We start from the raw sequence: 89,365 nt of genomic DNA, 5'->3' as shown, positions 1-89,365 counted from the left end.
CCAGCCCCTTCTCCCAAATTTGGGAGAAGGGGAGCCGGAAACAAGTCCCTCTCCCAAGTCGGGGGAGAGGGATTTAGGGTGAGGGCAAAAACTACGGTTTTCAACATAGATGAGGTTTATCTATTGCTTGTCTAACTCATCTTCCTAAGTCATGCATCTGGTTAATTACCGTGGCACACTTTTGTGTCAACGCTTCCAATTCCTCTTTATTAGTAGAACTGGGAGCATCAATCAAGTTACCAATTCTCACAGTGATGGGAACTGCGCGAGGTCGGGACGATCCTTTTTCTAAAATCCTCTCAGTACCCCAGACACTCACCGGCAATATTGGGGCTTTTGCTTTCGCCGCCAGCAGCAATGCGCCTCTTTTGGGGTCTGTAATTCGACCATCTGGGGTGCGAGTACCTTGTAAGAAAACACCGATAGCCCAACCGTTATTGAGATATTCTAGGGCGGAACGGATGGCAGTGCGATCGGTATTTCCCCGACTCACCGGGTAAGCACCGTACAATTTAATCGCTTGCGCCAAAATGGGGATATTGAATAACTCTTCCTTAGCCATGTACGCCACTGGACGACGTACACAGTTGGAGACAATTGGCGGGTCAAAGTAACTAGCGTGATTACTCACTACCAGTAGCGGCCCTGATTGAGGGACATTTTCCGTACCATAAATCTGGCCCCGGAAGTAAGCGTGAAGCATGGGGCTGACGACCGACCATTTAAAGGCGTGGTAAAGTGCCAGACTGATAAACGGTTCGCGGTTTTTGTCCACAGAAGATAATGCAAATCAAACTGAATTTAGCATACGCGATCGCAAGGCGCAGAGCAAACTCAAAAAAGTTGTAGAAACGCAAGGTACTAATTTCGGCAATTTCAGTTGATGCTTGGTGAGCTTTTTTACTACATTCCCTACCTTTGAAAACATCATTTTAGAAACTTCCATTTCTTCTAAAATACAAGGGTGCGTCAGGCGAAACGCTGTAATGCATCGTGAGCAATGAGATAGATATAGTGCGTTAACGAAGTGTAACAGACTCTACGAATATCGGATAATTTATTTTTTGGTATTCATTTAAATTATGAATTGCTTCACCCATCTGGGAATACTAAATGTGGAAATCGTCAGGATTTAGCAGTATGGTTACCACTCTAGTTACTATTCCCGGATATCAAGTTAAGGAACAACTTTATAATGGTTCAAAAACCCTAGTTTATCGAGGTTATCGAGAAACTGACTCCTTAAGAGTAGTGATTAAACTGCTGAAAAATCCATATCCCAGTTTCAGCGAACTGGTGCAGTTTCGCAATCAGTATACCGTTGCCAAAAATCTTAACTCACCCCTAATCATCCAAACCTATAGCCTAGAACCTTATCAAAATGGCTATGTGTTGGTGATGGAAGACTTTGGGGGGATTTCTCTTAAAGAATCGGGAATAGGGTCAAGTCTACAAAATCTCACAGAGTTTTTACAGATTGCGATCGCCCTGTGCAATATCTTAGATATACTGTACCGCGATCGCATTATTCATAAAGATATTAAACCTGCGAATATTTTAATTAATCCAGAAACAAAACAAGTAAAATTAATTGACTTTAGTATTGCATCTTTACTACCACGAGAAACTCAAACGCTGATCAGTCCCAATGTGTTAGAAGGGACACTTGCTTATATTTCCCCAGAACAAACAGGAAGAATGAATCGGGGGATTGACTACCGGACTGATTTTTATTCACTGGGTGTCACTTTCTACGAATTACTCACAGGAAAGTTACCCTTTGAGTCCAAGGATATGATGGAGTTGGTGCATTGTCATATTGCCAAACTTCCTGCTCCTTTGGAGCCATTCAAAATTCCTAAATCGATTTCAGATATTGTCATGAAATTGATGGCAAAAAATGCCGAAGAACGCTATCAGAGTGCATTAGGACTGAAATATGATTTAGAAAATTGTTTAACTCAACTTCAGTCAACTGGTAAAATTGAAAGTTTTTCAGTTGCACAAAGAGATGTATGCGATCGCTTTCTTATTCCCGATAAACTTTATGGACGAGAAACAGAAGTAGAAATTATACTGCAAGCATTTGAGCGAGTCAGCCTTGGTGCAACAGAAATGATGCTGGTTGCGGGTTTTTCCGGGATTGGTAAAACCGTTGTAGTTAACGAAGTTCATAAACCGATTGTGCGTCAACGCGGTTATTTTATCAAAGGTAAATTTGACCAATTTCAGAAAAATATTCCCTTTTCGGCATTTGTACAAGCGTTTCGGAATTTGATGGGGCAATTGTTAACTCTAAGCGATGCAGAAATTCAACAATGGAAAAGCAAGATTTTAGAGGCGGTAAGTGAGAACGGACAAGTAATTATTGAAGTAATTCCCGAATTATCAAGAATTATTGGTCAACAATCACCTGCTCCAGAATTATCAGGAAGTGCGGCACAAAATAGATTTAATTTATTATTCCAAAAGTTTACCCAAGTCTTTACTAGTAAAGAACATCCATTAGTAATGTTTTTGGATGATTTGCAATGGGCAGATTCGGCATCGCTGAAATTGCTACAATTGTTGATGGAACAGACAGGACATTTATTAATCTTAGGTGCGTATCGGGATAATGAAGTATCATCGGCTCACCCGTTCATCCTAACCGTAGATGAGATCGTCAAAACTGGGGCAGTGGTCAATAGCATTACGCTGCAATCGTTAAGTCTAGTTGATATGAATCAGTTGGTGACGGATACGTTGAATTGCGATCGCTCCCTGGCTCAACCGTTGACCGAACTGGTATACCAAAAAACTAAGGGTAATCCCTTTTTTGCGACTCAGTTTCTCAAGGCACTCTATGAAGAGGAACAAATTACTTTTGACTGGGAAGCACGGCATTGGCAGTGTGATATTGCCCAAGTTAGAGCTTTAGCGATCACCGATGATGTCGTCGAGTTTATGGCACTGCAATTGCAAAAGTTGCCGACACAAACTCAGGATATGTTAAAGTTGGCGGCTTGTATTGGAGCAGAGTTTGATTTGGCGACATTGGCGATCGTGTCCCGGCAGTTTCCTGAAGATACGGCTGCTGTACTGTGGAAAGCATTACAAGAAGGTTTGATTATTCCGAATACGGAAATCTATAAGTTTTTTATTCAGTCTGACAATGCGTTGGTTTGTAATGCAGCAGCGAATCCAACTTATCGCTTTTTGCACGATCGCGTTCAGCAAGCGGCGTATTCTCTGATTCCAGAAGAGAAAAAGCAAATCACCCACCTGAATATTGGACGTTTGCTGCAACAAGCAACGAGTGCGAGTGAACAGGATAAGCAGATTTTTGCGATCGTTAACCACCTCAACAAGGGGATATCGCTGATTGAGGATGAGACGGAGCAACAGGAACTCGTGCAGTTAAACTTGATGGCTGGACAGAAAGCTAAGGGTGCAACGGCTTATGGAGCGGCTTTAAACTATTTCAACACGGGCATTTCTTTGTTGAGGGGCAATTGCTGGCAGAGCCACTACACTCTTGCGCTCGTTCTGTATGAAGGTGCAGCTAATTCTGCTTTCCTGGACGCTAACTTTGAACAAATGGAGCAGTTCGCTGAGGTTGTACTCACTCATGCCCGCTCTTGGCTCGATCGGATTAATGTTTACGACACGAGGATTCGGGCTTGCATGGCTCAAAACCAGCTTTTAGAAGCGTTGCAGTTGGCACGGTTCGTGCTGGAACCTCTGGGGGTGCATTTGCCAGAGCAGCCTACCCCAGCAGATATTGGGCAGGCACTCCAGCACACCCAAATCCAACTCAGCAACAGTTCAATAGAATCTTTGCTGCATTTACCCCAAATGACTGCGCCGGACAAAAAAGCCGCAATGATGATTCTATCCACCATAATGTCGCCTGCCTATCAAGCTGCCCCAAACCTGATGCCCCTGGTCGTCTTTGCCCAGTTTGATCTATCGGTGCAGTATGGAAATGCACCAGAATCGATTCATGGCTACGGTCTGTATGGGTTAATGTTGATTGCCATATTGGGTGATATTGAAGCGGGCTATTGCTTTGGACAACTGGAGATAAACCTCCTGCAATACCTTCAGTCACCCAAGCTTGCTGCCGCAGCCCTTTTTGATTTTAACTGCTTCTTCAAACACTGGAAAAAACCTGCAAAAACCTCCCTAGCAGGACTACTGCAAGCCTATGCCGGTGGATTAGAAGTTGGTGATTTCAATCTTGCAGCACTTAGCCTGCTCGTGTATGACCATAATACTTATTTTACTGGTCAGGAACTGTCTTCCCTCAAGCTAGTGCTAGAAGACCATCGCAAGGTGATGCAGCAGCTGCGGCAGCATACCTATCTCCACACGCAAAGTCTTTACCATCAGGTAGTCGTGAATCTGTTGGGGGCATCAACAGAGCCATATCGGTTGGTTGGAGAATACTGCGATGAGCATAAAATGATTCAGCTTTACCAGAAAACGGGTGAAGTAACGGCACTGCACCAAGTTTATTTGAATAAGCTAATACTTTGCTACCTGTTCCAAGACTATGAACAAGCGTTGGAAAACGCTAATAAAGCAGCCCAGTATTTGCGTGGGATGGCAGGACTGATGAGTGTTCCGCTTTTCCACTTCTACGATGCGCTAGAACAATTAGCGCTTTATCCAGATGCCAGCGAAACAGACCAATCAAGCATTCTAGAACGGGTTGCTACCAACCTGGAAAAACTCAGTGGGTGGGCAGCTTATGCACCGAGTAATCAGGCTCACCGCTGCGCCTTGATTGTCGCAGAACGGTGTCGGGTCTTGGAGGCTAGAGCCGAAGCAATAGAAAACTACGATCGCGCGATCGCCCTTGCCAAGGAACACGAATACCTCAACGAAGAAGCTCTCGCCAACGAACTCGCCACCAAATTCTATCTCGAATGGGGCAAAGAACGCATTGCCAAAGATTATTTGATTGAAGCCTACTATGCTTATTCTCGGTGGGGAGCAAAAGCCAAAATTACCGATCTAGAACAACGCTATCCCCAATTACTTCAAGTCATATTACAACAGCAACGACTCAACTTCAACCCCCAAGAAACTCTTGTCTTTCATGCGACTTTCTCATCTACCTGCACCAATACCACTGGCAGCACCAATATTTCCGACGTTTTAGATTTTACCTCTGCCCTGAAAGCCGCTCAAGCTATTTCCAGTTCTCTGGAATTAGATACACTTATTGCCAGTCTCACCCGGATTATCTTAGAAAACTCTGGCGCCAAAAAAGCTGTACTGCTGCTTCCTCAAGAAAACACTTGGCAAGTCCGAGCAATTACCTTGATTCATCATCAGAAAATACAAACCATACTTGACCCACAATTACTAGATACTTGTCAAAATATTCCCATAAAAATTATCAATTATGTCAAACATACTCAAGAAACCATTGTTATAAATAATTGCCAAACAGATATTCCTGGGGTGATTGAGGAATATATGCTAGAGTATCAACCTAAAAGTATTTTATGTACACCAATTATTAATCAAGGACATTTGATAGGTATTCTCTACTTAGAAAATAAACTCACAAGCGAGGTATTTACTAACGAACGTTTGCAAGTTATCAATCTACTTTCTTCCCAAGCTGCAATATCCCTAGAGAATGCTCGACTTTATCAACAAGCTGGGCAAGCATTACAAGATTTACAACAGGCACAATTACAAATCGTCCAAAGTGAGAAAATGTCGGCACTGGGTAACTTAGTAGCAGGGGTAGCACATGAAATGAATAATCCTTTGGGATTTATTTATGCCAGCCTTCAACAAGCTAAACCCAGCCTTGCGGATATTGTTGAACACTTGAAACTCTATCAATCAAGTCTCCCCAATCCCGATGATGAAATTATCGACCATGCCAAAGAAATCGACTTGAATTATAGCTTAGAAGACTTACCCAAGATTATTGATTCAATGGTGATGGCGTGCGATCGCCTCAACAATATCAGCACCAGTCTCCGCACTTTCTCTCGTGCGGATAAAGATTACAAAGTGCCGTTTAATATTCACGAAGGTATCGACAGTACGATTTTAATTCTCAAACATCGCCTGAAAGCTAACGAACAACGTCCAGCAATTGAAGTGATAACTGATTATGGGGATTTACCCCAGATTGAATGTTTTCCTGGGCAATTAAATCAGGTATTTATGAATCTTCTGGCAAATGCCATTGATGCGCTGGATGAATCAAATACGGGACGAAGCTTTAAGGAAATTAAGACCAATCCCAACCGAATTATAATTAAAACCTTTCGGGAAAATGAAAGTGTGAAAATTGCTATTATTGATAATGGCAAGGGGATGAATGAATCAGTGAAACAAAAGATTTTTGACCACTTGTTTACTACAAAAGGTGTGGGCAAAGGGACAGGATTAGGATTAGCGATCGCTCGTCAAATCATTGAAGAAACCCACAATGGCAAATTGAGTTTTAACTCTGTTTTAGGTGAGGGTACAGAATTTTTAATTGAAATGAAGTTCTAAAAAAATTAAACAGGTAAATCAGCAGCACTTTGGATGTTTTCTAATATTAAGTCAGGGCTACTACGTTTAATCAAGCCAGTTAGGACTTTACCAGGGCCAATTTCGACTACTCGCTGGATGCCGTTGGCTGGTAATTCCAGAGAAATTTCTCGCCATCTTACAGAACCAGTCATTTGTTTATTCAGGCGTTGCTTTAAAATCTCGGCATCAATAGACGGAATTGGTTCTACATTAGACAACACTGGCACAGTAGCCGACTGAAATTCCACAGATTCTAGAATGTCTTGGAATTGGGCAGCTGCTGGTGCTATTAAATGTGAGTGAAATGCTCCAGAAACTTTTAGGGGAATAGCACGCTTTGCTTTTACTTGAGTCATCACCGCTTGTACAGCCTCAGTCGTGCCTGAAATTACCACCTGAGCCGAACTATTATCATTTGCTAGCACCACATCAGGCGTTTGGGCAATGACTTTTTCCAACTGTTCGCGGTCAAAGTTCATCAAAGCCGCCATCATACCACCGACGGCATTATCCATAAGTTCTGCACGACGCTTTACTAGATATAAACCAGCCGACCACTCAAAGACACCCGCTATGTAAAGGGCAGTATATTCTCCCAAACTGTGTCCAGCAACTAAATCTGGGTGGTGTCCTCGTTCTCTAAGAAGGTCAGCAAGAATGCTTTCCACCACATAAAGAATTGGCTGGGTATATAGCGTCTGTGATAACTTCTCTTCTTGAGTTTGACAGATTTCTGTTACAGACCAGCCCAAAATTGCCTCAGCCTGAGCAAATTTGTCTTTAGCGGCGGGTATATCTAATAAGTCTATTCCCATTCCCAGTGCTTGGGAACCTTGTCCGGGAAACACCCATGCAGTTTTTGTCATTGGTCACTAGTCATTGGTCATTGGTCATTAACAAAGGATAAAATATTCACCGAATTTTAGATTTTAAATTTTGGATAATGGAATTGAATAATTCAAAAGCGTTTGACTAAGCGCTAACGCCGTACCCCTACGGGGATCTTGCTACGCGTAGCGTTCCGCAGGAAAGTTCAAAATTTAAAAAGGTCTGAGAGCAAGCGAATTTAAACGCGAGAACAAATCTAAAATCTAAAATTATTGATCGTACCCCTACGGGGATCTTGCTACGCGCAGCGTCCCGTAGGGAAGAAAGAGCATTCATGCATGGAATCAATCTAAAATCCAAAATCTAAAATCCAAAATTGAGTCACCTTCCCCATTGAAAAATTGCCGCACCCCAGGTAAGACCGGCACCAAAGCCGGATGTAGCAACGATGTCATTGGGTTTAATCTTACCTTGCCGCACTGCTTCATCCAAAGCTAACGGAATGGAAGCAGCAGAGGTATTGCCGTACTCGGCGAGATTACTTATAACTTTATGTTCTGGGACATTCAAGCGTTGGGCAACAGCATCGATAATCCGCTGATTGGCTTGATGCAACAGCAGCCAATCTATTTGGTCAACACTGAGGTTGGCATGAAACAAGGCTTTGTCAATGATTTCTGGTACTTTTTGGACAGCAAAGCGGTAGACTTCTTTGCCATTCATGGTAATGGGTTGGTAAGTGCCTTTAGTGATATTTACACCTGAGAGTAGTTCTTGGGAAGCGCCTGCATAGGCAAGATTAAGGTGATGGTTTTGAGTGCCATCACTTTTAAGTGCAAATCCCAACAAGCGATCGCTTTTGTCAGCCTGCAATACTACTGCCCCTGCACCATCACCGAACAATACACAAGTGCTCCGATCTTGCCAATCTACCCAGCGAGAGAGGATATCTGCCCCGATCAAAAGTACATTTCGGTAAACGCCTGTTCTAATATATTGAGCTGCTGTAACAAGACCAAACACAAAGCCGGAACAGGCAGCGGTCAAGTCAAAGGCTACTGCGTTGGTGGCTCCCAATTGAGCCTGTACTTGACAAGCACTACCAAACAAATCATCAGGGGTGGAAGTGGCTAGCAGAATCAGGTCTAGGTCTTCTGGTTTAATTCCCGAAGCTGCGATCGCCTGACTGCTGGCGGCAGTAGCGAGTATACTCAAGGACTCAGATGGCAGCGCTAATCGCCGTTGACGAATTCCCGTTCTTGTGGCAATCCATTCGTCTGATGTTTCAACTACTTCACTCAATGTCTGGTTGTGTAAGGAAGTTGCTGGCACTGCCGAGCCGCTTCCGGTAATTGCTACGCCTAAATTCTGCACTCCTAATCTCCCGAGCTATCAGCTTTTTGCCTTTTTTCCCTTGTCTTTTGTCCTATGTCTTTCGTCCTGGCAAATGACAAATGACAAACGGCTCATGACTTATAACTGAATCGCTAACCGCTCTCCCGCTCTAGAATATATTGGGACTGAATTCGTTGTAGCACCTGGTTATCAACAGCTTCTTTTGCCATCCGAATTGCATTAAAAATTGAAGGAGCTTGTGAGCTACCGTGACCGATAAAACAGACTCCTGCCACACCTAACAGCAAGGCACCACCGTGTTCTGCGTGATCCATCCGCTGCTTAACCCGCTTCAGGTTGGGTTTTAAGAGTGCTGAACCGATTTGACCGTGCAATCCTTGGGGTAATTCTTCCCGCAGAATTTGCAAAATCACTTCTCCAACGGCTTCGGCAAATTTTAACAATACATTACCGACAAAGCCATCACAGACAATTACATCAAAGCGACCGGAAAGCACATCACGCCCTTCGGCATTGCCAATAAAATTAATTTGGGAATTTTCGCGGAGCATTTGGTGGGCGCGGACGGCTGCATCATTGCCCTTAGAGTCTTCTTCACCGATATTCAATAAACCCACTTTAGGTTCGCTTGTACCTAAGACATATTGACTGTAAGCCGAACCCATGACACCAAACTGCTCTAAAAACTTGGGACGGCAATCTACATTCGCGCCGACATCAAGTACCAACACTGGCTTCCCAGCAATAATCGTGGGAAAAACTGTCCCTATGGCTGGGCGATCAATTCCCGGCAATCGTCCTAAGCGGAGCAAAGCTGATGCCATAGCTGCCCCAGAGTGACCGGCAGAAAATACGGCATCTGCCTGCTGCTGCTTAACTAAATCCATTGCCACATTGATCGAAGCCTTGCGTTTGCGTCTAACTGCGTTTAAAGGCTCCTCATCCATAGCGATCGCTTCCTCAGCAGTCACGATCTCCACCTGCCCTAAATTCGTTTTTGGCGGCAAGGCAGCTTCTATTTGTTGGGGATCACCGACCAGTAATACATCTACACCCAATTCTTCCCGTGCTCGCAGTGCGCCAGCAACAATTTCACCGGGTGCGTGATCCCCTCCCATTGCGTCAATTGCGATCCTTACACGAGTCGATCCCATTGCTCAGAGCTTTTAGAAACCTTATAAATTTTACCAGATGGCAATGCCCGAAAAAGCTTAACTTTCTGACCGCCAAATTATTTCTGTTACTATTGCAACAATTTTTGCTGGCAAGCTCAAGATAGCACGAATTGTTTGTGACTGGGCATTGGGCAATTCAATTTTGGATTTTAGATTTTGGATTTTAGATTGAAATTTGATCTAAAGTCCAAAATCTAAAATCTAAAATTCTTACTCCCCACTCCCTAGTACCCAGTCAACTAGCGTCCGAACGCCGTAGCCAGTTGCCCCCGCGCCGTTGTAGCCATTTTCTTTATCTGTCCACACTGGCCCGGCAATATCTAAGTGCGCCCAAGGGGTTTCTTTGACGAATTGCTTGAGGAAAAGGGCAGCGGTAATTGCACCACCCGGACGCGGGCCTGTATTCTTCATGTCCGCGATACCAGACTTTAACCCTTCAAAATATTTTTCTTCCATTGGCATCCGCCAAATCTTTTCACCTGAAGTTTCGGCAGCTTTCTCGATTTGGGAAGCTACAGCATCATCGGGAGTGTACAAACCAGCAATATCGTCACCCAAGGCAATGACGTTAGCACCAGTCAGGGTGGCTAAATCCACGATCGCATTTAATCCCAATTTGTCGGCATACACCAAGGCATCTGCTAAGGTTAAACGTCCTTCAGCGTCGGTGTTGTTCACTTCGATTGTTTTGCCGTTTGATGCTGTGAGAATATCTCCAGGGTGCATGGCGTGACCGCTAATCATGTTTTCGGCTACCGCCGAGATAAAGTGAACCTCAACATCTGGCTTAATTTGAGCAATTGCTTTTGCCGCGCCCAAGGTAGCAGCTGCACCGCCCATATCCATTTTCATGGTTTCGATCCCACTACCAGCACCTTTAATGTTGAGTCCCCCGGAATCGAAAGTTACACCTTTACCAATAATTGCTAGTTTCTTTTTGGGTGTACCTTCTGGTTTATAAGTTAGGTGAATGAATTTAGGTGGCAACTCGGAACCTTGCGATACTCCCAAAAAAGCACCCATGCCTAACTTTTCACAATCTTCTCGTTCCAGAATTTCCACTTGTAAACCGTAATCGTTAGCGATCGCTTGAGCAGTTTCTGCCAAAGTAAGTGGTGTTACTGCATTGGCTGGCGCTGCTACTAACTGCCGTGCCAAATTTACCCCGGAAACGATTTGATTGGCGCGGGTGATGGCTGCTTCTTGTCCACCGAAACCTAGTAAATCTACGGTTTCAATTTGTGATCCTTTCTCTTCTGGTTCTGATTTAAAGCGAATATCTTGGTAAAGCGCCAATTCGATGCCTTCTGCGATCGCTTGGGCGCTGGCTGCTGGATCGTTATTCCACAATGGAAAACTAAATCCCAGAACTTTGCTTTTTTGCTTTTTTCCTACCCTGGCTACAGCAGCAGCAGCGCGGCGCAGAGTATCTAGTTGTAGTGCATCTGGTTTTCCTAAACCTACCAAAATCAATTTCCGCACTGGACTACCAGGATTTACACGGCTAAAGATGGTACTGTTGGCTTTACCTTTAAATTCTTCTTCAGCAATCAGTTCTTTTAAGACGCCGGAAAACTTTTGATCTAAAGTAGCTAGTTCTCCGGTTAACTCTACTGCATCTTCAAATAATCCAATTGCCAAACTATCGCCTGCCCACTCTAGCAAAGGCTTATCACTAAGTTGAATTGTCATTTTGGTTGGGATTTTGTGTAAATATTCCTTCTTGTACCAGTATTGCTCAAAATTCTTGTTTCATGGTGAGGGGAATGGGCATTGGGGAATGGACATGGGGCATTGGGCATTGGGCATTGGGCAGAGGAGGTAAAAGAGTAAAGTTCCTAACTTCATTAACGAGTATCAAAGACTCGTTAATGGAGTTCTGAGGTGGATTAACGAGTATCAAAGACTCGTTAATGGAGTTCTGAGGTGGATTGACGAGGATCAAAGACTCGTTAACGGAGTTCTGAGGTGGATTAACGAGTATCAAAGACTCGTTAACAGAGTTCTGAGGTGGATTGACGAGTATCAAAGACTCGTTAACAGAGTTCTAAGGTGGATTGACGAGTATCAAAGACTCATTTACGAGTGCTATTTATACCAACTCGCTAAATTATAGCTACTCGCCCCATGCCCTATGCCCCAATTCCATTTGTGTCAATGTCAAATTTCTTAGCGATCGCTGTGATTATATGTTGCTCAACTGGTGTAATCTGATTGTCAAGCTGGGCAATTTTGTAACACTGAGTCAACAAGGGTATGGCAAAATCACGATTTAGCTGATTGAGCAGTATATCAAAAGACTTAAGTGATTTGATATTTTGGGCAATGGTATCCAACGAGTTATGACTGAGGTTTAGAGCTTGTAATTCTGGCAAAATTTCTTTCCAAGTCTTTTCTGGATGGCTAGCCAGGATCATGTGAACTAAGATTTGATCCATGACGGCTTCTTGAGCGATCGCACTTTCTAGATACTTTTCACTCTCTGCTTTTAATGTTGCCAATGTCTGTGGCGATTCCAGGGAAGTTGATTCATCCAGCTTGGCTTCGTAAAATCGACAAGCAGCGTAGCCCAATGAATAGATCATCGTCGCATTTGAACTAGCTGCGATCGCTGCACCCGCCAAGGGTACATTTCGCAGCAAGCCTAATCCCGCAGCTTTCAACAGACGACTTCCACCCAAAGCTAAACCAAAAATTGCCAAAATTTCACCTTTACGGGCAGGATTTTTTAAATCTAGCCCGTAGACAGATGCAATTTGATAAAGCATTTCTGACTGCAATTTGGTTGTCGCTGTTAAATCAATTGCCAACAATGCCACTGCTATTCCTGGCAAAATACTAGTGGCTAGTCCAACTGTGCCTGCTTGAGTTGCTTTTTCCACCATGATTCGGTGAGCAATCTGGCTGGGTGATTCATTTGGATACTGTTTTTTCAGCTTGTTTACCGCAACTTCTGCTTTTTCCAAATCAACAAGATTAGTATCACTAATTAGCCAATTTAGATTTAACACTCCAGATAGTTTTCTAATTAGCCAATTTTCACTGAGGCGATTCACAACCTCACCGCTGGTTTGAGTTGTTTGCTCAATTAACTTGTGTGTTTCTTTCGCCGTCGCTTCTCCCACCCCTACTGCTGTATCTAAAACTGCTTTGCCAGTCTCAGCAACAGTTTTAACAAAAGACTCTAATATAGACGGTTCATTTTCTACTGATGATTGAGTCTGGATTTTTACTTGTGAAGTTTCTCTGGGTGAATTAACTAATTTATTCACCTCTGTTTCTTGGGGTTTGTCTGCCATTGCTTGATACCATCCTGTAAAGCCTCTCTCTTTAAATTTGTAGCGAAGTGTGAGTGGCTTTACATCCCTCTCTAAACGTAAATATCAGTTTAAAATTAACTATTTTATTGTCTGAATAACTGTGTTAATCCATCAACAATAGGAACATATTGCTCAGGGGTGAGTGTTCCCAAATACGTCAAAACTCGATTTATATCTAATCCCCGCGTTTGATCTAGCAAGACAATGGAAGACAAAGGCAAACCACCAGCACTAGCTGGCAAACGCGGGTATAAGCTGGGATTATTAAACACCCAAGAACCACTCTGGGTAGTTAAAGGTGCAATCATTAGCATTGGATAGCGGACTTCTGCCCAAGGTATACCGACAACTACAGCAGGTCGAGTTCCTTGCTGTTCACGTCCTCTAGGAGTACTAGTAGGCAAAGTTACTATAACTACGTCGCCACACTCAAGCAAATCAGGTTGGAGCATTCTTGCCACCAACAACTGTTAGCCCAACTCCAGGAATATATTCTACTGGCTTGTCTTTTGGCTGTCCTTGGGAACCCCAATCATAATAGTCTTCTTGAAGTAAATTGCCTTCGCTTTGGTTAATTTCCTCATTTAAGAATTGCCACAGTTGATGTTTTTCTTCTAAAGGAAGGTTGGCAATAGCATCTAGAAGTGATTCAAAAGGAATTTGCAGTTTGACAGTTGTTTTAGTCATAGTCTGTTTTGAATTTGTTTTATTAATTTCTATTTGATCAGATCGCTCCTCACTCTATCCTCTCACCTCTAGCCCCGTACCTATATCAGCTTTACTTTCTAAAAAGTTGTTAGCCTTGAGAATGTCATAGAGATTAATATCTTCCTCTAACAAACAAGCGTGTCCGCAATTGGGCAACACCACAATCTTGGTACTTGGTAAGATATTCGCGATCCGCTTCACTTCAGTTACAGAAGGCAAAAGGCGATCGCTACCACCGGCAATCAACAGAACTGGTTGAGTTAAGCGACTTAACTGCTCATCATCAATATGAAACTCTCGCAGTAAAGACAACCGCCAAAGAACGGTTTCTAAGGGGATAGAACGCATAGTTTTCAGCAGCTCATGGCGATCGCTTCGGGAAATGCGTGGCAAAGATGATAAAAACGGCAATAACACCAGTGCCCCAACATCATACAATCCTGATGGCACTAAGTAAGTTAGTTGGGATGCCCAACTTAACCAAGGGCGAAGATGAAAGGACGAAGCTGGGTTAATTAGGATAATTCGCTTAAATAACTCTGGTGCTTGGATTGCCACTTTCATTGCCAAGCAACCACCAAAGGACTCACCACACAAGTAAACTGGCCTCTGAGAGCTTTTTTCTAATTCAGCGTCGATCAAGTCCAATACACTTTTAGCTAGCACATCCCAAGTGTTCAGGTCTTTCCGTGGGAGCGCCAAACAACGGACATCAAAGCCAGCTTCTAATCCAGCGGTTTGCGATCGCAATAATTGACCTGTTCCATCCATTCCTGGCAAGTATACCAACAACGGATACTCTGGCTGTACTCGTTCAGGAGTCAGGAAACAAGGGTTTAGCTCAACTTCTGTTGTAGTCATTGGTAGATAAATTTTGGACTGGTAATTGTTAGTTATAAAAGCTTCGGTGCTTTTGATTCTAATAGCAACCTTGACGCAGTAAATTGCTAATTTCGCCGTGACAGTGTTCTGTCAGTTTAGCCACAACAGTTCTGGCTTGTTTCCCGTGATATTTTTTCTTGTGTTGGGGCGTAATCCAATAAGGGTGACCGATTAACACAGCAACCCGACGATAAATTACCAGAGGATGCCAACCACCTTGGTTAAATAAAGGTTCTGAAGGGTCAAATACACTCAAAAGCTTTAAGGGGAAGCCAGAAGTGTTCACCTCTTCTAAGGAGGCGATCGCGATCGGTAAAATAGCTAAATCCTGCACATCAGCTCGCAATGCCAAATGGGCAAATCCCCGCTGAAATTTACCCATTTGGTTTGGCACAGTAAATTTCACCATTGGTTCAGTTCCTTCTGGAAAGACTCCCACCATCTGTCTAGACTGCAACAGCATCTGTGATTGCGAAAAAAAGCTATGCTGGCGGTTTTGAGTTTCCTCCAAAGGAAAACACCCGAATTGTCCGATGACAATCTCCCGCATTACTGGCACTTGTCCCATGTAGTGATGGCAAGCAAAGCGAATCGGATTCGATAACGCTGCCATTAAAATCAGTGCATCCATAAAGCTGCGGTGATTGCTGACTACCAATACACTGGCACCCTGGGGAATCCGATCCTCGTAATAACGAAACATTTGCGTTGAGAGTGCTGCCATCAAAGCGCGAGAAATTTCCAGGGGGCTATTTAGACTCATACCTAATCAATATATTTTCCGGTAAAGATGGCAGTTTATCTTAATTTTATTTTTACATTTCTTTACTATTGCCATGACTGTCTTAAGATAGAAATGTCTAATCCACAAACTCAGCTAGATTTTCTGCGCTTGGGATTCTGTATTCCTGAACACAATAATATCTAATAGAAAGTATTTAAAAAAATTATGATTAGTTAATTTCCAGATTTTGGGCATAAATTAGCTGAATTGATGGATATTACAAAACAATTATTGACCTGAGAAATTTGCTAATATAAAAAAAGTATGGGAAAAAATAGAAATAATATTGTATAATTTCATTTTTTGCCGATAAAAGTAAAATGTAAAACGTTTTAATAAGTTGATTTTTATTTTGCATGAATCTAGTGGATAAAACAGAAAAGACATTTGCACTGACAACACCCCTATATTATGTAAACGATATTCCTCATATAGGCAGTGCTTATACAACGATCGCAGCAGATGTAATCGCGCGATTTCAGAGGCTGCTGGGGTATAAGGTATTACTGATTACAGGTACAGATGAACATGGACAAAAAATTCAGCGATCGGCAGAAAGTTTAGGCAAAGCACCACAAGAGTTTTGCGATGAAATTGTCCCTAGTTTCATTAGTTTATGGCAGTTACTAGATATTCAATATGATCGCTTTAGTCGAACTACTGCGCCTCGTCATGAAGCGATCGTTAAAGAATTCTTTGAGCGAGTCTGGGAATCTGGTGATATCTACCAGGGACAACAAAAAGGCTGGTATTGCGTATCCTGCGAAGAATTCAAAGAAGAACGGGATCTGCTAGAAGGACACCGTTGCGCGATTCATACTAATAAAGAAGTCGAGTGGCGAGACGAGCAAAACTATTTTTTTCGCTTATCCAAATATCAAACTAAGCTGACAGAATTTTATCAATCTAGACCGGATTTTATTCAACCAGAAAGTCGGCGGAATGAAGTCCTCAGCTTTGTAAATCAAGGGCTGCAAGACTTTTCCATTTCACGGGTGAATCTAGATTGGGGTTTTCCCGTACCAGTTGATCCCAAGCACACCCTTTATGTCTGGTTTGACGCGCTGCTAGGTTATGTCACAGCATTATTAGAACCAGATGCAGAACCGACTTTAGCAAATGCTTTAGAAACATGGTGGCCAATTAACTTGCACTTAATTGGTAAAGATATTCTGCGCTTCCATGCAGTTTATTGGCCCGCAATGTTGTTGTCGGCTGGCTTACCCTTGCCGGGGCGAGTATTTGGGCATGGCTTTTTGACTAAAGATGGTCAAAAAATGGGCAAAAGTCTGGGTAACACCCTTGATCCTGTGGCGTTAGTTCAGCGCTATGGTAGTGATGCCGTTCGTTATTACTTCCTTAAGGAAATCGAATTTGGCAAGGATGGAGATTTTAATGAAGTAAGGTTCATTAATGTTCTGAATGCAGATTTGGCGAATGATTTAGGTAATTTGCTCAATCGCACCTTGAGCATGGTGAAGAAATACTGCGCTGACAATAATGTCCCATCAATCGGCAATGAAGGAATTCCTGACGAAAATCCTTTGAAAACAATTGGTTTACGTTTAGGGGAACAGGTGAAACAAGCCTATGAAGAGCTAGCTTTCAGTCAAGCCTGCGGGGCTATCCTTTCACTGGCGCAAGCTAGTAATAAGTTTATTGATGAACAAGCTCCTTGGTCATTATATAAACAGGGACAGCAGGAGTCCGTAGAAAAAGTTCTCTACGCAGTTCTAGAATCAGTTAGACTATCAGCTTATCTCCTATCCCCAATTATTCCGAACATCAGTAGCGATATTTATCAGCAACTGGGCTTTGGAATAAACTTTAACGATCAAATACAAAGTTCAGTTACCGCTCCTTTTGCCACCCATGCAACATGGGGAATACTATCGAGTAAACAAGAGTTGGGTACACACCAACCAGTTTTTAAGCGAATAGAACCCCCAAAAAACGATTAGTCCTTATCAAACTCTGATTTTGTTCAATTTCTTATTCTCTCAAAAAATTTATCGGGGCTTAACTTAAATTAGCCCCGGAAGATTATCATAAGCCGCTGTGACTAGTATCTAAAAGTTCGTAAGTATCAAAAATAACAAGGATAAAAATCGAGGTATGAGAACGATGTTGAATAATTTGGAAAACGATTCAATATTTACGCCAGAACAAGTTTTAGAGAATCGGGGCAGGGTCGCCATATTTATTGATGGCTCAAATCTATTTTACGCTGCATTACAACTAGGGATTGAAATCGATTATACGAAGCTATTGTGTCGATTAACAGGAGGTTCTAGACTCCTGCGTTCTTTTTTCTACACTGGTGTAGACCGAACAAACGAGAAGCAACAGGGGTTTCTGCTGTGGATGCGTCGCAATGGCTATCGAGTCATTGCTAAGGATTTGGTCCAGCTACCAGATGGCTCTAAAAAAGCTAACCTGGATGTAGAAATAGCAGTAGACATGATGGCGTTAGTAGATTCTTATGATACCGCAGTTTTAGTCAGCGGTGATGGGGATTTAGCATATGCGGTCAATTCAGTGAGCTATCGCGGCGTGCGAGTAGAAGTGGTGAGTTTGCGTTCGATGACCAGCGACAGCTTAATTAATGTAAGCGATCGCTACATTGATTTAGAAGCCATCAAAGAGGATATTCAAAAAACCCCTCGCCAAAGCTATCCATACCGGCCGTTATCTGGTATCGGTTTTTTGGAAGACCCCAGAACTAGTGATGGACACCTAGAAATCCAAGAATAATGGCGCATCAATTTCATAAAAGGGGGAGAGAGGGGGTAAGAAAAATTCAAAATTACTCCTTCACTCCCTCCTTCCTGCTTTTTCCTTTGATTTTTTTCTTGGTATTTGGTTTAGTTGCCTGCGGGGGTAAATCCCCCCTAGCTTCTCAACAAAATACTGCGACTTCATCTAACCAAGATAGCAATTTGACCTTCTTTGATGTCACCCTAGAACAAGCAGATGAAGTGGGAAGACCGATTTGGAAAGTTAGGGCTAAAACCGCAAAATACACCAAAGAAAAACAAATTGGTCAGGCTGAAAGTCCTTATGGTGAGCTATATCAAGATGGCAAAGTAGTTTACCAAATTAAGGCAGATGTAGCAGATATTGAACAAGATGGGAAGCAGTTGTTTCTTAAGGGTAAGATATTTGCCATAGATCCTAGTAATGGGATTGTGTTGCAAGGTAATGAATTAGAATGGCGTCCCAAAGAAGATTTGTTGATTGTCCGCAAGCAGATTAATGGTAATCATAAACAACTACAAGCAGTGGCGCAGGAAGCGCGAGTTAAAACCCGCGAACAGCGCATGGAATTTTCTGGAGGGGTAGTGGCAAATTCCACTGATCCCCAGATGCAAGTAAGAACCGAGCATTTGATCTGGAATATTAAAGAAGAAAAATTGATTGGCGATCGCCCGTTACAAATTGACCGCTACAAAGATAATAAAATTAGCGATCGCGGTAAGGGAAATTCTGCTGAAGTCAACTTAAAAACAAAAATTGCCACTATTCAACAGAATGCTCAATTAGAATTACTAGACCCACCAATGCAAATAGCTAGTAACTCTATGACCTGGAACATGAACGCAGAAACTGTCACCACAAACTCGCCCACGCGAATGTTCCAGCGTGCCGAAAATGTTACAGTGACAGCCAATCAAGGTGAAATGAAAATACCGCAAAAAACCGTTTATTTAACAGGTAAGGTCAACGCCGTTGGTCAGCGTCGCCAGTCTCTGAGATCCAATACACTAACTTGGTATCTAGACAATAAGTTAGTTGAAGCTCAGGGAAATGTGATTTATCGGCAAGTTGACCCGCCGTTAAATTTTGCGGGTGAAACAGCCGTTGGTAATCTGCAAACAGAAAATATTGTTGTCAAAGGTGGGAGTTCTAGCGGTAGAGTAGTAACGGAGATTATTCCCCAAGAAAGAGCCAATCGTTAGTAGTAAAGTTAGGGAGAATGGGGCCCACCCTGACTCATAAATTTTGGGTTGGTCGAGTACTAGGCTAGGATCTTAGTACTACAAGTCTTTTAATAACTCATGAATGGATCAAACCGATTAGGTAAAGAATCCTTGCCAACATCCCAGCAAGCAGAACATTCCCACAATCACGATACAGACCACGAACATACAGATCATGCTCATGGGACTGGAGAGTCGGCTCATTCTCATGTCCATAGCGAAGAGTCTTTACGGCGAATTGTCAATCGATTATCGCGGATAGAAGGACATGTTCGCGGTATTAAGACAATGGTGCAGCAAAGTAGCCCTTGTCCTGATGTTCTACTCCAAATTGCCGCAGTGCGCGGTGCATTGGATCGGGTAGCGCGAATTGTTTTGGATGAACATTTAACTGAGTGTATTGGTAGAGCCGCACAAGAAGGTAATATTGATGTTGAAATTAAACAGTTAAAAGCTGCTTTGGATCGATTTTTACCTTAAAAATTAGAAAAATAAAAAATTATAGGGGTTATCATCCTGGTGAGGTACGTTTTCAAATGATAGTTTGGGCGGTTCCAAAGCAGTTACAGGGCGGTAAATAGACCCTCAAATTTGTAGTAAGCGCTTACTAGGAATCTTGTGCATAAGCCATAAAATAATCCGGTGTGCGATCGCACTTAATTTCTACTGTAGACGAGCGATCGCGCTAACATAATTTATGCGCCAACTTCCTAAAATATGATTCTTAAAAATTATCAATTTTACTATTCTTTAATTGGCACTCTAGATAAACCACTAATTCTTTTTTTGCATGGCTTCATGGGTAACATTGATGAATTTGATGAACCCATAAAATTACTATTAGACGAATTTTCCTATTTAACAATTGACCTTCCTGGACACGGAAAAACTCAAGTTGTGGGTGGGGATGATTACTATACAATGACAAATACTGCCCATGCCTTAATCAACTTGCTGGATGAGTTAAAAATTGCCAAATGTTTCTTAGTTGGTTATTCAATGGGTGGAAGATTGGCTTTATACCTCACCCTACATTTTCCCGAACGTTTCTTAAAAGTTGTACTAGAGTCAGCTTCCCCAGGTTTATCAGCAGAAGCAGAACGATTAGAACGTATTAAGCTTGATACGCAAATAGGTAGAAAATTAGCAAGAAGTGTTGTTAGAACTGATTTTGCTGCTTTTCTATCAAATTGGTACAATCAAACGATTTTTGGGAATCTAAAAAATCATCTAGAATACGCTCGCATGATAGAAAGTCGGTTGCAGAATAATCCCCAGGAATTAGATAAATCATTGCGTTTTATGGGGACTGGCTGCCAACCATCTTTATGGGAAAAGCTACAAGATAATAAAATATCTATGCTTTTACTAGTCGGTGAATATGATGAAAAATTTATATCTATTAATACAAAAATGGCTAAAATATGTGAAATTGCCCAGTTAAAAATAATTAGTAATGCTGGACATAATATTCATTTTGAAAATACCTTGGCATTTGTAGAAAATATCAAATATTTTTTGTCTGCTGTAAGTTAAAGATTAGGATTACTTCACTGCTTCTTTACTGCCTTGCTAAAAGGAGTTGGAGATGGTGTCAATTTCGTGGCTGTTGGTTGTTTAGCTGCGGTTAATTCCTCTTGCAACATTTTCTGATAAACCTTAGGCAAAGAGCTACTAACAAAATTGGTTTCTATACCATATCCTAGACTTGTCCAAGTGGGAGAAAGTCGCCGCAAAACATCATTTAACTTTCCCTGATGCAACAGTTGAGAAATATCAGTTCCCCAAACTTTAGAATCACTTAACCAACGGTAAACTACTATATCTTGATATTCTGCTTCAAAACTATAAGTAGTCCAAAACATCATTTGCATCGGCTTTGGGTGATAACGGGGGGCTAAACGATACCAAGTAATGTTGATAATTTGATATCTGCCAGCAGCCGTAGAACAATTACCTGTGTTGGGACCTGTGACAATTGTGACGCATATTTCAGGATGTCGGCTAAGGTCGTTGACTTGTTGTCCACCATACAACAGCGAATAGGGACGATTGCCACTGGCTTCACTCGCTGAGATGGTTCGCATTAAAGCGCGGATATAGGGATCGCCCTGTTTCATGACCAAAGGCGGCTGTTTAACTGCAAAGATGGGATCAGAAGGCGATCGCAAGTCTCCAATATACCATTGCAACAAATACACAAAGCCGAGAAGCGCGGCTATTGGCCCAATAAGTTTTTCAACACCTTTGAATTCAAAGCCTTTCAGAGTCCGACTCCTTCAAATTCGCTCTCTTTGCTAACAAAAATCATCGACGAACTCATTCTGACAAAGTTCACACCTATTCTCTTAACTGCTTAGGTGCAGTTTATATTAAAGCCAGAAGACAAGCAATTCAAAAAACAGGTTTAACGCCTGAGATTTTCCCAGAACAATGCCCTTTGACTCCTGAAGATATTTTTAACAGTGAGTACTTCCCACAATAAAAGTGATTTTATATCACTTTTGTGAAGATGAAGGTAATAAGAGAGCGATCGCTTGTCTATCATGAATAAGTGTAGGAGTAAACCGCCGGATCAGAAATGCGCTTTAACCCTACGTTTTGGGTGTGGGATGCAGCGATCGCTTTCGGGAGTGAAATCAAGGGGCGGTCAATTTAGATGAGGTAAGCTAATTGACAAAGTGCGACGCCGATAGCGTACCCCTACGGGGAAGCAAGTTACGCGCAGCGTCTCCAAGAGTTGCGTTAGCGAGTATTCGTACCCTTACGGGGAAGCAAGCTACGCGCAGCGTCTCGTAAGAGAGCGTCATAGCCTGCACAACTCTTGGAGACGCTCTTGCTAGCAAGATCCCCGTAGGGGTAAGACATGGTTCGACACTTGTCTACGAGAGGCTGCGCCAACGACAAGCTCAGTGCATCGCTGCGCTCATCAGCCGCTCAGTGACCATCGTAGACATCGCTTTTCCATGAAGATGTGAGCCGATCATTTTGGGGAATAGAATCCAATCGAATATCAGCACTGTTGAAATAGCTCCTTAAAGCTTTTTGAGGCTGCTTCAGGTTTTGCAACAATTTCGACAAGTTTATTGCGTGCATCTGCTTCAAACAGCGCTTCAACAGCAACTTGGGCGACTTTTTGCCTGGGGATGCTACCGTCGAACAGTGTATCAGCACTCTGCATCACGATCGCGTCGAGGTTATCTTCATTCTTCAACCCACCAGGTCGCACAATCGTATAGGTAAGGCCACTTTTCTGGATATACTCTTCAGCTTGTTTTTTCCACACCAAAATCAGCCAAAACAAGTTTAGCGGATGGAAAAGCTGGGAAGTACACAATGAAGAAACGAAGACAAAATGCTCAATTCCCTTTACCTTAGCAGCATCTACTAAATTTTTACTCCCTTCAAAATCTACCTTATAGGGGCCAGTGGGGTCAAAGCTAGGTTTTGCCCCAGTAGCAACCAACAGAACTGTGCTATCTCCCAACCCAGCAGTCAGACTTTCTGGTTGTAACACGTCGCCTACCACTAATTCGACTTCAGGAGACAGAATACCTTTGGCTTTCTCTACATCCCGCACCAAGGCTCGGACGGGAATATTCCGCGCTATTAATTCTTGCACAATCCGACGACCTGTTTCACCCGTTGCCCCTGCTACAAATGCTTTCATGAGAAATGCTATCCTGGGAAACTATTGTGTGCTTGTTCAGTTCTTTATTTTAGTAATTCTATGGAGGTAATGGCAGATTAATGAGGTTTCGGTCAAAATAGGATCTGAATGCGAAATCACCCAGGCGCATGGGGAATTATTAATATAGATCAACGCCAAAATATACAGTAATGCATTTATGCTTTCAACAAAAGGCGAATATAAATCCTGGGAAATAACAGAAGCAGTTTTACCTCTAGCGTCCAGCCAACAAGAAGCTGAGGACACATTAACAGAAGAAAATGTAGCGACGCTTACAAAATTTTCTGGTCATTATCAAGATTTTATGGAAATGCCTGCCCCAGCCCAGAAGGTTGCTGAGTATCTCAATGCTCACGCCTCATGGTTTTGTCGTTGCGCTGAACCCATGAAGGTACAATTACTTGGGGAAAATGGCTATGCTTTAGTAATTGGTCGTTTTGGTGCTTTTGGTTATGAAGTAGAACCGAAAATTGGTTTGGAATTGTTGCCTCCAGAGGAGGGTATTTACCGCATCCGTACAATCCCCATTCCTGATTACCAACCGCCTGGTTATGACGTAGACTATCGGGCATCTCTACAATTAATAGAAAACGATGCTTCCACTAACATGGGTGAGGTTACCAAAGTTGAATGGGAATTGGATTTAATGGTTGATTTGCACTTTCCCAGGTTTATTCAGCGATTACCCAAGTCTATAATTCAATCTACAGGCGATCGCTTACTTAACCAAATTGTCCGCCAAGTCTCTCGCCGCTTAACTCGCAAAGTTCAGGAAGATTTTCATAAATCTTTGAAAATACCTTTTGCTGCTAATTCTAAGCAAAAGCAGTGATTCAACAGTTATTTTTTGTCATTTGTCAAAAATTAGTGACAAATGACAAACTACTACTTAATCTATGCTTGAGTCAGAATTCTTTGGACAATTTGCACGCCAGTAACAGCCTGCCAAGCAAAAAGTCCCAAAAGGATAGAATTCAACAAAATGTGAGTTGCACGCGCCCAATTTGCCCCTTTCTGCATATAAGGAGACAAAGCAGCAGAAAATGCAATCAAACTCATCATACCCAGCCCTGCTAGTAGGTGAGATCCGAAAAATAACTTACCATTATTGATGTAAGTGACAGCCATTGCACCGATCGCACCTGCCACCATCAAAGCTAGGAGTATAGACCCGATTTGGTAGTGTCTGACGTTATATCTACCTTTAATCAGTTCTTTCTTTTCTTCCCCCTTAGCATTTCTGGTATGCTGTACTTGCAGCCCCAAGTAGGCAGCATAAATTGAGAGTGCTAATAGTGCCCACATGAGCACCGGATGAATGAAGTTCAGCCAATATTTAATTGATGGAGTAAGTTGCAGACTCATTGTGTTCTCGCCTAATTATTAAATCTTCATAAAAATTAGCATAACTCTAGTTTCTGTGGTTAAAGCTGCACAGAGTAAAAGAGAATAAGGAAAATTCTGTTCTCCCATCTCCCCTACTATTTTGCTTCGCCCTCTTGCCAAAGTGGATAAACAATCTCAGACTGAATTTTAAGGGTAGACGAACAAAACCCCCTGTGTGGGATCTTATCCATGACTGAAAACAACGATACTTTGCTGCTGAAAGCTGCTAAAAGTGGTGATATTAAGGGGCTATGTGCGCTACTAAGTGCTGGTGCCTTGGTGGACACGTGCGATCGCCAAGGCACGACGGCGTTAATGTTTGCTGCCAATTTAGGCTATACCGAAATTGTGCGATCGCTGCTGGATGCTGGGGCAAATATCAACTTGAAAAGAAAACTCTATGGTTTGACAGCTTTGATGTTGGCAGCTAGTGCCAAACAGTTTGACATTGTGCAGCTTTTACTATCCAAAGGTGCTGATGTAAATGCCACTAATGAAGATGGCAGCACAGCTTTAATGGCAGCAGTACTCAAAGGCCATGTAGATATAGTGCGAGTCTTATTGGCTGCTGGTGCGAAGGTGAATATCAAAGATAAAGATGATGATGCTGCCTTGAAAATCGCCGTTAAGCAGGGACAAATAGAAGTTATAGAAGCAATTCTTCAAACTGGTGCCGATGTCAATATCCGAGATGAGGAGGGTGAGACACTCTTAACATTAGCGGCAGACTTGGGACATCTGGAGATTGTGGAAGCACTGCTAGCAGCAGGGGCTGATGTGAATGTGAAAAACGCTAATGGTGGAATTGCCCTATCGGCAGCAGCAGCAGCGGGACACAGTGAGATTGCAGCAGCTTTACTAGATCGAGGTGCCGAGATTAATCTCCAAGATCAAGATGGTGAAACTGCCCTACACCTTGCCGTTGTGGAAGGCTACATTGATGTCGTACAAGTGTTACTTAACAGGGGTGCAGATGCCCAAATTAGGAACCACCTGGGTGATACGCCACTGCTTGTAGCAGCATTGCAGGGACATAGCCAAATTGTCGAGGCACTGCTGCGTTCTGGGGGAGATATTAATGGTAAAAATCTTGGTGAACTACCTTTGACATTGGCTGCATCACAAGGACACACCCAAACAGTGAAAGTGTTGCTAGACTATGGTGCTGATGTCAAGACACCGGGGGATGATGGTAAAACTGCTTTGATCAAGGCAACCGAACGCAAGCACACAGAGATTATACATTTGCTGCTGGCAAAGGGGGCAGATGTGAATTTTCAAGACTCAGCCAGGGCAACATCTTTGATGTGGGCTGCCTCAGCAGGTTATGACGAAATCGTGCAGGTATTACTCCAAGCTGGGGCAGATGTGAATTTGAAAAACCGTGGTGGTTATACTGCTTTGATGATTGCAGAATTTAATGGTTATAAAAATGTGGTGCGGAGTCTACAAAAAGCTGGGGCGCAAGAATAGCCATCTGAATTCTGAATTTAAAATATTTTTATAAATATCTTGACAAATCATTAAATGAAGGTTATTAACTTAAATACCAAGGAACTTGAAAACAAACAAGTCTAGACTTGAGAAATAAACAAAGCAAAACTCCGTCGTTGCTGTTGTGAACTTGCTACGGCGGAGAAAGGAAAAATAAAAACGCCAAAACGGAGCAGGCCAAATGCTTGCGTCACAAGGATAGAAAGAAAGCAAAAATGAAGAAGTAAATTTACCTTTTACTTTTTACCTTGTACATTTTACCTTTTACCTGGTCTCCCCCTCGGCGTTTCCTACTGTGCTAGATGTGCAAAATATATAGTTTTTACTTGAACAGAAAAGTATTCTAAGGATCATTTTTTATGTATTATTCTAAAGGCTAAACACAAACGATTCACTAAAAAAGGTTGGTGTGCGGCCATTTGGGCGATCGCTACAGAAAGTCAAAGAAAAAATAATTGAAGAAGAATTTACCTATTTAAAATCTAGGAATCAGAATCAAGACGCCAAGAGACTCGCTACCACTGGCTATCAGTGGGGGATTCAGACGCGCAACTACGAAAGTTGGCTACCAAATCTATGATTTGGTGGGGGTGGCAAGAGTAGCCACTGCGTTGAGCGAGGCAATGCCCTTTTCACATTGCCAGAGGCTAGCGCCTGCCGTAGGATGCCCGAATGCAAGAGCGTCTCCTTAAGATAGAAGGGCTGTAGGGAGAAGCAAGTGGCGTCAGGGTGCGCCCCAGTGCGGGTGGGATAGTTTTATTATGGGTAAATGACTATAAAATTTGCAGAACAACTAGTGTCATATCATCAGTGTTTTGCCTATCAGCACCAATGAATTGCTGAACTTGGTCAAATAGGTAATCCACAATCTCCTGTGGGCCATTGCAGTACTTGCAAGCCGTATTGAAGCTAGTGACAAAGTTGTCTTCATCGAAGCGATCGCCACCAGCGGCAGCAGCATCGGTCAAGCCATCTGTATAGTAAATAATTGTATCCCCAGGCTCTAACTGTGCCTGGGCATCTTCATATTGGCTGTTAGCATCCAAACCGATTAACATTCCTAAAGTATCTAAACGGCTGACAGTTTTCGTGGCTGCGTGCCACCATAAGGGAGGATTATGTGCCGCATTACTATAAGATAAAATTCGGTTATGGGGATTATATTCTGAGTAAAATAGCGTTACAAAACGCTGGGAATTGTCCAAATCTGCATACATAACTCTATTTAAGTTTTGCAGAATTCCTGCTGGGGAATTACCATGTAGCACTTCTCCCCGTAGCATTCCCCGCATCATCGTCATAATCAGCCCAGCGGGGACACCTTTGCCCATGACATCTCCAATAACTAAACCCCAGCGACTAGTTTCCGTGCTGCCTTTGGTCTTGGGCTGAATCTTATTGTGATTCGTAGCAATAAAGTCGTAGTAGTCTCCGCCAACGCGATTGGCAGGTTTACAACGTGCCGCTAGGACAGCACCAGGGATTATCGGGCATTGACGTGGCAGAAGTCGCCGTTGAATTTCTGCGCCAATTTCTAGTTCTTGGTCTAGGCGTTCTTTTTTTCTTAATTCTACAGCTAGTTCATCGTTTTCGATCGCTACTGCTGTTTGGTCTGCCACTAACCTAACTAACTTTTGCCTAGTTTCTGTCCAACTATATTCTGGATCGCGGCTCAAGACATAGAGCCATCCCCGTTCTGTATGCTTCACCAGAATCGCCGTACCAAAGATTTGCACATCTGGCCCCAAATAGCGATGCATCTGGTCTTCCATTATCCCCGTGGCATTAGCTAGAGGGGCAGTATTGGGCATAAGTGTGATTTGACTGCTGGCTATTTCTAGCGCTTTGCGGATATTTTTTCGTTGACGACTATCTTGCCAATGTAACTGCTCTAACCTGACTTGACCATTAGGTTTGTAGAGGAAGAGGGCGCTACCGTCTGCATCTGTCACTCTTGTTGCCATCAGCGGGATCAGTTCCAAAAACTGATTCAAATTATTGAAACTTCTCAGGGCAAATCCTAAAGAACTTAGCAAATCTTGAATTTTGTTCTGTTCCCGGTGTAACCTTGCCACGAGTTCTTTGAGTGCCACGACTGGTGTGACATCCGTCGCGGTACTACTATTGTTGTCAGTGGGTTGAGAGGGCAGTTGAGACACAGGCACAGGTACTATTGCACTTTATATTGGCAGATTTTAGATTACTTATAAATCTTTTGGCTTTGGCATTGCTAAACCATATTTAGACAAGACTTGTCACTTTAGCAAGAGTATAAAGACGTAACAAGCAACTTTTATGAGTATTTTATTTGCTTATTATATTTTTGACGGAAAATTAGTAATTTAAAATCATGTATTTTTAGTCAAAACCCAACCCGTAAAAATTACTAGTTTCGGTGATAATTAAGAAAGTTTTTCATTTTTTCATAACTTAATTCCCAAAGCATATCTCTAAAGTAATAAAAATACTTTATTCCAAGAATAATTTATAACGTTTTCAGAGTCACTATTTGGGCAGAGACAACTAGGAGACTAGAAGTCTTTTTCGTGAAAACCTCTATCAGCGCTAAAATCGAGCTTGGTTTGGGAAAAAACAGACTTACATTCATTCCCAAACCTGAGAATATGTAAATAAGTCTTCAAATACTTAATTTGTATCCCATAATTGCCGGAATAATCGCCAATATTGAGCTTTTTCATTTTAAATTTCTCGTTTTGTAAATTTTGACTTGCTCAATATACAAAAATTAAACCCAATGAAACGGAATAAAAGTGAGATAACTTAATCTTTCGAGCCAGTGATAACAGACTTAAAGCATTAACCTGTAATTGATTTTAGGTGGGAGTCATTTGGTAAGTGTAAGATATCAATACAAGAGATGACACTAAATCTAGAAAAATCTCCTCCAAGAACTTTAAGTCAAAAACCAGAAAGAGTGTTGTCATTTAACTATCAGAGTTCAAACCTCTCGATTTACTACAAAAAATATTTGTGATACTTTTGCAAATAATATCTGAGAATGCACCTGGGAGTGTTGAACCAGCTTACTTACACCAATTTGCTTTTTGAGTCCACAGTGGACGATTCTCCGAAGTTCTGATGGTCGGAAGCCGTCCTTTTCCTGAGGTCAGCGCTGGGCAAACAACTGACACTCGTACTCCTACTCTTAAGTAAGTTACGTGCAGCATGCACCTCTTTCGACTCGCTAACGCGGTTGCTTTAAATCGCCATAGCTAATACCAGTCACTTGCGGAGGATAACACCCTCCCTCAGTGCTGGACTCACCCGCGCTGGCTCCCCAACGCACTACTCATAGCTCAGACTGCTGTCCATCCCACAATAGTTATATTTATGGGGGGTAAGCGTCTCGACTGCCCTTTAAATTGCTGCAAGATGCGAGTTTACGGGCTTTTATGTGTTGCAAATAAATGCCCGCTGCTACCTTTAAAAAGCCCATTCAGGGCGTGAAAAAAGGGCATTAGCTTGAAATTTTAGCAAAACTCACCCATCTATTGTGGCAAACTCATGATTTTAGGACTTGAGCTGTTTCCAGTATTTTGTTTCTAATTAGTTCGAGTGATAATACCAGATTAGTCATCCCTAAATTTATCAGTTTGTCAAGAAAAATTTTTAACTATAAATTTTTCAACTAGCCACTCAAGAGAGCTTCGACAAACTCATAGCTAGAAAAGGGGCGCAGGTCTTCAATTCCTTCGCCAGCACCAATAAAGCGAATGGGTAAACCTAGCTGCTGCACAACGGCAAGGGCAACACCGCCTTTGGCGGTGCCGTCCAGTTTGGTTAAGACAACGCCACTTAATTGGGCAGCTTGGGAGAAAACTTCGGCTTGCCGCAGTCCATTTTGACCTAAAGTGGCATCTAAAACCAATAGAGATTCTACTTTGGCATTTGGGGCTTTTTTGTCGATAATTCGCCGGATTTTGCTGAGTTCGTCCATTAAATTTTTCTTGTTTTGCAATCGCCCAGCTGTATCTACCAAAAGTAATTCTGTTTGACGCGCTTGGGCGGCAGCGATCGCATCAAATACAACTGCTGCCGGATCTGTATTTTTCCCAGGATTAGCAATTACTTCTACACCACTTCTACTACCCCAAACCTTGACCTGTTCCACGGCGGCGGCGCGGAAGGTGTCTGCTGCCCCAATCAAGCATTTATAACCAGATTTTTGTCCCAGGTGGGCAATTTTGCCGATGGTAGTGGTTTTACCGGCACCATTCACCCCAGTGATTAACCAAATATTTAAGGTTTCTTTTTCTATGGTAAAGGTAGTTTTCTGAGATGTTTTGCTCGGTGCATCCAGCATATCCCGGAGAATTTTTTTTAGGTAAGCGATCGCTTCTTCAGGTGCAGTGACTTCTTCTCGAAGTTTTTTCTGTAGGGCATTGATAATAAAGTCTGTCGCCTCTACACCCACATCAGCTTGCAGGAGCAATGCCTCAATTTCTGTCACAGCAGCAAGGTTTAGCGGCCCTTGACCAACGATCGCCTTTAGTTGGTTGAGGATGCTACGACGAGTTTTGTCTAAGCCTTGCCGAAGCTTTTTTAGCCAGGTAATTTCTTCAATAGAAACCTCTTCTGGACTTCTACCTTGAGCTGCTAGGACTTTCGCTGACCAGACAAACCCATCATCAAATACCAGTCCAGGAATTTCCTCTCCTGTCTCTGAGGTTGCAGCTACTGGCTGTACTACCTCCGGTTCTGGTATTTCAATGGCGGTGGCTATTAGTTGTTCCAGCTTGGCTTGCCGTTCTGCCGCCGCCCGTTCTAAGAAGGATAAGGTGGCTGGTGCTGTTGGCTGTGTTGCCTCTGGCGTAGCTAGTGGTTCGATGGGCGTTGGTTCAACTTCACTTGCCTTTATTTCTGGGCTTTTGACATCTGGCTCTTCAGGAATTGCTGCTACTGAGGAATCTTCTGTACTTTCTTCCTCAGTAGCTGCTTGGATAACTTCTGGCTGTGGAGTTTCTACAGTTGTACTAACACGTTCCTCAGTTGCTTCTGGTTCAGTGATTTCCGCAATTGCCGTTTCTGCGGTTTCAGGTTGTGCTGAATCAGGTGAGGTTTCTACTACCTCAGCTTGTTGTTTTTGCTGAATATTTTTGTAGGCAGCTTTAGCAAACGCCAACAAATCTGCCGTTGTGTCTGGTGCAGTTTCAGCAGTTGGTGTTGACGTTTCGGCTGGCTCTGGTTGGGGTTCTTGTACAGCAGGAGTTTCTTCCTGTTTCTGATCAGAGGGAGTGTTAGAGGAATCGTTATATTGACGACGGAACCAATTAAAAACCATTGCAGCAGTATTAGTTATATGAGTTATAAGTTATAAGTTATGAGTTTAATTTAACTTTGCACTTTTTCTTGGGGTGAAAACTTCTGGGTTATCCTCACCTTTCAACGCCAGTTTGAGGAGAATCGGTACTAACAGAGGGTTCCTTCCGTTCGTGCAGTGTCTCACGCCACTTGACGCCAGTCCGCTCAAGTCGGGATACCATGCACGGCAGTTCCTCCTCGGGGAAACCCCCAGACGCTCTCTACGAGACGCTCTTGCGTTCGCAGGCTCGCTACCGCTGCGCTATGCGCGGCATCGTCTCCCCTTCTCCCAAAGGGATAAGACCGCAGTGGCTCCCCTTCTCACATTGCCAGAGGCTAGCGCCTGCCCTAGGATGCCCGAACGCAAGAGCGTCTCCTGTCTTGAGAAGGGCTGTAGGGAGAATCTCGGAAAAAGCCGCTTCTGCGGCTACAGACTTTTCTCTATGGCAGTATAGGAATTACGAATTACGTAGCGGTACTATGCTGTTTTTTTCTGCTCAGTGACTCGGCGCAAAACACCGTTAATAAACCGATGACCGTCGTCTCCACTGTAGCGTTTGGCTAGCTCCACAGCTTCGTTGATGGCAATACTATCTGCAACTCCTAAGAACTTCATTTCTGCCACAGCGATTTGTAGGATATCGCGGTCGATTTGGGCGAGGCGAGTTACTTGCCAATCTACTAAGGCACTAGAAAGGAGTTCATCTATAATGTGTCGATTTTCGTTGACGGTAATCACAAGCTCTTTAGCGTAATTCCGGACTCCCTTATCCTGATTAGCTAACTGAATCAATTCTGGGAAATCAACTGCTGTACCCAACTGATTGATTGCTGTCTGGGTGCAGGCGATCGCCTCTTGAAGCATTGTTCTAGCACTATTGAGGTCGGAGGCCCGAGTTTGGCTACTTAAGATGCGATCGTTACTGCGTTGTAGTTCACCTGCGGCATTATCAAGGGTATCTTGCACTTCTGAGGTCAGGGTGCGTACTGCTCCTAGCACCAACTTGGATACTAGTTGATCGTCTGCCAATTTATCTAATTTCTTTGGGTTAACTGGCAATTGGCTAAGGCTTAAAAGCGCTAATTCACGAGCAATTTGCTGGGGTTTACGAGGTTGCATAAAAATGAGAGGTGATTGTGCGAGAACTGATGAACTAGGCAGGACAAACTTACAAGCCTATCAATTTTGGCACAGTCCAACAACAACATTACGCATTTGCTTGTGACTTTGCCAGATTGATTTTAAGTTTCTTCAACGGGAATAACCTGCTGCTTGATTTGGTTGTGTTTGACTTCCAGTGTGGACCCTTTGGGGAAAACCAAGGACGTATTGGGGGCGACAATGCCACCTAATACAACTATTTTAAAGGCGTCTTCAATCGACATGGAGAGGTTCACCACCTCGTCTTCAGGAACGAGTGCGTACCATCCGGTAGTCGGATTCGGGGTGGTGGGGATAAAAACACTTAGCACGGGGCGAGACATCTGGGCTTGGATATCACTGCTGATTGCACCAGTAACAAAGGCGATCGCCCAAATTCCTCGGCGGGGATACTCTACCAAAATTACCCGGCGAAACTTGCCATTGGAATCTTTGACTATTGTTTCTAAAAGCTGCTTCAGGGTTTTATATACCTGTCCCGCTAAAGGAATTGCCTGTAATAACCGCTCACCAAAATCTAGCAACCTACCGCCCAGCAATATTGCGAGCCATCAAGCCCATCAATAAGATACTCAGTAGGGGTACAGCTAATCCTACTAATAAATTCAGTAAAATTACTAAAATTAAGTTTAAGCCATCAAAGGGATTCAGCTGTTTGGGAATTTGGGTGAGGAAGTTGATTACCTAAGTAGCAATGGTAATTGTCAGCCAGATAGTGGTTGCTAACGGAATTACTACCAACAAACCAGTAATCAGGTCGTTTTTTAAGTCCTGTTTTAGGCGATCGATTACCAAGCCCCGATTCTCCTGTTTTAAGCTAGAGGAACTTTTTTTATTGGTATCCATACCAGGATATTAGTCAAATAGCAAAGGCTTTACTTGAAGCAGCTTCTGCCGCAAGTAACTGTCCAAAACGCTAGCAGCTTGGCTGCTGCCGCCAAAACACATACTTGTGGAAATCAGCTATTTTCCTACAAGCATACACATAGACATCAACCAATCCGATGGCGACTGGTTATTCTCAGAGAATGTTACTTTTGTTTGTAAGACTTGTAAATGATTGTTGCAAGTCCTTAAGTATTACTAATCTACCGCGCTCAATCAAAAGCTGCTCATGATTGTGAAAGGATCACCAGGTAAACTGAGGAATTATTGTATCTGGTCAGTCACTCACATTTGAGCCGGAATGGCTTTTATGAAAATATTCTGTTAAAGATATTAATTTATTATGGTGGTTCTCGTTTAGCTGGAACACGCGATAGGGGCGCACAGCTAGCTGTGCGCCCCTACTTGTAAATTCTGATTTTGCGATCGCGTCCGCGCTTACCGTAGGCGATCGCTGCTTTAAATTGCAGTGCGTAATCCTTCTAAGACTTACGCAGAGCAGATCCCCCAACCCCCTTATAAAAGTTAGCTCTTAAGGTTTCCCTTTTTTGGGAGCCAGCTGCGTGGGCGGGTCACCCACGCCAGTCCTTTAGCGGGGGAACTGCCGCAAGCGGTTGGCTCGACTTGAGCGGACTGGCGTCAAGTGGCGTGGGTTATGAGGGATCTAGGTTTCAGGTTTTTAGTGCGTAAGTCCTGCCTTGTAATCTCCAGTCCTCTTTACACCGCATCAGCCTGTGTAGTTTCAGAATCCGCGCACTGCACCTGTTGTGTACTCTCTTGTGCCAGAATTGCTGTTGCGTCTAAATTAGGTTTTGGTAAATACTTCATTTCCCAAACTTTGAGCAAAATCAGGTATTCGTAGAATGCCTGCAATGTACACCAAGCAAGTCCAGCGCCTCCATCTAAACATCCGCCTAAGATAAAATACATATATACAAAGCGTAGCAACGGTCTGGCGGGTAAACGCAAAGACAAATCTTTTAGGGCACGGCGTTTTTCGATTTCCGATTTGCCAAAAAATAAATCTTGCCAGTTCACCTTTCCTTGTTCTAGTTGATACAATGTTTCTTGAGCTTCATCTGTAGAATAACGGTTATGTTTTTCAATCCAGCGGCTCAAGCCTTTGCTACAAGTGTAATGAGGATATGTTTCTTTTAAAAAGCTAGTTGCACCCTCACAAACTTCCCGTTCAGTATGACCATAGTCTGTAAACCACACTTTACCGTAGCGGAAGAGGCGCATTTGGTAACGGGGATACTGTGTGCTGTAGCGAATCCAACGATTCATGAACATGACACGTTCAGCTACGTAGTAACCGATGTAGTCTGGATTCTGACTTACCTTTTCGCATTCCGCGAAAAGCTCTGGTGTCATGCGCTCATCAGCTTCGAGAATGTAAACCCATTCGTGCTTCGGGGGGATAGACTCTAACATCCAAGTGCGTTGGCGTCCGTGGCTTTCAAAAGCGTGTTGGATGACGCGGATGGGATAGCAACTAGCGATTTCCACAGTGCGATCGCTACTGCATGAATCCACAACAATGATGTCATCCGATAGCATCGCCGATTCGATACAAGCAGCAATATCTAGCTCTTCGTTATATGTCAGTATGTAAATTGAGAACATTACCCAGGTTTTATAGCGATTTTACTAATTGATAATTGCCTTTTTATTGTTATTAACTATTAGGCGTATGGCAGTATGGGCTGTCAACAATTATTGGATAGATCCTACTGCCATACTGATAGTGGATTAGCGGGCGGTAGCTCTAGGTTTAGCACCTTGTAAAGCACCTCTACCTCTTAAGCCTGTCCAGCCGATGATAATGTAACCAATGGACAACAGCAAACTGCTAATCCCAATCCGCAGTCCAGACTTCCAAGCAGCATCTTTAGCTTGTTGCTCTGTTTCGTCTCTGCGCTGGCGAACTTGGCTCAATTGTTGATTTCGCAGCGTCTGAAGATCTGTTTGTTGTTCGATAGCTTTGTCAAGTACTTGGGGATCTGTTTTAGCCTTCTTGAGTAACTCTTTTATATTTGCGGGAATTTGAGGGCTTTCAAGTGCTTGCTTATATTTTTGCTCATCTTTGAGAATTTCACTAAATTGAGCTTTGGTTTGGTTTCGGAGTTGCTCTAGTTGAGCTTTTCCTTGGTCAGTATTCAGTTGTGCTTGCAATTGCGATAACCGATTGTTCAGTTGATTTTCTGCCTGATCTGCTTCTTGGGCGATGCGGCTGATTGTTTGAGTCTTAGCTTGATTGACGTTATTGAGGTGCAGGGGAAAAATCAGCAAGAACATCAACCCCAAAATACTTGATAGGATCAGGGCGGGAAATCTTAAATCGATACCTTGGGGGCGATCGCTTGTGGTATCAGCACTATCAATCCAATAGGCAGCAAACAGAAGCCCCAAACCTACTAAAGGAACAATTCCGCGATCAACTAGCGCTGTTGCCAAGTTGATTTGCCATACCCGATCAGTAGGTTGAAAAGGTAACAATAGAATCAAAAAGTCAACGAAAAAGGACAAAATGCAGATTATTCCAACTACTTTAACTGTGAGAGCAGTGCTCACGGAAGCAAGACGGTTAACCATAATTCTTCAAACTTGTGGTGAATACGATTGATTTTCATATTTCAAGCTACTTAAATATTGTGCCCATGACTGTGACTATTGTGTAGAAATACAAAGCAGATTCAATACTGGTCAAGGCTATCTGCTTCTTGGTTTTCAACTAGGCCAGAGTAACATTTGTTATGTACTGTGTCTTCAGGAAATCCCTGGTGTTTTAAGATACGAAGTTAATGCGGGACTGGGGAGTAGAATCTCACTGAAGCTAGATTTAGATCCCCTACTTCTTGAAGAAGTCGGGAATCTAGGCAGCAACTTTTGCTTAAGTAAGTCCCATTCAGTTCTAAAGTTCGACTCATTTATTACCTTATCTTCCTCATCACCCTCATCTCCCCTGCAAGGGCTTGTTCCCAAATCGGCAGATCCTCAGATCGGTCAACATCAGCTAAAAGCGACAAGTTCACATGTGATAAATTGAGTTTCTGGGCAATGTCCACAGTTTTCTGGAATACTTGAGCAGTTCCCCACTCGATGTTAACGAATAACTCCGGGATGGGTTGGCGCAAACCAATTAAGTAATATCCATCATTAATCGCAGGACTAAGTATGACGTCAAAGGTGTGTAACTTCTCAAACACTGTTGCTAGAATCTGGGCATTCACTCCAGGACAATCTGTGCCGATGATAATTACTTTTTCTGCTTCAAATACAAAAGCATTTCTAAGCGATCGCGCCATCCGCAAACTGTCGATCCCCTTCACCTTGAAACTGGTAAACCAAATCTAACTCCAGCCAGTCCTGCATGAGTTGCGAATCGCCACCTGCAAATCGCACTTCCACAGATATGGCAATGGCTTTTTGCAATTCTTATAACCTGAAATATTGTATATTCAGTCATCTGGCGTTGAAGATTGGCAGCACTAATATATGCCAAAGCAGGTATCAATCAGATTTTTGTCTTACCTGATTCTGGATAACGGGTGAAAATAATCAGGTGCTTTTTTGGGTTTGCTGGAAAGTTCAGCACGCAATATTTATTTGAATAAACTAAAAATATCTTAATAGCAATACTTGTTGTCTTTAGCTGTAGCATGATCTTTGCCCATTCGCTTTCCTCCTAAAATCGTAGAAACAATCACACAACGCTTAACTTTACCACCATGCTTACTGGATAATGTTATCTGTCCTAGCGGTGGCTTACTGACATTACCTCTGTAATCAAATTGGATTTGCTTGATGCCATTTGATTGTGGTAGGGTTGTTTCCTGATCATCTAAGTGCACATTGGAATCTAGGTTATTCCAGTTAGCAGCAGATGGGTTTACTGTAGCAGGATGAACCGCCCATTGAACGATACTGTTTTGTTCACGAAAGCTGGCTTGCCAAGTCAATTTTTCCTTGGTAGCTTGCCTTTGGGCTTGGTGCATAGCAAGGTGAACTTTGTTTTGGGCAGTGTTGAGGCTTTGAGTGTCCACAAAAGCTAGCCAGTTGGGTATTTCCAGCGTAGCTAATATACCAATTAATACAATAACTACTAACATCTCTGGTAAGGTAAAACCACTGTTATAGTGCTTATTCAAGAGATTTTTTGCGTTAACTAGAGATCGTAAATGCATCTAGGTATCCATTTTTGTTTTCTGGTCGGTTTTTAGCTACCCAGATGTTGAGCAATGTTTCAGTTTCTTGGCTTCTTACTTCGCGTCGATTAGTAATACTGTAGAGTAAGGTGGGTAAGATAAAAATTATGATAATTTTCAATAACAATTTTAAGGTGAAATTTATATTCTGAAGTCTTGAAGGGTCGTTAATAAAATACTTCCACAGAAATCTAGCAGCAGCTATAGCTTTTTGTTGATTAAACGGCTCTTGTAGGGCTTTGCAGGTCAAGTATTTATATAAATTTGCTAGGCTTATATTCCAACTATGCTTAAGTGTCGTTCGCGTAGCGTCTCGTAGAGATGGTCTTACCTTGTACGCTCTCTCAAGCAATTGTAAGCAGGCTTTTTCCTGCCTGACAAGATTGGAAGAAACTGAATTATAACTTATGCGATATAAGATTTGTACAGATGGTACACATATAAAATCAAATTTAGAGGCTAATCGCAGCCACATATCCCAATCTTGAGCTGCACTTAGAGATTCGTCAAAGCCACCTAATGTAATTAAAGCTTTTCTACAAATTAAGGGATTGGAACCATTCTCTAAAAAGTTATTTATTAACAAATTTTCATAAACATTTCCATTAACATTAATGCGCTTGCCTAAAAGTAAGAATTTACCATTTGCATTAATATAATCAGTCCAACTGTAAGCAACTTTCGTAGTAACATTTTCTTGCAGAGCTTTTAACTGACACTGAAGTTTATCAGGTGTCCAAAGATCATCTGCATCTAAAAAACTAACAAATTCTCCAACTGCATGGTCTAGCCCTCGGTTACGGCTGACGTTTCCGCCAGCATTGGAATATGAAAACACTTTTATTCGTGAGTCTTGGATTTGTGTCACAACTTCTAAAGTTGAGTCTTGTGAACCATCATTTATTATAATTAATTCAAAGTTAGTAAAAGTTTGATTTAAAGCAGACTGAATTGTGTGCTTAATAGTCTTTTCACTATTATAAGCGGGGATGATTACAGAAATTTTTGGTAAATTTTTGCTGGTTCTCATCATTTTATAGAGCTAATTTATTTTTTAATGCTCTGCCTAAATTACATTTTAAGTAGTAAAGAGGACTTATCATACTAGCCAAGTAAAACTCCACCTCAAAAAGTGCAATTAGATTATTTTTCAATTGCCCTCTATACTGAATGAAGTGCTGTAATGCTCGGCGTAAATTTCCTAAAATAGTTTTCACAAACACTATTGGTTTTTGCCAATTTTTAGTATTTATCAAGCGTAACTGGAAAATACACAAGCCACAGCCGCGTGCCAGAGTTAAGAGGTAATCTTTCTCAAGTCGCCAATGTGGTATTTGATGATAAGTATGCATGGTAGGGTTATACCAAATTTGCCAACCTGCATAATGTATGTAAAGCAATGGTTCATAGTCATCACCCTGCACCAAAATACCAGGCAACTTCCCGCTTAAATTAGGCCGTTGTGGTACATTTTCACACCATACTTTTTTCCGAACAACAAGCGCCGCCCCAGGAGGAAGTCTTAAATTATCAGCATCAAATAAATGTGGATTTGAGCCATGTTCTCTGATAGCTAAAAAAGCTTGAATTCTTTCAAAATTTTCTGGCGGCTTTACTTCAAAATCTCCATGAATCTGTCCACTCCAAGCACCTGCTTGAGGATGCCCTAATCCAAAGGTATATGCTTCCGATAACCAATCAGGTGCAGGTAAGTTATCATCATCTAGAAATGCAATTAGCTGCCCTCTAGCTTCACGTACTGCCCGCAGTCGTGCAAAAGCGGCTCCCTGTTCGGTTTCTAAAAAATATCTGAAATGACAGTTTCCATCATATATTTTTTGGTAATTCTGGATTATTTCAGATGTATTATCAGAACTATTGTTATCCACAATAATAATTTCCCAGTTAAGTTTTTCTACTCCTGTCTGGGTTAATAGCTTATCCAAAATTCTAGGTAAACGGGTTGCTCCATTATATGTAGGAATGGCTACGCTAATGTCTAAACTTTCAACTACTAATTTAGTCATAATACCTAACTTTTTGATAATTTATTTTTTAAAATATCCATTTTTCCAAAGATAAAAAGGACTCATGAAACTACTTAAAAAAAGTTCCATTTCACAAGCAACTACTAAATCATGTTTTAGCTTAGTTCGATATTTGAGTAAGTGTAAAGTTATTTTACGCAGATCATTAATCATATAAGATAAAAGAGCAATTGGTCTATACACCTGTTTTATGTTAACCATTCTCGTTACATAACGGCTAAGTCCAATACCTCTAAAAAACGGAATCAAATAATCTTTTTGTAACCGAAAAGTTGGGATTTTGTGAGAAATTTCCATTTCTGGGTTATACCAAATCTCCCATCCTGATTTTTGGATGTAAGACAACATTTCTAAGTCTTCACTGGTAAGCATATTGCCTTTAACTCTCCCAGTTAAAATAGACTTCTCTGGTACACTTTTAGCCCAAGCTTGTCTACGGACAACAAGTCCGGCAGAGGGAGGTAGTAATTTTTTGGCTGCTTCATATAATAGCGGTAAATTACCTCGCTCTGTAATTGCCAAGAATGGAGCAATTCGCTGAAAGTTTTCTGGTGGTTCTACTTCCCAGTCAGGGTGAATTTGACTGCCATAAGCTCCTGCCTTGGGATACTTTTCACCAAAAGCAACAGCTTGGGATACCCAATTTGATGCTGGGTAGTTGTCATCATCTAGAAAACCTATGAATCTACCTTCAGCTTGTTGCACTGCCCTTTTTCGGGCATAAGCTGCTCCCTGTCGCGCTTCAAAGCAATACTTTAAAGGGTAAGGACACTGCCAATTTTGTTGATAGGTTTGAACAACTTTAGCTGTATTATCAGTGCTGTTATTGTCTACAACTATAATTTCCCAAAATAAATTTTCGGTGTGAAGTTGGTTTTTTAGTCGCTCTAGTAGTTCAGGCAAACGACTTTCACCGTTATAAGTTGGGATAGCTACAGTAAAGTCAAGGTTTTCAGTCATTTGACAAAAGTTACATTTTATTAGGGCGATTTTTCAGGTATTAAAATCAGAAAACTGCACTAGATATTACAATTTTGCTCTCAAAGTGCAGTTTTCCGTACCGTATTTATATGGAATTTTTTATAGGTTTTGCTACCAAAAAAATTATTTAATTGCTGCACGCAGTGTCTTTCGCTGTTCGCATTCCCCCAAGGAGAGTTTCCACAATGACACAGCGTTTAAATGCACCAGCTTCAGTAGTTCCTGTTTTGGGTGCAGCTACCATCACTTTTAAAGGTGTATTAGCATCACTACCGTCAGACTTATGTGCCAAAACACCCATGTAGTCAAAAGTAATAATGCCGATTCCTGGTGTAGTCTCAACTATGTTACCAGTGGTATTTTTTGTATTAGAAGCAGAAATATTAGTATACAGTAGAACTTGCCCTGGATTAGACGCCATATCCTCGCCTAAAGACTTCCACACAACACCTGAAGTCGGTGTAACAGCACCCTGATAAATAAGGAACTTCGGAAGGTTGTCTTCAACTTTGAAGCTGACACTATAGCTAAGTTTTTTGTTTTTAGCTTGGCGTTGTGCTTCTTGCAGTGCGGCTAAAACGGCGTCATTAGCCTTATTTACCTGCTGTCGATTTACAAAGGCAACCCAACCAGGAGCTGCGATCGCTGCTAAAATTCCGATCATCAGAATTACTATGAGTAATTCCAGCAAGCTAAAGCCAGCATCTTGTTGGTTGTATCCAGAAGCATAGCGCAGCCTGTTAATTAGATATTGGTGTTTACTGGTTTCATTTCTACTGTTTAGGTTAAATAACTTCAAACTTAACTTTTCCATAATGGCTGCCATTAAGTAATCCTTTGAACTTCAGCATTTATCTATTTAGTAAATAAGTATCCACGTCCCTGTACTCGTATATTTGCATTTGGAAAATAAGTTTTGCTGCTATCTTTATAATTAAGGTTATCGTTTTGTAAGCGTGCGAGTGCATTACCTCGTAAAAATACTTGTGCTGTTGTATTAGCTTTATCAATACAGGCAGAAAAACTGGTCATTTTACCCGTAGCGCGAGTATTAAAGCTGGTTATTTCTTGTGGTACTTGTGCCCATATAGGGAGGACAGGACTAGGGGGGTTAGGGGGGCATGTTACTGGTAGCGCTGCTGGCACATCGTCATTTTTGGTTTGATCAATAAAGTCAACAAGTACTGTAGTATCGGCAGTGTAACTTGCTGTAGCTTTTGTCCAAGCATTCATCTTTTGTGTTATCGTGCCTGCTCCATCGAGTTTAAATAAAGCAAAACCTGGATCAGGACAGTGACCGGTTATATACTTCCCACAAGTTGCTGTACTGCTGGGATCTGCTACACCATCCCTAATTTGCCATCGGGCGATACGAGCAGCGTTAGACCAAGTAGTACTAGTGTCTTTAATTAAATAGTAGGCAACTAATGAGTAAACAAAAGTATCATCTTTTTGAGTGCCTGTAATTGTAATTGCTTTACTAACTAATTCTCGTTTCCAAAAGACAAGCACAGGAACTCTATCTGTTGCAGTTGGGCTAGGTAGTTGATTCGTACTTGCGTTTGGGCAAGTATTAGTATCAGCAGTACCGGTTAGACAACCAATTCCAGTAGCATCATAAATATAGATTGCCTGTTGTAAATCACGGGCAATGTAATCTAGTGCAGCTTGAATTTCTTGCTCAGAATTTGCCTTGGCTTGTTCCTTTCGATCAGTGTCCAGAATATTGATCATGAATCCTAGCAACGGCGTGATGATCAGGAACGCCATGATCATGCCTACCAACAATTCAATTAGGGTAAAACCATCAACTTGCTTAATGCGCTTGGAGCGGTTCAGCTGTTTAGTGAGCAGAAATTTTAGTGCCCTTATCATACTGCGGTATTCTCTTTGCTAATAGATGCACAGCGATCGCTCGCATAATATGAACTTGCCCAGTTTTTTATTGGCAAGTTTGATTTGTTGCAGTACCCAGTCGTTGACATAAAGCCTGAAATGTAGTGGTACTGTTGCCGATGTCGGTTGTCATTTCAATTAATGGTGCTTTGCGGCTACCTAATCCACCAGTGAAAGGTGTTTGTGTGTTTTTAGTATCAACAGTGCTGGCTGTTAAGGGAAAGTCAGCATCTGCTCGATAAACCCTAATTCCCAGACGATAGCCATCGTTTACCCCAGTACTTTGGACAATTCGACCAGCCTGAATATAAAATAAATCGCTAGTACAATCGGGCGGATTTAGCTGACCATTTTTGTTAAAACAATACAGACCAGTTGCTGATGTGGGAGCAGCCATATTTGTAGTGTTAATTAAATAGTCTTGTGGTCTACCTGTTACGGCTGGTGTAGCTGGTGTAGCTGCTGTAGCTGCTACAGCAGCTACATCTGAAATGCGTCTGGGCGCAGCTGATGTAGGAGCAGCAAGTGTAATAACTGTACTTGGCGCTGTAATAGCTCCAGTTCTGATACCATCAATGAATGTTTTTGCCGCTTGGGTTGAAAGCTCCACCCGTCGAGACTGAACTCGCGTTGCTGTTGCCAAGACGATTACAGGTGCGATCGCTGTTAGTAAAATAGCAACTACGAGTAGTGCTATCAGTGACTCAATGATCGTAAAACCAGACTCACCTGATGGTTGAGTTACTTGCTGTGGTTTGGGCTTAATCATAGTTACTCACCGTTTCTAGAAATTAAAGATTAACTACAGCTACGTTGATCGGCATCGACGGCATAAGTAGTGTTATCTGAGGCTTTTTTGGCACACAACAACGTTTGCACCCATGCGTCATCTCGACCAACTTCCCGGAAATACTCATTGGGTCTGTCATCTGGCGTTATCGCTAATTTTTGTGAAAATGCGTCTGGTGATTGCGACAGCAAACCGACATCATAACCCCACTTCCGTTTGGGAGCCAGGTAAAAAGGTACTTGACCATTAGAATTAGCGATCGGATATGCTGCCAGAGATGAGCCATTTAAGTATGCTACAAATGGTGCAGTAGCATAGACACTACGAGTTCTTTGGATAAAAGAACCGTTAATTATAGCTGGAATAGCTGCGTTTAAGTCACTAGTTGGGTTCCAATTTTCCAGGAAACGGACAAAGTTGTGTAAACCACCATTATCTTCTGTAGGACGAGCTGGGGTGTCTCCGCCTGCTGCTGCTAGGTTGAAGGTAGTAGATGTTGCTTGTTGCATCCAGTTACTATCCTGTGTATTGCTAGGACCTATTCTGCTAGTTGATGTTGGTGATGCACTTTCATCAGTGCCGAAAGCCACTTGAATTTGTAAAACTGGCGATAAAATTGGTTGATCGCTTGTACCTGAGCCTAGAGTAACCTTTGGCGGTTTAGTATCGTCATTAGGAGTAGTTGTTTGGAACCATAGAGCATTATCTTTGGAATCTGGCCTATTGGTAGAATCAAAACTACTCAATGGGAATTGAGTTATTGCGCCGTCCTTGATACCTATAATGGTTGGTTTATTACTATCAACTGTGAGTACTCCAGCTGCATTACGGAGAAAGGCAACACGTCGAGGATAGGCAAGATATTTAGAATCAGTCGGTAATATTGCTGTTGTACCTGCTTTATGGGTAGCAATAAGAAAATTTCCAGTAGCATCAGAGGCTCTTAGACCACCATCAGCGGGTACTGTTACGTACCAATCAGTACCCGGATTGCAAGCTGAAACAGGTAGTTTCGGGCAAACCTCCATTAAATACTCTGGGGCATTTCTCCTTCGCTGGATGGGTGTAACAAAGTTATTTAAGTAAGAACTACCTTGAGTACCACTAGCTGTAGTATCAAGGTCTTTGGGCAAGCCGTCAGTACCATACCAAGCAGCATTGATGACATTAGTATTGTTGGTATCAAACCCATTTTTCTTAAATCCGTGAATAACGGGAGTAGCAACAGTATCACCGATAATGGAACTAGTATCCCCCAAGTTATTATTCAGGTCATAGTCTCCATCATTGCGGTAGCCCCACGTGAAGTTATTAGAAAGAAGTGTGATCGCATCTGACAACACGCTGGCAGGTCGCCATTCGTCTCCAGTGGTACAGTTTGGTAGTCTAGCATCACCAGTACGACAAGCAAAGTTTTTATTACGGTCTGATGCCGTGCGAGAGTAAAAATTGCTCAAATCACTAGTTAGAGCTGTATTAAACTCTTCTTGGGTATGTTTATTAAAGTCGCCTTTAATATATACAGGCAAGTTAGAAGCTAAAATCAAGCCTTTTTCTGCATCTCTGAAACTCTGAACACGCCAGATTGGGTTGCCATTGATTAACATGATGGCGTTGGGACGGCGAGTTGGGTCAAGTTTGAAGTCTACCGGGCTACTTGATTTTTGAGTATCTTCTTTGTTCTGTTTTTGTGTATCCGTGTCTGCTCCTGTAATGCCAGAAGCAGCACTCAAATCCAAAAGTGCATCATCACGAGTAGCGTAAATAATACCGCTATTGGGAATTAAGTATTCTTGTGGTGTTGTAGTGCGATAAGTTGTTGTCCGTAACTTACTAATGTCTAATACAGTGGCGCGAATTTCCAGAGGTTGGCGGGTTTCTTTGGCGAGTTCATAGTCTGTAGACGGGTTTGCTACAGTTCCAGTGCCATCTCCTACACCATCAGCGTTGGTGAATGTTTGTACACCTGGGGTGATGTTACCACTTGCATCTACATCTTTATGAATTGCCTTAATCTGCCTTGCATCTAAAAAAGCAGTTTCGTAAATTGCACCGTGAGGGATAACGCTAATATCTGGACTGCCGATAGTACCGTCTAATATTTGGATGGCACAAATAGCAGTATCAATGGCAGACTGCTCTGAGAGTAACAGTGTCTTAGAAGAAGCTATTTTTGACAGAGCCTTGCTCAGTACTTTATTTACCAACCGCCCATTGGGATACTTTAAACTAGCTTGGTAATCTAGTAAAGCTGAATAGTCAGAAACAGCCTTTGTTGGAGCTGCATAGACAATACCATTGTGGGAGTTGCCACCCACATTGTATGGAAGACCTACAAGGTTCTTAGCTGTAGTGCTATTAGTGGGGTCATAGTAACTACTTATACAAGCAATGGGTGCAGGATTTGTCGCACTGTAGCCACTAGCTTGGTAGTGATACACTGCTGTAGCCCGCATCCGTAAATATGGTTGAGTTGATACTTGGATTGTTGCGTTGTAGTCAAAACCGCCTATTATACCTCTAAGATCAGCGCTTGCTCCAACGGTAGCTGTTCCCGAAGGAACTGGCATCATATCTGACCAAATTCGGGTTGTAGCTGCGGTGAAGCTGGGACTACTAACAATCAAATTACTGGGCAAATAAATCCCTGCACCAGTCACTACCCGTAAGCCGCCTACAGGATCTTGAGGAGTAGTTGGTACTTTAGAAGCTGTTGATTCCCAATCTCCATCTCGGTCAACAGTTCCTAAATCAGCTAGTTGCTGTACACGACTGCGACGATTGCGAGTTCCAGTTCCGTCATCCCAGTTAATAGTTGTAATATTTTGGGTATCTGTGCTATCTGAACCAATAAATGTCGTTCCGTTCCACCACAATGCAGGTAGGTTATTACCAAGCAAAATGCGATCGCCAACGTATTGTTCTTTACCTAGTTTTTGCTGCTTAGTTGTTTCTGTAGCACTAGGTAACAGCTTAGAATTACTAACGTTAAGTGTTAAATTGGAATAATTAGTTTTAGTTTGACCATCAGTAGCATCAAAGGGATAAACCCAAGTGTCTGGTGGACGCAGTGAATCACCACTTCCTTGTAGCACCGTAGTTTTAAGATAAGTCCCTTCTGCATTTCCACCAAAGGGAATTTCACCATAAGGTACACGCCGTGTACGTTTTTTAAAATAAAGTCTTAGCTGGTTATCACGGATACTAGCTTGTTGCTCTGTGGAGGCAGTGGACGTAGTTAGATTTAATACTGTTAATTGCTTTGCAATGCCATCTTTGACTTCTTGTGGGTCAGTAGATGCAGCGTTATCAATCTGCCCATCTTTCAAGAGATTAATGCGCTTTTCATAAGCTAGACTATTGTAGGCAATATTCTTCGGTGCTTCCGTTACTGATTTGTTCTCTTTAACACCAAGACTTTGATTAGGATCAACTCCTTGCCCTTGGAATAAATGCACTCCAGTAGTGTTGTTGTAATCACCTTCAGCCGTGAAAGCACCTCCTGATAAATTGCCACCAACAACAATTTTGGCATTGTCATCATCATAAAAACAGGAATTTTTACTACTAACCTGATAAAGTGTAACAATTTGAGAATTACTACCGGTCAGGAAGTTACTATTAGTTAAAATCCTTCCATTTAGGTTAAATGTGGGACCAGGGGTAAGTTCTATATCATCGTCATAAACCACCGCATTGTTAACTAGCGCTAGTTGTACACGGTCTTGTTGATATTCTAAACTTGAAAAGCCTTTATTCCCTTGGAAAGCTTCGTATTTACCTGCATCACTTCCAGTCGCTGGTGGGTTAGTAATGGGAACATTAGCAGTGTAAACAAAAAAGCTTTTTTTCAGCTTACTAGCAATATTAACCCAGCCCGTATTCCCCACCAAACTAGCACTTGTTCCTAGAGTATCTTCACAACCGTTGCTTACACTACCAGAGGTCATGGGCGGTGTTCTGGCCTCTAGAGGATTTCTAGCGCGGCTGTATATGCCAGCAGTTATGGGCGGAGTTCGGAAGTAAATTCCATAAAGAGTATAGGTGTCAAATTTCCCATTATTATTTGTATCAACAGGGAACATCCATGCAGTTGGTAGTGGTGTTTCAGTGCCATAATTGATATTTAGTGGAGTTTCGTCTCCAAAAGTATATTCAGGCAAATTAGCAGTACTACTTAAGGTACTCTCTAAAACTGTATCTGAAGGTGTGGCTCGTGGCAGTCGGCGGTCATCAAATAGCTTGTCTAATTTTGCTCTAGCACGATCAATTGCTGGGGTAGCAGCGTTAAGCACAGCCTCATTCACACGGACATTACTAGCGTTTTTAGAGCGCTCAAAAGACCGAAACAAAATTGCAGTTGTTAACAGCACGACGACCAAAATTACCATCGCCACTGTTGGTAAAATAAAGCCAGCATTCACCGAACTGCGTCTTCTTTGAGTGCCAGAAATATTCCGCACTAGCCAAATGATTTGCTTGTTAATTGCAGATAAAAACTGCTTGCTAATTTGTCTGAAGGTTTTTTTAATTGCCTTGACTCGCTGACGTTTTCGAGACATAGCTGCTTCCCTGTCAAGTGGTTTCTAGTGGATTTTTGATTTTTTATTAAAATTGGTAATTTTGCCTAGAAATTAATTTTTCAGGCAAAATATGAAACTATATTTATGTAAATACTTCATCTGGTTTTACTAATTGCCAAATTAAGTAACTACAACAAAAGATAATTTATGAAAGTTATATCATTTATGACTTATTCATTTTCTCCACTAAACACTGATTTTTTGATAATTATTTAATCCAATTATATAAAGAATAAGAGCGTAATTTCACAGTAGAATTGCGGTAAATGTATTTTATTTTAAGGCAAATTTATGAAGATATTGTTAGCAGAGTAAGCTTATAATACCCACCTATTAAAGAAAAGATATCAGTTGAGTACAAAATAATCAGAGGTTCGGCTCAAATTATTGACTTTTCTAAGAGGATGTTTGAAAAGTCTTAAAGTATACTACTAAAAATCCCTTTCCAAACTTTTCCCCGAAAGGTCGAAAGGCTTTGAAGCCCCCCTTCCCTATAAGGGAAGGGGGGCTAGGGGGGTTAGGTTTAGGAGGCTACCAAAAATACTTTCCAAACATTCTTTTAACTTTTATATCTTTAAACTGGTACAAAAAAACTGATTTATTTCTGATTCCGGTTCCTTTTCCTTGATAAGCAGAGGGCTAGGGTAAGGTGAAGCGATAACTGTAAATGTTTATCCAGCCTTGAATTGCTCACAATATAATAACCTCACCCCGCCCTTCAGGCACCCCCCTCTTTGTTAAGGAGAGGGGATATAGATTAAGCGCTAAAGTATTTTGCTACTGGGTGGTAAGCAATAATCGCAGTGGTAGACTGTTCTGGATAAAGTTGTTCACTTTCATCCATATACAAGTTAATCCTGTCAGTCTTCAATAACTCCAGCTGCTTGTACTGATCTTGAATATTTGGGCAAGCTGGATACCCAAAGCTATATCGTGAACCACGATAACGTTGTGCTAATATATCACGAATATTGTCGGGTTCTTCAGCAGTAAAGCCTAACTCCCGGCGAATTCTTGCGTGTGTCCACTCAGCTACAGCCTCCGCCACCTGCACCGCCATCCCGTGGAAATACAGGTAATCTGTGTATTGATTGGCGGAAAACAGCTTTTGGGCGAACTCTGTTGCAATCTCCCCCACAGTTACCGCCTGCATTGGGAAGACATCAATAATTCCCGACTCCTTTGGTGCAAAGAAATCTGCTATGCACAGCCGCCTTAACGACCTTTGTCTGGGAAACTCGAAAGTTGCAACCTGTTGTGATTGGTTTTCTGAGTCATATATATGTAGAGAATTCCCCTCAGCTTGACAAGGGAAATACCCAAAAATCACCTGCGGATGCAACAGATTTTCCTCAAGAATCCGCTGTTTCCAATTTTCTAAAACTGGGTACACTTTCTCAGCTAAGAAAGCCTGATATTCTTCCTTAGATTGCTCCTTTGGTTTGCGGAATTGCCACTGTCCAGCAATCAAAGCTTGTAAATCTAAATGCCAGAATATTTCCTCAATGGGAATATCATTAGGCTGCAATAACTGCGTTCCCCAGAAAGGCGGTGTCGGGCGTTCAATATCTATCGCTACTGCTTCTGAATGCCGCGTATCCACATCTTTTGGTTCAGCAGATGCTATTTCCTTAGCAGTCGTAGTTACTGATTCTTTGTGACCATTTGTCGAAACTTCAGTAATTTCAACTTCGTTCAAAAATCCCTGCAAATCTTCCCAATTACCAGCAGCTTTAGCTGGCATTAATTTATCCATGAAGTGCAAGTCAGAAAAGGCATCTTTGCCATAAACAACCTTACCTTTGTAGGTTTGTTGGCAATCTTCATGCACAAATTTGGGAGTCAGCGCCGCACCACCTAAAATCACGGGGACGGTAATTCCTTTTTCGTTGAATATCTCCAAATTCTCTTTCATGAAGGCGGTGGATTTTACCAGCAAACCACTCATGGCAATACAATCAGCTTTGTGCTGTTCGTAAGCGTTGATGATGTTTTCCACTGGCTGCTTAATTCCCAGGTTAATTACCTTGTAGCCATTGTTGGACAAGATAATATCTACTAAGTTTTTACCAATATCGTGGACATCACCTTTCACCGTGGCAATAATAAAGCTTCCCTTGCCATTGTTGCCAGATTCTGACTTTTCCATGAACGGTTCTAGATACGCTACCGCCGCCTTCATGGTTTCCGCAGATTGCAAAACGAAGGGTAACTGTATTTGTCCTGAACCGAATAATTCCCCGACAACTTTCATGCCATCTAGCAGGAAGGTGTTGATAATTTCTAAGGGGGGATATTCTTCTAAGGCTTTTGTCAGATGTTCTTCTAAACCAATGCGTTCGCCGTCAATGATGTGACGCTTGAGACGTTCGGGGATGGGGAGACTTTCATCTAAGGAGCGATCGCGTTTTGTCGTCACCCCGGCAAATACTGTGGTAAGCTCTCCTAAGGGATCGTAAACGCAGACGTTACCCTCAAACTTCCGTTCGTCATAAATCAACTGGCGGCAGATTTCTTGATGGCGTTCTTCAATCTTAGACAACGGTAAAATCTTGTTAGCACTGACAATGGCTGCATCCATTCCCGCCGTCGTCGCCTCGTGCAAAAACACTGAGTTCAGCACCATCCGCGACGCTGGATTCAAACCAAAGGAAATATTAGAAACACCCAAAATCACATGACATCCAGGCAATCCTTCACGAATTCGCCGGATAGATTCAATTGTCGCCTTACCGTTTTCTCGGTCTTCTTCAATCCCGGTGGAAATGGGTAAAGCTAGGGTATCAAAGAAGATTTCGGTGGGAGGTATGCCATATTCTACAGCTTGACGGTATGCACGCTCTGCGATCGCAAACTTTTTATCTGCTGTCCGCGCCATCCCATCTTCATCGATAGTACCAATGACTACACCAGCACCGTACTTCTTCGCTAACTCCAGCACCTTCAAAAAGCGCGGTTCCCCGTCTTCGTAGTTGGTGGAGTTCAGCAAACACTTCCCACCAGCAACCTTTAAACCCGCCTCCATCTTTTCCCATTCGGTGGAGTCAAGCATTAAAGGTAATGTCACATTATTGACAATGCGCGAAACTAGTTCGTGCATATCCCGTACACCGTCACGTCCCACATAATCGACGTTGACATCAAGGATGTGTGCGCCTTCTTTTACTTGCGCCCTCGCCATTGAAACGAGTCCATCCCAATCTTCCGCATTTAACAAATCGCGGCACTTCTTGGAACCACTGGCGTTGAGACGTTCGCCAACAATCAAGAAGGAATTATCTTGGTCGTAGGGCTGAGTGGTGTAAATTGATGCAGCTGCTGGTTCTAAGCTAGGATGTCTAACTTTTGGCTTCAGGTCTTTAGCAACTTCTGCCAATTGTTGAATGTGTTCTGGACGCGTCCCACAGCAACCCCCAATCACTTGGACACCCAAATCTTCAACAAAATGCATCAGCGACATCCGTAATTCCAACGGTGTTAGGCGGTAGTGCGCTTGACCGCCGACGTTTTCAGGTAAACCCGCGTTGGGAATACAGGAAACGATAAAAGGTGAATGTTCTGCCAGATACTTGATATGTGGTTTCATCAAGTCTGGACCAGTGGCACAGTTTAGACCGAGAATGTCAATTGGGTAATGTTCCAGAATTGTCAGCACAGCGCTGATTTCGGAACCAACCAACATTGTGCCCATGCTTTCCATTGTCACAGACACCATCAACGGCCGGCGATCGCCTTTTTTGGCAAACACTTCTTCAATCCCATTCAGCGCCGCCTTAATTTGCAGCACATCTTGGCAAGTCTCCACCAGAAATAAATCGACACCACCATCCCACAGCGCTTCTGCTTGTTCAGCAAAAGTAGCTTTCATGGTGTCAAAGTCAATATGTCCCAAGGTAGGGAGTTTAGTTGTGGGGCCGATGGAACCTGCCACGAACCGGGGTTTTTCTGGCGTGGAAAATTCCGCCGCGACACGCTTCGCCAATTCGGCGGCTGTCTTGCTGAGGTAGTAGGCTTGGTCTGCCAAGTCATATTCTGCTAGCACCAGGGACGTACTGCCAAAGGTATCGGTTTCAATGACATCTGCACCAGCGGCGAGAAAGTCACGGTGAACCTTAGCGACAGCTTCGGGTTTAGTGTGGACTAAGTATTCGTTACAACCCTCATACTGTGGACCGCCGAAGTCTTCAGCAGTGAGATTTTGAGTTTGGAGGTTGGTTCCCATCGCCCCGTCGAAGACGAGGACTGGGCTATCAGGACTACGCAGGCGTTCAAGGAAAGGATGAGTCATATTTTCCTAGAATAAATGAGGAAATAAAGTGAGTCTTGTGATACTCCACTTACTTTATTATTTTCTCAAATTGTGATATTTTGGGCACTATTTAATAAAATCAGTTTTGCTAAAACTCACTATTCGCTCATTTTGACCTGATTTATCAAGGTTGGCGACGACAGAATTATGCAAAAGCGCGGTCATATTATGTCGCTTGATTGCTTATTAAACTCAAAGAACCCCACCCCGCCAAAGCTACGCTTTGTCTTTGATCCCCGCAAGCCTACGGTTTACACACAAGTCTGAAATAGCTGATTAACCAAGATTTTACCCCACCCTAACCCTCCCCTTATAAAGGGGAGGGAACCAAATTTCCTATTTCCCCCCTTTATAAGGGGGGATTAAGGGGGGTAATTCGACTTGTGTGTAAAATACCGTAGCCCCGCAAGCGAGGGGTTGGGGGCGGTCTACTACTATTTCTAAGATACAAGGTTGGGTTTTGTTCTTCAACGCAACCTACATTAGAGTTATTTTTTAGACAAAACCTACGCAGTATTGATACAAGTGGGGTTTGACTGATTCTACATATAGTCAGATGAAATATTTTCGCCAAGTTTATTATCTTAGGATCACAGCTGAGAGTTGTCACTCCGTTCAGCTCAAAGATGGAAAAAACATCAGGAGTATAACTTGAGTCCCACTATGGATTTAATTTCTTTGTTTAACCTAAATACATTTATTGAATTATTACTGGGGATTAGTTTGAGTGCGGCGGCTGGCTTTCGAGTATTTGTACCACTGCTAGCATTGAGTGTGGCTTCAGTTTTTGGACATTTTGATTTACCGACTGACTTTGATTGGCTGGAAACACCTCAAGCTGTAATTGTCTTTGCAGTCGCTTGTTCGCTGGAAATTACTGGTTATTACATTCCTTGGTTGGATCATCTGCTGGATATTGTTGCTACACCTGCGGCATTTATCGCCGGGACAATCGTAACAGCTTCTGTTGCTCCAGAGATGAATCCACTGGTGCAATGGACGTTAGCTTTAATTGCAGGTGGTGGAACCGCAGGATTAACTAAGGGATTAATGAATACATTGCGGATAAGTTCTACAGGCGTTTCAGGTGGATTAACCAATCCTGTTGTGTCAACTATTGAGTTGGTTATGGCAATCGCACTGTCTGTGCTGGCGCTAGCTTTACCAGTGGTAGCAGGAGTGATTGTAATTGGTTTTCTAATAATAGCTATTCAAAGAATCTGGAGTTTCTTCAATAAACCATCTTCTCAAACTAACGAAACCGTCTCTCCATCAAGAGAATTGGGATAAGTACTTATGGATTTTTTCATAGCTGCGACACCGAGTAGCCCGTCGTAGACATCGCAATTATAAAGCGATCGTAGTCGTAGGGTGTGTTAGCGCGAAAGCGTAACGCACCCTTTAATACTTGTGGACGAGTCTTTGATACTCGTGAATGAGTCTTTGATACTCGTGGATGAGTGAATGTTATTGCAAGGGATGCGATGTCTACGACGGGCTTATGCATCCTGCTAATTTAAATATTACAGCCCTTTCTACGCAGATAGAACACATTAATCTAGCCCCACTCCCCATAACCTGCGATACACTAATCTGGTAAATATCGCTACAAAGTTGGTGAGGTTTGCAGGTGACAAACGAAGAACTGTTGCAAATTATAGAAAAAGCTGCGAAGAAAAAGACAACGAAGCTATCCCTCAATAACAATCAACTCAGCAGCCTGCCGCCAGAAATCAGCCAACTCTCAAACTTGGAATGGCTAGACCTCTCTAACAATCAACTCAACAGCCTGACGCCAGAAATCAGCCAACTCTCCAACTTGAGAGGCATATACCTCAAGAACAATCCACAATTAAGCTCACCACCGCCTGAAATTGTTGAGCAGGGAACGGAGGCAATTTTGACCTATCTTCGAGCCAGGTTAGAAGCTAAAGGATAATATCTTTCTAAGCTGCTAGTAGTTGGTGAACAGGATGTGGGTAAAACATCTTTATTAAAAGCGCTACGCGATGAAGACTTTGATACCCACGAATCCACTACCCACGGCATTAAAATTAAATGGCTCGTAACAGCACTATTGCAGGGATTATCAAAGTATATTTAACTAGAATTAAGGTATTATAGCGATTATTATTTGGATACCATAAGCGGTAGGGGTTTACAGAAGTGCGCCTCTACAACTAACACGCCAGTTTAGCTATAAATTAATATCTACCGTTTTACGGCTATTAGAAAAATGAAGTTTACAGACTGGGCGACTAGGGTGCTACTAATCTGGCTGATGTTCGCCACTCTAATTGCAGTTCTGCTAATTGGACGAGCGACACAATTACACAATAATCCGATAACATACCATACATCCAATCCCCAGGTTACAGCCTGGAGTCAATATCCCCAGGCGCAATTTCAATCAGCGAAAGAGCCAGAAAAGAAATTTCAACGTGTTATCAAGTCCCCAGTCAAGATTAGCAAGCCTTTAGCAAGGTACGTAACCACTCAAGCTTTTGCACAGTACAGACCTAATTATCAAGTCGCTTCGGTTGACCCAACTAACTATGGAGAACGGTATGCCCAAGATGTTAACGGTGTAACTCTCAACAACCAACCGATTATCGTCCTCCATGAAACTGGTTATTCTGCTTCCAGCGCCATTAATTTCTTTCAAGTAGCCCATACTGATGAAAGCGTGCAAGCAAGTTACCACGCCTTAATCAAGTTAGACGGAACCGTGATTTATCTAGTACCGCCAGAAAAGCGAGCTTTTGGTGCAGCTAACTCAGTATTTGAGAGTCCAGGGGTAGTGGAAACTGTGCAGACTAATCCGAATTTGCCAGCGTCTGTAAATAATTTTGCTTATCACGTTTCTTTGGAAACACCGCCAGATAGTTATGACAGTAGCAGCCAAGAAACCCATAGCGGCTATACGGAAACTCAATATGATTCTCTTGCTTGGTTAATTGCTCAAAGTCAAGTCCCAGACGATCGCATTACTACCCATCATCTGGTAGACCGTTCTGGTAAAAAAGTTGACCCAATAAATTTTGATGGGAATAAATTTCTGGACTTACTTAATACTTATCGTCAGGTCAGACCAATCTATAGAGTAAGTAAATAAAAAGTGGTGCGGTACTTTCGGCGATCACACAACGCCCTTCTCCTGACGGAGGCGCTGCGCGAACGGGTGAGGCTCCTTGCGCCAAAGCGTTTCCCCTTCTCCCAAAGGGAGAGGCTAACGCCTGCCGTAGGATGCCCAAAGGGCTGTAGGGAGAAGACTCGCTAACACTGCGCTAAGACCAGTCGCCGTGACAGTTAGAAACCAACTTGGGTGCGCTGGTTCACCAGTTGCTACAACTCTCTTGACCAGAGTAACGCACTGGCTCCCCGACAAAATTTATTGAAAAGAAAATCAGCTAACCTATTTGCTAAAGCTATAAATTTGCTGCGTCTCCAGGCGATCGCTAATTGATGAAGGCAGTGTACCATCCGAGAATGTCTCTCGATCCAGTTGGACTTGTAAATTACTCAAAGGATCGCAACCAGAGGAAATCAGAAATTCTAATTTCTGGATGTAAGGCAAAGTTGCTAGGTTGTCCAGAATTTGGAAGATAGCCTGGATATAAGGATGACCACTTTGCTGATACCAATCGCAACTAGCAACTTTCGCTTGATCCAAACCCAAGTGTACTGTTAAGGATGGCTCGTCAAATATAGCGATCGCTAACGGACGCGCCTCTTCCTGCAACAATAAATCATTAGTTCTCGCTAAATGTCGCAGTTTCTCTAAGCGTTCATAACGTTCTGTCACAGCTTCCGGGTCATCTTGCCAGTGGATTGCTACTGTTACCAGATAAGTCTGTAACAGCATATGACCCAGCTTTTTCGCCTTTGTCGCCAGGTAATAAGAATTGTAGTCGGTTGCCTCAATTAATAATGGCAAGCGATCGACTACTTCCAACCCATAGCCCTTGACTCCAGCAATTTTACGGGGATTATTGGTAATCAGGCGAATCTTTTTGATGCCCAAGTCCATGAGCATTTGTGCCCCCATCCCGTAGTCTCGCAAGTCAGCTGGAAATCCCAAACGCTCATTGGCCTCTACTGTATCCAGCCCCATATCCTGCAACGAGTAGGCTTTCAACTTATTAATCAAGCCTATTCCCCGTCCTTCTTGCCGCAAGTATACAACTACACCTTGACCAGCAGCCTGAATCATTTTCAGTGCAGCTTCTAACTGCATCCGACAGTCGCAGCGCAGAGAACCCAAAGCGTCGCCAGTTAAGCATTCTGAGTGCATCCGCACCATCACAGGCTCATCTTTGAAGTTAGCTGGATCTCCCTTGACAATTGCAACGTGTTCTGTATTATCCAGAGTATGGCGGTAGGCGTAAATTTCAAACTGACCGAACTGACTAGGCAGCTTGGTTATCACCTCACGATACACGAGGCGATCGTGCTGTAGGCGATAACTGATTAAATCCGCAATACTAATAATTTTTAAATTGTGACGTCTAGCGTATTCAACTAATTGTTGTAACCGCGCCATTGAACCATCGGAGTTTTGAATTTCACAAATTACCCCGGCTGGGTATAGCCCTGCTAGCCTAGCTAAGTCCACAGCAGCTTCTGTATGTCCTGCGCGTTTGAGTACGCCTCCAGCTTTAGCCCGAATCGGAAAAATATGACCAGGACGACGTAAATCAGTAGGTTTTGTGGCTGGGTTGAGAGTAACCTGGATAGTGCGGGCGCGGTCTTCCGCTGAGATGCCAGTGGTTACACCCAATTCTGGGCTAGCATCAATACTAACAGTGAAGGCAGTTTGGTTAGTATCTGTAATGTTGCTTACCATCAAGGGTAAGTCTAGTTCGTCTAAGCGATCGCCTGTCATTGCCAAACAAATCAGCCCTCTAGCTTCCACGGCCATGAAATTAATCATGTCAGGTGTGGCAAATTGGGCAGCACAGATTAAGTCGCCTTCATTTTCTCTATTTTCATCATCTACCACTACAATCACGCGACCACCTTTTAGGTCTGCTAAGGCGGCATCAATCGAATCAAATTTAAAAGCTTGACTAGTATTAGGCTGTGACACAGAAAGATTTCCAGTTCCCAACGTAAATTTTTTTAACAATTTATTCTTTTAGATTGTAGCTTCTCTATAAGACTAGAGAAGTAGACTAGCATTGACACTCTCAGGTCTAAAGATACGCTCCTTTCTCCAAGCCAAGCATGGAAGGGATAGTCAAGTATACCCCTAGATGGTCAAAAAAACTACTATTACTAAAGGTATTGCAATTGCGCTTAATTATTGTTTTTCTTAAAGCTTTCAGAGTCCATTCCCTTTGCCAAAACGTGGTAATATACACAATCTGCTCAACGGAAAACCCTTCTCCTAAGGGAGATGCTACGCGAACAGGACTGGACTCACCATTATTTGCTCTTTCAAGTCATAGTGCCGTTAGCTCTTATTGCTAACCGTTGTTTGATGGGAGCCGGGATTTCTCCGTGCTAAGATGCTTCAAAACGTAAATAGTTATTTCTACTCACAATTTAATTTTAACATAGACTGACTGCATTTTTTACTGCACGAGTGGTGACTGGGCTTGCCCTTAGTGTCACTTCCCTCTCAGCCCTAAAGTGACTGAGTTTCCCACTTACCGAGTTATTTTATGATTTGATAACGTGGCAAAAATTTCTGCCTTTAAAATTGGCGTTTAATAATAGAGTGCAGCGACAGTCAAGGATGAACAGGACAAGGGGGACAAGGGGGACAAATAGAATATTTGATAATTTCGCCGCCTCACCCTTCGGGTTGGGAAGTGACGCTCGTTCCGACGCTCGTTCCGACGCTCGTTCCTCGCTATCGCTAACGCTGCGCTATCGCGAACGCTAACGCTACCGCTAGCACTAAGGGACTCGACGGGAACCCCCTTCTCACAGCGTCTTGTACAAAAAACTCCGACTCGCTCACCGCCTCACCCCTTCGCCATGTACTCTTCCCTGTTTGCTTCCAAAAAAAGTAGAGGGGTTTCAGCTGTTTTGTACGCTGTGAGTCTAGTCGCTGATATTGTTGATAGCTGAGAACGAATTAACCATTCATGGGATAAGGATTTCAGATCATGGGCAAATTTAGACGCGTACCCGTTGGGATTGTTGGCGCGTCGGACTATGGCGGAGTACAGTTAGTACGACTACTGATGGATCATCCAGAAGTCGAACTGGTTTATTTAGGTGGTGAGAGCAGTATCGGGAAATGCTTTGGAGATATCTACCCGCATCTGGCTCATGCAGCTAACCTGCCAATAGAGGCGGTAGAACCAGAAATAATTGCTCACCGCTGTGAAGTAGTTTTCCTGTCTTTACCAAATGGTCTGGCTTGCCAAATCGCGCCCAAACTATTAGACAAAGGATGTAAAGTACTGGATTTGAGTGCAGACTATCGGTTCAGTGATTTGGCAACTTATACAAGTTGGTATGGGACACAGAGAAACGATCGCTCAACTGCTGCTATGGCGGTTTATGGATTACCAGAACTGTATCGCGATCGCATTGCCGAAGCTCAACTCGTTGGTTGTCCTGGTTCCTATCCCACTGCTAGTCTCCTTGCACTTTCGCCACTCTTAAAGCAAGGTTTAATCGTACCAGAAACAGCTATTATCGATGCCAAGTCCGGCACATCTAGCAGTGGACGCCAAGCTCAAACCAACTTATTACTAGCTGAGGCGGACAACTCCATAGCAGCTTTTAATGTCGGCCGTCACCGTCATACCCCAGAAATTGAGCAAATTTGCAGTGATTTAGCTGGTCACGAACTCATGATCCAATTTACACCCCACCTTATCCCAATGGTGCGCGGTATTTTGGCAACGGTATATGCCACACTGCGCGATCCTGGTCTAGTGCGAGATGACTTAATTACAATTTTCTCAGCCTTCTACCGCAACTCTCCTTGGGTGAGAATCTGCGGTAGCGGTGTTTACCCCCAAACCAAGTGGGCTAACGGCAGCAATCTTTGTTACATCGGTGTAGAAGTTGACCCGCGTACAGGTCGCGTGATTGTCATGTCAGCAATTGACAATCTAATTAAAGGACAGGCGGGGCAAGCGATTCAGTGTCTAAACCTGATGATGGGCTGGGATGAAACCTTGGGGTTGCCCAAGTTGGGGTTTTATCCCTAAATTCAGTTAAAAGCGGAGCCAAAGACGCTCCGCCTCCGGTTAGAAGTGATTAGTTATGAATTAAAAACTCCTAACTTCTAACTCTACTTCGGCCCTAACCCCACAGCACCAGCATAAACGGCGCGATCGCCTAGTTCATCTTCAATTCGCAGCAAGCGATTATATTTTGCTACGCGTTCGCTGCGACAGAGGGAACCTGTTTTAATTTGACCGGCACGGGTTGCTACGGCTAAATCAGCGATCATTGTGTCTTCTGTTTCACCAGAACGATGGCTAATTACTGAACGGATACCGTTGCGAGTGGCCAAATCAATCGTTTCCAAGGTTTCGGTGAGAGAACCAATTTGATTGAGTTTAATCAAAATGGCATTAGCAGCTTTTTCCTGGATGCCTCTTTGCAAGCGTGTGGCGTTGGTAACAAACAAGTCATCTCCTACCAACTGCACCCGCGAACCTAACTTCTGGGTGAGCAATTGCCAACTTTGCCAGTCTTCTTCGTGCAAGCCATCTTCAATTGACACAATTGGGTATTGATCAACCAGTTGTCCTAAATAATCAATAAACTCCGTGGGGGCGTGAGGTTTACCATCGTAAACATACTGCCCATTCTTGTAAAACTCGCTAGCCGCCACATCCAACGCCAAAGCTACTTCTTCCCCTGGCTTATAACCAGCTTTCTTAATGGCAGCAACTAGCAATTCCAAAGCCACCTGATTGGATTCTAGGTTAGGGGCAAAGCCACCTTCATCGCCTACACCAGTGAGTAAACCCTTTTCATCCAACACCTGACTGAGGGTGGCAAACACCTCTGCACCCCAGCGCAACGCTTCCCGGAAGGAAGTTGCCCCAATTGGGACAATCATAAACTCTTGAAAATCCACGTTATTTGATGCGTGTGCCCCACCGTTAATCACGTTCATCAACGGCACTGGTAGCAAATTCGCTAAAGGGCCACCTAAATAGCGATATAGGGGAATTGCTAAAGACTCGGCACCAGCTTTGGCTGCTGCTAGGGAAACCGCCAAAATCGCATTAGCCCCCAAATTGGATTTGTTAGCAGAACCATCTATAGCGATCATCGTGCGGTCTAGCAGTTCTTGGTTGAGGGCATCCAAGCCTAACAATTGGGGAGCAAGTGCTTCTTTGACGTTTTGTACTGCCTTAAGTACGCCTTTGCCCCCGTAACGGCTTTTATCGCCATCACGCAGTTCGTGAGCCTCAAAAGTGCCAGTAGAGGCACCACTTGGAACCTGCGCCAGTCCTACAACACCGTTGGCTAAATGCACCTCGGCTTCAATTGTCGGTCTACCCCGTGAATCGAGAATTTCACGAGATGCGATCGCCTCAATGGCAGTATCTAGAATGTTACTCATTTGTACTTTATCCTTTATTCGAGTCTGTTACGCATACAGTCCAGTTGCCTAACCCAATCGCTAGCATAGGCGTTTAAGAGACTTTGTTGGCTGAGATTAAAGAATATTTCCAGAGATTTTGTTAATGAATTTTTAATTTTGTGCTTTTGATTAAACTCACTTTCATTTACCCCATTTTCTTAGTCAATGGTGAGCATTTAGTAAAATTTGGCACTACCAACGATGTAGAGAGTCAAATTTACGTATATTAAATATATAAATAGTTACAATTCTTTGTACTATCGACAAATAATATTCCGTGTCAAAATTTAGATTAATCAAACATACTTGTAAATACAATGATAGGCAAAATCCTGGATGGGCGTTACGAAATTATCAGCAAACTGGGAGAAGGTGGTTTTGGTACTACTTACCTAGCTATTGATAGGAAATTGCCTGATAAAGACCAGTGTGTTGTGAAACACTTCTCGCCTAAAGCCACAGATTTAAATACTTTGTCCCACGCCCGACGGCTATTTGCGACTGAAGCTCAAGTACTCAACCGCTTAGGGAGCCACGACCTGGTTCCGCGCTTGTTGGCGCATTTTGAAGAAGACCAAAAGTTTTATTTAGTTCAAGAATTTATTGCAGGGTATGACTTGAGTCATGAAATCAATCCGAAGAAGCAGTGGAGTCAGGAAAAGGTTATTGCCCTGTTGCAGGATATTTTAGAGGCATTAGAGTTCGTCCATCAGCATCATGTCATCCACCGGGATATTAAGCCCTCGAATTTGATGCGGCGTCAACAGGATGGGAAAATCGTCCTGATTGATTTTGGAGCAGTCAAACAAATCAGTTCTCAAGTAGTGAATGCTCAGGGACAAATGACAGCAACAGTTGTAATTGGCACACCTGGCTATATACCCAGCGAACAAAGTCAAGGTCAGCCCCGGTTATCCAGTGATATTTATGCAGTCGGAATGATTGGTATCCAAGCCCTTACTAGTTTAAACCCTATCCAATTACCAAAAGATAATCTTACAGGTGAAATTATCTGGCGTGATCAAGCACAGGTTAGCCAACAGTTCGCGAAAATTATAGACAAAATGGTCAAGTATGACTTTCGACAGAGATATCAATCGGCAACAGAAGTTTTGCAATCCCTACGACACTTGACACCAGCTAATCGTCCTGTAAAATTAATTTGGCGGAAGGCTATTATTGGTTTAGGAATTGTTACTGTTGCCACTGTTATTGCTTTCTTGTTTATCATTATACTACGTAATAATAGCCTGGAGATTTATAATAATACCGTTTATGGCATCAGCATCAAATATCCCCCAACTTGGAAAAAAACTATAACTCCAGACCGCATAACTGGCAATCTAGTTCAATTTATTTCGCCACAAGAAGGTAATGCAGATACCTATTCAGAGAATCTCAATTTAATTGTTCAAGATTCCCCATATACTCATAAAGAATTAGAACAATTTACTAAGTATTATTTGGATGAAGTCAAACAGTCTGATCCAAATATTAAAATTATTGCAGAGGGCAAAAGTCAACTAGCAAATAGACCTGCATATCAAGTTATTTACACTTTTAAAGAAGATGGAATGAACATTAAACGCTTGCAAGTTTGGATGGTCAAAAATAATCAAGCATATATAATAACTTATACGGCAGATGTGGCTAAATATGCTGAATATTTCCCAACAGCACAAACAATGATTAATTCCTTGGAAATTAATTAGTAAGTACAGGATTTTAACAAGATAAATCAGCAAATATACAGATTTTTCTATTGCTTAAAAGCCGTTATTTGTTACCAAAAATTCCTCAATCAGCTATTAGTGACAGTAACATAGTGATCATTTACAGCTAACTGATATTTGAGAAACCCAACTGCATACAGAAACTGAGTTTCTTTCTCAGAGGATGTTTGATAAGGGATTAAGTTATTTTAGTGGGTTATACCTGAATAAATCTTTACATTACTTTAAAATGTAATATGGTTGTCATTTTGTGGTAAATACATAGTATCTATGACTTTCATCATCTTTAATGAGAACTACCAACGATGAAACCCCACTTATTTATGCAGGTACTGACGGCAGGTACAATTGCTCTAAGTAGTTTTGCTACTATCAGTCCACCCAGTTTAGCTCAAGCTCAAACTTACTTTTGTGAAAGAAGTGATAATGGTGTATGGACTACATATGCCAAAAACTACAACAATAAGAAGATTCCGGTGATTCGCTGGGTTAAAAATTTAGGAAATTATACTCCACAAGTACGGTGTCAAGAGGTATCTTCCAGATTTCAAAATGCCTATGAAAAAGGTATTTTGAACTACATGACATCTGGTATTTCTAGTGGTCAAGCAGTGATATGTGCGGCTAGTCAATACGGTGGGCCTTGTAGTCAATTACTATTCACACTTAAGTCGGATCGGAACGCTAGTTCAGTACTTCAAAACCTTGTAGATATAGGTTATCGTGCTCGCGGACCCATTCTTCAATCTGAAGATGCTTCTTCTCAAATATACATTGATATGAGTATATTACTAAACGGAAAAGCAGCACAGGTAAAAAATTAATACTAATCTTGGTAGGTAGTGGGATGCTCATTAAACATATTTTGTATAGAAATTTGCAAGTGGTAAAAGCAACATGAGACAAAAACTAATGTACCATCGCTCACTGGCTCTGATTGCCTGGATGGGCATACTGTTGATGTTGCCTATACAAGCTGTTTATTTGAGCATCTTTTCCCCAAAAGTTTCTGCTCAACAGCCAACTTCCCAGCGATCGCCAGAACAACTCAAACAGCTGGCTCGATCAATAACCGTAAAGATTTTATCTGGCGAGAATAGTGGCTCAGGTATTTTACTTAGGAAAGATGGTCGAGTTTATACGGTTATGACTAATCGACACGTTTTAGAATCAGGTAAACCTGTTCAAATCCAAACAGAAGACGGGAAAAAACACCCAGCTAGCTTGGTTAAGGGAGTCAACTTTCAGGGCAATGATCTGGCTCTGTTGGAGTTCCGTGCTAATGCTAACTATACTTTAGCCCCCCTCGGAAATTTATCAACGATCACAGTTAATGAACCAATATATGCAGCGGGGTTTCCCTTTGAGGCTAATCCGTCTGCATCTCAAGGATTTGTCTTCCAAACAGGCCAGGTTTTGCTAGTGCCAGAGCGAGCTTTTAAGGAAGGATATCAAATAGGCTACAGCAACGAAATTGAAAAGGGCATGAGCGGCGGCCCGATACTGAATCGTCGGGGGCAAGTAATCGGTATCAATGGTATCCATGCCTATCCGCTCTGGGGAAATCCTTATATTTATGAAGATGGTTCCCAACCGACTGAAGCCTTACGAGATTTAATGAGCCGTTATAGTTGGGGAATTCCGATCCAGACATTTGCTCGTTTAGCTCCTGGGTACACTTCAAAAGAATCCTTACCAGCAGCTAACGCACCCTCTACCTCAAGTCTTCCTCCCATTGCTAATGAAGTCAACAACATAGCCCAAGAAATTACGGTACGAATAGATGTGCCAACTTTACGTGAGTGTAGTGGGTCGGGAGTAATTATTGGTAAACAGGGAAATACTTACAGCGTCCTCACTGCCGAACACGTTGTTCGTCCATCTCAAAAATGTGATCGCACCGTTCTAGAGGTAATCACCCCTGATGGCAAACAATATCAATTCAGGGTGAATGACGACAATCTGAAAACCGTACCAGACACAGACTTAGCGATATTGGAGTTTACTAGTGAGCAAGATTATCGCGTCGCTACTCTAGCAAACTACGACATTGTTGAAGATAAAAACTTCATTTTTGTTTCTGGGTGGCTGGGGTTAAAACCTGGAAGCGAACAAACACAGCGTCAGTTTACAGCTGGGCGTGTAGCATCAAAACAAATTGGTTCTTTTTTAGCTAAGAACTCTTTGTCTTTGAGCTACGGGTATGGGCTAATATATACCAATCTCACAGACCAAGGAATGAGCGGTGGGCCAGTATTAGATACTCGTGGGCGCGTCATTGGTATTCATGGCAAAGCAGAAATAGAAGAAATTACAGATAAAGCTGGTCAAAGACGTTTGATAACATTGGGTTTTAGTTGGGGTGTTCCCATCAGCAGCTTTGTCCGTTGGGCGCAGTCGGTCGGTATGGCTCCCATATTGAGAGTGGAGAATAATGCACCACCGCAACTGACACCACAAGAGACAAAATCAATATTAGAAGCTTTATTTAAGGTAAAGAAACCCAAGGATAATGCTGATGCCATTGACTGGCTCAATTATGGCTGGCAAGTGAAGCTAAACTCGTCAGAACAGGCAGATAAAAATGAAAAAAACGAGGCAATGAGGGCTATTGACCGAGCAATTAAACTAGAGCCTAATTTTTATCAAGCTTGGTATCTACGAGGTTTCATGCAGGTGGGTGAAGAATATGGAGAAGCCCTGAAATCCTTTGATAGAGCCATACAAATTGAGCCGAAATTTGCTTCTGCTTGGCGCTTGCGTGGCTTAACTCTTGCCAACTTACAACAACGATATCAAGAGGCGCTATATTCATTTGACCAAGTAGCAAAACTCGACCCCAATGATGCCAGCGTTCAGATATCTCGCAGCCTAATGCTGATTAGCTTAAAACGTTTTCCCGAAGCACTTGAAATTTCAAACCAAACAGTGAAATACCATCCTGGTTCTTGGGCGTACTTTGCTCGGGGTGCAGCACGCTATGGCACGGGAGACTTACAAGGAGCAATGGCTGATTTAAACGAAGCAATTCGCTTGAATCCAGAATATATCGAAAGCGCAGCCTATTCATTTCGGGGTGCGCTTCGCGCTCAACAGAAAGACTTAAAGGGAGCGCTGGCTGACTACAATGAAGCTGTGCGTCTCGATCCTGAAAATGCTGAAACTATTAAAGTTCGTGGGCTGATTTTTGTATTACAGCAAGATTATAAAGGGGCAATAGCTGATTTCAATGAAGCAATTCGTCTCAAACCCAAAGATGCTGAGGTGATAAAATATCGCGATTGGACTACTCGCTTACTACAGTTCAAACCAGGAGATATTGAAGCCATTAAAGCTCGTGGGAGAATTCGCTTGGTACAGCAAGACTATAAAGGAGCAATAGCAGATTTTAGCGAAGCAATTCGTCTCAAGCCTGACGATGTTGATGTTATCAAAGCTCGTGGCGAAGTCTACTTGCAACAGCAAGACTATAAAGGAGCAGTAGCCGATTTCAGCGAAGTAATTCGTCTCAAACCTGACGATACTGACGCCTACTACAATCGCGGACAAGCTCAGGCTCAACTTAAAGATTATAAAAAAGCAATCGCAGATTACGACCAGATATTGCGTTCCCAGGAATTCTCTGGTATTGGTGTTAAAACAGAAATCAATCCTCTAACTAAATTGCCAACAGTTTCCAAAGTTATTGAAAATTCTCCCGCTCAAAAAGGTGGGGTAAAAACGGGCGACCAAATTTTAGCAATTGATGGTCAATCCACGGCAAATCTGAGTTTAGAACAGGTAATAAAACTGATTCGCGGTCAAACAGGTACTAAAATCAGCCTGCAAATTAACCGCTCTGATAAAAATAACTTAAAAATTACTCTAACAAGGACACCAATTGCTGTTGATGGCAAATTTGCTGATGTTTACTACCATCGCGGTCTTGCCCGCATTCAAGTAAAAGATAATCAAGGAGCACGTCAGGACTTTCAAAAAGCCGCAGACCTTTATAAGCAACAAAGTAAAGCGGATGATTACCAAAAGGCGCTAGCTAAAATTACAGAGCTTCAATAGTAATCAATAGACTTGTCTGGAAACTCTGCCTCAAATTACGACTTGCCGCATTCCAGATCCAAATCTAATAAATCACGTCTCTACCTTGAAAATTGAAGCTTTTTGACAATCACACACCTTCCAGGCGTGGGCTTTATTGGCAACTTCTGTAAAATGTTGGCAGAAAGCAATACTCAACAGAGCAAAAACAGAAGGTCAATATGCGATTACTACATACAATGCTGCGGGTGGGCAACCTGGAAGAGTCTTTAAAGTTCTACTGTGAATTTCTGGGAATGAAACTACTGCGCCGGAAAGATTATCCAGGGGGAGAATTTACCTTGGCTTTTGTTGGCTACGGTGACGAAAGCGACAATACGGTAATAGAACTAACTTACAACTGGGGGGTGGAAAAATACGAATTGGGTAATGCTTATGGTCACATTGCCCTTGGCGTTGATGATATTTACGCTACATGTGAGGAAATCCGCAATCAAGCCGGTAAAGTCGTGCGTGAACCAGGGCCGATGAAACATGGTTCGACAGTAATTGCTTTTGTGGAAGATCCAGATGGGTATAAAATTGAATTGATTCAACTGGGAACTCAAGGGTCAGCAGTCAAACAGGAATCACAAGAGCAACTTGTAAGTCAGTAATTCTTATAATTAAGAATGTAGGTGATGGATCTAAGCTTTAGTAGTGCTGAATCCTGAGTGGGGAGGAAAACCCTGTCAAAGGCAATAAACGGATAAGAAAATCCACACCGATGTCTTAAAAAGTTGAGCTAGATACGGGGAAACTAATTTTTTCTGCACACTGGCGTCTCGCAGTCCTGTTACTCAGACGCGCGAGACTTTTCGCTTTTTGCCTCCCATTTTTAGACGGGCTAGGAAATCTCCTCTGCGTAAATCCTATTAATATTATCCCCATACTGTCGTGATCAGCAACACTAATAGCGACGCCGAATAGCCCGTCGTCAACATCGCTCCAATAGCACCATTTGGGAAAGTCCGCTCAGAGCAGTGTTTTCGTTTTAAATTAAGAAATAGGTAATAGCGTGAACTATCACCAAATTACCAATCCTAAATTGCCACCGACGATACACGCGGATATACGCTGAGAATGTTTGGATAATTAGTGACTAGGGAAGAGTTTTTCCAATCCCCAGTCCCCATTGCCCCTTATCCCCAGAGGGGGCCCCGAGTTCCTCAATCCCTAAACTAAAAATCAAAATTCCAAAATTTTAAAGATGCAACCTACAGATCCGAATAAATTTACTGATAAAGCCTGGGAAGCGATTGTTAAATCTCAGGATATAGTCCGTGCTTATCAACAACAGCAACTAGATGTTGAACATTTAATTCTTGCCCTGTTAGAAGAACCCACTAGTTTAGCAATACGTATCCTGGCTCGATCTGAGGTCGATCCAATCCGCTTGCAACAGCAGCTAGAAGCCTTTACTCAACGTCAGCCCAAAGTTGGTAAAAGTGATCAGCTTTACCTTAGCCGCAATTTAGATGTTTTACTAGACCGAGCCGAGGAAGCTAGAACCAGGATGAAAGACTCCTACATTTCCGTGGAACACATCCTCTTAGCATTTGCTGAAGACGATCGCATTGGACGAAAGATACTTAAAAGCTTTAGTGCAGATACAGAAAAACTAGAAACTACCATCAAAACCATTCGTGGTAGCCAAAAGGTGACAGATCAAACCCCAGAATCCCGCTATGAAGCCTTACAAAAATTTGGCAGAGATTTGACAGAACAGGCAAAATCTGGAAAACTTGACCCGGTGATTGGGCGGGATGACGAAATTCGGCGGGTAATTCAAGTATTGTCTCGTCGGAGCAAAAATAACCCGGTATTAATTGGTGAACCTGGGGTAGGTAAAACAGCGATCGCCGAAGCTTTGGCACAGCGGATGGTAAATGGTGATGTTCCCGAATCTTTGAAAAACCGCAAACTCATTTCTTTAGATATCGGTAGTTTGATTGCTGGGGCAAAATTGCGAGGAGAATTTGAAGAACGCTTGAAAGCAGTCCTCAAGGAAGTTACAGAATCTAACGGTGACATCGTACTGTTTATTGACGAATTGCATACTGTAGTCGGCGCTGGTTCCACTCAACAAGGGGCAATGGATGCCGGAAATCTGCTCAAACCAATGCTGGCGCGGGGAGAACTGCGTTGCATTGGTGCTACTACCCTCGACGAGTTCCGCAAACACATTGAGAAAGACGCTGCCTTGGAACGCCGCTTTCAGCAAGTATTTGTGGATCAGCCAAGTGTGGAAAATACTATTTCCATTCTTCGGGGATTGAAAGAACGCTATGAAGTTCATCACAATGTCAAAATTTCTGATTCGGCTTTGGTAGCAGCAGCAACTCTGTCAGCGCGTTACATTAGCGATCGCTTTTTGCCAGATAAAGCTATTGATTTGGTGGATGAGGCAGCAGCACAGTTGAAAATGGAAATTACCTCCAAACCAGCGGAATTAGAAACCATTGATCGCCGCCTCATGCAGTTAGAAATGGAAAAGCTGTCATTAGCTGGCGAAGAAAAGGGAACTCCCCAAACTAAAGAACGTTTGCAGCGAATTGAACAAGAAATCGCTAGTTTAACGGGAAAACAGAAAATATTTAATGAGCAATGGCAAGGTGAAAAGCAGATATTGGAGGCGATAAGCGCCTTAAAGAAAGAAGAAGATGCGCTGCGAGTGCAAATTGAACAGGCGGAACGTGCTTATGATCTGAATAAAGCTGCCCAACTGAAATATGGCAAATTGGAGGGAGTACAGCACGAGCGCGAAGCCAAAGAAGCGAGCCTTTTAGAAATTCAAAACCAAGGTTCCACGTTGCTGCGAGAACAAGTCACTGAAGCCGATATTGCCGAAATCGTCGCCAAGTGGACAGGAATCCCCGTCAATCGCTTGTTGGAATCGGAACGGCAAAAATTACTGCAACTAGAAAGTCATTTACATCAACGAGTCATTGGGCAAGAAGAGGCTGTAGAAGCCGTATCAGCAGCGATTCGTCGCGCGCGTGCGGGGATGAAAGACCCCTCTCGTCCCATTGGTTCATTTTTGTTCATGGGCCCTACAGGTGTGGGTAAAACTGAACTCGCCCGCGCTTTAGCTCAGTTTCTCTTTGATTCTGATGATGCATTGGTGCGCTTGGATATGTCTGAGTATATGGAAAAACACTCAGTTTCTCGCCTTGTGGGAGCGCCTCCAGGATATGTAGGATATGAAGAAGGCGGTCAACTTTCCGAGGCGATTCGCCGCCGTCCCTACTCAGTGGTGCTGTTGGATGAAGTGGAAAAGGCGCACCCCGATGTGTTTAATATTTTATTGCAGGTGTTAGATGATGGGAGAATTACTGACTCTCAGGGGAGAACGGTAGATTTTCGCAACAGCGTTATTGTGATGACCAGTAACATTGGTAGCGAACATATCTTGGATGTAGCTGGTGATGATTCCAAGTATGAAACGATGCGGAAGCGGGTAATGGAAGCCTTGCGATCGCATTTCCGCCCGGAATTTCTCAACCGCGTTGATGATATTATTCTCTTCCATACCTTAAATCGCACGGAAATGCGGCATATCATCCGCATTCAACTCAAACGGGTAGAAAATCTCCTGCGTGAGCAAAAAATCTCCTTTGAGATATCCCAATCTGCTTGTGATCACCTTGTCGAATCAGGCTATGACCCAGTTTATGGTGCCCGTCCACTGAAACGGGCAATTCAGCGAGAAGTAGAAAACCCCCTCGCCACCAAGTTATTGGAAAATACTTTTATCTCTGGAGACACGATTATGATTGACAAAAATGAAAACGGTCTGTCTTTTAGTAAAAAAGTGCCAGTGAAGGTGTCAGTACCACAGATTGCTACATAGTCTGAGAAGGTGATTATAAATGGCGGCTACACAGATAAAACCCACCTGCGTGGGTTCATTTTTCTTATTCTCTACGAGACGCTGTGCGATCGCAGAAGCCGTAAAGTGAGAAGGCGATCGCTATATCAGTTTCCTGCTTCTAGATGAATTATGTTGTGATTTTCAGTTTCTCAGTCTTCATCATCCAAAACCAAGAATTTTGTTAATTTAAACTAGTATTTTAAGTAGAAGTGAGAAGGTGATATATCTTCAAAAGCTGCTTAGAATAATCTTTCTGTCAGCGCTGATGTTAAAGACATTAAATCAACGTCTAATCCCAGTTTAATTTTTACAGCTTGGTCGGAGGATGCGGGCTAATAAACCTGCGATGAAAATCGGGAGTAGGGAAATCCGAATCAGAAAATGGGGGCAAACAATGCTCAAAAAAGGAGCAATCACCTAAGTTATGGTTTTAAAATCCTAATTGGTATCATGCCTTTCTGTGTTCTCCGGGTTTATCCTGGAAAACAGAGGGTTAGGCTGTATTAGCCAGTATTAGCCACTATCATCATTTCAGATACTAACGTCGAAGATTACCAATTATGCTAGAACAAGGCACTATCAGTATTCATACTGAGAATATTTTCCCGATCATTAAGAAGTCGCTTTACTCAGATCATCAAATCTTCTTGCGGGAACTGGTATCCAACGCCGTAGACGCCATCCAAAAGCTGAAAATGGTATCCCGCGCTGGAGATTACGCTGGAGATATTGGCGAACCAGAAATTGAAATTGCCATTGACAAAGATAACAAAACCCTATCCATCTCCGATAACGGTATCGGGATGACCGCAGAAGAAGTTAAGAAATATATCAATCAGGTTGCCTTCTCTAGTGCTGAAGAATTTATTCATAAGTATGAAGGCAAATCGGATCAACCGATTATTGGTCACTTTGGTCTTGGCTTCTACTCCTCATTCATGGTGGCGCAAAAGGTAGAAATTGATACTTTATCTTACCAAGAAGGGGCACAGGCAGTTCACTGGACTTGTGATGGTTCCCCAGCATTTACCTTAGAAGAATCGCCCCGGACAACTCGCGGCACTACTATTACTCTCAGCCTGCAAGGAGAAGAGGAGGAATTTCTAGAAGACGCACGGATTAAGAATCTTGTCAAGACCTACTGCGATTTCTTGCCAGTACCGATAAAACTAGAAGGTGAAGTATTAAATAAGCAAATAGCACCGTGGCGAGAGTCTCCAAGTAATCTAAGTCAAGAAGAATATTTAGAGTTTTACCGCTACCTGTATCCTTTTCAGGAAGAACCGCTGTTATGGGTACATCTAAATACTGACTATCCCTTTATCATCAACGGGATTCTGTATTTTCCCAAAATGAGGCCGGATGTAGATGTTACTAAAGGGCAGATTAAGCTATTTAGTAATCAAGTTTTTGTTAGCGACAACTGCGAAGAAATTATTCCGCAATTTCTAACTCCAATGCGGGGTGTGATTGATAGCACCGATATTCCTCTGAACGTATCGCGCAGCGCTTTGCAAGGCGATCGCACCGTGCGGCGAATTGGTGATTACATTGCCAAGAAAGTAGGCGATCGCCTCAAAGAACTTTTCCGTGACAACCGTGAACAATACATTAGCGCCTGGAAAGACCTCGGTACTTTTGTAAAATTTGGCGTTCTCAACGACGAGAAATTCAAAAAACAAATCGAAGATATTATCGTCTTCCGCACTACCGCCAAGCTGACAGAAAAACCTGCTGCTGAAACTCCAGTAGTCGAAGTACAGTCTTCAGAGGGAGATGCTTGGCAAGATGTCACTCCTGCTTCAGCCAGTCCTGATTTTTCAGAACCCAATGCTCCCTATACTACGCTCAAAGAATATCTAGAACGTAACAAAGAACGTCACGAAAACCGGGTTTTCTACAGTACCGATGCAGCAACCCAAGCTACCTATATAGAACTACACAAAAATCAAGGCTTGGAAGTCCTGTTTATGGACTCCTTCATCGACACCCACTTTATCAACTTCTTAGAGCGGGAATATCAGGATGTTAAATTTACGCGGGTGGACTCAGATTTAGATAATACCCTGCTGGAACAAGACAAAGCTACGGAAATTGTTGATCCCAAGACGAACAAAACCCGGAGTGAGAGTATCAAAGAGTTATTTGAGAAATCTCTCAACAAACCTAAACTCAACATCCGTACCGAAGCTTTGAAATCAGACGATCCTCAAGGTACACCACCTGCGATCGTGCTTTTACCAGAGATTCTCCGCCGTATGCGAGAAATGAACGCCATGATGCAGCAGCAAACAGCAGAGTTTCCTGAAGATCACATTTTGCTGGTGAATACTGCTCACCCACTGATTCAAAATCTGGTAAATCTTAACCAAGGTAGTATTATTCAAGGTGACGGTCAATCGCCTACAGATCAGTTAGTAAACTTGATTTGTCAACATGTCTACGATTTAGCGCTGATGTCTCAGAAAGGATTTGACGCTGAGGGGATGAAATCCTTTGTCGAGCGCTCGAATGAGGTACTCACCAAGCTGACGGAACAAGCTAGTAAATAGTGCTGAGTTTGGAGAGAGGCGATTAATCGCGTCTGTACTTTGGAGAGAGGCGATTAATCGCGCCTGTACAGGAGTTTGGAGTTATTTCTCCCCCTGTCCCCATCTCCCCTCTCCTTCCTTTCCTACTTCTGTTGCCTAAGACCTAAAATGGAAAGGCTGTATTAAAATAACAATCTGGAGATACTTGCTATGTCCCGTCGCTGTGAACTAACTGGTAAGAAGGCAAATAACGCCTTTGCTGTTTCTCACTCCCACCGCCGTACTAAACGCCTTCAGCACGCCAATCTGCAAAGCAAGCGTGTTTGGTGGGCAGGCGGAAATCGTTGGGTAAAATTAAAGCTGTCTACCAAAGCAATCAAAACCCTAGATATTAAAGGGTTAGAAGCAATGGCAAAAGAAGCTGGTATTAACCTGAATCATTACTAAGTAACGTAGATTTATAACCTGAGACTATGTAGCGGAGACAGGATAAGCGGCCAAAGCCGCTGCTCATCCTGCTTCCCTACCAAAATAGGACTGAAATTAGATGGTTCAGTACCCAAAATTAATTAATTATTAATTACGAATTATGAATTAAACCTCATCTATGTTGAGAACTGTTGCTTAAAAAACCCCTTATAGAAGTGTATACAGGGGCGATCGCTCCTACATAGAAAAGCGTAGTTTAAAGAAAAACCTCTGGAGTTCCCAGAGGTTTTGGTTCCTGATTTAGTTTCTATTTGTTACTCCAACTTGTCCTCGGTCATTTCCCGATAATGAAGGAAATTATTTAATTTGAGTAGTTATAGGACTTATGCACGAGTTACGGAATAACGTAGACGCATTGGCGTAGCCTCTCGTAGAGAAGCGGCTTGCCGCAGGCTACCGCAGAGGCGCAGAGAAGCCAGTGCGCCCTTGCGGTTCCCCGACTTGTTCGCTCTTAGCGTTCCCGCTTTCTTAGCAACTGGCGCGACACGGAGAAATCAGAGTTTGAGAGATATTTTGCGTAAGTCCTAAGTTAGTCAAGTACTCAAAGGTGGGGGTATGTTATCCGGTGGACAACGTTTTAACGTTTAGAAAAGCAACTGACCAAAGCTCAATCACAACTAAGGCAGTTGTGCCAATAACAATTTGCCTGTGAAAAAGATGCACTCATGGCATAAAGTCATAAATTGTCAGTTGCCTTTAGATCAGCTTGTTGATATCAAAGCTGTTGCAGTTTTCCAATACAAAGGACGTGGTAAACCTAGTAAGAATGCTCAAGTAACGAAACACGATCAAATTCATGATCCGCATTCGCCATCTAAAAGCAGGCTGAATTTCTTGCTCGCAATTTTTGATTAATTCTTCGCCTGTGGTTGCGAACCAGGAATCGTTACATCTATTGGTGTCACCTGTGCTGCTAGCTGCGTCAATGGCGGTTGAATGGCGGTTTGATTCCCCACGACTAGAGTTACAATCCTTTCTGGCTTGAGGTATTCTCGTGCTACCCGTTGCACATCAGCGGCGGTGGTAGTGGCGACGGCTTTTTGATAGCGAAAGAGAAAATCAGCAGGATAGCCGTAATATTCGTATCGCATCAACCGTGATAAGGTCTGGTTGGGGTCTTGAAAGTTGAATACAAAAGAGTTGAGTGTAGACTCTTTGGCAAAAGCCAGTTCTTTTACTGTTACTCTTTGAGTTTGGATGCGCTTAATTTCAGCTTGTAAAGCTTTGACAAACTGCACAGTAGCATCCGATCGCGTTTGTCCACCAGCAATAAACATGCCAGGATAGTCGTAGCGGGGACTCCACTGGCCATAGACAGAGTAAGCTAAACCTTGACGCGATCGCACTTCATTAAATAAGCGTCCACCAAACCCATTTAATACCCCATTTAATACATCCAGCGCCGCATAATCGGGATTGTCGAACCGTCCGCCTAAATGCCCGATAAGCACACTACTTTGTGTTAGTTGTGGCTGATTTACAAAAAAGACTCCACCTGTATTAGCTGGCGAAACCGATGGTAATTTGGGTTTAGCAATACCTGGGTTGCGGTTCCAGTCGCCAAACTTAGCTTGAACGAGCGATCGCATTTTCTTCGCATTAAAATCCCCCACAATCCCTAAAATCATATTATTGGGGTGGAAATATTGCTGATAAAACTTGAGCAAATCCTCACGAGAAACCTGATCTACCGTTGCATACTCTATCGTGCGAGCATAGGGACTATTTTTCCCATAGATTAATTTCTTAAATTCTCGACTAGCAATGTCATCTGGATCGTCATTGCGACGGGCAATGCCACCCTTAGCTTGTGTCTTAGCTAAGTCTAGCTTTTCTTGAGCAAATACTGGTGATCGCACCACCTCCGCAAACAGCCCAAACACAGTTTCTAAATCTTCACTGAGTGCGTCAAAGCTAGCACTACCAGAAGTTTCAGCAATACCAACTTCTACAGATGCCGCCCGTTGTTCCAATATCTCGTTGAGTTCATCAGCCGAATGCTTCTTAGTTCCCCCAGTTCGCATTACCGCGCCTGTAAAACCAGCTAAACCGACTTTTTCCAGTGGTTCCAAGCGATTCCCTGTCCGTACAAACGCCGTCCCATTCACCAACGGTAACTCGTGATCCTCCATTAAATAGACAACCAAGCCGTTTTGGAGAACAAACCGCTCATATTTCGGTAACTTAATCTCAGGTAGCGGTGGCAACTGCAACTCACTATAATGCTTTGCTTGTACCGTCGCCGCCAGAGAAAAATTACAAGTTAAAAGTAAACATGCAAAAACAGCAACCAAAGCATAAATAAACCCCTTACCATTTTGAATCTTTAACACTATCTGCCTTTTACCCTTCACCTTGTACCTCTGCATATCTTTCTTCCTTTGTGCCCTTTGCGTCCTTTGCGGTTTGTTTCTCTTAAGCTTCTTTCGACAACAACTTCCCAATCGAGCGATTTTCCGGCGTAAATGTCTCCTTTGCCACCCGTTGAATATCAGCCGTCTTTACCGCCGAAATATCATCCAACTGCTTAAACAAATTCCGCCAAGAGCCAGTTTTTACCTCATATTCCAACAATTGTTGAGCCATTCCCATATTTGAATCGAGGGTACGTAACAAACCCGCCCCTGCTTGGGTTTTCACCCGTTCTAAATCAGCCGCTTCTACAGGCTCAGTTTTTAATTTGTCAATTTCTTGACGCAAAGCCACCGCCAACTCATCAACTGTATGACCCGGAGCTGTGAGAGCATAGAAAAATATCAAGTTCGGGTACTTATCTCCAGGAAATCCACTGTAACCTTGGGCATTTAGCGCCAAACGCTGCTTTTCTACCAAAGACTTATACAACCGCGACGTGCGTCCATCACTTAATAAACTGCCAATGATTTCATAGACTGCATTATCTGGATGGGTAATTGCCGGACGATGATAACCTTCTAAATACCAGGGTTGAGAAGGTAGCTGTAAAGTAACTTCCCGTGTTTGTTGTTGTGACGGTTCCATCGGGATTTGTTCAACAGCTTTGGTTTTTGCTTGATAGCGGCCAAAATAAGTTTGCGCCAGTTTTTTCACCTCAGCCGGCTTAACATCTCCGACAATGGCGATCGCTAAATTACTTGGTACATAGTGAGTATCAAAAAAATTCTGAACATCTTCTGGTGTCAGATTGCGGATATCTTCGTCATAACCAATCACTGGACGCCTGTAAGGATGAACTTTGTAAGCAGTATCAATAAACTTTTCCACCATCAGTCCAATGGGTGAATTCTCCACCCGCATCCGGCGTTCTTCTAAAATTACATCTTTCTCTTTATAAAACTCACGACGAATTACAGGATCGAGAAATCGTTCCGATTCCAGCGACATCCAAAGTTCCAGCTTATTGGCAGGAAAACTGTAAAAATAACGGGTGGCTTCAGTAGAAGTATTGGCATTTAAACCCACGCCTCCCGCTTGTTCCACAATTTGCCCTAGTTCGTTTTGCTTGACTAGCTTACCTGCTTGTGATTCTACTTGCTTAAACTCAGTTTCTAACCGAGCAACTTCATCTTTTTTGCCCTCAGCTTTCGCTGTTTTAATTTGAGTATCTAACTGCTGCAAGCGCTCTAGTAGGGGTTTTTCTGCTTTGTAGTCTTGTGTGCCAATGCGCGTTGTGCCTTTGAATGCCAAATGCTCAAGAAAGTGAGCTACGCCAGTTTTACCATCTGACTCATCCACACCACCGACATTGGCATAGGTAAGAAAGGAAACCACGGGCGCTTGATGTCGTTCCAAGACAATAAATTTTAGACCATTGTCGAGGCGAAACTCCGTTAACTGCTTAATCACTCGATCCAGATAAGGTTGGATCGAACTTTGAATCGGTGGGGTTTGAGTTTTGGCTGCTTGAGGAAGTACCGTTTGAGTTTGAGCCAGAGCAATTTCTGGCAGTAATCCCCACCAAAGGACGATCAAAGCCAACAAAGTGACAAACAACCACCGCAATCTGACAGATACTTTATCTAACCAATCCAAAATCGTTCGATGGTTCCTGAGCGTCCCTGGCGCGTCTGGTAGAGAAGTCGTACTCCGCTGGAGTTGCAAGCTACGCGTAGCGTTTCGCAGGAAAGTCCCCAATCTAAAATCTAAAATTGACCGACTGATCTGGTTCATAAGCGAAAATTAAGATAAAGTTACACTACCTAAGAAACAGGGTACTTAGCAAAAGGACGTTAATCTTGTATTAAGCTTTCAGTGGCTTTTTTACTTGATGTTAGACAATAATGCTACAAATTTTGTTCTGCAAATCTCACCATAACTGTTATGCGAGTTTTTAATTCTTCCCCACCCTCAGAGGCTCAGACGCGCACCCGGATTTTACAGGCAGCACAACGATTGTTCGCCGCTCAGGGATTTGACGGCACTACCACCCGTGATTTAGCACAGGCGGCAGGTGTAGCTGAAGGTACTCTATTTCGTCATTTTCCCAATAAAAAGGCAATTTTGGTGGAAGTAGCTACGAGTGGCTGGGTAGAGATTCTTACAGATTTGCTGACAGAATTGAGTGAGATGGGCAGCTATAAAGCCGTAGCTCAAGTGATGCGTCGCCGGATGTGGAATTTCCAAAAAAATGCCGATTTGATGCGCGTTTGTTTTATGGAGGTGCAGTTTCACCCCGATTTGCGCGATCGCATCCAATTAGAAGTGATTACTAAAATGACCGATGTCGGCGAAGCGTTCTTTCAAACAGCGATGGACAAAGGCATTTATCGCCAAATGGATGCCAAGCTGGTTGCTAAAGTTTTCTTGGGAATGTTTGCGATCGCAGGTTTTTCTAACAACACCCTCATAGAACCTGATGCTTCCCCCCAACAAATGCAGGAAATGGCAGAAGGACTCGCTGATATCTTCCTTAATGGTGTTTTAGCCAAAGAGTGAAGAATCATAAATTATGAATTATGAATTTTAACTCCTCATTCCTAACTAATGATTGCTTTCGCTTGCTGACTCCACTGTTGTACTAGCTCAATCGCTGGACACAAATCTCGTCGTTGCATTGTTGCTACTTGCAAACGCATAATTTGTTGGTGCAATCTGTGAGTCGGAGTCTGAGCCAACTGTGCTACAGAACCAATACCTGCATGGAGCAATAAACCACAATATTGTACGCCTACACTGGGAATACGCGCCAAGTCAGCTAAAGCCATCCATTTATTTACATACTGAAGATGAATCTGTAGTTTATTTGCTAACGCCAGCCGTGCCTCTAGAGTCTTGCCTTGTTTGACTAGCGCTACTGTGCTAGTAATCCCATAATTTTGCAGTTGAGATTGTTCTTCGTGGCTCAGTCCAGGTAATTGCTCGATTGGCCAGTCACCAGATATGAGCAGATTTCGACTATTTGTATTTTTAGCAGACATTTTTAAAACTAAATATAGGCTTCTTTTAATATTGTGACAAATGAAAAAAACTTAATCGTATATATAGCAGTCCTAAATCAAACGCGCAGAAACAAGATTCCCGACTTCTCTTAAAAGTCGGGAATCTGAGCTTTTCAATTTTGGCATTGTTTTGCTGCTACCCTGCGGGAATGTTTCATTAATACACATCTAAATGCAACCTACTGCAATGCGATTGTATTGACTAACAATGCGATTGTATCGACTGACAATGCGATTGTATCGACTGACAATGCGATTGTATCGACTGACAATGCATTTGTATTCACTAACAATGCGATTGTATCGACTGACAATGCATTTGTATTCACTAACAATGCGATTGTATCGACTAACAATGCGATTGTATCGACTAACAATGCGATTGTATCGACTAACAATAACATTTCACCATGTTAGCTTATTAAAATGAAGCGGTAATTAACTCATCTCGCATAACAGTTACGGCTGCGGCGAGAAAGACGCGATCGCTTCGCCCCCTAACGTTAAGATGGGTGTAAAAGATTTCAAATTTAGTTCGTTGATCGTGGATTGCAGCAAGCTCATGACCCCGATTCCGAAAAGCGCAGCCCAGTTGTATGAAATAGACTTTGTAGCATGGACAGAACAGACTCTACAACTCATTCGGGCTGGACAATTTGAACAGGTAGACTGGGACGCTGTGATTGAGGAGATTGAAAACTTGGGACGGTCAGATCGGCGGGAATTAAAAAGCCGCTTGGAAGTATTATTACAGCATTTGCTCATGTGGCAATATCAGTCTAGTTTGCGGAGTGGCTCCTGGCAAAATACGATTAATGAACAACGCAACCGGATTACAGATTTGTTACAAGAGAGTCCCAGCCTCAAGTCCTATCCAGAAGAAATTTTAGCCCAATGTTACCATCGCGGATTGAAAGCTGCTAGTAATGAAACTGAACTACCAATAGATACGTTTCCAGTGAAATGTCCTTATCCCATTCCCCAAGTTCTCGATGCTGAGTTTTTGCCGGATGCAATTGATTTGTAATATTAGGTTTATGCAGTAATTAACTCACCTCGCATAACAGTTACAGCTTGTCCGGCAAGAAAAACGCGATCGCCTCCTGTATAGCGTACTTTCACTACCCCACCGCGACTGGATGCCTGATAAGCCAATAACTCATCTTTGTGCAAGCGATCGCGCCAAAACGCAGCGAGACAACAATGGGCAGCCCCAGTAACGGGGTCTTCATTAATACCTACTCCTGGTGCAAAGAAGCGAGAGACGAAATCATAATCTAAATCTAAAGAAGCAATGCTGGTGACTATAACATCAGAAACAGGCAACGTTTTTAGTAATTGAAAATTAGGCTGCATTTGCCGCACCAAGTCTTCCGATTCCAATTCCACTAAATAACCTAGTGAATTCTGCAAGACAGATTTGTATGGTACACCCAAAGCCTCCCTGAGTTCTGGAGGAGCGATCGTTTCTTGTGAGTGATTCACAGGAAAATCTAACTCAATCCACTCACCTTGCAACTTTGCAATCAGCACTCCGCTTTTGGTGTAGAAACGCGCAGCTTCATTCGGTGACAAATGTCCCTCTGACCAAAGTACATGGGCACTAGCTAAGGTTGCGTGACCACAAAGCGGTACTTCCACCGTGGGCGTAAACCAACGCAGAGTGAAGCCATCATCCTGTCTAACTAAAAAAGCCGTCTCAGATAAATTCATCTCCTGCGCTACGTTCTGCATCCAGCGTTTGTCTTGGGGAGTAGGCAAAACACAGACAGCAGCAGGATTCCCTGCGAAAGGTGTACTGGTGAAAGCATCAACCTGAGTAATGATTTGTCTCATTAGAGTCGCTTTAAAAGTTAGACAGCAATATATTTCTCAGGAGTGCGTTAAAGATTTATGCCGAGCGTTACGATTATTCTCAGACGGCTAATCGTTCGTAGGTTAGCACCGTGCTACCAAAGCGCGTGTTACATCCAAATCAGAACCCCCATATACACAGGACTTAGGCAAGAACTCTCTGAAACTCTTATTCCTTTGTGTCCTTTGCGACGGCAGTCGCTACAACGGGGGGAACCCCCGCAACGCGCTGCCTCTCCTTTGCGGTTCGTTTTATCATGATTTTGCGTAAGTCCTGATACAGTACCTTATAAATTAGGAATACAATCTCCAAAAACTGGGGTCAATGTTCAAGCAAAACGAAAACATGAGGATAAAAATCTTCAGAAGCATCTTTGCTGCTGTCAACTTAACGCTAATTTCTGGAGGATTAGTTAGTTGTGTTGTTGAGGTACCGCGGCCATCTGCTCCAACTGAGCAACAAAAATCAGTCCTACAACCTACCCAACAGCCTAACCAAACTAACCAGAAGGACAAAAATGACGATGACAAACATCGCAAGAATGATAAAGACGATGACGATAAAGAAGATAACGACTAAATAAAGACAAAACTATAACCTTGAGTTTCCATTTATGCTTATCCAACAAACTTCTACTTCCCTCGTGGATACTTTACGTCTGCGACGCCAACAACTAGCCAACCTCATTGATTTTCCAGTAATTCTGTGGTCAGGTAGCAACAGTCCGCGTAACTTTCCAGCAAATCTTCTTCCGTTTCGCGCTAGCAGTCATTTCCTCTACTTTGCCGGACTGCCATTATCAAAGGCGGCAATTCGTCTAGAAGCGGGTAAGCTAGAACTATTCATCGACGATCCATCACCCAGCAGCGCCCTTTGGCATGGAGAAACGCCAACGCGCGAGGAAATAGCCCAGAAGATTGGGGCGGATGTGGCAAGGCCAATGGCAGAATTAGAATCTTGGGTAGAAGATGCTGCCACACTTGCTGTACAAGATGCAGCTACTTGGACGCAACAATCGCAGCTATTAAATAGATGGGTTTTACCACAAAGTCCTCCCCAAGGAATTGACTTGGAGTTAGCTAAGGCGATCGTTTCTCTGCGCCTAACTCATGATGATGCTGCATTAACCCAGTTGCGAAAAGCGGCAGCTGTCACCGTTGAGGCGCACAAAGTTGGTATGGCAGCAACACCAAAAGCGAAGCTGGAAGCAGAAGTTCGGGCAGCGATGGAAGGAGTAATTATTGCCCACAATATGACCACTTCCTACAACAGTATTGTTACAGTTCACGGTGAAGTTTTGCATAACGAACACTATCACTACCCTTTACAACCAGGTGACTTATTGCTTGCCGATGTTGGCGCTGAAACTGAGATGGGTTGGGCAGGTGATGTCACTCGCACGTGGCCAGTTTCCGGGAAGTTTTCATCCACCCAGAGAGATATTTATAATGTCGTACTAGCAGCCCATGATGCTTGCATTGCCAAAATACACCCTGGTGTAGAGTATGGAGATATTCATTTGCTAGCTGCCACAGTTATCGCTGAAGGTTTAGTAGGGTTAGGCATTTTACAAGGAAATCCCCAAGATTTAGTAGAAATGGATGCCCACGCACTGTTTTTCCCTCATGGAGTCGGTCATATACTGGGTTTAGATGTTCATGATATGGAAGATTTGGGCGATTTAGCAGGGTATGAAGAAGGGCGTGAAAGAAGCGATCGCTTTGGCTTAGGCTACCTGCGTTTAAATCGTCCTTTGCGTCCAGGAATGTTAGTCACAATTGAACCTGGTTTTTATCAAGTACCAGCAATTTTAAATGATACCAATGTCCGCTCAAAATATCAGAATGTGGTGAATTGGCAACGTTTATCTGAATTTGCCGATGTCCGCGGAATCCGCATCGAAGATGATGTATTAGTTACTGAAGTAGGGAGCGAAGTTTTAACAGCCGCATTACCAAATAGTGCCAGTGCTGTGGAAGATTTAGTGAGTTGTTAAAAAATAAGTAGGCAAACATAATTAATTACACAATGTCATTGCGTTGGCGCAGCCTTCCCGTAGGGTATGCAGCGTCCTCCTTTGGAGAACTCGTTCGCTACCCGTCTTTTGACAAAGACGGGTAGCGAAATGAAGCAATTCGCTTGCGGCTGGGATTGCAACTCTTGGAGACACTACCGCGTAGCTTGCTTCTTTGTTCGTGTAGCGTCTCGTAGGGAAGGAGTACGCTCCGCTTGGAATGACTGTAATTAATTAAGCTATAAGCAGCTAACAGCCAGATCCATAACTAGGGTATATCAGGTGCCGCAGCTACGCCCGTCGTAGACATCACCTTTTTGGAGTACTAACTAAGGTATGTCGGATGCGATCGCCAGCTATTAAGAATGAGTGACGAAAAAATTTGGGCGATGCCTACGGCTGGCTATTCGGCGTCGCGTGTCTTATGTGGTGACTGAAAACTGCCATAAGCGATACCGACCGTAAGCTCCGCTAACGCCATACTAAACTATAATTATTAATAAAAATTATTATTACTACTAACCATGACCATTACCCTGACGACAAAAGAGTACAGTAAACTATGGGCAGAAGCTGAAATGAACAGCCAGAAAAACCCAGAATCAAATGAATTTATTTATCAAGTGCCAAGACTTCTAGGCAAAGGATATGTGCGAGATATTGAGGTGTATCCCCATTTGTTGCTTTCAATTAGTGACTCTGAATATCACGATGATGTATTGATGAAAGTTCCTGAATATAATCATCCTCTGCAATTTTGTGTAGAGCTTTTAGGAATTAACACAGACGATACACTGATCTCTGGTGCTGGGGTTCAACGCTCATGGACTTGGGAGATACAGAAACACCAACGGAGTGTGGGCGTTGATATTCACATGCCACCTTCGCTATTGGGAACCTTTTTTCCGACAGCAGGTGGCGAAATTCCTTCCCAGTTCAGCTTACTGGCGAAAGGTGATGATTGGCAGATAATGCTACAGCCCAAAAAGACTACTGCTGTCCACTCTGTGGCAGAGCAAATCATTAACTGTCCTTATCAAGGAATCGCCAAGCTGATGTTTTTGCAGGTGAGAGTGCTGGAACTGATCAGGTTGCAGTTAACTCCAATGCTGGTGGATCAAGGTGGAGTGCAACCATTACCACGACTGAAGGCAGAAACCATCGCCCGAATTCATCATGCCAGAGAAATTTTGCACTCCCGTATAGATAATCCGCCGTCATTGCTGGAATTATCGCAGTTGGTGGGGGTGAGCGATCGCACTCTGCGACGTGGATTTCAGGAACTCTTTGGCACAACTGTATTTAGCTACATAACCAATCAGCGTATGGAGTGGGCAGAGGAACTATTGCGGCAAGGCAATCTCTCTGTTGCTGAGGTTGCCAACCTAGTCGGTTATTGTAACTTGGGACACTTTGCATCTGCCTTCAGACGCAGGTTCGGCATTACGCCAGGGAAATGTTTAATAGGCAAGAAGTCCGTTTCGGGATCTGAAGCCGTTTCTGAGTAGACTTGATTGCCAACTCTTTTGTACACTCTATTTCACTGAGAACTAAGAAATAATTGCAATAATCCAGATTTTTTACCGAAGTCATCCTCCAGTGTTGCTGGAGGATTGCAAGGCGTGTCAATAAGCAAAGTTTTGTGAGCAGGTGTGGAGGGAGTTGTTATGAAGCGTTGGCGGTTTTTTAATTGTGTTTATCTGTGGCTGGCACTCTTTACGGGATGTCTGAGTGCTGTAACTATTTCACCAGGATGGGCAGATGTTAAATCAAGCAATGAAAAGTCAAAATCCACGCTAACTTCAAAGATTCGTCATTTAATAGAGCATCCGATCGCCAGCGCTCAACAGCTTGTGCAGTCGCCTGCACCGCCAAACACGCCCTCAGTAGAAGTTGTGCAAGTGACGGCAGTGAAAGCTAATCCCACCGCTAAAAGTGTGGAAGTTATTTTACAAACTACCAAAGGTGAGCAGTTACAAGTTACTAATCGCAGTGCTGGTAATAGTTTTATTGCTAATATTCCTAATGCCCAGCTGCGCTTACCGTCAGGCGAGGCATTTACATTCCGTTCCGAAAAACCACTTGCGGGAATTACTGAAATAACAGTCACGAATGTTGATGCCAATACTATCCGGGTGACAGTCATCGGTGAGGCAAGCTCACCAACAGTCGAGTTATTTGACAGTGATGAAGGTTTGATTTTCGGGTTGACAACTGCTGCATCTACTGCAAAGCAGCCACCCCAAACACAACCAACACCTCAAGCAGAGCAGCCAGCAAACCAAACCCAACCACAGCAACCATCGGCTTCCAGTGATCAGCCAATTGAGCTGGTAGTGACAGGCGAGCAAGACGGATACAGTGTGCCAGATGCCAGCACTGCCACCCGAACCGATACACCCCTGCGTGATATTCCTCAGTCGATTCAAGTGGTTCCCCAGCAGGTGATAAAGGATCAACAAGTCATTCGAGCTTCAGAGGCGTTGCGTAACGTTAGTGGTGTCCAACGGTCAATACCAGGTGGTGGCAGTAACGACAGATATACCATTCGTGGTTTTGATCAAAGCGTTAATTTACGTGATGGTTTTAGAGACAGTAACGCGGGTCTTGTGGAAACTGCTAATTTAGAACGGATTGAAGTACTCAAAGGACCAGCTTCAGTACTATATGGCAATGTAGAGCCTGGTGGTGTGATCAACTTTGTTACCAAACAACCACTCGAAAATCCTTTTTATTCTTTTGGAGTGCAAGCAGGAAGTTTTGGTCTGGTTCGACCGACCCTAGATATATCAGGTCCGTTAAACCCAGAGCGTACACTGTTGTATCGGTTAAATGCAGTTTATCAGAAAGGCGGAGATTTTCGAGACTTCGACCAAGAGGGTGAACGTTATTTTGTCTCACCTGTATTGAGTTGGAAGATTGGCGATCGCACGAACTTGACTCTGGAATTTGAACATGTATATGATGAACGACCTTTTGATCGGGGATTGGTTGCCATTGGTAGAGGAGTTGCAGATATTCCTTACGATCGGGTTCTAGGTGAACGGGATGACAGGAGGACTCTAACAGAGGATAGGGTAGGATACCGTTTGGAACATGGTTTGAGCGAAGACTGGAAGCTTCGCAGTCGGTTTCAATTCTCTACGAGTCATGGCAAATACCTTAATGTTGAAATTGGAACATTGAACGAGCAGACTGGGGAAGCAGATAGGACCTGGAATGACAGCAATACTAATTCCAAAGAATATGTGCTGCAAAACGATTTAGTTGGGAAGTTTTCTACTGCCTGGGTCAAGCACACGCTTCTGTTTGGTGTTGATCTGCTTAGGACAACATTTGATGCCGATCTTTACTATGGTCCTGCTCTCAATATTAATATCTTTAACCCCGTTTATGGAACCGTTCCTCGTCCCAATCGAGATCAGCTTCCAGATGTCTTTCCGTTCCCATCGAGTGAAACCAATTCTTTCGGCATCTTTTTGCAAGATCAAGTGGCGCTCACTGACAACTTAAAACTGCTGCTGGGAGGACGCTTCGATCTTGTCGATCAAAAGTCTACTTCAGAGCAGCAAGATGATGCCTTTACGCCACGGGTTGGTATCGTCTACCAACCGATTCAACCAATTTCCCTCTATGCCAGCTTCAGTCAATCATTCCAACCTAACTCAGGAAATCGGGCAGATGGTTCACTGCTCGAACCACAACGCGATACTCAATATGAGGCAGGTATAAAAGGTGAATTTTTGAATAACTCTTTGACAGCAACCCTAGCAGCATACGAAATTACCAAGAGCAATGTCGCAACACCAGATCCAAACTATCCTGAAAGCACAGGATTTGTCATCCCGATTGGAGAGGTGAGAAGTCGAGGCATTGAGTTGGATATTGCCGGGGAAATTCTTCCAGGCTGGAATGTCATTGCTTCTTACGCCTACACCGATGCCAAAATCACACAAAGTAACGATGGGCAACAAGGAAACCAGCTTGCCAGCGTACCCTATAACGCTGCTTCTCTATGGACAACCTATGAACTTCAAACAGGGAATTGGAAAGGGTTAGGCTTTGGTTTAGGTTTGTTTTACGTTGGCGATCGCCAGGGGGATCTGGCTAATGACTTTAAAATATCTAGCTACTTGCGTACTGATGCCAGCATTTTTTATCGGCGAAATAGCTGGAAGCTTGGCCTCAACTTCAATAATCTTTTTAATGTTAACTACATTGATGTTGGCCAGAATAGAACCTCTATTACCCCTGGTGAACCGTTTACAGTTGTAGGATCGCTCTCAGTGGAGTTTTGACGAATTCAAGAGCGACAACACTTTGGTATCGTGAAGACATAGTATTCTACTTCGTGATATCTAAAATAATTCCAAATTCATGATCAAAAACCCTATAGGATTACTACTCAATGGAGTTATTGTCACCTTCGGACTATTGCCATTATTAGCTCAAGCACAGCAGCCGATTTCTGATACCCAAGTTGCGGCGATGGTAGAGGCGTTGCGACAGGCTGCACCGCAGACAAAAAATCCCAACGATGGACTTTACAGCGAATGGCAAGTTAAACCAGAAACCCTCAAAGGCTGGTCAAAAACTTGTCTCAAACGAGAACTAACACCGACGCAGTTTGAAAACAGCCCTGCGATCGCCCGCCAAGTTGTATCCTGTATTACGCGCCGTGAGTTAAGCAATCAATTTCGCGCTACCAACAATAATGAAATTGCATCTGTGCGTGGCGCAGCTTGTTGGTGGATGACTGGTAACTATACAGGTTGTGACAAAGGTTTCACTGCTGACTATGTGCAAAAAGTTGTCCGCTTTTACCAACAACAACTCTCAAAACCATGACTACTTTCAACTGTTTTTCATTAGCAACGTAAAATACTCTGTTGTCGCCAAATTTTACTAGACGTTAGCATTTCTGATTTTGTAAAACGTTAATCCTAAAACAATTGCCATCATCTCGCCAGATTTCAGGCACTCCCATATCAGCATAGACTTCAAAGCGATTTTGATAACTGCTAGTAATATCAATTTCTACTACCAAATCTGGTGGTGGATATTGTGTTAAATCTATTCTTTTTTTGCCTTTTATTACATTAATATTTTCAATGTAAAAGCATTTGTCTAATTCTGCACCACTCAGTTACGGACGTTTAAAAGTAGTAGAACCAAGACAGTCAATTCAAACTTCTAGTTCTTCTGCTAGAGTTTCGACAAATCGACCCACCATTTCTTTGTATCGTTCATGTTCAGGTGAGGGAACCATGATTTCTAAAGTACCTCGATTGTATGTGAGCCGAAGGCGGCGACTATTACTCAGTTCAGTTAGCAAGTTTTCATAGGTTTGCCAACTAATACCCGATAAGTGGATGATTTCTGTAGGTTGAAGCAGTGTGTTGCTAGTCATAGCAATATGTGATGTAGGTTCTCGCTGTACAATAGCCATTCTTACCTTCACTGTACTTTAAGCTCAATCTTCTTTCATATTCAATAAAGGTAGGTATCAGGTTGCTACAGTCGCGGTGAAAAATACTAAGCTGGTAAATAGCACGTTTAAACTTTAGCGGGAATTCCGAATCGCACTCATCGGCGGTTCAAAATTCCCCATTGGCGAACTACCTGTAATTACATTATGTTTGATGCTCTATCTGACCGTTTAGAATCCGCCTGGAAGAAACTGCGAGGACAGGACAAAATTTCTCAATCCAACATTCAAGATGCATTGCGCGAAGTGCGCCGCGCCTTGTTGGAAGCAGATGTCAATCTCCAGGTAGTCAAAGATTTTATTAGCGAAGTCGAAGCCAAAGCACAGGGAGCCGAGGTGATTACCGGCGTGCGACCTGACCAACAGTTTATCAAAATTGTTCACGATGAACTGGTGCAGGTGATGGGAGAAGAAAATGTTCCCATAGCAGAAGCCCAGGAACAGCCTACCATCGTGCTAATGGCTGGGTTGCAAGGTACTGGTAAAACCACAGCTACCGCTAAGTTAGCCTTACATCTCCGTAAATTAGATCGGAGCTGTTTGTTGGTGGCGACAGACGTATATCGCCCAGCAGCGATCGACCAGTTGGTGACGTTAGGTAAGCAAATTGACGTACCAGTATTTGAACTAGGAAGCGACGCAGACCCAGTAGAAATTGCTCGACAGGGTGTAGAACGCGGCAGGGCAGAAGGTGTAAACACAGTAATTATTGATACTGCTGGACGCCTGCAAATTGACGAAGAAATGATGGCGGAATTAGCCCGGATCAAAGCAACTGTCCAACCCGATGAAACTCTGTTGGTGGTGGACGCGATGACTGGTCAAGAGGCAGCTAATCTTACCCGTACCTTCCATGAGCAGATAGGAATTACAGGGGCGATTCTCACCAAGCTGGATGGTGATAGCCGTGGTGGCGCAGCGCTTTCCGTGCGAAAGATTTCGGGAGCGCCGATTAAGTTTGTGGGCGTGGGTGAGAAAGTCGAGGCACTACAACCGTTT

Annotated in this window: 69 protein-coding genes and 2 pseudogenes (1 of these 71 running past the window's edge); 32 read left to right on the top strand and 39 right to left on the bottom strand. The window is 42.9% G+C overall.

The features are described from left to right. Nucleotides 1-136: 136 nt before the first annotated feature. Nucleotides 137-775 carry a 1-acyl-sn-glycerol-3-phosphate acyltransferase gene (locus Q0541_RS13855; RefSeq protein WP_298911193.1) on the bottom strand — a complete coding sequence of 213 codons (639 nt, stop codon included), beginning with the start codon at nt 773-775 and terminating at the stop codon, nt 137-139. A gap of 365 nt (nt 776-1,140) precedes the next feature. Between Q0541_RS13855 and Q0541_RS13850 the strand changes: the two genes are divergently transcribed. Continuing rightward, entirely contained in the window at nt 1,141-6,513 is a 5,373-nt protein-coding gene (locus Q0541_RS13850) for an ATP-binding sensor histidine kinase (RefSeq protein WP_298911191.1), read from the top strand. Nucleotides 6,514-6,518: 5 nt separating this feature from the next. Here the strand turns inward: Q0541_RS13850 and fabD are convergent, their stop codons facing one another. The 9 genes from fabD to Q0541_RS13805 form a co-directional block, all read right to left on the bottom strand. Beyond that, a complete protein-coding gene (gene fabD, locus Q0541_RS13845) occupies nt 6,519-7,400 on the bottom strand; it encodes an ACP S-malonyltransferase (RefSeq protein ID WP_298911189.1) in 882 nt (293 codons plus the stop codon). A 343-nt stretch (nt 7,401-7,743) separates the two neighbouring features. Next, a complete protein-coding gene (locus Q0541_RS13840) occupies nt 7,744-8,736 on the bottom strand; it encodes a beta-ketoacyl-ACP synthase 3 (RefSeq protein WP_298911186.1) in 993 nt (330 codons plus the stop codon). A 113-nt stretch (nt 8,737-8,849) separates the two neighbouring features. Further along, on the bottom strand, nt 8,850-9,872 hold the full coding sequence (gene plsX / locus Q0541_RS13835) for a phosphate acyltransferase PlsX (protein ID WP_298911184.1): 1,023 nt from the start codon (nt 9,870-9,872) through the stop codon (nt 8,850-8,852). A 231-nt stretch (nt 9,873-10,103) separates the two neighbouring features. Beyond that, nucleotides 10,104-11,585: a leucyl aminopeptidase gene (locus Q0541_RS13830; RefSeq protein WP_298911182.1), complete on the bottom strand. Its 1,482-nt coding sequence runs from the start codon at nt 11,583-11,585 to the stop codon at nt 10,104-10,106. Nucleotides 11,586-12,025: 440 nt separating this feature from the next. After that, nucleotides 12,026-13,192: an EcsC family protein gene (locus tag Q0541_RS13825; protein ID WP_298911180.1), complete on the bottom strand. Its 1,167-nt coding sequence runs from the start codon at nt 13,190-13,192 to the stop codon at nt 12,026-12,028. 104 nt (nt 13,193-13,296) lie between these two features. Further along, a complete protein-coding gene (locus Q0541_RS13820) occupies nt 13,297-13,665 on the bottom strand; it encodes a type II toxin-antitoxin system PemK/MazF family toxin (protein ID WP_298911178.1) in 369 nt (122 codons plus the stop codon). Beyond that, on the bottom strand, nt 13,652-13,900 hold the full coding sequence (locus tag Q0541_RS13815) for a hypothetical protein (RefSeq protein ID WP_298911175.1): 249 nt from the start codon (nt 13,898-13,900) through the stop codon (nt 13,652-13,654). The genes Q0541_RS13820 and Q0541_RS13815 overlap by 14 nt, the downstream gene beginning before the upstream one ends. 54 nt (nt 13,901-13,954) lie before the next feature. Further along, nucleotides 13,955-14,782 carry an alpha/beta hydrolase gene (locus Q0541_RS13810; protein ID WP_298911173.1) on the bottom strand — a complete coding sequence of 276 codons (828 nt, stop codon included), beginning with the start codon at nt 14,780-14,782 and terminating at the stop codon, nt 13,955-13,957. Between the two features lie 58 nt (nt 14,783-14,840). After that, entirely contained in the window at nt 14,841-15,566 is a 726-nt protein-coding gene (locus Q0541_RS13805) for a 1-acyl-sn-glycerol-3-phosphate acyltransferase (RefSeq protein WP_298911171.1), read from the bottom strand. Between the two features lie 377 nt (nt 15,567-15,943). Here Q0541_RS13805 and metG point away from each other — a divergent pair, with 377 nt between their 5' ends. The 5 genes from metG (at nt 15,944) to menH (ending at nt 21,103) form a co-directional block, all read left to right on the top strand. Beyond that, nucleotides 15,944-17,548 (top strand): methionine--tRNA ligase, encoded by a 1,605-nt coding sequence (metG, locus tag Q0541_RS13800; protein WP_298911169.1) that lies wholly within the window; start codon nt 15,944-15,946, stop codon nt 17,546-17,548. 163 nt (nt 17,549-17,711) lie between these two features. Beyond that, on the top strand, nt 17,712-18,341 hold the full coding sequence (locus Q0541_RS13795) for an NYN domain-containing protein (RefSeq protein ID WP_094348455.1): 630 nt from the start codon (nt 17,712-17,714) through the stop codon (nt 18,339-18,341). Beyond that, a complete protein-coding gene (lptC, locus tag Q0541_RS13790) occupies nt 18,341-19,546 on the top strand; it encodes an LPS export ABC transporter periplasmic protein LptC (RefSeq protein ID WP_298911165.1) in 1,206 nt (401 codons plus the stop codon). The genes Q0541_RS13795 and lptC overlap by 1 nt, the downstream gene beginning before the upstream one ends. 99 nt (nt 19,547-19,645) lie before the next feature. Next, the gene (locus Q0541_RS13785; RefSeq protein WP_298911163.1) at nt 19,646-20,047 is read left to right on the top strand and encodes a metal-sensitive transcriptional regulator; all 402 of its coding nucleotides are present in this window, start codon (nt 19,646-19,648) and stop codon (nt 20,045-20,047) included. A gap of 237 nt (nt 20,048-20,284) precedes the next feature. Beyond that, entirely contained in the window at nt 20,285-21,103 is an 819-nt protein-coding gene (gene menH, locus Q0541_RS13780) for a 2-succinyl-6-hydroxy-2,4-cyclohexadiene-1-carboxylate synthase (RefSeq protein WP_298911161.1), read from the top strand. Nucleotides 21,104-21,117: 14 nt separating this feature from the next. On the opposite strand, the gene Q0541_RS13775 is transcribed toward menH, so the two are convergent. After that, nucleotides 21,118-21,768 carry a glycoside hydrolase family protein gene (locus tag Q0541_RS13775; RefSeq protein ID WP_298911159.1) on the bottom strand — a complete coding sequence of 217 codons (651 nt, stop codon included), beginning with the start codon at nt 21,766-21,768 and terminating at the stop codon, nt 21,118-21,120. Nucleotides 21,769-21,818: 50 nt separating this feature from the next. On the opposite strand from Q0541_RS13775, the gene Q0541_RS34435 reads away from it, so the two are divergent. Next, the gene (locus Q0541_RS34435; RefSeq protein WP_366941870.1) at nt 21,819-22,052 is read left to right on the top strand and encodes a DUF29 family protein; all 234 of its coding nucleotides are present in this window, start codon (nt 21,819-21,821) and stop codon (nt 22,050-22,052) included. Between the two features lie 528 nt (nt 22,053-22,580). On the opposite strand, the gene Q0541_RS13770 is transcribed toward Q0541_RS34435, so the two are convergent. Beyond that, nucleotides 22,581-23,237 carry an NAD(P)H-binding protein gene (locus tag Q0541_RS13770; RefSeq protein WP_298911157.1) on the bottom strand — a complete coding sequence of 219 codons (657 nt, stop codon included), beginning with the start codon at nt 23,235-23,237 and terminating at the stop codon, nt 22,581-22,583. Between the two features lie 178 nt (nt 23,238-23,415). On the opposite strand from Q0541_RS13770, the gene Q0541_RS13765 reads away from it, so the two are divergent. Then, the gene (locus Q0541_RS13765; RefSeq protein WP_298911155.1) at nt 23,416-24,090 is read left to right on the top strand and encodes a DUF1997 domain-containing protein; all 675 of its coding nucleotides are present in this window, start codon (nt 23,416-23,418) and stop codon (nt 24,088-24,090) included. Between the two features lie 62 nt (nt 24,091-24,152). Here the strand turns inward: Q0541_RS13765 and Q0541_RS13760 are convergent, their stop codons facing one another. Then, entirely contained in the window at nt 24,153-24,623 is a 471-nt protein-coding gene (locus Q0541_RS13760) for a DUF4079 domain-containing protein (protein ID WP_298911153.1), read from the bottom strand. 210 nt (nt 24,624-24,833) lie between these two features. On the opposite strand from Q0541_RS13760, the gene Q0541_RS13755 reads away from it, so the two are divergent. After that, a complete protein-coding gene (locus tag Q0541_RS13755) occupies nt 24,834-26,117 on the top strand; it encodes an ankyrin repeat domain-containing protein (RefSeq protein WP_298911152.1) in 1,284 nt (427 codons plus the stop codon). Between the two features lie 430 nt (nt 26,118-26,547). Then, on the top strand, nt 26,548-26,718 hold the full coding sequence (locus tag Q0541_RS13750; RefSeq protein ID WP_298911151.1) for a hypothetical protein: 171 nt from the start codon (nt 26,548-26,550) through the stop codon (nt 26,716-26,718). A gap of 193 nt (nt 26,719-26,911) precedes the next feature. On the opposite strand, the gene Q0541_RS13745 is transcribed toward Q0541_RS13750, so the two are convergent. The 16 genes and pseudogenes from Q0541_RS13745 to metH form a co-directional block, all read right to left on the bottom strand. After that, nucleotides 26,912-28,303: a PP2C family protein-serine/threonine phosphatase gene (locus Q0541_RS13745; RefSeq protein ID WP_298911150.1), complete on the bottom strand. Its 1,392-nt coding sequence runs from the start codon at nt 28,301-28,303 to the stop codon at nt 26,912-26,914. 1,484 nt (nt 28,304-29,787) lie between these two features. Continuing rightward, the gene (gene ftsY / locus Q0541_RS13740) at nt 29,788-31,440 is read right to left on the bottom strand and encodes a signal recognition particle-docking protein FtsY (RefSeq protein ID WP_298911148.1); all 1,653 of its coding nucleotides are present in this window, start codon (nt 31,438-31,440) and stop codon (nt 29,788-29,790) included. A gap of 498 nt (nt 31,441-31,938) precedes the next feature. Beyond that, on the bottom strand, nt 31,939-32,580 hold the full coding sequence (gene nusB / locus Q0541_RS13735; RefSeq protein ID WP_298911146.1) for a transcription antitermination factor NusB: 642 nt from the start codon (nt 32,578-32,580) through the stop codon (nt 31,939-31,941). A 122-nt stretch (nt 32,581-32,702) separates the two neighbouring features. Continuing rightward, a pseudogene (locus tag Q0541_RS13730) lies at nt 32,703-33,468 on the bottom strand (DUF502 domain-containing protein). Nucleotides 33,469-34,224: 756 nt separating this feature from the next. After that, on the bottom strand, nt 34,225-35,133 hold the full coding sequence (locus Q0541_RS13725) for a glycosyltransferase family 2 protein (RefSeq protein ID WP_298911144.1): 909 nt from the start codon (nt 35,131-35,133) through the stop codon (nt 34,225-34,227). A 126-nt stretch (nt 35,134-35,259) separates the two neighbouring features. Continuing rightward, nucleotides 35,260-36,102, bottom strand: coding sequence for an HpsJ family protein (locus Q0541_RS13720; protein WP_298911142.1), 843 nt, complete (start codon nt 36,100-36,102; stop codon nt 35,260-35,262). A 338-nt stretch (nt 36,103-36,440) separates the two neighbouring features. Further along, nucleotides 36,441-37,105: pseudogene (locus tag Q0541_RS13715) on the bottom strand (TIGR04282 family arsenosugar biosynthesis glycosyltransferase). 31 nt (nt 37,106-37,136) lie between these two features. Next, nucleotides 37,137-37,694: a type II secretion system protein gene (locus Q0541_RS13710; RefSeq protein WP_298911139.1), complete on the bottom strand. Its 558-nt coding sequence runs from the start codon at nt 37,692-37,694 to the stop codon at nt 37,137-37,139. Then, nucleotides 37,672-38,748, bottom strand: coding sequence for a glycosyltransferase (locus tag Q0541_RS13705; RefSeq protein ID WP_298911138.1), 1,077 nt, complete (start codon nt 38,746-38,748; stop codon nt 37,672-37,674). The genes Q0541_RS13710 and Q0541_RS13705 overlap by 23 nt, the downstream gene beginning before the upstream one ends. A gap of 1 nt (nt 38,749) precedes the next feature. Next, on the bottom strand, nt 38,750-39,742 hold the full coding sequence (hpsE, locus tag Q0541_RS13700; protein ID WP_298911137.1) for a hormogonium polysaccharide biosynthesis glycosyltransferase HpsE: 993 nt from the start codon (nt 39,740-39,742) through the stop codon (nt 38,750-38,752). A gap of 21 nt (nt 39,743-39,763) precedes the next feature. Beyond that, nucleotides 39,764-40,723 carry a hormogonium polysaccharide biosynthesis glycosyltransferase HpsE gene (hpsE, locus tag Q0541_RS13695; RefSeq protein WP_298911135.1) on the bottom strand — a complete coding sequence of 320 codons (960 nt, stop codon included), beginning with the start codon at nt 40,721-40,723 and terminating at the stop codon, nt 39,764-39,766. A gap of 148 nt (nt 40,724-40,871) precedes the next feature. Then, nucleotides 40,872-41,570, bottom strand: a complete 699-nt coding sequence (locus Q0541_RS13690) for a Tfp pilus assembly protein FimT/FimU (protein ID WP_298911132.1) — start codon at nt 41,568-41,570, stop codon at nt 40,872-40,874. A gap of 29 nt (nt 41,571-41,599) precedes the next feature. After that, the gene (gene hpsC, locus Q0541_RS13685; RefSeq protein WP_298911131.1) at nt 41,600-42,619 is read right to left on the bottom strand and encodes a hormogonium polysaccharide secretion pseudopilin HpsC; all 1,020 of its coding nucleotides are present in this window, start codon (nt 42,617-42,619) and stop codon (nt 41,600-41,602) included. 67 nt (nt 42,620-42,686) lie between these two features. Beyond that, nucleotides 42,687-43,409: a hormogonium polysaccharide secretion pseudopilin HpsB gene (gene hpsB / locus Q0541_RS13680; protein ID WP_298911130.1), complete on the bottom strand. Its 723-nt coding sequence runs from the start codon at nt 43,407-43,409 to the stop codon at nt 42,687-42,689. A 29-nt stretch (nt 43,410-43,438) separates the two neighbouring features. Then, nucleotides 43,439-47,992 (bottom strand): hormogonium polysaccharide biosynthesis protein HpsA, encoded by a 4,554-nt coding sequence (hpsA, locus tag Q0541_RS13675; RefSeq protein ID WP_298911129.1) that lies wholly within the window; start codon nt 47,990-47,992, stop codon nt 43,439-43,441. A gap of 778 nt (nt 47,993-48,770) precedes the next feature. Then, nucleotides 48,771-52,301 (bottom strand): methionine synthase, encoded by a 3,531-nt coding sequence (metH, locus tag Q0541_RS13670; RefSeq protein ID WP_298911127.1) that lies wholly within the window; start codon nt 52,299-52,301, stop codon nt 48,771-48,773. A gap of 684 nt (nt 52,302-52,985) precedes the next feature. Between metH and Q0541_RS13665 the strand changes: the two genes are divergently transcribed. Further along, complete coding sequence (locus Q0541_RS13665; protein WP_298911124.1) at nt 52,986-53,612, top strand: DUF4126 domain-containing protein; 627 nt, start codon at nt 52,986-52,988, stop codon at nt 53,610-53,612. A 16-nt stretch (nt 53,613-53,628) separates the two neighbouring features. On the opposite strand, the gene Q0541_RS13660 is transcribed toward Q0541_RS13665, so the two are convergent. Continuing rightward, nucleotides 53,629-53,829, bottom strand: coding sequence for a hypothetical protein (locus Q0541_RS13660; RefSeq protein ID WP_298911122.1), 201 nt, complete (start codon nt 53,827-53,829; stop codon nt 53,629-53,631). 123 nt (nt 53,830-53,952) lie between these two features. Here Q0541_RS13660 and Q0541_RS13655 point away from each other — a divergent pair, with 123 nt between their 5' ends. From Q0541_RS13655 to Q0541_RS13645, 3 genes are all read left to right on the top strand, one after another. Next, a complete protein-coding gene (locus Q0541_RS13655; RefSeq protein WP_298911120.1) occupies nt 53,953-54,261 on the top strand; it encodes a leucine-rich repeat domain-containing protein in 309 nt (102 codons plus the stop codon). A 12-nt stretch (nt 54,262-54,273) separates the two neighbouring features. After that, nucleotides 54,274-54,426, top strand: a complete 153-nt coding sequence (locus tag Q0541_RS13650) for a hypothetical protein (protein ID WP_298911207.1) — start codon at nt 54,274-54,276, stop codon at nt 54,424-54,426. Between the two features lie 132 nt (nt 54,427-54,558). Continuing rightward, the gene (locus tag Q0541_RS13645; RefSeq protein ID WP_298911118.1) at nt 54,559-55,437 is read left to right on the top strand and encodes a peptidoglycan recognition family protein; all 879 of its coding nucleotides are present in this window, start codon (nt 54,559-54,561) and stop codon (nt 55,435-55,437) included. Nucleotides 55,438-55,737: 300 nt separating this feature from the next. Here the strand turns inward: Q0541_RS13645 and ribBA are convergent, their stop codons facing one another. Further along, nucleotides 55,738-57,411: a bifunctional 3,4-dihydroxy-2-butanone-4-phosphate synthase/GTP cyclohydrolase II gene (gene ribBA, locus Q0541_RS13640; RefSeq protein ID WP_298911114.1), complete on the bottom strand. Its 1,674-nt coding sequence runs from the start codon at nt 57,409-57,411 to the stop codon at nt 55,738-55,740. A 651-nt stretch (nt 57,412-58,062) separates the two neighbouring features. Here ribBA and Q0541_RS13635 point away from each other — a divergent pair. Both Q0541_RS13635 and argC read left to right on the top strand, forming a co-directional pair. Continuing rightward, entirely contained in the window at nt 58,063-58,212 is a 150-nt protein-coding gene (locus Q0541_RS13635) for a hypothetical protein (protein WP_298911112.1), read from the top strand. Between the two features lie 226 nt (nt 58,213-58,438). After that, nucleotides 58,439-59,497: an N-acetyl-gamma-glutamyl-phosphate reductase gene (argC, locus tag Q0541_RS13630; RefSeq protein ID WP_298911110.1), complete on the top strand. Its 1,059-nt coding sequence runs from the start codon at nt 58,439-58,441 to the stop codon at nt 59,495-59,497. Between the two features lie 83 nt (nt 59,498-59,580). On the opposite strand, the gene eno is transcribed toward argC, so the two are convergent. Next, nucleotides 59,581-60,870: a phosphopyruvate hydratase gene (gene eno / locus Q0541_RS13625; protein WP_298911108.1), complete on the bottom strand. Its 1,290-nt coding sequence runs from the start codon at nt 60,868-60,870 to the stop codon at nt 59,581-59,583. A 338-nt stretch (nt 60,871-61,208) separates the two neighbouring features. On the opposite strand from eno, the gene Q0541_RS13620 reads away from it, so the two are divergent. The 8 genes from Q0541_RS13620 (at nt 61,209) to rpmB (ending at nt 73,550) form a co-directional block, all read left to right on the top strand. After that, a complete protein-coding gene (locus Q0541_RS13620) occupies nt 61,209-62,603 on the top strand; it encodes a serine/threonine-protein kinase (RefSeq protein ID WP_298911106.1) in 1,395 nt (464 codons plus the stop codon). Between the two features lie 326 nt (nt 62,604-62,929). Then, nucleotides 62,930-63,448: a COP23 domain-containing protein gene (locus Q0541_RS13615; protein WP_298911104.1), complete on the top strand. Its 519-nt coding sequence runs from the start codon at nt 62,930-62,932 to the stop codon at nt 63,446-63,448. A 73-nt stretch (nt 63,449-63,521) separates the two neighbouring features. Further along, complete coding sequence (locus Q0541_RS13610) at nt 63,522-66,680, top strand: serine protease (RefSeq protein WP_298911101.1); 3,159 nt, start codon at nt 63,522-63,524, stop codon at nt 66,678-66,680. Between the two features lie 200 nt (nt 66,681-66,880). Next, on the top strand, nt 66,881-67,315 hold the full coding sequence (gene gloA / locus Q0541_RS13605; protein WP_298911099.1) for a lactoylglutathione lyase: 435 nt from the start codon (nt 66,881-66,883) through the stop codon (nt 67,313-67,315). 593 nt (nt 67,316-67,908) lie between these two features. After that, nucleotides 67,909-70,551: an ATP-dependent chaperone ClpB gene (gene clpB, locus Q0541_RS13600; RefSeq protein ID WP_298911096.1), complete on the top strand. Its 2,643-nt coding sequence runs from the start codon at nt 67,909-67,911 to the stop codon at nt 70,549-70,551. Between the two features lie 9 nt (nt 70,552-70,560). After that, nucleotides 70,561-70,698 carry a hypothetical protein gene (locus Q0541_RS13595; RefSeq protein ID WP_298911093.1) on the top strand — a complete coding sequence of 46 codons (138 nt, stop codon included), beginning with the start codon at nt 70,561-70,563 and terminating at the stop codon, nt 70,696-70,698. Between the two features lie 434 nt (nt 70,699-71,132). Then, complete coding sequence (gene htpG, locus Q0541_RS13590; protein ID WP_298911090.1) at nt 71,133-73,124, top strand: molecular chaperone HtpG; 1,992 nt, start codon at nt 71,133-71,135, stop codon at nt 73,122-73,124. A 189-nt stretch (nt 73,125-73,313) separates the two neighbouring features. Continuing rightward, entirely contained in the window at nt 73,314-73,550 is a 237-nt protein-coding gene (rpmB, locus tag Q0541_RS13585) for a 50S ribosomal protein L28 (protein ID WP_273766461.1), read from the top strand. An 893-nt stretch (nt 73,551-74,443) separates the two neighbouring features. Here the strand turns inward: rpmB and Q0541_RS13580 are convergent. After that, complete coding sequence (locus Q0541_RS13580) at nt 74,444-75,961, bottom strand: pitrilysin family protein (RefSeq protein WP_298911085.1); 1,518 nt, start codon at nt 75,959-75,961, stop codon at nt 74,444-74,446. 46 nt (nt 75,962-76,007) lie between these two features. Continuing rightward, nucleotides 76,008-77,741 (bottom strand): pitrilysin family protein, encoded by a 1,734-nt coding sequence (locus tag Q0541_RS13575; protein ID WP_298911082.1) that lies wholly within the window; start codon nt 77,739-77,741, stop codon nt 76,008-76,010. 150 nt (nt 77,742-77,891) lie between these two features. Between Q0541_RS13575 and Q0541_RS13570 the strand changes: the two genes are divergently transcribed. After that, a complete protein-coding gene (locus tag Q0541_RS13570) occupies nt 77,892-78,506 on the top strand; it encodes a TetR/AcrR family transcriptional regulator (protein ID WP_298911079.1) in 615 nt (204 codons plus the stop codon). Between the two features lie 41 nt (nt 78,507-78,547). Here the strand turns inward: Q0541_RS13570 and Q0541_RS13565 are convergent, their stop codons facing one another. Further along, a complete protein-coding gene (locus Q0541_RS13565) occupies nt 78,548-78,988 on the bottom strand; it encodes a DUF4332 domain-containing protein (protein WP_298911076.1) in 441 nt (146 codons plus the stop codon). 200 nt (nt 78,989-79,188) lie between these two features. Beyond that, nucleotides 79,189-79,407 carry a hypothetical protein gene (locus tag Q0541_RS13560; RefSeq protein ID WP_298911073.1) on the bottom strand — a complete coding sequence of 73 codons (219 nt, stop codon included), beginning with the start codon at nt 79,405-79,407 and terminating at the stop codon, nt 79,189-79,191. Between the two features lie 164 nt (nt 79,408-79,571). Between Q0541_RS13560 and Q0541_RS13555 the strand changes: the two genes are divergently transcribed. Further along, a complete protein-coding gene (locus tag Q0541_RS13555; protein WP_298911070.1) occupies nt 79,572-80,036 on the top strand; it encodes a DUF29 domain-containing protein in 465 nt (154 codons plus the stop codon). 8 nt (nt 80,037-80,044) lie between these two features. Here the strand turns inward: Q0541_RS13555 and Q0541_RS13550 are convergent, their stop codons facing one another. After that, the gene (locus Q0541_RS13550; RefSeq protein WP_298911067.1) at nt 80,045-80,845 is read right to left on the bottom strand and encodes a PhzF family phenazine biosynthesis protein; all 801 of its coding nucleotides are present in this window, start codon (nt 80,843-80,845) and stop codon (nt 80,045-80,047) included. Between the two features lie 364 nt (nt 80,846-81,209). On the opposite strand from Q0541_RS13550, the gene Q0541_RS13545 reads away from it, so the two are divergent. From Q0541_RS13545 to Q0541_RS13525, 5 genes are all read left to right on the top strand, one after another. Next, complete coding sequence (locus tag Q0541_RS13545) at nt 81,210-81,443, top strand: hypothetical protein (RefSeq protein WP_298911064.1); 234 nt, start codon at nt 81,210-81,212, stop codon at nt 81,441-81,443. Between the two features lie 34 nt (nt 81,444-81,477). Then, nucleotides 81,478-82,860, top strand: a complete 1,383-nt coding sequence (locus Q0541_RS13540) for an aminopeptidase P family protein (RefSeq protein WP_298911061.1) — start codon at nt 81,478-81,480, stop codon at nt 82,858-82,860. A 596-nt stretch (nt 82,861-83,456) separates the two neighbouring features. Beyond that, complete coding sequence (locus tag Q0541_RS13535; RefSeq protein WP_366941869.1) at nt 83,457-84,386, top strand: AraC family transcriptional regulator; 930 nt, start codon at nt 83,457-83,459, stop codon at nt 84,384-84,386. Between the two features lie 159 nt (nt 84,387-84,545). Next, nucleotides 84,546-87,176, top strand: coding sequence for a TonB-dependent receptor (locus Q0541_RS13530; protein WP_298911056.1), 2,631 nt, complete (start codon nt 84,546-84,548; stop codon nt 87,174-87,176). A 79-nt stretch (nt 87,177-87,255) separates the two neighbouring features. Further along, entirely contained in the window at nt 87,256-87,726 is a 471-nt protein-coding gene (locus Q0541_RS13525; protein ID WP_298911051.1) for a hypothetical protein, read from the top strand. Nucleotides 87,727-87,790: 64 nt separating this feature from the next. On the opposite strand, the gene Q0541_RS13520 is transcribed toward Q0541_RS13525, so the two are convergent. After that, the gene (locus Q0541_RS13520; RefSeq protein ID WP_298911205.1) at nt 87,791-87,991 is read right to left on the bottom strand and encodes a Uma2 family endonuclease; all 201 of its coding nucleotides are present in this window, start codon (nt 87,989-87,991) and stop codon (nt 87,791-87,793) included. A 72-nt stretch (nt 87,992-88,063) separates the two neighbouring features. Further along, nucleotides 88,064-88,327 (bottom strand): hypothetical protein, encoded by a 264-nt coding sequence (locus Q0541_RS13515; RefSeq protein ID WP_298911048.1) that lies wholly within the window; start codon nt 88,325-88,327, stop codon nt 88,064-88,066. A 186-nt stretch (nt 88,328-88,513) separates the two neighbouring features. Between Q0541_RS13515 and ffh the strand changes: the two genes are divergently transcribed. After that, a protein-coding gene (gene ffh / locus Q0541_RS13510) for a signal recognition particle protein (RefSeq protein ID WP_298911045.1) crosses the window boundary here: on the top strand, nt 88,514-89,365 show its 5' portion. It continues 615 nt past the right edge of the window; 852 of the gene's 1,467 nt are visible here — the first part of the coding sequence; its start codon is at nt 88,514-88,516; the stop codon falls past the right edge of the window.

It is taken from the genome of uncultured Nostoc sp. (assembly GCF_937863485.1).
Classification (GTDB): Bacteria; Cyanobacteriota; Cyanobacteriia; order Cyanobacteriales; family Nostocaceae; genus Nostoc.
Note: the sequence above shows the minus strand (reverse complement) of the source record. Positions and strands in the feature narration are given on the sequence as shown.

What these genes read in the sequence shown, in the direction of transcription:
- hpsE (WP_298911137.1), bottom strand. Translation starts at nt 39,742, where the DNA reads ATGACTAAATTAGTAGTTGAAAGTTTAGACATTAGCGTAGCCATTCCT.
- Q0541_RS13765 (WP_298911155.1), top strand. Translation starts at nt 23,416, where the DNA reads ATGCTTTCAACAAAAGGCGAATATAAATCCTGGGAAATAACAGAAGCA.
- rpmB (WP_273766461.1), top strand. Translation starts at nt 73,314, where the DNA reads ATGTCCCGTCGCTGTGAACTAACTGGTAAGAAGGCAAATAACGCCTTT.
- hpsC (WP_298911131.1), bottom strand. Translation starts at nt 42,619, where the DNA reads ATGATAAGGGCACTAAAATTTCTGCTCACTAAACAGCTGAACCGCTCC.
- nusB (WP_298911146.1), bottom strand. Translation starts at nt 32,580, where the DNA reads ATGCAACCTCGTAAACCCCAGCAAATTGCTCGTGAATTAGCGCTTTTA.
- Q0541_RS13645 (WP_298911118.1), top strand. Translation starts at nt 54,559, where the DNA reads ATGAAGTTTACAGACTGGGCGACTAGGGTGCTACTAATCTGGCTGATG.
- Q0541_RS13515 (WP_298911048.1), bottom strand. Translation starts at nt 88,327, where the DNA reads ATGGCTATTGTACAGCGAGAACCTACATCACATATTGCTATGACTAGC.
- Q0541_RS13825 (WP_298911180.1), bottom strand. Translation starts at nt 13,192, where the DNA reads ATGGCAGACAAACCCCAAGAAACAGAGGTGAATAAATTAGTTAATTCA.
- hpsB (WP_298911130.1), bottom strand. Translation starts at nt 43,409, where the DNA reads ATGATTAAGCCCAAACCACAGCAAGTAACTCAACCATCAGGTGAGTCT.
- clpB (WP_298911096.1), top strand. Translation starts at nt 67,909, where the DNA reads ATGCAACCTACAGATCCGAATAAATTTACTGATAAAGCCTGGGAAGCG.
- Q0541_RS13530 (WP_298911056.1), top strand. Translation starts at nt 84,546, where the DNA reads ATGAAGCGTTGGCGGTTTTTTAATTGTGTTTATCTGTGGCTGGCACTC.
- Q0541_RS13755 (WP_298911152.1), top strand. Translation starts at nt 24,834, where the DNA reads ATGACTGAAAACAACGATACTTTGCTGCTGAAAGCTGCTAAAAGTGGT.
- lptC (WP_298911165.1), top strand. Translation starts at nt 18,341, where the DNA reads ATGGCGCATCAATTTCATAAAAGGGGGAGAGAGGGGGTAAGAAAAATT.
- Q0541_RS13565 (WP_298911076.1), bottom strand. Translation starts at nt 78,988, where the DNA reads ATGTCTGCTAAAAATACAAATAGTCGAAATCTGCTCATATCTGGTGAC.
- Q0541_RS13620 (WP_298911106.1), top strand. Translation starts at nt 61,209, where the DNA reads ATGATAGGCAAAATCCTGGATGGGCGTTACGAAATTATCAGCAAACTG.
- Q0541_RS13720 (WP_298911142.1), bottom strand. Translation starts at nt 36,102, where the DNA reads ATGGTTAACCGTCTTGCTTCCGTGAGCACTGCTCTCACAGTTAAAGTA.
- Q0541_RS13795 (WP_094348455.1), top strand. Translation starts at nt 17,712, where the DNA reads ATGTTGAATAATTTGGAAAACGATTCAATATTTACGCCAGAACAAGTT.
- plsX (WP_298911184.1), bottom strand. Translation starts at nt 9,872, where the DNA reads ATGGGATCGACTCGTGTAAGGATCGCAATTGACGCAATGGGAGGGGAT.
- Q0541_RS13725 (WP_298911144.1), bottom strand. Translation starts at nt 35,133, where the DNA reads ATGTTCTCAATTTACATACTGACATATAACGAAGAGCTAGATATTGCT.
- Q0541_RS13805 (WP_298911171.1), bottom strand. Translation starts at nt 15,566, where the DNA reads ATGAGTCTAAATAGCCCCCTGGAAATTTCTCGCGCTTTGATGGCAGCA.
- Q0541_RS13610 (WP_298911101.1), top strand. Translation starts at nt 63,522, where the DNA reads ATGAGACAAAAACTAATGTACCATCGCTCACTGGCTCTGATTGCCTGG.
- Q0541_RS13575 (WP_298911082.1), bottom strand. Translation starts at nt 77,741, where the DNA reads ATGAACCAGATCAGTCGGTCAATTTTAGATTTTAGATTGGGGACTTTC.
- ftsY (WP_298911148.1), bottom strand. Translation starts at nt 31,440, where the DNA reads ATGGTTTTTAATTGGTTCCGTCGTCAATATAACGATTCCTCTAACACT.
- Q0541_RS13665 (WP_298911124.1), top strand. Translation starts at nt 52,986, where the DNA reads ATGGATTTAATTTCTTTGTTTAACCTAAATACATTTATTGAATTATTA.
- metH (WP_298911127.1), bottom strand. Translation starts at nt 52,301, where the DNA reads ATGACTCATCCTTTCCTTGAACGCCTGCGTAGTCCTGATAGCCCAGTC.
- Q0541_RS13555 (WP_298911070.1), top strand. Translation starts at nt 79,572, where the DNA reads ATGACCCCGATTCCGAAAAGCGCAGCCCAGTTGTATGAAATAGACTTT.
- htpG (WP_298911090.1), top strand. Translation starts at nt 71,133, where the DNA reads ATGCTAGAACAAGGCACTATCAGTATTCATACTGAGAATATTTTCCCG.
- Q0541_RS13570 (WP_298911079.1), top strand. Translation starts at nt 77,892, where the DNA reads ATGCGAGTTTTTAATTCTTCCCCACCCTCAGAGGCTCAGACGCGCACC.
- Q0541_RS13830 (WP_298911182.1), bottom strand. Translation starts at nt 11,585, where the DNA reads ATGACAATTCAACTTAGTGATAAGCCTTTGCTAGAGTGGGCAGGCGAT.
- Q0541_RS13820 (WP_298911178.1), bottom strand. Translation starts at nt 13,665, where the DNA reads ATGCTCCAACCTGATTTGCTTGAGTGTGGCGACGTAGTTATAGTAACT.
- hpsE (WP_298911135.1), bottom strand. Translation starts at nt 40,723, where the DNA reads ATGACTGAAAACCTTGACTTTACTGTAGCTATCCCAACTTATAACGGT.
- Q0541_RS13810 (WP_298911173.1), bottom strand. Translation starts at nt 14,782, where the DNA reads ATGACTACAACAGAAGTTGAGCTAAACCCTTGTTTCCTGACTCCTGAA.
- Q0541_RS13815 (WP_298911175.1), bottom strand. Translation starts at nt 13,900, where the DNA reads ATGACTAAAACAACTGTCAAACTGCAAATTCCTTTTGAATCACTTCTA.
- Q0541_RS13545 (WP_298911064.1), top strand. Translation starts at nt 81,210, where the DNA reads ATGAGGATAAAAATCTTCAGAAGCATCTTTGCTGCTGTCAACTTAACG.
- Q0541_RS13635 (WP_298911112.1), top strand. Translation starts at nt 58,063, where the DNA reads ATGAACAGGACAAGGGGGACAAGGGGGACAAATAGAATATTTGATAAT.
- Q0541_RS13660 (WP_298911122.1), bottom strand. Translation starts at nt 53,829, where the DNA reads ATGCATAAGCCCGTCGTAGACATCGCATCCCTTGCAATAACATTCACT.
- menH (WP_298911161.1), top strand. Translation starts at nt 20,285, where the DNA reads ATGATTCTTAAAAATTATCAATTTTACTATTCTTTAATTGGCACTCTA.
- Q0541_RS13580 (WP_298911085.1), bottom strand. Translation starts at nt 75,961, where the DNA reads ATGCAGAGGTACAAGGTGAAGGGTAAAAGGCAGATAGTGTTAAAGATT.
- gloA (WP_298911099.1), top strand. Translation starts at nt 66,881, where the DNA reads ATGCGATTACTACATACAATGCTGCGGGTGGGCAACCTGGAAGAGTCT.
- Q0541_RS13535 (WP_366941869.1), top strand. Translation starts at nt 83,457, where the DNA reads ATGAACAGCCAGAAAAACCCAGAATCAAATGAATTTATTTATCAAGTG.
- Q0541_RS13550 (WP_298911067.1), bottom strand. Translation starts at nt 80,845, where the DNA reads ATGAGACAAATCATTACTCAGGTTGATGCTTTCACCAGTACACCTTTC.
- Q0541_RS13705 (WP_298911138.1), bottom strand. Translation starts at nt 38,748, where the DNA reads ATGATGAGAACCAGCAAAAATTTACCAAAAATTTCTGTAATCATCCCC.
- Q0541_RS13785 (WP_298911163.1), top strand. Translation starts at nt 19,646, where the DNA reads ATGAATGGATCAAACCGATTAGGTAAAGAATCCTTGCCAACATCCCAG.
- Q0541_RS13760 (WP_298911153.1), bottom strand. Translation starts at nt 24,623, where the DNA reads ATGAGTCTGCAACTTACTCCATCAATTAAATATTGGCTGAACTTCATT.
- fabD (WP_298911189.1), bottom strand. Translation starts at nt 7,400, where the DNA reads ATGACAAAAACTGCATGGGTGTTTCCCGGACAAGGTTCCCAAGCACTG.
- hpsA (WP_298911129.1), bottom strand. Translation starts at nt 47,992, where the DNA reads ATGTCTCGAAAACGTCAGCGAGTCAAGGCAATTAAAAAAACCTTCAGA.
- Q0541_RS13710 (WP_298911139.1), bottom strand. Translation starts at nt 37,694, where the DNA reads ATGCATTTACGATCTCTAGTTAACGCAAAAAATCTCTTGAATAAGCAC.
- Q0541_RS13690 (WP_298911132.1), bottom strand. Translation starts at nt 41,570, where the DNA reads ATGGCAGCCATTATGGAAAAGTTAAGTTTGAAGTTATTTAACCTAAAC.
- eno (WP_298911108.1), bottom strand. Translation starts at nt 60,870, where the DNA reads ATGAGTAACATTCTAGATACTGCCATTGAGGCGATCGCATCTCGTGAA.
- Q0541_RS13850 (WP_298911191.1), top strand. Translation starts at nt 1,141, where the DNA reads ATGGTTACCACTCTAGTTACTATTCCCGGATATCAAGTTAAGGAACAA.
- argC (WP_298911110.1), top strand. Translation starts at nt 58,439, where the DNA reads ATGGGCAAATTTAGACGCGTACCCGTTGGGATTGTTGGCGCGTCGGAC.
- Q0541_RS13525 (WP_298911051.1), top strand. Translation starts at nt 87,256, where the DNA reads ATGATCAAAAACCCTATAGGATTACTACTCAATGGAGTTATTGTCACC.
- Q0541_RS13540 (WP_298911061.1), top strand. Translation starts at nt 81,478, where the DNA reads ATGCTTATCCAACAAACTTCTACTTCCCTCGTGGATACTTTACGTCTG.
- Q0541_RS13615 (WP_298911104.1), top strand. Translation starts at nt 62,930, where the DNA reads ATGAAACCCCACTTATTTATGCAGGTACTGACGGCAGGTACAATTGCT.
- metG (WP_298911169.1), top strand. Translation starts at nt 15,944, where the DNA reads ATGAATCTAGTGGATAAAACAGAAAAGACATTTGCACTGACAACACCC.
- Q0541_RS13770 (WP_298911157.1), bottom strand. Translation starts at nt 23,237, where the DNA reads ATGAAAGCATTTGTAGCAGGGGCAACGGGTGAAACAGGTCGTCGGATT.